Source organism: Actinokineospora terrae (assembly GCF_900111175.1).
Lineage (GTDB): Bacteria > Actinomycetota > Actinomycetes > Mycobacteriales > Pseudonocardiaceae > Actinokineospora > Actinokineospora terrae.
In genome coordinates this window covers 124,294-239,636 of record NZ_FOGI01000003.1, presented here as the reverse complement: position 1 = coordinate 239,636, position 115,343 = coordinate 124,294, and the positions used below count along the sequence as shown (strand labels likewise).

Annotated in this window: 86 protein-coding genes and 1 tRNA gene (2 of these 87 only partly in view); 45 read left to right on the top strand and 42 right to left on the bottom strand. The window is 70.3% G+C overall.

Annotated features, from left to right (window positions below; all coding sequences use genetic code 11):
- The 7 genes in view from BMY07_RS07060 to BMY07_RS07030 are tightly spaced (at most 31 nt apart) and all read right to left on the bottom strand, a layout consistent with a single transcriptional unit that may run on beyond the window.
- On the bottom strand, positions 1-1,655 hold the 5' portion of the coding sequence (locus BMY07_RS07060; protein ID WP_092775661.1) for a carbamoyltransferase family protein. The gene continues 73 nt to the left of window position 1, outside the view; the window shows 1,655 of its 1,728 coding nt (coding positions 1-1,655); it begins with the start codon at positions 1,653-1,655; its stop codon lies beyond the left edge, outside the window.
- A gap of 15 nt (positions 1,656-1,670) precedes the next feature.
- Positions 1,671-2,813, bottom strand: coding sequence for a glycine amidinotransferase (locus BMY07_RS07055; RefSeq protein WP_092775660.1), 1,143 nt, complete (start codon positions 2,811-2,813; stop codon positions 1,671-1,673).
- 31 nt (positions 2,814-2,844) lie between these two features.
- Positions 2,845-3,876, bottom strand: a complete 1,032-nt coding sequence (locus BMY07_RS07050) for an isopenicillin N synthase family dioxygenase (protein ID WP_092775659.1) — start codon at positions 3,874-3,876, stop codon at positions 2,845-2,847.
- Positions 3,873-9,758, bottom strand: a complete 5,886-nt coding sequence (locus BMY07_RS07045; RefSeq protein WP_092775658.1) for a type I polyketide synthase — start codon at positions 9,756-9,758, stop codon at positions 3,873-3,875. The genes BMY07_RS07050 and BMY07_RS07045 overlap by 4 nt, the downstream gene beginning before the upstream one ends.
- The gene (locus tag BMY07_RS07040) at positions 9,755-15,625 is read right to left on the bottom strand and encodes a type I polyketide synthase (RefSeq protein ID WP_092775657.1); all 5,871 of its coding nucleotides are present in this window, start codon (positions 15,623-15,625) and stop codon (positions 9,755-9,757) included. The genes BMY07_RS07045 and BMY07_RS07040 overlap by 4 nt, the downstream gene beginning before the upstream one ends.
- 12 nt (positions 15,626-15,637) lie before the next feature.
- On the bottom strand, positions 15,638-19,858 hold the full coding sequence (locus BMY07_RS07035; protein ID WP_092775656.1) for a type I polyketide synthase: 4,221 nt from the start codon (positions 19,856-19,858) through the stop codon (positions 15,638-15,640).
- On the bottom strand, positions 19,855-26,697 hold the full coding sequence (locus tag BMY07_RS07030; RefSeq protein ID WP_092775655.1) for a type I polyketide synthase: 6,843 nt from the start codon (positions 26,695-26,697) through the stop codon (positions 19,855-19,857). The genes BMY07_RS07035 and BMY07_RS07030 overlap by 4 nt, the downstream gene beginning before the upstream one ends.
- A 530-nt stretch (positions 26,698-27,227) precedes the next feature.
- Here BMY07_RS07030 and BMY07_RS07025 point away from each other — a divergent pair.
- From BMY07_RS07025 to BMY07_RS07010, 4 genes are read left to right on the top strand one after another with little or no spacing between them, the layout of a single operon-like run.
- On the top strand, positions 27,228-28,094 hold the full coding sequence (locus tag BMY07_RS07025) for a 3-hydroxyacyl-CoA dehydrogenase family protein (protein WP_281245044.1): 867 nt from the start codon (positions 27,228-27,230) through the stop codon (positions 28,092-28,094).
- The gene (locus tag BMY07_RS07020; RefSeq protein ID WP_092775653.1) at positions 28,095-28,340 is read left to right on the top strand and encodes a hypothetical protein; all 246 of its coding nucleotides are present in this window, start codon (positions 28,095-28,097) and stop codon (positions 28,338-28,340) included.
- A complete protein-coding gene (locus BMY07_RS07015; protein WP_092775652.1) occupies positions 28,340-29,548 on the top strand; it encodes a class-II aminoacyl-tRNA synthetase family protein in 1,209 nt (402 codons plus the stop codon). Before BMY07_RS07020 ends, BMY07_RS07015 begins: the two co-directional genes overlap by 1 nt.
- On the top strand, positions 29,526-30,659 hold the full coding sequence (locus BMY07_RS07010) for an acyl-CoA dehydrogenase family protein (protein WP_092775651.1): 1,134 nt from the start codon (positions 29,526-29,528) through the stop codon (positions 30,657-30,659). Before BMY07_RS07015 ends, BMY07_RS07010 begins: the two co-directional genes overlap by 23 nt.
- A gap of 53 nt (positions 30,660-30,712) precedes the next feature.
- On the opposite strand, the gene BMY07_RS07005 is transcribed toward BMY07_RS07010, so the two are convergent.
- The 5 genes from BMY07_RS07005 to queC form a co-directional block, all read right to left on the bottom strand.
- Positions 30,713-31,321, bottom strand: a complete 609-nt coding sequence (locus BMY07_RS07005; RefSeq protein WP_092775650.1) for a hypothetical protein — start codon at positions 31,319-31,321, stop codon at positions 30,713-30,715.
- Between the two features lie 154 nt (positions 31,322-31,475).
- Positions 31,476-32,429 carry an epimerase gene (locus tag BMY07_RS07000; protein WP_092775649.1) on the bottom strand — a complete coding sequence of 318 codons (954 nt, stop codon included), beginning with the start codon at positions 32,427-32,429 and terminating at the stop codon, positions 31,476-31,478.
- A 31-nt stretch (positions 32,430-32,460) separates the two neighbouring features.
- On the bottom strand, positions 32,461-32,820 hold the full coding sequence (gene queD, locus BMY07_RS06995) for a 6-carboxytetrahydropterin synthase QueD (protein WP_092775648.1): 360 nt from the start codon (positions 32,818-32,820) through the stop codon (positions 32,461-32,463).
- The gene (queE, locus tag BMY07_RS06990) at positions 32,820-33,458 is read right to left on the bottom strand and encodes a 7-carboxy-7-deazaguanine synthase (protein ID WP_245782251.1); all 639 of its coding nucleotides are present in this window, start codon (positions 33,456-33,458) and stop codon (positions 32,820-32,822) included. Before queE ends, queD begins: the two co-directional genes overlap by 1 nt.
- Positions 33,458-34,150 carry a 7-cyano-7-deazaguanine synthase QueC gene (gene queC, locus BMY07_RS06985; RefSeq protein ID WP_092775647.1) on the bottom strand — a complete coding sequence of 231 codons (693 nt, stop codon included), beginning with the start codon at positions 34,148-34,150 and terminating at the stop codon, positions 33,458-33,460. The genes queE and queC overlap by 1 nt, the downstream gene beginning before the upstream one ends.
- A 144-nt stretch (positions 34,151-34,294) precedes the next feature.
- Between queC and BMY07_RS06980 the strand changes: the two genes are divergently transcribed.
- The 3 genes from BMY07_RS06980 (at position 34,295) to BMY07_RS06970 (ending at position 37,195) form a co-directional block, all read left to right on the top strand.
- Positions 34,295-35,314 carry a tRNA-guanine transglycosylase gene (locus tag BMY07_RS06980; protein WP_092775646.1) on the top strand — a complete coding sequence of 340 codons (1,020 nt, stop codon included), beginning with the start codon at positions 34,295-34,297 and terminating at the stop codon, positions 35,312-35,314.
- A gap of 12 nt (positions 35,315-35,326) precedes the next feature.
- A complete protein-coding gene (locus BMY07_RS06975) occupies positions 35,327-36,172 on the top strand; it encodes a class I SAM-dependent methyltransferase (protein ID WP_092775645.1) in 846 nt (281 codons plus the stop codon).
- 66 nt (positions 36,173-36,238) lie between these two features.
- Positions 36,239-37,195 carry a 2-oxoglutarate and iron-dependent oxygenase domain-containing protein gene (locus BMY07_RS06970; protein ID WP_092775644.1) on the top strand — a complete coding sequence of 319 codons (957 nt, stop codon included), beginning with the start codon at positions 36,239-36,241 and terminating at the stop codon, positions 37,193-37,195.
- Here the strand turns inward: BMY07_RS06970 and BMY07_RS06965 are convergent.
- On the bottom strand, positions 37,192-38,511 hold the full coding sequence (locus tag BMY07_RS06965; RefSeq protein WP_092775643.1) for an ATP-grasp domain-containing protein: 1,320 nt from the start codon (positions 38,509-38,511) through the stop codon (positions 37,192-37,194). The genes BMY07_RS06970 and BMY07_RS06965 overlap by 4 nt on opposite strands.
- Positions 38,512-38,858: 347 nt before the next feature.
- On the opposite strand from BMY07_RS06965, the gene BMY07_RS06960 reads away from it, so the two are divergent.
- On the top strand, positions 38,859-40,790 hold the full coding sequence (locus BMY07_RS06960; protein ID WP_092775642.1) for an ABC transporter ATP-binding protein: 1,932 nt from the start codon (positions 38,859-38,861) through the stop codon (positions 40,788-40,790).
- 208 nt (positions 40,791-40,998) lie between these two features.
- On the opposite strand, the gene BMY07_RS06955 is transcribed toward BMY07_RS06960, so the two are convergent.
- Together BMY07_RS06955 and BMY07_RS06950 are read right to left on the bottom strand one after the other, a co-directional pair.
- On the bottom strand, positions 40,999-41,667 hold the full coding sequence (locus BMY07_RS06955) for a response regulator (protein ID WP_092775641.1): 669 nt from the start codon (positions 41,665-41,667) through the stop codon (positions 40,999-41,001).
- A complete protein-coding gene (locus tag BMY07_RS06950; protein ID WP_245782250.1) occupies positions 41,643-42,845 on the bottom strand; it encodes a sensor histidine kinase in 1,203 nt (400 codons plus the stop codon). Before BMY07_RS06950 ends, BMY07_RS06955 begins: the two co-directional genes overlap by 25 nt.
- A 109-nt stretch (positions 42,846-42,954) precedes the next feature.
- Here BMY07_RS06950 and BMY07_RS06945 point away from each other — a divergent pair, with 109 nt between their 5' ends.
- The 4 genes from BMY07_RS06945 (at position 42,955) to BMY07_RS33455 (ending at position 47,911) form a co-directional block, all read left to right on the top strand.
- A complete protein-coding gene (locus tag BMY07_RS06945; RefSeq protein WP_092775639.1) occupies positions 42,955-43,692 on the top strand; it encodes an ABC transporter ATP-binding protein in 738 nt (245 codons plus the stop codon).
- The gene (locus tag BMY07_RS35845; protein ID WP_218150617.1) at positions 43,686-46,079 is read left to right on the top strand and encodes an FtsX-like permease family protein; all 2,394 of its coding nucleotides are present in this window, start codon (positions 43,686-43,688) and stop codon (positions 46,077-46,079) included. Before BMY07_RS06945 ends, BMY07_RS35845 begins: the two co-directional genes overlap by 7 nt.
- Before the next feature lie 235 nt (positions 46,080-46,314).
- A protein-coding gene (locus tag BMY07_RS06935; protein ID WP_092775638.1) for an IS3 family transposase occupies positions 46,315-47,477 on the top strand; the annotation gives its coding sequence in 2 pieces (ribosomal slippage) (positions 46,315-46,564 and positions 46,564-47,477; 1,164 coding nt in all).
- Between the two features lie 125 nt (positions 47,478-47,602).
- A complete protein-coding gene (locus BMY07_RS33455; RefSeq protein ID WP_143073390.1) occupies positions 47,603-47,911 on the top strand; it encodes a hypothetical protein in 309 nt (102 codons plus the stop codon).
- Positions 47,912-47,936: 25 nt separating this feature from the next.
- Here BMY07_RS33455 and BMY07_RS06930 read toward each other — a convergent pair whose 3' ends face one another.
- Positions 47,937-49,679, bottom strand: coding sequence for an ABC transporter ATP-binding protein (locus tag BMY07_RS06930; RefSeq protein ID WP_092775637.1), 1,743 nt, complete (start codon positions 49,677-49,679; stop codon positions 47,937-47,939).
- Positions 49,676-51,397 (bottom strand): ABC transporter ATP-binding protein, encoded by a 1,722-nt coding sequence (locus tag BMY07_RS06925; RefSeq protein WP_177215481.1) that lies wholly within the window; start codon positions 51,395-51,397, stop codon positions 49,676-49,678. Before BMY07_RS06925 ends, BMY07_RS06930 begins: the two co-directional genes overlap by 4 nt.
- Positions 51,398-51,476: 79 nt before the next feature.
- On the opposite strand from BMY07_RS06925, the gene BMY07_RS06920 reads away from it, so the two are divergent.
- Positions 51,477-52,118 carry a TetR/AcrR family transcriptional regulator gene (locus BMY07_RS06920; protein ID WP_092775635.1) on the top strand — a complete coding sequence of 214 codons (642 nt, stop codon included), beginning with the start codon at positions 51,477-51,479 and terminating at the stop codon, positions 52,116-52,118.
- Position 52,119: 1 nt separating this feature from the next.
- Here BMY07_RS06920 and BMY07_RS06915 read toward each other — a convergent pair whose 3' ends face one another.
- Positions 52,120-54,279: a hypothetical protein gene (locus BMY07_RS06915; RefSeq protein ID WP_143073389.1), complete on the bottom strand. Its 2,160-nt coding sequence runs from the start codon at positions 54,277-54,279 to the stop codon at positions 52,120-52,122.
- Between the two features lie 886 nt (positions 54,280-55,165).
- On the opposite strand from BMY07_RS06915, the gene BMY07_RS06910 reads away from it, so the two are divergent.
- Both BMY07_RS06910 and BMY07_RS06905 read left to right on the top strand, forming a co-directional pair.
- Positions 55,166-57,436: a hypothetical protein gene (locus tag BMY07_RS06910; RefSeq protein ID WP_092775633.1), complete on the top strand. Its 2,271-nt coding sequence runs from the start codon at positions 55,166-55,168 to the stop codon at positions 57,434-57,436.
- Complete coding sequence (locus BMY07_RS06905; protein ID WP_092775632.1) at positions 57,433-59,265, top strand: SNF2-related protein; 1,833 nt, start codon at positions 57,433-57,435, stop codon at positions 59,263-59,265. Before BMY07_RS06910 ends, BMY07_RS06905 begins: the two co-directional genes overlap by 4 nt.
- A gap of 146 nt (positions 59,266-59,411) precedes the next feature.
- Here BMY07_RS06905 and BMY07_RS06900 read toward each other — a convergent pair whose 3' ends face one another.
- Positions 59,412-60,326 (bottom strand): cation diffusion facilitator family transporter, encoded by a 915-nt coding sequence (locus BMY07_RS06900; RefSeq protein WP_092775631.1) that lies wholly within the window; start codon positions 60,324-60,326, stop codon positions 59,412-59,414.
- Positions 60,327-60,479: 153 nt separating this feature from the next.
- Between BMY07_RS06900 and BMY07_RS06895 the strand changes: the two genes are divergently transcribed.
- Entirely contained in the window at positions 60,480-61,649 is a 1,170-nt protein-coding gene (locus tag BMY07_RS06895; RefSeq protein ID WP_245782249.1) for a lytic transglycosylase domain-containing protein, read from the top strand.
- Here BMY07_RS06895 and BMY07_RS06890 read toward each other — a convergent pair.
- Entirely contained in the window at positions 61,646-62,746 is a 1,101-nt protein-coding gene (locus BMY07_RS06890; RefSeq protein WP_092775630.1) for an ABC transporter ATP-binding protein, read from the bottom strand. The genes BMY07_RS06895 and BMY07_RS06890 overlap by 4 nt on opposite strands.
- Positions 62,747-62,952: 206 nt before the next feature.
- Here BMY07_RS06890 and BMY07_RS06885 point away from each other — a divergent pair.
- A tRNA-Arg gene (locus tag BMY07_RS06885) sits at positions 62,953-63,024 on the top strand.
- 238 nt (positions 63,025-63,262) lie between these two features.
- Positions 63,263-64,087, top strand: coding sequence for a DUF72 domain-containing protein (locus BMY07_RS06880; protein ID WP_092775629.1), 825 nt, complete (start codon positions 63,263-63,265; stop codon positions 64,085-64,087).
- 18 nt (positions 64,088-64,105) lie between these two features.
- Here the strand turns inward: BMY07_RS06880 and BMY07_RS06875 are convergent, their stop codons facing one another.
- From BMY07_RS06875 to BMY07_RS06850, 6 genes are all read right to left on the bottom strand, one after another.
- A complete protein-coding gene (locus tag BMY07_RS06875; protein ID WP_092775628.1) occupies positions 64,106-64,381 on the bottom strand; it encodes a hypothetical protein in 276 nt (91 codons plus the stop codon).
- On the bottom strand, positions 64,378-64,923 hold the full coding sequence (locus BMY07_RS06870; protein WP_092775627.1) for a hypothetical protein: 546 nt from the start codon (positions 64,921-64,923) through the stop codon (positions 64,378-64,380). The genes BMY07_RS06875 and BMY07_RS06870 overlap by 4 nt, the downstream gene beginning before the upstream one ends.
- Positions 64,907-66,298, bottom strand: coding sequence for a hypothetical protein (locus BMY07_RS06865; RefSeq protein ID WP_092775626.1), 1,392 nt, complete (start codon positions 66,296-66,298; stop codon positions 64,907-64,909). Before BMY07_RS06865 ends, BMY07_RS06870 begins: the two co-directional genes overlap by 17 nt.
- Positions 66,295-66,582 (bottom strand): hypothetical protein, encoded by a 288-nt coding sequence (locus BMY07_RS06860; RefSeq protein ID WP_092775625.1) that lies wholly within the window; start codon positions 66,580-66,582, stop codon positions 66,295-66,297. Before BMY07_RS06860 ends, BMY07_RS06865 begins: the two co-directional genes overlap by 4 nt.
- Positions 66,583-66,723: 141 nt before the next feature.
- A complete protein-coding gene (locus BMY07_RS06855) occupies positions 66,724-67,593 on the bottom strand; it encodes a hypothetical protein (RefSeq protein WP_092775624.1) in 870 nt (289 codons plus the stop codon).
- 76 nt (positions 67,594-67,669) lie between these two features.
- Entirely contained in the window at positions 67,670-68,188 is a 519-nt protein-coding gene (locus BMY07_RS06850) for a vWA domain-containing protein (RefSeq protein ID WP_245782248.1), read from the bottom strand.
- 205 nt (positions 68,189-68,393) lie between these two features.
- On the opposite strand from BMY07_RS06850, the gene BMY07_RS06845 reads away from it, so the two are divergent.
- A complete protein-coding gene (locus BMY07_RS06845) occupies positions 68,394-71,342 on the top strand; it encodes an AfsR/SARP family transcriptional regulator (RefSeq protein WP_092775622.1) in 2,949 nt (982 codons plus the stop codon).
- 36 nt (positions 71,343-71,378) lie between these two features.
- Here the strand turns inward: BMY07_RS06845 and BMY07_RS06840 are convergent, their stop codons facing one another.
- The gene (locus tag BMY07_RS06840; RefSeq protein ID WP_177215480.1) at positions 71,379-72,578 is read right to left on the bottom strand and encodes a helix-turn-helix domain-containing protein; all 1,200 of its coding nucleotides are present in this window, start codon (positions 72,576-72,578) and stop codon (positions 71,379-71,381) included.
- Between the two features lie 107 nt (positions 72,579-72,685).
- Positions 72,686-72,850, bottom strand: coding sequence for a hypothetical protein (locus BMY07_RS34180; protein ID WP_177215479.1), 165 nt, complete (start codon positions 72,848-72,850; stop codon positions 72,686-72,688).
- Positions 72,851-73,082: 232 nt separating this feature from the next.
- On the opposite strand from BMY07_RS34180, the gene BMY07_RS06835 reads away from it, so the two are divergent.
- A complete protein-coding gene (locus tag BMY07_RS06835; protein ID WP_245782247.1) occupies positions 73,083-74,042 on the top strand; it encodes a toll/interleukin-1 receptor domain-containing protein in 960 nt (319 codons plus the stop codon).
- A gap of 60 nt (positions 74,043-74,102) precedes the next feature.
- Here the strand turns inward: BMY07_RS06835 and BMY07_RS06830 are convergent, their stop codons facing one another.
- From BMY07_RS06830 to BMY07_RS06800, 7 genes are all read right to left on the bottom strand, one after another.
- Positions 74,103-77,177 (bottom strand): ATP-binding protein, encoded by a 3,075-nt coding sequence (locus tag BMY07_RS06830; protein WP_092775620.1) that lies wholly within the window; start codon positions 77,175-77,177, stop codon positions 74,103-74,105.
- Positions 77,174-77,779, bottom strand: coding sequence for a hypothetical protein (locus BMY07_RS06825; protein WP_092775619.1), 606 nt, complete (start codon positions 77,777-77,779; stop codon positions 77,174-77,176). The genes BMY07_RS06830 and BMY07_RS06825 overlap by 4 nt, the downstream gene beginning before the upstream one ends.
- A gap of 11 nt (positions 77,780-77,790) precedes the next feature.
- Positions 77,791-79,440, bottom strand: a complete 1,650-nt coding sequence (locus BMY07_RS06820) for a KGGVGR-motif variant AAA ATPase (RefSeq protein WP_245782246.1) — start codon at positions 79,438-79,440, stop codon at positions 77,791-77,793.
- Complete coding sequence (locus BMY07_RS06815) at positions 79,437-80,093, bottom strand: toll/interleukin-1 receptor domain-containing protein (protein ID WP_092775617.1); 657 nt, start codon at positions 80,091-80,093, stop codon at positions 79,437-79,439. Before BMY07_RS06815 ends, BMY07_RS06820 begins: the two co-directional genes overlap by 4 nt.
- A gap of 102 nt (positions 80,094-80,195) precedes the next feature.
- On the bottom strand, positions 80,196-80,876 hold the full coding sequence (locus BMY07_RS06810) for a DUF305 domain-containing protein (protein ID WP_245782245.1): 681 nt from the start codon (positions 80,874-80,876) through the stop codon (positions 80,196-80,198).
- Positions 80,873-81,730, bottom strand: coding sequence for a thioredoxin-like domain-containing protein (locus tag BMY07_RS06805; protein WP_092775616.1), 858 nt, complete (start codon positions 81,728-81,730; stop codon positions 80,873-80,875). The genes BMY07_RS06810 and BMY07_RS06805 overlap by 4 nt, the downstream gene beginning before the upstream one ends.
- A 124-nt stretch (positions 81,731-81,854) precedes the next feature.
- Positions 81,855-82,541: a thioredoxin-like domain-containing protein gene (locus tag BMY07_RS06800; RefSeq protein ID WP_092775615.1), complete on the bottom strand. Its 687-nt coding sequence runs from the start codon at positions 82,539-82,541 to the stop codon at positions 81,855-81,857.
- A gap of 58 nt (positions 82,542-82,599) precedes the next feature.
- Here BMY07_RS06800 and BMY07_RS06795 point away from each other — a divergent pair, with 58 nt between their 5' ends.
- The 6 genes from BMY07_RS06795 (at position 82,600) to rho (ending at position 90,755) form a co-directional block, all read left to right on the top strand.
- Positions 82,600-83,460, top strand: coding sequence for an arginine--tRNA ligase (locus tag BMY07_RS06795; protein ID WP_092775614.1), 861 nt, complete (start codon positions 82,600-82,602; stop codon positions 83,458-83,460).
- A 5-nt stretch (positions 83,461-83,465) separates the two neighbouring features.
- The gene (gene lysA, locus BMY07_RS06790; RefSeq protein WP_092775613.1) at positions 83,466-84,902 is read left to right on the top strand and encodes a diaminopimelate decarboxylase; all 1,437 of its coding nucleotides are present in this window, start codon (positions 83,466-83,468) and stop codon (positions 84,900-84,902) included.
- Positions 84,899-86,215, top strand: coding sequence for a homoserine dehydrogenase (locus tag BMY07_RS06785; RefSeq protein ID WP_092775612.1), 1,317 nt, complete (start codon positions 84,899-84,901; stop codon positions 86,213-86,215). The genes lysA and BMY07_RS06785 overlap by 4 nt, the downstream gene beginning before the upstream one ends.
- Positions 86,212-87,288: a threonine synthase gene (thrC, locus tag BMY07_RS06780; RefSeq protein ID WP_092775611.1), complete on the top strand. Its 1,077-nt coding sequence runs from the start codon at positions 86,212-86,214 to the stop codon at positions 87,286-87,288. Before BMY07_RS06785 ends, thrC begins: the two co-directional genes overlap by 4 nt.
- Positions 87,285-88,181: a homoserine kinase gene (gene thrB, locus BMY07_RS06775; RefSeq protein WP_092775610.1), complete on the top strand. Its 897-nt coding sequence runs from the start codon at positions 87,285-87,287 to the stop codon at positions 88,179-88,181. The genes thrC and thrB overlap by 4 nt, the downstream gene beginning before the upstream one ends.
- A 456-nt stretch (positions 88,182-88,637) precedes the next feature.
- Positions 88,638-90,755, top strand: a complete 2,118-nt coding sequence (rho, locus tag BMY07_RS06770) for a transcription termination factor Rho (protein WP_092775609.1) — start codon at positions 88,638-88,640, stop codon at positions 90,753-90,755.
- 9 nt (positions 90,756-90,764) lie between these two features.
- On the opposite strand, the gene BMY07_RS06765 is transcribed toward rho, so the two are convergent.
- Positions 90,765-91,157: a hypothetical protein gene (locus BMY07_RS06765; RefSeq protein WP_121390054.1), complete on the bottom strand. Its 393-nt coding sequence runs from the start codon at positions 91,155-91,157 to the stop codon at positions 90,765-90,767.
- A 236-nt stretch (positions 91,158-91,393) separates the two neighbouring features.
- Between BMY07_RS06765 and rpmE the strand changes: the two genes are divergently transcribed.
- The 3 genes from rpmE (at position 91,394) to prmC (ending at position 93,644) form a co-directional block, all read left to right on the top strand.
- Positions 91,394-91,615 carry a 50S ribosomal protein L31 gene (rpmE, locus tag BMY07_RS06760; protein WP_092775607.1) on the top strand — a complete coding sequence of 74 codons (222 nt, stop codon included), beginning with the start codon at positions 91,394-91,396 and terminating at the stop codon, positions 91,613-91,615.
- An 81-nt stretch (positions 91,616-91,696) separates the two neighbouring features.
- Positions 91,697-92,773, top strand: a complete 1,077-nt coding sequence (prfA, locus tag BMY07_RS06755) for a peptide chain release factor 1 (protein WP_092775606.1) — start codon at positions 91,697-91,699, stop codon at positions 92,771-92,773.
- A gap of 4 nt (positions 92,774-92,777) precedes the next feature.
- On the top strand, positions 92,778-93,644 hold the full coding sequence (gene prmC / locus BMY07_RS06750; protein ID WP_245782244.1) for a peptide chain release factor N(5)-glutamine methyltransferase: 867 nt from the start codon (positions 92,778-92,780) through the stop codon (positions 93,642-93,644).
- 641 nt (positions 93,645-94,285) lie between these two features.
- Here prmC and BMY07_RS06745 read toward each other — a convergent pair.
- The gene (locus BMY07_RS06745) at positions 94,286-94,861 is read right to left on the bottom strand and encodes a hypothetical protein (RefSeq protein WP_143073388.1); all 576 of its coding nucleotides are present in this window, start codon (positions 94,859-94,861) and stop codon (positions 94,286-94,288) included.
- 173 nt (positions 94,862-95,034) lie between these two features.
- Between BMY07_RS06745 and BMY07_RS34175 the strand changes: the two genes are divergently transcribed.
- From BMY07_RS34175 to atpD, 11 genes are all read left to right on the top strand, one after another.
- Complete coding sequence (locus BMY07_RS34175; protein WP_092775604.1) at positions 95,035-95,859, top strand: hypothetical protein; 825 nt, start codon at positions 95,035-95,037, stop codon at positions 95,857-95,859.
- 902 nt (positions 95,860-96,761) lie between these two features.
- A complete protein-coding gene (locus BMY07_RS06735; protein ID WP_092775603.1) occupies positions 96,762-97,409 on the top strand; it encodes an L-threonylcarbamoyladenylate synthase in 648 nt (215 codons plus the stop codon).
- Between the two features lie 95 nt (positions 97,410-97,504).
- Positions 97,505-98,659 carry a glycosyltransferase family 4 protein gene (locus BMY07_RS06730; protein WP_245782243.1) on the top strand — a complete coding sequence of 385 codons (1,155 nt, stop codon included), beginning with the start codon at positions 97,505-97,507 and terminating at the stop codon, positions 98,657-98,659.
- Complete coding sequence (locus BMY07_RS06725; protein WP_245782242.1) at positions 98,656-99,174, top strand: Cg1360 family ATP-synthase-associated protein; 519 nt, start codon at positions 98,656-98,658, stop codon at positions 99,172-99,174. The genes BMY07_RS06730 and BMY07_RS06725 overlap by 4 nt, the downstream gene beginning before the upstream one ends.
- 210 nt (positions 99,175-99,384) lie before the next feature.
- Entirely contained in the window at positions 99,385-100,167 is a 783-nt protein-coding gene (gene atpB, locus BMY07_RS06720; protein WP_092775602.1) for a F0F1 ATP synthase subunit A, read from the top strand.
- Positions 100,168-100,289: 122 nt separating this feature from the next.
- Positions 100,290-100,481 carry an ATP synthase subunit c family protein gene (locus BMY07_RS06715; protein ID WP_092776061.1) on the top strand — a complete coding sequence of 64 codons (192 nt, stop codon included), beginning with the start codon at positions 100,290-100,292 and terminating at the stop codon, positions 100,479-100,481.
- A 37-nt stretch (positions 100,482-100,518) separates the two neighbouring features.
- Positions 100,519-101,073 (top strand): F0F1 ATP synthase subunit B, encoded by a 555-nt coding sequence (locus tag BMY07_RS06710; protein WP_092775601.1) that lies wholly within the window; start codon positions 100,519-100,521, stop codon positions 101,071-101,073.
- Positions 101,074-101,085: 12 nt separating this feature from the next.
- Complete coding sequence (locus tag BMY07_RS06705) at positions 101,086-101,940, top strand: F0F1 ATP synthase subunit delta (RefSeq protein WP_092775600.1); 855 nt, start codon at positions 101,086-101,088, stop codon at positions 101,938-101,940.
- Positions 101,941-101,983: 43 nt separating this feature from the next.
- On the top strand, positions 101,984-103,624 hold the full coding sequence (gene atpA, locus BMY07_RS06700; protein WP_092775599.1) for a F0F1 ATP synthase subunit alpha: 1,641 nt from the start codon (positions 101,984-101,986) through the stop codon (positions 103,622-103,624).
- A gap of 10 nt (positions 103,625-103,634) precedes the next feature.
- Entirely contained in the window at positions 103,635-104,561 is a 927-nt protein-coding gene (locus tag BMY07_RS06695) for a F0F1 ATP synthase subunit gamma (protein ID WP_092775598.1), read from the top strand.
- A complete protein-coding gene (atpD, locus tag BMY07_RS06690) occupies positions 104,561-105,997 on the top strand; it encodes a F0F1 ATP synthase subunit beta (RefSeq protein WP_092775597.1) in 1,437 nt (478 codons plus the stop codon). Before BMY07_RS06695 ends, atpD begins: the two co-directional genes overlap by 1 nt.
- Before the next feature lie 61 nt (positions 105,998-106,058).
- Here the strand turns inward: atpD and BMY07_RS06685 are convergent, their stop codons facing one another.
- Both BMY07_RS06685 and BMY07_RS06680 read right to left on the bottom strand, forming a co-directional pair.
- Positions 106,059-107,411, bottom strand: a complete 1,353-nt coding sequence (locus BMY07_RS06685) for a hypothetical protein (RefSeq protein WP_092775596.1) — start codon at positions 107,409-107,411, stop codon at positions 106,059-106,061.
- Between the two features lies 1 nt (position 107,412).
- Positions 107,413-107,928, bottom strand: coding sequence for a SigE family RNA polymerase sigma factor (locus BMY07_RS06680; protein ID WP_092775595.1), 516 nt, complete (start codon positions 107,926-107,928; stop codon positions 107,413-107,415).
- 120 nt (positions 107,929-108,048) lie between these two features.
- On the opposite strand from BMY07_RS06680, the gene BMY07_RS06675 reads away from it, so the two are divergent.
- Together BMY07_RS06675 and BMY07_RS06670 are read left to right on the top strand one after the other, a co-directional pair.
- Complete coding sequence (locus BMY07_RS06675; protein WP_092775594.1) at positions 108,049-108,414, top strand: F0F1 ATP synthase subunit epsilon; 366 nt, start codon at positions 108,049-108,051, stop codon at positions 108,412-108,414.
- A 27-nt stretch (positions 108,415-108,441) separates the two neighbouring features.
- The gene (locus tag BMY07_RS06670; protein ID WP_092775593.1) at positions 108,442-108,879 is read left to right on the top strand and encodes a DUF2550 domain-containing protein; all 438 of its coding nucleotides are present in this window, start codon (positions 108,442-108,444) and stop codon (positions 108,877-108,879) included.
- A gap of 102 nt (positions 108,880-108,981) precedes the next feature.
- Here BMY07_RS06670 and BMY07_RS06665 read toward each other — a convergent pair whose 3' ends face one another.
- Entirely contained in the window at positions 108,982-109,554 is a 573-nt protein-coding gene (locus tag BMY07_RS06665) for a cob(I)yrinic acid a,c-diamide adenosyltransferase (RefSeq protein ID WP_092775592.1), read from the bottom strand.
- 62 nt (positions 109,555-109,616) lie between these two features.
- Between BMY07_RS06665 and murA the strand changes: the two genes are divergently transcribed.
- The gene (gene murA / locus BMY07_RS06660; protein WP_092775591.1) at positions 109,617-110,888 is read left to right on the top strand and encodes a UDP-N-acetylglucosamine 1-carboxyvinyltransferase; all 1,272 of its coding nucleotides are present in this window, start codon (positions 109,617-109,619) and stop codon (positions 110,886-110,888) included.
- A gap of 124 nt (positions 110,889-111,012) precedes the next feature.
- Positions 111,013-112,821, top strand: coding sequence for a gamma-glutamyltransferase (gene ggt, locus BMY07_RS06655; RefSeq protein WP_177215477.1), 1,809 nt, complete (start codon positions 111,013-111,015; stop codon positions 112,819-112,821).
- 63 nt (positions 112,822-112,884) lie between these two features.
- Here the strand turns inward: ggt and BMY07_RS06650 are convergent, their stop codons facing one another.
- Complete coding sequence (locus BMY07_RS06650; protein WP_092775590.1) at positions 112,885-113,172, bottom strand: SPOR domain-containing protein; 288 nt, start codon at positions 113,170-113,172, stop codon at positions 112,885-112,887.
- Between the two features lie 88 nt (positions 113,173-113,260).
- On the opposite strand from BMY07_RS06650, the gene BMY07_RS06645 reads away from it, so the two are divergent.
- Positions 113,261-115,282 (top strand): protein meaA, encoded by a 2,022-nt coding sequence (locus BMY07_RS06645; RefSeq protein ID WP_092775589.1) that lies wholly within the window; start codon positions 113,261-113,263, stop codon positions 115,280-115,282.
- Here the strand turns inward: BMY07_RS06645 and BMY07_RS06640 are convergent.
- Positions 115,279-115,343, bottom strand: partial view of a cysteine hydrolase family protein gene (locus BMY07_RS06640; protein WP_092775588.1) — the 3' end only. It continues 487 nt past the right edge of the window; 65 of the gene's 552 nt are visible here — the last part of the coding sequence; the start codon falls outside the window, past its right edge; it ends in the stop codon at positions 115,279-115,281. The two genes, BMY07_RS06645 and BMY07_RS06640, sit on opposite strands and share 4 nt — an antisense overlap.

Below are 115,343 nucleotides of genomic sequence, written 5' to 3'. Positions count from 1 at the left end.
GTCTTGAGGAACGTGGCGACCGCGTCGGCGGGCGTGCAGATGATCGGCTCCTGGTCGTTGAACGAGGTGTTGAGCACCATCGGCACCCCGGTGCGCGCGTGGAACTCCCGGATGATCCGGTGGAACCCCGGGTTCGTGGCCTCGTGCACCGCCTGGATCCGGCAGGTGTTGTCGACGTGCAACACCGCGCCCATCTGCGCGTACTTCTCCGGTCGCGCCGGGTACGCCATCAGCATGTAGTCACCGGCCGTGGTCGGTTTGGCGACCTCGAACCACTCGTCGACGAACTCGCCGAGCACGCTGGGGGCCAGCGGCCGGAAGTACTCGCGGTGCTTGACCTTGTGGTTCAGCGTCTCCCGCATGGCCCGCTCGCGCGGGTCGCCGATGATGCTGCGGTTGCCCAAAGCGCGCGGCCCCAACTCCATCGCGCCCTGGAACAGCCCGATGACGTTGCCCGCGACCAGGAGTTCCGCGACCGAGGCGGCGAAGTCGGCAGGCTGGTCGACCACCAGGGTCGGGTGCTTGCCCAGCTCGGCGGCGATCTCGGCGTCGGTGAACGACGGACCCCAGTAGGCGTGCGGCATCGACGGCGACCGCTCCTGGCCCAGCACGTGGTTCCACACGTGCAGCGCCGCGCCCACCGAGAGACCACCGTCGTGCGCGGCGGGCTGGACGTAGAGCTCCTCGAAGTCCGAGCGCTCGAAGGCGATCTGGTTCGCGACGCAGTTCAGCGCGACACCACCGGCCAGGCACAGCCGGGTCGACCCGGTGAGGCGCCGCAGGTGCTCGGTCATGTGCAGGACCAGCTCGTTCGTCTTCTCCTGCAACGCCGCGGCGACGTCCTGGTGGACCTGCTCCAGGTCCCCGGAGCGGGCCTCGACACCCAGCACCTCGACCAGACCGGACGTGTCGGCTGACGGCGGGTAGTACAGGATGTCGGCGAAGCGCAGCAGGTCGGTGGCCATGTCGAAGCCGCCGTCCGGTGTGGTCCAGGCCAGGCGGTCGAACGCGGCCGCGAAGCGGGTCGGGTCGCCGTACGCGGCCAGGCCCATCACCTTCGCCGCGTCGTACACGCCGAATCCCAAGTAGACCGACACCAGCTCCCACAGGTACCCGATGGACGCCGGGTACCGCACGCTCTGCACGCACTCCAGCTTGCTGCCGTCGGCGCGGTAGAAGCGGGTGGAGAACGCGTCGTCGCCGAGCGCGTCGACCACCAGCACCGCGGCATCGTCGAAAGTGGACGCGAAGTAGGCCGACGCGGCGTGCGCGGTGTGGTGCGCGACCCAGTGGAACTCGCCGGTGAAGCCGAGTTCGGCGAACCGGAGCGGGATGTCGGGCAGCTTGGCCAGGAACTGCTCCTGCTTGTCGCGCTCGTCCCACGGCGACGGCAGGCCCTTGGCCAGCACGTCGGCGATGATCTCCGGGTCGGCGGCGACCGTCACGTGGTCGACATCGGCCAGGGTGATCCCCGCGGTGGCCAGGCAGAAGTCGATCGCGGCCCGCGGCAGCTCGTCCGGGTTGTCCGCGCGGGCCTGTTTGCCGTGCTTGACCCGGTTGAAGCGCTCCTCCTCGGCCGCGGCGAGCACCACCCCGTCGCGGACCAGGCACGCGGAGGACTCGTGGTAGACGGAGTTGACCCCGAGGATGTACATGGCGAACCCTTCCGCTCAGGCCAGTGGCTGGTAGTCGGAGTTGGGGAAGTAGTCCTCGCCCGCGCCGACCCGGCGGACGTCCCAGGTGGCGCAGTGCAGCGACCCGCCGTACTCGAACACGTTGCGGAACGGGACCGGGAAGACCTCGAAGTCCAGTTTGTACAGCAGCTCCTGCAGCGGCTTCTCCTGCTGCTCGCAGATGACCTTGTTCGGTCCGATGCTGAGCACGTTCATCGACAGCCACTTCGAGGACTGGCAGAACTCCGGCATCTCGTCGTTGCCCGTGGTCGGCTCCGGCGCGTCCACCAGCTCCCAGTCGTTGGCCAGGAACAGCTTCTCCTCACCCTCGCGCAGCGGCCGGTCCGGGTTGGTCAGCACCAGCCCCGGGCGCAGCGGCACGAACGTGCAGTCGATGTGCGAGGGGAAGAAGTCCAGCGGGAAGTGCACCGGCCGCACCCGGAAGCCCTTGGGCTCCAGGTGCCGCTTGAGCCAGCTGATGCCCGCCCGGTTGGTGGTCATCGACTCCTGCACCACGATGTCGCGGCCGAAGCGGCTCATGTCGGCGGCGTCGAACACCACCTCGTCCTGGGTCACGCAGAACTCGAACGAGTGCATCCGCTCGTGCCGCTCCGCCAGCGGCCAGTCCCAGAACCCGTCGCGGTACATCTTGTCCGCCATCGACGGCTTCGGCGCGGTCGTCCACACCACCCGCGGGTCGGCGTTCCAGTACTCGTACACCAGCTCCCGGTACGGCTGGAACTCGAAGTACCGCGACCGCCGCGACATCGGCGCCTCGATGATCTCGTTGCCGATGGTGATCATCACGTCCCGCGGGCACACCGCGCAGTACTGGTTGGCCGCCTCGAAGTCGGGCGTGCGCACCGACTGCGAGAAGTCGTGCGGTGCGGGCCTGCGCACCCGCACTCCCTCGGACTCCAGAAGGGACACCAGCCCGGCCAGCTCCTCGTTGGCCCGGTCGACCGCCTCGGCGGACTTCGGCCCGGACGGGAACGGCGTGCCCGGCGGGGCGTTGCGGATCTGCGGCCGGTTGCCCGGCTCGGTCGGCTCGAAGTTGGCCCCGTCGGCCGACCCGACGACGATCTCCTCCAGCGGGTCCCACTCGTTCCACGAGTTGACGACCTCGGACACTTGCTGCATGCGGTTGCCTGCCTTCAGTGTGCGGAAAGGGTTAGTCATAGGCTTTCGCGAATAGATCAACTACGTACGGGCCGAACTCGCAGGGCTCGTAGCGCGGCGGGTTGTCGGCGTCGACGCACTGCGGCAGCGGTTCGACCACGGCGTCGAAGCGCGGCTCGAAGAAGAACGGGATGGAGTAGCGGTCGCTGGTGCCCGGGATCTGCACCCGGTGCCAGGTCGCCTGGTAGCGGTCGTTGGTCCAGCGCTGCATCATCAGCCCGATGTTGACCAGGAAGGTGCCGGGGATGTGCGGCGCGGCGATCCACTCGCCCTCGGCGTTGCGCACTTCCAGCCCGCCGACGCCGTCCTGCTGGAGCACGGCGAGGAACCCGTAGTCCACGTGCGCGCCGAACCCCAGTTCGGTCTGGTCGATGCTGACCCCGTCCGGGGCGTGCGGGTGCGCCTCCCGGCTGAACGGCGGGTAGTGCACCATCCGCAGGTCGCTGAGCTCGGCGCCCTCGTACTGGGCGAAGAAGTGCTCGTCGAGCCCGAGGCTCAGCGCCATCCCGGCGGCGATCCGCGCGCTCAAACCCCACAGTTGGTCCCAGGACCGCATCATGACCGTGCGGAACTCGGGCAGCGCGGTGGGCCACTGCTCGGGGTCGTCGAGCGGGTGCCCGTCGCGCGGGGCGCGGACGGTGGCGGCGCTCGCGGCGTCGCGGCCCCACTTCGGTTGCAGGTCAAGGCATTCGTGCCAGTCGGTCTTGCCCGCGGTGACCTCGCCGCCGAGCGGGACGAAGCCGCGGAACTGGTCGGTGTTGCCGCCGAGCCGGATCGCCATCTTGTCCGCGAGCGGCAGTTCGAAGAACGCCTTGGCGGCGGCGAACATCGTGGCGCTGTCGGCCGGGGCGATGCCGTGGTTGGTGACGTAGAAGAACCCCACGTCCCGGCAAGCAGCGCCGATCTCGGCGACCACCCGCTCCCGCGCGGCCGGGTCCGGGTCGCCTGCGACCAGCGCACCGATGTCGATCACCGGGACCTCGGTGAACGCGGTGTGGTTGTCCACGGTCGGGCTGCTGGTCATCGCGGGTCTCCTGGGGTGGGCAGCCGGTCGATCGGGCGGTCCGGTTCTGCCAGCGCGGTCAACAACGTCAGGTAGTGCTCGCACCACCGGCGCGCGGTGGCGGCGTCGAACGAGTCGGCCCGGTAGTCGCAGTCGAACCGGATCCCGGTACCGGTCTCGATCCCGTCGACCCGGAAGTCGACGAGCGCGAACCCGGCGGGCACCGGCTCGAACTCGCCGGTCAGGCCGTCGAACCCGGGTACCGGGATGGACCGGTCCAGGTTGAACACCGTGCGCAGCGGCGCCGGGTAGTCGCCGCCGGGGTGCAGCCGGGCGAAGGGGACGTCCTGGTTCTCGAACGCCGCCACCACCGTAGCCCGGATCTGGCGCAGGTAGTCGCGCACGGTGAGGCCGGGCGTGATCGTGCTGCGGATGGGCAGGAAGTGGGCGCAGTAGCCGACAACGGTGCCGCTGCCGGGGAACCCGCGACCCGCGTGCGGCACGCCGATGACGATGTCGTCCTGCCCGGTCACCTGGTGGGTGAGCAGCCCGTACCCGGCCAGCAGCGCCATGAACAGTGTCGCCTGGGCGCTCTTCCCCGCGGCCTTGACGGCTGTGGAGTCCGCAAGGGAGAAGGTGATCCGCGCGCCTCGCCGCGACGTCGAGGGCGTGCCCGAGGGGAACACGGTGTCCGGGAAGCCATCGGCGAACTGCTCCGCCCAGTAGCGTTCCTGAGTGGACAGATCACGCGACCGGTCGACGAAGTCCCGGTACTGGAGTGGGTCCGGCAGCTCGACCTGCTTTTCTTGCCGTGCGGCCGAGTACGCGGCGGCCAACTCCTCCAGGACCACCGCCACGGACCAGCCGTCCGAGATCACGTGGTGGATCAGCAGCGCCAGGTGGTGGGTGTTCTCGTCGACCCGCAGCACCGCGACCCGCCACAACGGCCCGGCGGCCAGGTCGAACGGCTCCGCCAATGCCCGGTCCCACCAGTCCGGCCCGGCTTCCTCGACCGGCACGTCGACTGACGGCAGCACCACGGCCCCGTCCCGGAACACCGTCCGTAGCGCCTCATGCCGGGAACCGACCACCCGCACCGCGTCCCGGAGGGCGGCCAGGTCCAGTTCGCCGGTCAGCAGGACGTCTTCCGCGACGGTCCACTGTGGTGCTTCGGCAGGCAGGGCCAGTACCGCTCGTTGCTCGTCACCGATCGGCGCCGCCACCGGGGTCACCGCGGGGAGGAACCCGCCGAGCCGCATGGCCGCGACCGCGTCCTCGGCCGCCGTGACGATCACCGCGATGTCCTCGTCGGTGTGCGCGGTGGACAGGAAGCAGGTGCGGCCCTCCCACAGGTAGACGCCGCGGGTGAGCAGGTGGAAGTGGAAGACCTCGATCTCCAGCGGCTGGTAGGCGTAGCTGGCGTTGCCCTTCCACGCGAAGCGGAACACCGAGGCGAACCGCAGCACCCGGATCGGCACCGACTCGGCCTGGAAGAACCCGTTGAGCGTGTCGGCGAGCCCCGCCGCCCGCTCGGTCAGCCGCCGTTGCAGGTCGGGACCCTGCTCGCGCAGGTGCAGCAGCATGGCCTTGGTCGAGGCCATCGCGTACGGGTGCATCTCGAAGGTGCTGCCGATGTAGGTCTTCTGGCTGTCCGGGTCCGGTCCCGGCCCGTCGACCCAGTCGCCGCCGTCGACCTGGTCGAGGAACTCGGCCTTGCCCGCAACGATGCTCACCGGCAGACCACCGCCGACAACCTTGCCGTACGTGGCGAGGTCGGCGCGCACCCCGAAGTGCGCCTGGGCGCCGCCGGGGTGCACCCGGAAACCGGTGATGACCTCGTCGAAGATCAGCGGGATGCCGAGCAGGGTCGTCAGCGCCCGCAGGTCACGCAGGAACGCCTCGGGCTGCAACGTCGGGTTGCGACTCTGCACCGGTTCGACGAGCACCCCCGCCAACTCGTGCGCGTGCGACTCGATGGTCTGCAATGCGGACGCGGAGCCGTAGGTGAGCACCAGTGCGTCCGCGGCCGCACCGGGTGCGATGCCGGGCGCCATCGGGACCGACCGCTCCGGGTCGCCCAGGACGTCCGGCAGCGCGAGGACCCGGTCGTCCTGGCCGTGGTAGGAGCCGGAGAACATGGCGAACCGGGTCTTGCCGGTCTTGGCCTGCGCGATCCGCAACGCCCCACGGACGGCGTCGCTGCCGGTGACGGCGAAGAACATCCGCTCCATCCCGGTCAGTTCCCGCACCAGTTCCGCCACGTCGTCGGCCAGGTCCGTGATCGGCCCCAGCTGCAAACCCCGGCCCAGCCGTTCGGCGACGGCGGCGGTGACGAACTCCGGGTCGTGCCCGCAGAGCAACACGCCCACACCCATGGCGATGTCGACGTACTCGTTGCCATCGATGTCGTGGAAGCGCGCACCGGTGCCGCGGTCGGCGATGATCGGGTACGACACCGACCTGGTCTCCGGCCGCACCGACCGCATCCGGGTGTCGGCCCGGATCGCCCGGTGGTCGGCGGCGCGGGCCAGCGACCCGGCCGTGCGCTTCTTGTGGGTGGCCAGCAGGTCGTCGAGGTGCTCGCGCTGCTGGTCGGTCAGCTCCCGGACCGGGGCGGGCGCGGGCCTCGGTGCCTGTGCGCGGGCGGGCGGGGGTGCGGTCTTGGTGGCGGCGAGGATGTCCAGCTGCCGCGACATGATCTCCAGCTGCGTGGCGAACAGCCTGCCCACCGCGTCCTGGTCGCCCAGTGCGCCCTGGTTGAGTGGTGCGCCCTGGTTGAGTGGAGTGCCCTGGTCAGATGAAGTGCCCTGGTCAGACCGGGTGGGCGGCAGGACAGGGGCCGCCGGTGTCGCGATCGGGGTCTGGCCGGGCAGTGGATGCCCGGCGGGCACCACCGCGTCCAGGTGGGTGGCGACGGCCTCGACCGTGTCCAGCTCGTCGAACAGGTGCCCGACGGTCAACGTGACCCCGTAGTGGTCGATGATGTCCTGGATCAGCTTGGCGATCAGCAGCGAGTCGGCGCCGAGGTCGACGAACGTGGTGCGCGGCGGCAGCTCGGCCAGCTCCAGGCCCGCGCCGAGCCGGTCCCGCAGGTCGTCGAGGATCACCCGCCGCCGGTCGGCCTTGTCGCCCAGCACTGTGCGGCCCAGCGCCGTGCCGCCCAGCAGTGGGTCGGTCGGCGCTGTGGTACCGGGCGCTGTGGTGGTCGGCGCTGCTGTGTTTGCCGGCGCTGCTGTGTTTGCTGGCGCTGCGCTGGTCACCGCTGGTCCCTCCTGGCGTGCTCGCTCGTCGAACCAGTGCCGTTCGCGCTGGAACGGGTAGGTGGGGATCGGGACCCGGCGGCGCGGGTACGGCTCGTCGAACGCGGCCCAGTCGATCTCGGCCCCGGCGGCGTCCAGGTCGGCGACGCTCTGCAGGACCTGCTTCCAGTCGTCGCGCCCCTCCCACAGCGACGACAGCCACCGCACCGGCGGTCCCTGCCAGCCCTGCCTGCCCAGCAGCTGCAACACCGGCTGCGGGCCGATCTCCAGCACGACCTGGCAGCCCTCGCCCGCCAGCGTCGCCATGCCCTCGGCGAACAGGACGGGCTCGCGGGTGTGCCTGCGCCAGTGCTCGGCGTCGATCGACTCGACGACGCCACCGGTGACGTTCGAGATCATCCGCACGGTGGGCGCGCGGTAGGTGGCCTTCTCCGCGGCGGCAACGAGTTCCGGCAGCACCGGCTCGACCAGCGGTGAGTGCGGCGCGTGCGGGATCTTGAGCGAGCGACCGTCCAAACCGGACGCCTTGGCCGCGACCAGCGCCTCGGCAACGGCGTCGGCGTCACCCGCGATCAGTGTCTCACGTGGACCGTTGACCCCCGCGATCCCGACCTTGGCGAACGGGGTCAGTACCGGCTCGACTTCGTCGCGGGAGGCCAACACGGCTGCCGTCGCACCGCCGGAGGTCGCGTCCTCGATGAGCCGGGCGCGCCGGGTGAGCAGCGCGAGGGCGTCGTCCAGGTCGAGGAACCCGGCGGCGTGGGCGGCGGCGAACTCGCCGGTGCTGTGGCCCATGACCACGTGCGGCCGCACACCCCAGGACTCCCACAGCCGGGTCAGCGCGTACTCCAGGGCGAAGATCGCGGGCTGGGCGTAGGCGGTGCGGTCGATGAGACCGGTGGTGTCCGAGTACAGGATGTCGAGCAGCGGCACGTGGTGGCCGCGCAGGATCTCGGCGCAGCGGGTCAGGGCGTCGCGGAAGACGGGGTGCGTGTCGAACAGGACCTTGCCCATGCCCGCGTACTGCGAACCCTGGCCGGTGAACAGGAACGCTACGCGCGGCGGCTCGTCCACCTGACCGCTCGCGGACGGCCTGCCGTCCAGGAACCGGGTCAGCGCCTTGACGGCCTCGTCGCCGGTCGACGCGGTGATGGCCAGCCGGTGCGGGAAGCGGGTGCGACCGATCGCCGCGGTGTGGAAGTGGTCGCCGACGTCCGTCACGCCTTCGAGGGCGGCGGAGTGTCGGGCCGCGAGGTCTCGCAGGGCTTCGGGGGAACGGGCCGACAGCGGCAGGATGTGCCGTGGCCGGTCAGGTGCGTCCGGTGTGGACTGTTCGGGAGCAGCCGTGAGGACGACGTGGGCGTTGGTGCCGCTGAAGCCGAACGAGCTGACCCCCACCGCCGTCGTGCCCTCCGGCCAGGGCGTGACCTCGGTCGGCACCGCCACGGCGTCCCACGGGATGTGCGGGTTGGGCCGGTGGAAGTTGCGGTTGGGCGGGATCTCCCGGTGACCCAGTGCGAGTACCGCCTTGATCAGGCCCGCCGCTCCGGCCGCTGCCTCCAGGTGGCCGATGTTGGTCTTCGCCGCGCCGAGCAGCACCGGCGTCGACCGGCCCGCGAACACCGCGCTCAGTGCGCCGACCTCGACCGGGTCGCCGAGTTGCGTGCCGGTTCCGTGCGTCTCGACGTAGCCGACCGCCGCGGGCTCGATCTTGGCGTCCGCCAGCGCCGCGCGGATGACCTCTTGCTGCGCGGGACCGTTGGGCGCGGTCAGGCCGTTGGTGCGACCGTCCTGGTTCACCGCGCTGCCCCGGATGACCGCCCGGATCGGGTCCCCTGCGGCGATGGCGTCGTCGAGCCGCTTGAGCACCACCACCCCGGCGCCCTCACCCCGACCGTAGCCATCGGCCGCCGCGTCGAACGTCTTGCACCGGCCATCAGCCGCGAGGGCGTTGCCATCGGCGAACGCCACGAACGCGTCCGGCGAGACCATCAGGCTCACACCGCCCGCCAGTGCCAGGTCCGACTCGCCACGCCGCAGACTCGCTATCGCCAGGTGCACCGCGACCAGCGCTGACGAACACGCCGTGTCCAGCGCCAGGTTCGGGCCACGAAGCCCGAGCAGGTACGACAGTCGTCCACTCGCGACACTCAGCGCGTTGCCGGTGAGGTCGTGCATCCGGGCGGGGCCGCCCGCCCTGGCCCGCATGACCGGCAGGTATTCCGCCTCGGAGATCCCGACGAACACCCCGGTCCTGCTCCCGGCCAGCGACCTCGGGTCACGCCCGGAGTCCTCGACCGCCTCCCACGCGACCTCCAGCAACAACCGCTGCTGCGGGTCGATGTGCCTGGCCTCGCGCGGCGAGATCCCGAAGAACCCCGGCTCGAACCCCGCGATGTCCGCCAGGAACCCGCCCCGCTCGGTCCCGCCGTCCCACCGCCCGTCCGGAACGGTGGAGATCGCCTCGCCGCCGGAGCGCAGCAGCTCCCAGTAGGCGGCCGGGTCCGGCGCGCCGGGGAACCGGCAGCCCAGGCCGATGACGGCGACGGGCGAGTCGGCTGACTCGAGTTCGCGAACCCGGCCCTGGAGGGTGCGGATCGCGGACAGGGCGCGGTGCAGGCGCTGGTCGTCGGCGGTGGTCACAGGGCTCCCTCCGGGAAGTCGCCGAGGAGCGCGTCCAGTTCGGCGCGCGGGTCCGCGGTGCCGAGGTCGAGGAGATCGACCAGGTGGTCGCGGAGTTGGGCGACGGTGGGGTAGTCGAAGGCGACGGTCGCGGCCAAGGGCACGTCCAGGGCGCGGTGCAGGCGGTTGCGGAGCTCGACCACCATCAGCGAGTCCATGCCCAGCTCGGTGAACGCCGCGCCCGGGTCGACCCGGTAGTCCGGTGGGAGGCCGAGCAGGCGCACCAGTTCTTGGTTCAGGTGATCCAGCACCGCCTGAGGACTCTCGGGGCGCGTGGAGACGACTGGCACCTGTTCCCCAGTGGACCTTGCTGTTGGGTAGACGACCAGTTGTGCTGTTGGGGAGCCCAGGAGGCTGACAGCGGCGTCGGCGCCCTCGGTCGGCGGGATCAGCGGGGTGTCGGCCAGGCGTTCGGTGTGGGCGGCCATGCCGATCTCCGCCCAGGGGCCCCAGTCCAGGGCCAGGCCGGGCTTGCCCTCGGCGCGGCGGCGCGCGGCGAGACCGTCCAGGAAAGCGTTTGCGGCAGCGTAGTTGCCCTGGCCGCCGTCGTCGAGGAGCGCGGCGACCGACGAGTACCCGACGAAGAAGTCCACGTCACCGGCCAGCTCGTGCAGGTGCCAACCGGCGTCGACCTTCGGCGCGAGCACGGCGTGGAACCGGTCGGCGCTCTGGTGGGCGAGGATGCCGTCGTCGAGCACACCGGCGGCGTGGACGACCCCCCGCAGCGGGCCGAACTCGGCGACGATCTTCTCCACAGTGGACCGATCGCTGACGTCGCCCGTCCGCACATCCACCCGAACGCCCAGGGCCGCGATCGCCGTCTCCTGCTCTGGGCCGGGTGCCCTGCGACTGGTCAGGACGAGGTGCCCGGCACCGCGCTCCGCCAACTCCTGGGCCGTCCGCAGTCCGAGCGCGCCCAGGCCGCCGGTGATCAGGTATGTGCCGTCCTGCCGCAGTTGGACCGGTCGGTCGAAGGTCAGCACAACCTTGCCGACGTGCCGGGCGCGCTGCATGAACGTGTACGCCCCCACCGCGTCGGTCCGGGGGAAGGTCGTCACCGGCAGCGGCCGCAGTGTCCCGGCGGCGAACCCGGCCGCGACCTCCGCGAACAACCCGGGCACCAGCGCCGGGTCCAGCTCGCCGTCATCGCCGAGGTCGAACGGGAAGTACCCGACGTCCGCGCGGACCTGCGACCTGATGTCCAGCTTCCCCATCTCGACGAACCGGCCGCCCTCGGCGAGCACCGACAGGCCCGCGTCGATGAACTCCCCGGTCAGGCTGTTGAGCACGACGTCGACCGGCGCCAGCCCCTCGGCGAACGAGGTCGACCGCGAGTCCAGCACCCGCTCGACCCCCAGCGCCCGCACCGCGTCCCGTTTGGACTCACTGGCGGTCGCGATCACCTCGGCACCGAGCGCCAACGCGATCTGCACCGCCGCCTGCCCGACCCCGCCGGACGCGGCGTGGATCAGCACCCGCTCCCCGGCCCGCAGCTCGGCCAGCCTGGTCAGCGCGTACTGGGCGGTGAGGAAGGCCAACGGGATCGTCGCGCCCTGCGTCAACGAAAGCCCGGCAGGCAGGGCAGCCGCGTACCCGGCGTCGACGGTCACGTAGTCGGCGAACCCACCCTCGGCCATCGCGATCACCCGGTCGCCGGGCGCGAAGGCGTCCACCTGTGCGCCAACGGCGACCACCGTGCCCGCGCACTCGAACCCGAGCCGGACCTGCCTCGCGTCGGCGGGGTAGTGCTCGCCCATCATGCCGAGCGACACCAGCACGTCCCGGAAGTTGAGCCCGGCCGCGGCGACCTCGATCTCGATCTCACCCGGCTCCGGCTCGCGGCGGGCCACCGGCTCGGACCGCAGGTTCTCCGGCGACCCGTAGGAGTCGAGCACCAGCCGGGCCGGCTGGCCGGAGAGGTCCACAGTGGCCTTGCGCAGGACCGGGATGTGGTTGACGCCGTTGCGGACCGCGTTGTGCGGGTGGTCCGTGCCGAACGGGATGGCGTCGAGGGAGTCGACGTCGATCGTGATGGCCTGGAGTTCGGGGTGTTCCGCGGTGATGGTGTGGGTCAGCCCCCACAGCGCGGTGTGCGCCGGGTCCGGGAGGTCACCGGGCGCGACGGCGTGCGCGGTGCGGGTGATGACGTAAAGGCGCGGTGGCACCAGTTCCTTGGTGAGGTGCTGCACCAGGGCCAGGAGTTCGGTGGTCACGTGGTGCGCGTGTGCCGCGGCGTCATCCGGGGTCGGATCGGGGAGGTAGACGACCGAGTCGAAGCCGTCGACCGGGTGCCGCAGGTCGCGGGTCGGTGTGCCAGGGATGAGCGGCTCGCCGATCACGAGCACGCGGCCTGCCGTGGTCGAGCCGCTGACTGCCGGTTCCCAGTGGACTTCCTGGAGCCAGTCGGTCCAGGCGCGGGTCAGCGCGGGGGCCGGGCGGTCCTCGAACCCCTCGACCTGGACGACCGGCGACCCGTCCGCGTCGAGCAGGTCGATGTCCCAGCGCTCACCCGAGCGCCGGGCGTGCACCCAACGCCCCCGGGCGTCGGCGTCAGCCCCGATCCACAGCCTGCGTACCGCGAACGGCACCCGCGCGCCATCGCCGGACACCGCTTCGGTGGCCTGGAACAGCGCGTCCAGCAGTCCCGGGTGGACAGGGGCGACCTTCCGCGTGCCGGACGGCCTCGTCACGGCGGCCAAGACCTCGCCGTCGCCGGTGTGCACCTCGGTCAGCCGGCGGAACCGCGGCCCGAGTTCGATACCGCCATCAGCCAACCGTTGGTACAGCTCGTCAGCCGAGGCCTCTGCCGTCACCCGCGCTCGGATCGCCTCCAGAGACTCGCCTTGCGACGCCTTCCCCTGTCCGATCGACCCGACAGCGTGCACCGGCGCGGCGGCCTCCGCGTCGTCCGGCACGCTGATCAGCTGGAAGTCGTTGCCGGTCAGCTCAATCTGGACAGTCTGGCCGTCCGCCAGGGCCAGCGGCTCCGGGAACACGACATCGGTGAGGACCACATCACCGGGCGTGAGGGCGTCGGCCGCGCTCGCCACCATCGCCACGTGCGCCGCGGCGGGCGACACGACCCGGCCACCCACCCGGTGCTCGGCGAAGAAGTCCGTCGCGGTCAACTCCGACTGGAACACCGTCGACCGGTGCGCGGGCAACCGCAGCCGCACGTCCAGCAGCGGTCGAACCCGCCCCTTGGTCTGCGGCTTGGCCTCCAGCCAGTGCCGATCCCGCTGGAACGGGTAGCCCGGGATGGCGACCTTGCGGTGCCCGCCGTCCACAGCGGACCAGTCGACCGGCACACCCCGCAGGTGCAACTCGGCGGCGGTGGTCAGCGGCTCCGCCCAGTCGCGCTCGGGCCGCAGGCTCGGCAGCCACGTCGCGTCCGGTGCGCTGAGCTGCGCCGACGCCAACAGCACCGGCTTCGGGCCGACCTCGACGAACACCCGCGCCCCCGCCGCGTGCGCCGCCCGGACACCCTCGGCGAACCGCACCGGCTCCAGCGCGTGCCGCACCCAGTACTCCGGGTCCGCCAGGTCCTCGACCACCTCGCCGGTCAGGTCCGAGACCACGGTGATCTCCGGCGCGGCGAAGCTGATCTTCCGCGCGGCCGCCCGCAGCCCGTCCGCCACCGGGGCCATCAGCGGCGAGTGGAACGCGTGCGACACCGGCAGGTACTTGCCCGATACGCCCAGTTCGTCGAGCGCCGCGGTCACTTGGTCGCGGTCACCGGACAGCACGACCTCGCCAGGCGCGTTCACCGCCGCCACCGACACCAGCGGGAACCGGGCTACCACCGGCGCCGCCACGTCGTCCGCGACCCGGACAGCCGCCATCACGCCGGGCTGCTGGTCCTGCATCAGCCGGGCGCGCTCGACCACCAGCGCCAAGCCGTCCGCGACGCTGAACACGCCCGCGACGCACGCCGCGACTATGCCGCCCACGCTGTGCCCGAGCACGACATCCGGCCGCACGCCCCACGACTGCCACATCCTGGCCAGGGCGTACTCGACGGCGAACAGCGCGGGCTGGGTGTTGTCGGTGCGGTCCAGGTCGCCGCCCTCGTAGAGCAACGGGACCAGGTGGTCCACCACCTCGGCGCACTCCAGGATCGCCGCCCGGAACGCCGGTTCCCGCTCGAACAGCTCCCGCCCCATGCCCGCGTACTGCGATCCCTGACCGGAGAACAAGAACGCGACCTTCGGCGGGGCCTGGTGCGTTGCCACATGCCCGGTCGACGCGCCCGCTCGCAACCGTTCGGCCAGCTCAGTGGTAGTGCTGCCAACGATAGCGAGCCGGTGCTCGTGGTGGTCGCGGCCGGTGTTGGCGGTGAAGCAGACATCGGCGACCGGCGGCTCGGTGTCCAGGAACTCGGCCATCCGGGTCGCCGCGTCGGCGAGTGCCTGCTCGGTGCGGCCGGACAGCGTCAGCACCCTCAACCGGTCCGGACTGTCCACTATGGGCTGGTCGGGTGCCTCGGCGAGGACGATGTGGGAGTTGGTGCCGCTCATCCCGAACGAGCTGACCCCGGCCACCCGGTGCTCGCTCCACGGCCGGGGCGCGGTCGGCACCTCGAACGGCAGCCGCGCCCAGTCGACGTGCGGGGTCGGGGTCGTGAAGTGCACGTTCGGCGGGATCACCCCGTGCCGCAGGGCCAACACCGTCTTGATCACGCCCGCGATCCCGGCCGCGCCCTCGGTGTGGCCGATGTTGCTCTTCACCGCGCCCAGCACCACCGGGTGCGCGCTCTTGCCGAACACGGTGCCCAGCGCGCTGACCTCGATCGGGTCGCCCAGCGCGGTGCCGGTGCCGTGCGCCTCGATGTACCCGACCGCACCGGCCTCGACCTCGGCGTTGCGCAACGCGTCCCGGATCAGCGACACCTGCGCGCCCTCGTTCGGCACGGTGAACCCGCTCGCCGGGCCGTCGTGGTTGACCGCGGACCCGCGGATCACCGCCAGCACGGTGTCGTTGTCGCGCTCGGCGTCCGACAGTCGCTTGAGGACGATCATTCCGCAGCCCTCGCTGCGGCCGAACCCGTCAGCGGACGCGTCGAAGGTCTTGCACCGGCCGTCCGGCGCGAGCGCACGGGTCTTGGCCAGCGACAACGATGTCGTCGGCGCCAACCGCAGGTGCACACCGCCGGCCACCGCGTGGTCGCACTCGCCGAGCCGCAACGCGCTCACGGCCTGGTGGATCGCCACCAGCGAGCTGGAACACCCGGTGTCGACGGCGATGTTCGGGCCCTGGAAGCCGAAGACGTGCGAGATCCGACCGGACGCGAAGCAGAATCCCGTACCGGTGGCATCGTAGTGCTCCAACTCGCCCGAGTCCTCGACGAGCCTGGCGTAGTCGTTCTCCGCGATGCCCACGAACACGCCGGTCCTGGTCCGGCGCAACGACCGGGGCGCGATCCCGGCGTCCTCCAGGGCCTCCCAGGTGACCTCCAGCAGCAACCGGTGCTGCGGGTCCAGCCGGGCGGCTTCCTTCGGGGAGATGCCGAAGAACAACGGGTCGAACCGGTCGACGTCGGCGACGAAACCGCCGCTGCGCGTGTTGATCGTGCCGGGGGTGTCCGGGTCGGGGTCGTAGAACGCCGCGACGTCCCACCGGTCCGGCGGCACCTCGGTGATCGCGTCCACCCCGTCGCGCAGCAGCTCCCAGAACCGCGCCGCCGACGCCGCACCGGGGAACCGGCACGCCAGGCCGACCACCGCGATCGGCTCGCGGGCGCGGGCGAGCCTGCCCTCGAGCCGGTCGATCACGCGCACCGACTGGCGCAGCGCGGTGACCAGCTCGTCGGTCGACCCGGGTCCGGACATCCGTGGTTCCTCTCAGTCCTCGTCGAGGTGGGCGTTGGCGCTGCGCGTGATGCGGGCGAGGAGATCGGCGGCGGACGTGTCGTCCGCTTCCTCGTCCGTCTCCTGTGGACCGATCCCGAGCTCGTCGGCCAGGTACGGGACGAGGTCGGCGAGCGTCGCATACTTGAAGACGGCAGTGGGTGGGATGGCGATGGCCAGGGCAGCGGTCAGCCGGGCGTGGAACTCCACGGCCATCAGCGAGTCCATGCCCATGCTGAAGAAGCCCTGCTGCCTGCTGAGTTCCGACCGTTCGGCGAGGACGTCCCGCAGGATCAGTTCCACCTGCTCGCCGAGGAACGCCACCTTGTCCTTGGCCGCGTCGATCTCGGTCCGCAGCGAGGGGCCGGTCTGCGGCTCGTCCGGCTCGATGCCGAAGAGGCCGGGGGCGACGCCGGTCGTCGTGCTGAGCTTGGCCCAGTCCGCGTTCAGCACCGCGACGTTCGCCCCGCCCGCGAGAGCGATCGCCAGGCGGGCGCCCCGGTCGGGGGAGAGCATCCGCAGTCCCGACTTCTCGTGGGACTCGGTGGCGGCCATGCCGATGCCCGACCACGGACCCCACTGGATGGCGGCGCCGGGCAACCCGGTGGCTCGGCGGTGCGCCATCAGGCCGTCCAGGAAGGCGTTCGCGGCCGCGTAGGCCCCGGAGGCGAAGGTCGGGATGAACACCGACACCGAGGAGAACGCGACGAAGAAGTCCAGGCCGGTCGCCTGCTGGTGCAGGTGCCAGGCACCGTCGACCTTGGGGGCCAGCACGGCGTCGAACCGCTGCGCGCTCTGCTGGGCCAGGATCGCGTCGTCGAGCACCCCGGCGGCGTGCGCGATCCCGCGCAGCGGACCGTGTTCTCGTAGCAGGGTCTCCACGGCGGCCGGGTCGCTGATGTCGGCTTGGTGGACCTGGACGGTGGCGAACCGCTCGATCTCGGCGATCTTCGCGCGCTGGTCGGCGGACGGCTCACGGCGGCTGGTGAGGACGATCGTGCCCGCGCCGCCCTTGGCCAACTCGTTGGCTGTGCTTAGGCCCAGTGCGCCGAGGCCACCGGTGACCAGGTACGTGCCGTCCCGCCTCAGCTCGACCTTGCCCGGTATCGCCGCCACGCCGAGTTTTGGCCGGTGGTGGACTCCTCGACGGATGACCGTGAAAGGTGCGTCGGTGGGTAGGTCGATGTCGTCGGTGTCGACAGCGGTGAGGCGCACCTCGGGATGCTCGGCGGCGATGGTGTGGATCAGGCCCCAGAGCGCGGTGTGCGCGGGATCGGGTGTCTCGCCGGGCGTCAGCGCGTGGGCGTTGCGGGTGATGACCCGCAACCGCGGGGGCTTCGGCCGGGCGGTGATGTCCTTGACCAAGGCCAGGAGCTCGGCCGCCAGCCGGTGGGTGTGCGCGACCGGGTCGCCGTCGCTGGGCTCGGGCTCGAAGCGGACGGTGTCCACAGTATCCACAGGGACCTGTGGACTGATCGGCTCCCAGATCACCCGGTGCAGCCACTGGTCGTCCGCTGTGGACTCCGGGGCGAACCAGTGCCGCTCGCGCTGGAACGGGTAACTCGGCAGTGGAACCCGCTGGCGGTGCGGGAGGTACGGCTTCTCGTAACCCGCCCAGTCGATCGGGTACCCGCGCACGTACAGCTCGGCAAGACCCTTGGCGTGCTCGTCGAACTCGCTGTTGCGGCGCGCACTGGGCAGCCACGCGTAGTCGTCGCCCGGGAGCAGTGCCCTGCCGAGCGCCGAGAGCACCGGCTGCGGGCCGACCTCGACGAACACCCGCGCACCCAGCTCGTCCAACGCCCGCACGCCATCGGCGAACAACACCGGTTCCAGCGCTTGCCGCACCCAGTACGCCGGGTCGGTCATCTCGTCACCGACCAGTCGACCGGTCACAGTGGACACGATGGGGATGGTCGGCTTGACCAGCGGGATGTCGCGCAGCACCTCGGTGAACTCGTCGACGATCGGGTGCATGAGCGGCGAGTGGAACGCGTGCGAGACCGTGAGTTCACGACCCGTCACGCCCTGCGCGGCGAGCTCGTCGGCAGCCAGGTTCACCTGAGCGCCGTCGCCGGAGATGACGACTTCCTCCGGCCCGTTCACCGCCGCCACGCCCACCAGGGAGTGCTGAGCGACGACCTGCTCGACCAGCGCTCGATCGCCCCGCAGGGACACCATGACGCCGCCGTCGGGCAGCGCCTGCATCAGCCGACCGCGCGCCACGACCACCTTGAGCGCGTCCTCCAGGGAGAACACCCCCGCCAGGCAGGCGGCCGCCAACTCGCCGATGCTGTGGCCGAGCAACGCGACCGGCTGGACGCCACACGACAGCCACACCTTGGCCATGGCGTACTCGTAGACGAACAACACCACCTGCGCGTACTCCGTGCGCGCCAACACCTCTTCGCTCGATTCGGTACCCAGCAGGAAGTTCAGGGATGGTTCCAAACAGTCTCCCAACAACTGCTCGCACTCGGCGACAGCATGGCGGAAGGTCCGGTTGCTCCACATCGGTGAAGCGCCCATCCGCGGGTACTGCGAGCCCTGCCCGGTGAACAGGAACGCGACCTTCGGCGCGGGTTGCCCAGCGGGGATGTACCCGGTCTTGGCGGAGGTCGCCCGCTCGGCCAGCTCGTCCAGTGTGGACGCGACAACCGCCGCCCGGTGCTCGAAGTGGCTGCGCGCGGTGGCGGCGGTGTAGCTGACATCGTGGATGTTCGCCCCGCCCGCGCCATCCGCCGCGAACTCCGCCAGCCGCCGCTGGGCCTCGCGCAGCGCGGTCTCGGAGGCCGCGGACACCGGCACGACAGTCGCCAGCCGGTCGCCGGTCGTCCCGTGCCTCTCCGGTCGCGGGTCGACCGGGTCGGCCAGCACGATGTGGCAGTTGGAGCCGCTGAACCCGAACGAGCTGATCCCGGCGACGCGGCGACCCTCCGGCCACTGCTCGGTCGCGGTCGGCACCCGCAGCGGTAGCGACCAGTCCACGTACGGGCTGGGCTCGTCGAAGTGCAGGGTGCCCGGGATGGCGCCGTGCCGCACCGAGAGCACCGCCTTGATCACGCCCGCGATGCCCGCCGCCGACTCCAGGTGGCCCAGGTTCGACTTCACCGCGCCCAGCACCAGCGGCCGGTCCCGCTCACCGAACACCGCGCCGAGCGCCGCCGCCTCGATCGGGTCGCCCAGCGCGGTACCGGTGCCGTGGGTCTCGACGTAGCCGACCTCCGCGGGGGACAGGCCCGCGTCGCGCAGTGCCTCGCGGATCACGGCCTGCTGCGACGGCCCGTGCGGCACGGTCAACCCGCTGCGCCTGCCATCCTGGTTCGTGGCGCTGCCCAGCACTACGGCCAGGATGTCGTCTCCGCCGCGCTGCGCGTCGGAGAGCCTCTTGAGCACGACCATGCCGCAGCCCTCAGCGCGCACATAGCCGTTAGCGGCGGCTGAGAATGGCTTACACCTGCCGTCCGGGGCCATCATCCGGGCCTTGGACAGGCTGATGGTCTCGTGCGGGGTAAGGATCTGGTTGACCCCACCCGCCACCGCTACATCGCACGCACCCGTCCGCAGGTCGCGTGCCGCGAGGTGCAGCGCGACCGACGACGACGAGCACGCCGTGTCCACCGACAACGACGGCCCGGTAAGACCCAGGAAGTACGACAGGCGACCGCTGGCAGTGCTGGTGGTGCTACCGGAGCTGAAGTACCCGTCGATGCTGTCTTCGCCGTGGAGGACCATCGCCTCGCGGTAGTCGACATTGCTGATGCCGACATAGACGCCCGTTCGGGCGGGCAGCTCCCTTACCGGCATCCCGGCGTGCTCGAATGCCTGCCAGGTGACCTCTAGCAGCATCCGCTGCTGCGGGTCGAGGCCCGCTGCCTCCCGCGCGGAGATGCCGAACGCGGCGGTGTCGAACCCGGCCGGATCGGGCACGAACCCGCCGTACCGGGTGGTCATCCGACCGGGGCGGTCCGGATCGGGGTCGTGGTAGGCGTTGACGTCCCACCGGTCCGGCGGCACCTCGGTGATCGCGTCCCGGCCCTCGACCAGCAGCCGCCAGAACTCGTCGGGTCCGTCCGCGCCGGGGAACCGGCAGCCGATGCCCACCACGGCGACCGGCTCCGGGGCGAGCGCCTTTGCCAGGTCCAGCTCGGCCTCCAGGTGCTCGATCCTGGCCAGCGCCTTGCGCAGCAGCGCGTCGTAGTCGGGGCTGCTCACGAGCCCCCTCCGATCAGACCGAGCTTGGCCGCGAGCAGCCGCGCCACGTCCTCGGTGTCGTGCGCTGGTTCATCCAGCCCCAGTACCGTGACCAGGTGGTCTGTGAGTCCGGACAGCGTCGGGTAGTCGAAGACGACCGTCTGCCCCAACGGCTCACCCACCGCTGCCTGGAGCCGGTTGCGCAGTTCGATCGAACTCAACGAGTCCAGCCCTAGCGAGAAGAACCCCACGTCAGGGCCGAGTCCGTTATCGGTGCCGATGCTGCGCACGACCTGTTCGCGTACCTCGGCCGCGAGCAGGTCACGACGCTTGTCCTCCGGGGCCGCGTCCAGCTCTTGCCGGAACGAGCGGTCAGCGGGCTTAGTCGTCTTCAGCTGGAACCGGGCGAGCACCGGCGGCACGTTGATCTGGTGGCTGAGGAACTTCGGCCAGTCGATCGGTAGGACCGCTCGCACGCCGTTGGTACCGAGCAACGCACCTAGCGCAGACAAGCCGTCCTCGGTCGGGATGACACCTTCGCCGAGGGAGGTCAGCTTGTCGTTCAGGCCCAACCGCGCGCTCATGCCCGTGTCCGCCCAGGAGCCCCACTGCACCGCTAGCGCGGGCAGCCCCAGACCGCGCCGGTACTCGGCGAGACCGTCGAGGAAAGCGTTTGCGGTCGCGTAGTTCCCCTGGCCGGGCGACCCGAGCGCGGAGCTGATCGACGAGAACAGCACGAAGTGGTCGAGGCCCTCGGTCAGCCGGTGCAGGTGCCAGGCCGCGTCCGCCTTGGGCCCGAGCACGGTCCGGAACCGCTCCGGGGTCTGCTGGACCAGCACCCCGTCGTCGAGGACGCCCGCCAGGTGGAAGACGCCACGGAGGGTGTCGAGTTCGCCGAGGAACACCTCCAGCGCCACCGGATCGGTGACATCCACCTGGGCGATGCGGACCTCGACCCCGGCGTCCCGGAGTTCCCCGACGACCTTCTCCGCGTCCGGGCTGGGAGCCGAGCGGCCGACCAGCGCGAGCCGCCGGGCGCCCAGGCGGTGCAGCAGCCGCGCGGTCTCCAGACCGAGACCGCCGAGGCCACCGGTGATCAGGTACGTCGCCCCGGGGCTGATCGCGGGCGCCGTGGCGGGGGCGGTCGCGCGGGACAGGCGGGCCACGTAGCGGGTGCTGCCCTGGTACGCGACCTGGCTCTCCTCGCTCGACAGCTCGTGGGCGAGCACGTCGGTGGGGCCGTCCGGGTCGAGGTCGACCAGGGTGAGGTCCAGGTCGGGGTGTTCCAGGGCGATCACCCGACCGAGTCCCCACAGCGCGGCCTGGGCGGGATTGGTGACCTTGCGGGTCCCGGCCTGCTGCGCGCCCCGGGTCACCAGGACGAGCTTGGAGCCGACATCGCCCACCTCGCGGACCAGTCGCAGCAGCGGGGTGACGAGGTCCGCCGGGTCCGTGCTGGTCGACTCGGCGGGCAGGCACACGACGACGGTCCGACCCGGGGTCAGCTCACCCGTGTCACCCAGGTCGGCGAACTCGCCACCGGTGATCACCAGCGGTCGCTCGCCCGACGGGGGACAGGCGGGCGCGGCGACCCACTCCGTCGCGTACAGCCAGTCGCGCCACACCTCGGCACCCAGCATCGCCCGCCGGGTGGCCAGCTTGAGCAGGACCCCGCGCATGGTCAGCACCAGCGTGCCGTCCGCGTCGAACAGGTCGACGTCGCCGTGCAGGGTCTCCGGGGTCTCGCTGTCGCTCGGGCGCAACCGCGCGTGGCACCAGGCCCGCGTGCCGACCTTGCTGTGCAGGGTCAACCGCTCGACGCCCACGGGCACGTAGGTGCGCCTGCCGTACTTCTCCGGGTAGGTGACCGTCAGCGCGAGGAAGCAGGCCTCCAGCAGCACCGGGTGCACGCGGTGCTCGGTCTCGTCGCGCAGGGCGGCGGGCAGCGCGATCTCGGACAGGCAGCGGGTGCCGTCCCGCCACAGCCGCTCGGTCGCCCAGAACAACGGGCCGAGGTCGATCTCCCGTTCCCGTTCGCCCTGGTAGATCTCCTCCACCGGGATCTCGGCGGTGAACCGGGACCGCACCTGGGACAACGGTTCGACGTCGAGCGGCGCCGCGGGCGTCGCGGTGATGCCCGACGCGTGCAGGGTCCACTGTGGATCGCCGGGCGCCCTGGAGTGGACGCGCAGGCGGTGCTCGCCGCCCTCCGGTATCAAGGCGATCTGGACCTGGCGAGCGGTGTTCTCGTCGGCGAAGGGCATCGCGCGGTGCACGAAGAAGTCGCGCACGACCGCGCCCTCGCCGCCGAACGCCTCGTGGTGGGCGGCCAGGCCGGTCTCCAGGAACGCCACGCCGGGCATGACGATCGACTGGAACACCCGGTGGTCGCCCAGCCAGGACAGCGTCCGCGGTCCGGTGGTCGCCTGGAACCGGATGTCGTCGCTGTCGGCGATGTCCAGCCGTTGCCCGATGAGCGGCCTGCCCTCGACCGGGGGTGCCTGCGCGGCGGGCGGGTCGATCCAGTGCCGCTCCCGCTGCCACGGGTACGTCGGCAGGGCGACCTTCCGGTGCTCGCCGTGGAACAGGCCCGCCAGGTCGATGTCGATGCCCGCGGTGAACAGGTCACGCGCGCCGCGCAGCAACTGCTCGCGTTCCCGTTCTGGTCGCAGCGTCGGCACGAGCAACGCGTCAGCGTCCACGTGGGACAACAGAGTCGGCTTGGCGGATACTTCGATGAAGACGTCCACACCGGACTCGACGAGAGTGCGAACGCCGTCGCCGAACCGGACGGTGTTCAGCACGTGGTCGACCCAGTACTCCGGTGTCGCGATGTCCCCGCTCGACGTGGCGACGACCGGGATCGTCGGCTGGTGGTAGGTGACACCAGCGGCGATCTCGGCGAACCGCTCCACCATCGGCTGCATCAACGGCGAGTGGAAAGCGTGCGACACCACCAGTTCCTTGGTCCGCACACCCCGCTGGTCCAGCTCCGCACGGATCGCCTCGACCTCGGTCCCCGCCCCGGAGATCACCGTCGCGGTCGGCCCGTTCACCGCCGCGATCGACACCCCGGCGTGCTGGGCCACCAACTCCGCCACCGTCGCCTCATCGGCGGCCACCGACACCATCCGACCCGGCGCGTCGAGCTCCTGCATGAGCCTGCCCCGGTGGGCGACCAGGATCACCGCGTGCATCAGGGAGAACACGCCCGCCAGGTGCGCGGCGACGAACTCGCCCACGCTGTGCCCGATGAGCACGTCCGGCCGCACGCCCAAGGACAGCCACAGCTTGGCCAACGCGTACTCGACGGCGAACAGCGCGGGCTGGGCGTGGGCGGTCTCGTTGACCCGGTCGTCGGCGAGCACCTCGTGCAGGTCGAACATCCCGGACAGCAGCACGGCGCACTCGTCGAACGCCTCCCGGAACACCGGCTGCTCCTCGTAGAGCGCGCGGCCCATCCCCGGGTACTGCGAACCCTGCCCGCTGAACAGGAACGCGACCTTCGACCGCCTCCTCTCCTCCACAAAGGACTCAAGCGCTTGCCGGGCGTCATCCCGGGAATCCACCACGGCGGCGAACCGGTGCCCGAACACGTGCCGCCCGGTCGCGGCCGTCGCGCACACGTCGGACAACGCCAGGTCGTGCTCGGCCAGGTGATCGCCATACCGGGAAACCAGTTCCCGCAACGCTTCCGGCGTCCGGGCGCTCACCGCGAGCAGGTGCGGACCAGGCGTGCCGGGCACCTCTGGGCGCTCCGGCGCCTGCTCCAGCACGACGTGGCAGTTGGTCCCACCCATGCCGAACGAACTGACCCCGGCCCGCCGCACCCCCGACCACTCCGGCCACGGCGTCGCCTCGGCGGACACGAAGAACGGGCCCGCGCCGAAGTCGATCTCCGGATTGGGCTCGGTGAAGTGCACCGTGGGCGGCACCGTGCCGCGCTCGACCGCCAGCGCCGCCTTGACCAGCCCGGCGATCCCCGCCGCCTCGTCCAGGTGCCCGATGTTGGACTTCACCGACCCGAGCACGCAACTGTTCTCGGGCAACGGGCCGTCGACCTGGAACGCCGTGTTCAACGCCGCCACCTCGATGGGGTCGCCGATCGCGGTCCCGGTGCCGTGCGCCTCGACGTAGCCGACGCTCCCGGCCGGAACGCCCGCGTCGGCCAACGCGTCCGCCACGACCTCCGCCTGGCGCTGCACGCTCGGCGCGGTGAACCCCACCTTGGCCGAGCCGTCGTTGTTCACCGCCGATCCCTTGACGACCGCGATCACCCTGTCACCATCGGCCAACGCGGCCGCGAGCGGTTTGAGCAGCACGACACCACAGCCGTTGCCGAACAGCGTCCCGTCCGCCCGCGCGTCGAAAGCCCGGCAGTGCCCGTCGCGCGAGCGGACCATGCCTTCCTCGTAGAGGTACCCACCGTGCTGCGGGACGATCACCGACACGCCCCCGGCCAGCGCCATGTCGCTCTCACCGGACCGCAGGCTCTGGCACGCCAGGTGCACCGCCACCAGCGACGTCGAGCACGCCGTCTGCACCGCCACGCTCGGCCCGCGCAGGTCGAGCTTGTAGGACACCCTGGTGGGCAGGTAGTTGCGGTCGTTGCCCAGCTTCGCCTGGAACTGCGCCAGGTCCGCCTCGACGAACGGGCCGCCCGCGCCGGGGGTGATGTTGTTCACCAGGTACGTGCTCAGGCTCGACCCGGCGAACACGCCGACCGCGCCGTGATCGGGACCCGGCCGGTGGCCCGCGTCCTCGAAGGCCTCCCACGCGCACTCCAGGAAGATCCGGTGCTGCGGGTCGGTCGCGGCCGCTTCCCTGGCGTTGATGTCGAAGAACGCCGCGTCGAACCGGTCGACACCGGGCAGCACCGCCGCGGCCCGCACGTGGTCGGGGTGGTCGCGCAGCGCGGGGTCGACCTCGCCGAGGTCGTCGAACCCGGTGATCGACTCGACGCCCGCCACCAGGTCCCGCCAGAACGCCTCGACATCGCCCGCGCCGGGGAACCGGCCCGCCATGCCGATGATCGCGATGTCGCCCTGGGTGTGCCGGGCCCGCCTGCGCGGTGTGGGTGCCGGGTTGTCCCGGTCCAGGTGGGCGGCCAGTGCCCTGATCGTGGGATTGCCGAACAGGTCGACCAGGGGGAAGGGCGCGCCGGTGCGGTCGGTGATCGCCTGCCGCAGCGCGACCAGGTGCAGCGACGTGCCGCCGATGTCGAAGAAGTTGTCGGTCGTGCTGACCTCGTCGAGCCCCAGCACCTCGCGCCACGCGGCGCTGAGCACCCGCTCGGTGGGGGTGCGGGCGGCGACGACCGGGTCGTCGGAGAGCCGCTCGAACTCCTCCGGCGGGATCAGCGCGCGGCGGTCGGTCTTGCCGCTCGCCGTCCTCGGCATCGCCGCCAACTGCTCGTATGCCTCGGGGACCATGTATCGGGGCAGCCGCGCGGAGACCACGCGGTGCAGGCGGCGCGGGAGGGTCTCGTCGTACTCGCCCGTGATCACTACGTGCGCGACCAGCCTGCGCACGCCCGCGACCTCTTGGGCGAGCACCACCGCTTCCCGGACCCGCGGGTCCGACTCCAGGACCGCCTCGACCTCGCCGGGCTCGACCCGCGCGCCGTGGATCTTGACCTGGTCATCGGCCCGCCCCAGGTGGTCCACCGTTCCGTCAGGCAGGATCCGCGCCAGATCACCCGTGCGGTAGAGCCGACCCGGCCCGAACGGGTTGTCCAGGAAACGCTGCGTCGTCTCCTCCGGCCGGTTGAGGTACCCGGACGCCACCCCGACGCCGCCGACGTACAGCTCGCCCTCCGGCACCGGCCGCAGGTCCCCGTCGAGCACGTGCACCTCGACACCGGTGATGGGCCTTCCGATCGGGACCGTCGCGGGCCAGGTCGCCGGGTCGCCGTCGAGGGTGTGCGTGGTCGCGTCCTGGAACTCCGTGGCGCCGTAGTGGTTGTGCAGCTTGCCGCCGGTGGTGCGGCCGAAGAACTCGCGCAGCGCCGGGGTCACGCGCAGCCGCTCGCCGGTCGTGACCACGTCCCGGATGGCCAGTGCGCCCGGACGGCCCGCGGCGGCGTCGGCCAGCTGGGTGAGGGTGGTGACCGGCGCGAACAGCCGCTCGATCCCTTGCCGCTCAAGGAACTCCGCGAGCGCGAACGGGTCCCTGCGGGTCTGTTCGTCGGCGACGACCAGCGTACCGCCGAAGCACAACGTGGCGAACACCTCGTGGAAGGAGAAGTCGAAGCTCACCGCGCACACCTGCGCGGTGCGGGACTGGTTCGCGCCCGGCCGCGTGCGTTCGTGCCACCACAGCAGGTTGACCAGCGACCGGTGCGTCATCGGGACACCCTTGGGCCGCCCGGTGGAGCCCGAGGTGAAGACCGCGTACGCCGGGGAGTCCGGGTCCACCTGGACCGGCGCCCGCTCGTGCTGCCCGGGGTTGTCCTGTTCCTGCCACGTGTCGTCCAGCACCAGGGTGGTGGCCGGGAACGGGACGGGTCGTGCGCCATCGGTCACCAGCACCGCGATGTCGGCGTCCTCGGCGATCGCCCGCAACCGCTCGACCGGGTCCTCGACGTCCATCGGCACGTAGCAGGCGCCTGCCTTGAGCACGCCCAGCATCGCCGCGAACAGCTCGGGGCCGCGCCGCAGGTGCAGCGCCACCAGGGAACCCGGACCGACACCCGTCCGCAGTAACCAGGAGGACACCTGTTGCGCCATCCGGTCGAGTTCGGGGTAACTCACTTGGCGGTTGCCCTGCACCACCGCGACCGGTCCAGCCGGACGCTCGGTGAGCACCCGCTCCACGAGTCCGTGCACCGTGATCACCGGCACAGCGGCGCGGTCATCCATCTACGAGCCCCCAACGAGCGAGTGCCGACGCGGGCCGGACCACCGGCGCGATCTCCGCTCCGGCACGGTCTTGTGCTCCGACGACTGGTTCGACAACTGGTCCGATAACGACGACTGGTTACTGGTCCGACGGCTACTTGCGGGTCCGACTGACTGGTCCGACTGCGAGGCGAGTCCGAGGGCGCGGCGGCGCTCGGGCGGCGAAGCGCCACCTCGCATTCGACTATACCCAGCGGCGCCGGGAGTTCTACTCCCTCGCGAGTGGAGCGGAAGCGACCCCCTGCCGCATCAGTGCCTGTTGGGGTAGTGTCGGTCGAGGGCCGCCGATCGGGCCCGTTGGTTCAGCGCGCGGCGGATCGTCCACAGTGGATCCCATCGCAATTCCGGTAATACCCGCGGCGGGTATCCGGGCGGGATCGCTGTGCTGACTTCCCGTGCGTGGTAACCGGTGTCGAACTCACACGATTTCCCACCCGGTCCCCGGGTGGTGCGGCGAGGGGGTTGAATCGGCAGTGGCCAGCGTTCATACCGTGGGCGTGGTCGGGGCTGGGGTCATGGGCCGGGGCGTCACGATCGCCCTGCGCCAGGCCGGGTTCTCGGTCGTGCTCGTCGACCGCGAGACCAGCGTCCTGGACAGCGTACGACGCACGATCGCCGACGACGTCCGGCTCTACGCGCTGCTGGCACCGGGGTCGGCCATCACCGCAGCCGAGGTCGTCGACGGCACGGTGTTCAGCACCGACCTGGCCGATCTCGCGGGCGCCGACCTGGTGGTGGAGAACGCCACCGAGCGCTTCGAGGTCAAGGCGCCGATCTACCGGCGGCTCGGCGAGCTGCTCGCCCCGGGCACCCCGGTCGGGGTCAACACCTCGGCCATCCCGATCACCCGGCTCGGCGCGCTGACCGGGCGCCCCGAGGACGTGGTGGGCACCCACTTCATGAACCCGGTGCCGCTCAAGCCGACCGTCGAGGTCATCCGCGGTCGGCGCACGTCGGAGGACACGCTGGGGCGGATGCGGGAGTTCATCACCGCACTGGGCAAGAAGAGCGTGGTGGTCAACGACTCGCCCGGGTTCGTCACCAACCGGGTGATGATGCTGACCGTCAACGAGGCGGTGTTCCTGCTGCACGAGGGCGTGGGCACCGCGGCCGACATCGACCGGCTCTTCGTCGAGTGCTTCGGCCACACCATGGGCCCGCTGGAGACCGCCGACCTGATCGGCCTGGACACCGTCCTGCTCTCCATCGAGGTGCTCCACGACGAGTTCAAGGACAGCAAGTACCGGCCGTGCCCGCTGCTGACCAGCATGGTCGACGCGGGGCTGCACGGCCGCAAGAGCGGGCAGGGCTTCTTCCACTACGGATCCGGCGCTGGCGCGTCCGGAAAGGCGGGGTAGATGGGCGCGGACAACAAGGCCAGGATCCGGGAGTTCGTCCTGGACAACATCGCCGAGACCGAGCTCGCCGACAGCGACGACATCTTCGAGCGCGGCCTGGTGCGGTCGATGTTCGTGATGCAGCTGGTGGTGTTCGTCGAGCAGGAGTTCGGGGTCCAGGTGACCGGCGACGACCTGCAGTTCGACCACTTCCGCAGCGTCGACCGGGTCGACGAGCTGGTCGCCCGCAAACTCGCCGCGGTGTGATGCGCGCGCTGCGGGTGGCGCTGCCCGAACCGGTTCCCGACGGGCTGGCGCCAGAACTGGCGAAACGGCTGTTCTTCGTCTCCAGTGCCATTGCCGAGTTCGACCTGGTGGCCGAGGGCGGCGTTATCACCGCGGTCGACCTGGTCCTTTCCGGCGAAGTGGCGGAATCGGCCATCACGGCGAAAATCGGGAAAGTCGTCGCGGCCGAGGTGTTGACCCAGCGCGCGTTGCCGCCGCGGCAGGTGTGGCGGTCGCCGGTGTCGGTCGAGTCGTTCACCGACCCGTTCCCGCTGCTGCTGGCCACCGACGCGGCGTTCGTCGCCGGTGAGGGGCAGGTCGGGTTCGGCGAACCGGTGCTGTCCCTTGTGGACTACCTGGACGCGCGGCTGCGGTCGATCGCGTTGGTGTTGCCGCGCTCGCGGGAGTTCCGGTACCCGACCCTGTTGCCCACCAGCGTGTTGGACCGGTTCGGGTACTTCGGGTCGTTCCCGCAGTTCGCGATGTTCGTCACCAGGCTGCACAGCGACATCGACGTCTACACCGGGTTCGTCGACCGCTACCGCACCGAGGGGCGGCTGCCGGACGACCTGTTCGACCAGTGCGGCGACAAGGACTACTGCCTGCCGCCGACGATGTGCTACCACACCTACCACCAGTACACCGGCCGCCGGCTTGCCGAGGAGATGGTGGTGACCGCGCGCGGCAAGTCCTTCCGCCACGAGTCCCGGTACCACACCAGCATGGAACGCCTGTGGGACTTCACCATCCGCGAGATCGTGTTCCTCGGCGGCGAGTCGTTCGCCACCGAGTGCCGCGACGCGGTGATGGCCGGGGCGTACGCGCTGCTGGAGGAGTTGGGGCTCGCGGGGCACTGCGAGGTCGCCAACGACCACTTCTTCGGCAACGCCGACACCGCGGGCAAGATCCTGTCGCAGCGGATGATGGAGCTGAAGTTCGAGCTGCGCGTCCCGGTCGCGGCGGACCGCACGATCGCGGTGGGCTCGTTCAACCTGCACGGCCACTTCTTCGGCGAGTCCTTCGGCATCACCGGTCCCGACGGTGCTGGCGTGGCCAGCGGGTGCGTCGGGTTCGGCCTGGAGCGGCTCGCCTACGCGTTCCTCTGCCAACACGGCACCGACCCCGCCGGTTGGCCCACGTCCGTCACCGACCGGATTGGGGACCCAGGTGCTGCACGGTCTCACCACTGACCAGCGCGACGCCCAGACCGCTTTCGCCCGCTTCACCGACGAACGCCTCATCCCGCACGCGGGCGCCTGGGACCACACCGAACGCCTCGACGACGCGGTCATCAAGGACCTCGCCGCCGCGCGCTGGCTGGTGCCCACGCTGCCGTCCGAGGCGGGCGGCACGGGGATGGACGTGGTGACGTACGGGTTGTTGAGCGAGGAGTTGGGGCGCGGCTGCGGGTCGGTCCGCAACCTGGTCGCGGTGCAGGGCATGGTCGCGCACGCGGTTCTCCGGTGGGGCAGCAAGGAACTGGCCGACCGCTGGGTCCCGGCCATCGGCACCGGCACCACCATCGGCGCGTTCGCCCTCACCGAACCCGACGTCGGCAGCGACGCCCGCAACGGCACGACCACGGCTCGCCGGGTGCCGGGCGGGTTCGAGATCACCGGCCACAAGAAGTGGCTCAGCTTCGCCCAGCGCGCCGGTGTCTTCCTGCTGTTCGCCCGCCTGGACGACGACCCGGCCGCGTTCGTGGTCGAGCGCGACACCCCCGGCTTGACCGTCTCGCCCATCACCGGCCTGCTCGGTCTCCGGGCCTCCGAGCTGGGCGAGGTCGTGCTCGACTCGGTCGTGGTCCCCGAGTCGAGCCTGCTCAGCCACGGCAGGCTGACCTTCGACCTGGTGGCGACGTCCTCATTGGACTACGGCCGCTACAGCACGGCCTACGGCTCGGTCGGCCTCGCCCAGGCCTGCCTGGACGCCACCCTCGACTACACCCGGACCCGCACCCAGTTCGGCGTCCCGCTGGCGGAGCACCAACTGGTCCGCCAGTCCCTCACCGACATGATCACCTCGGTGGAAGCCGCGCGCCTGCTGTGCCACCAGGCCGGAATCATGCGCGCCACCTCCCATCGGGACGCCATCCGCCAAACCCTGATAGCCAAGTACTTCGCGTCCCAGACCGCCTACACCACCGCCACCGCGGCCGTCCAACTCCACGGTGCCAACGGAGTGGGCCCCGACTACCCGGTCCAACGCCACCTCCGCGACGCCAAGATCCAGGAGATCATCGAGGGCACGACCCAGATCCAACAACTCCAGATCGCCGACCTGACCCTCACCCACCGCTGACCCCGCGCGCGCATCTCCGGGCCCGCTGACGAGCCCGGAGATCCGACACCCGCTCAGTTGCCGTCGGTGCTCCAACTGGTGATCTCGGTGCTGGTCGGCGAGGGCTGCACCCAGATCGACACGTCCTTCGCCTGCACCGGCAGGCTGAACGGAGCCAGGACGACGGCAGGGCTGGGCAGGGTCTTGAAGAGGACGTCGTTCCCGGCGGACCTCGTCAGCTCGGCCACGGTCGTGCCCGTCGAGTCGACCGCGCGGACCCGCGGCTTGTCCAGGTCGAACGGGTCGCCGGTGCGGTTCGCGATGCTGATCTCGAACGTCCCGGCCGCCATCCCCCTGGTGGCGGCCAGGTCGGTGACCCGGACCTCCAGCGCGGTGGCCCAGTCCTTGGTGGTGGGCAGCGCGTAGCCCATCGACTCGCCGTACGTCATCCGCGCCGTCGGGGTCGCGGGGACGGAGCTGCCCGCGGGCGCGGCCGTGGCCGAGGCCGCCGCCGAACCCGGGATCTCGCCCTGCGGCAGGACCGTGGCCGACGCCGCCGCGCTGGTGGCCGACGTGGGGGCCGCCGAACTGATGGCGGCCGGGGTGTCCTGGGGGCCGCAGGCCGTTGTCGCGAGCAGGCCGACCGCGACGACGGCGAAGATCCTGAGTGGACGGGGGTACATGCGTGCTCACGTTCCTGTCACTGGTCGACTGCGGGTGCCGCGCCACCCGATCTGTCCGATGTGGCGCGATCTGAGCTTCGTGATCTTGCCCGGCTCCGTGACACCCGAACGCGGAGACCTTCGCAATCCGTACAGCGGGACAAGTCGGCCTGGTTCAGCTCAGCGCGCGCCGAGCTCGCACCAGGTCTGCTGCCGCGTCCCGCCACAGCCCGTGGTCGAACGTGAATCCAGCCGCCAGCAGCCGCCCCGGGACCACTCGGCGGCTCTTGAGCAGCAGCTCCGTGTCCGACCGCAGCGCGAACGCCCCGATCTCGGCCATCCACCTGGTCGCCGGGAGTCCCACGGGCATCCCCCAGGCGCGGCGCAGCACCCGCACGAACTCGCGCTGCGGCAAGGGGTCCGGAGCCGCCACGTTGACCGCGCCCACAACGTCCGCGGCGAGCAGGTACTCCACCGCCCGCAGGAAGTCGTGCCCGTGGATCCACGACACGTACTGCCGTCCCCCGCCCACCGGTCCGCCGAGGCCGAGCCGCGCCATCCAGGACAGCACGTCGAAGACGCTGCCCCGGTCCGGGCTCATCACCATCGCGGTCCGCAGCGCGACTTTGCGCGTTTCCGGCGTGGATGCCTCCTGCTGCGCCAGTTCCCACTGCTTGGCGATCTCCACGCTGAACGCCCAGTGCCCCGGCACGTCAGGCTCCGACCCGCCGATGATGCCCGTCGCCTCGTCGTTGGGAGCGTCGTCGCGGTGGGCGTAGATCGTCGCCGTGCTCATCTGCAACCACACCCGGGGTGGCGTCGCGGCCGCCGCGATCGCGGAGCCGACGGCCCGCGCCGAGTCCACACGGGACGACATCATCTCCCGCAGGTTCTCCTCGGTGTACCGGCAGCTGACGCTGCGCCCGGCGAGGTTGATCACCGCGTCGCAGCCGTCGATCTCACCGGCCCACGCCCCCGAGGTGCGCCCGTCCCAGCGGACCGACCGCACACCACCGCCGACGTCGACCGCCCGCCGACTCAGGACGACGACCTCGTGCCCGGCCGCGGCCAGCGCGCGGCTCAGGAATCCCCCGACATTCCCGGTCCCGCCGGGCACCACGACCTTCATGAGTCAGGCTACCGCCGGTGGACAACGCCAATCAGTGCGATTCACCACGGTAGGTGCAGCCCGAGGTGCAGGTCTCCCGCACCGTGATGGCCGACAACGGCAACGTTGCCCGAAGCCGTCCCCACAACCACTCCGCGAGCACCTCGCTGGTCGGGTTCTCCAGACCGGCGATCTCGTTGAGGTAGTAGTGGTCGAGCTCCGCGATCACCGGTCGCACCGCGGCCTTCAGGTCACCGAAGTCCATGACCCAGCCCGCGACCGGGTCCACCGGCCCGGATACCGCTACCTCCACGCGGTAGGAGTGCCCGTGCAGCCGCGCGCACTTGTGCCCTTCCGGGACGTTCGGGAGCCGGTGCGCGGCCTCGAAGGTGAACTCGCGGAAGATCTCCATCAGGCTATTCCCAGGTACTTGTGGGTCTGCAGGCTCAGGTGCCACTGCGGGTGGCGCAGGCAGTACTCGACGGTGGCGCGCGTGTTGGCCTCGACGTCCGGGCCGTCCATCGGCTGGAGCAGGAAGTGCGCGAAGTCGAGGTGCTCGAACCGCTCCGGCTGCGCGTCGGGCTGCGGGTAGACCAGCTTCAGGTCGTCGCCGCTGGTCAGCACGACCTCGGCGGTGGACTTCGGCGACACGCAGACCCAGTCGAGCCCGGGCGGCGCCGGGCGGGTCCCGTTCGTCTCGACCGCGACCTCGAACCCGGCGTCGTGCAGCGCGTCGACCGCGTCCTTGTCCAGCTGCAGCAACGGTTCCCCGCCGGTGCACACGACGTACGGCTTGCTGCGCGGGTGCGCGGCGCCCGCCCACGCCGCGGAGATGGCGGCGGCGAGGTCGGCCGCGGTGGCGAACCGCCCGCCCCCGGGGCCATCGGTGCCGATGAAGTCGGTGTCGCAGAACGTGCAGATCGCGCGGTGCCGGTCCTTCTCGCGGCCGGTCCACAGGTTGCAGAGGCTGAACCGGCAGAACACCGACGGCCTGCCCGCGTGCGTCCCCTCGCCCTGCAGGGTGTAGAAGATCTCCTTGACCAGGTACATCAGGCCAGCGCCGGGTCGGTCAGCCCGAGGTCGGCGAAGCCGCGGTCGCGCAGCAGGCAGGAGTCGCAGCTGCCGCAGGCCCGACCGTCGACCGGGTCGTAGCAGCTGTGCGTGAGGCCGTAGTCGACCCCTAGCTCCAACCCGCGCTGGATGGTCTCCGCCTTCGTCAGCGCTACCAGCGGCATGTGGATGGTGAGGTTCTGACTGCCCTCGACCCCCGCCTTCGTCGCCAGGTTGGCCATCGCCTGGTAGGCCTCGATGTACTCCGGCCTGCAATCCGGGTACCCGCTGTAGTCGAGCGCGTTCACCCCGATGAAGATGTCCTGCGACCCCAGCGTCTCGGCCCAGGCCAGCGCGAAGGACAGGAAGATGGTGTTGCGCGCGGGCACGTAGGTGATCGGGATGTCCTGGGTGACCCCGGCGACGCTGTCGTGGTGCGGGACGTCGATCGAGTCGTCGGTCAGCGCGGAGCCGCCGAACACCCGCAGGTCGATGTCGGCCACTACGTGCTTGCTGGCCCCGAGCGCCGTCGCGACCCGTCCGGCAGCCTCTAGTTCTACCGAGTGCCGTTGGCCGTACCGGAAGCTGAGCGCGTAGGTCTCGAAGCCGTCCGCGGCGGCGATCGCCAGGACCGTCGCCGAGTCCAGACCGCCGCTGAGCAGCACAACCGCCTTCGGCTTCGTCGCTGTCACGCTTGTCCGACCCTCTCCTTGTTCCCCAGGCCAGGTGCCCGTGTTCCCCGGGCCAGCCTACTCCGGTCGGGTCAGTGGCCCGGCTCACCCAGGCCTCCCGCGCCTGCCTCGGTGACACGTGTTCACGCTGGTTAGACTGGGTCGATGCGGGCCTCGCGGGTATTCGTGACCAATCGGGAGAGCAAACACCGGCTTCCCCTGTTCCTCCCGGTGTACCAGCCGCACCGCCAGCACGGCCTGCTGGAGAGCTGGGTCGACGGCCCGCGGGTGGACGGCTGCATCGTCAACTCGTACTTCCTCTACAAGCAGCGCGACCTGCGGGAACAGGTCCTGGAGCAGGGCCTGCACGACTACCTCGGCTTCGACGGGCTGGTCACCACCGACTCCGGGGCGTTCCAGGGGTTCACCCGCAAGCTGTACCTGGACAACCGCGACATCGTCCGGTTCCAGGACCGCATCGGCAGCGACATCCTCGCCCCGCTCGACCTGGTCACCCCGCCCGGTGACTCCCGGTCGACCGCCGAGGCGAAGCTCACCGCCACCGAGAAGCGCATCCGGCAGGCGCTCGGGCTGGTCGAGCGCGGCATCCTGGCGGGGGTCACCCAGGGCGGTCGGTACATGGACCTGCGCCACCGCAGCGTGCGCACCCTGCGTGACATGGGAGTGCGCTACCTGGCGCTGGGCAGCCTGGTGCCGTTCTTCAACCGCAACCACGACATGGGCTTCGTCGGTGCCGTCGCCAAGGACGCGCGCGAGGTCATCGGCCCGGACGTGCCCATGCACCTCTATGGCGCGGGCGACCCGTGTGAGCTGCCGTTCCTAGTGGCCTGTGGCGTCAACATCTTCGACTCGGCCTCTTATGGCCACTTCGCCCGTGACGGCTGGTACATGACCCCGTACGGCGCCATCCGGGACCCCGGGCCGCTGAAGGCGGGGGAGTACAGCTGCGCTTGCCCTGCCTGCGCCGAGGACCCCACCTCGTTCCCCGAGGGCGAGGAACTGTTCTTGCACAACCTGTGGACTATCTGCGCCACCATGGAGGAGATCAACGCCCGGCTCGACGCGGACACCCTGGACGCGTACCTGGCGGAGATCCTGGAGGTGCACGGCAGGTGGTTCCCGAACAGCGCCCTGGAGCGCTCGTGGCGGGAACTGGTGGGCTGAGCCATCGACCTGATGCGCTCGCTGGCCGCTGACCTGGCAGGCGACATAGTCCGGCGCTACCGCATCGAGCACGACGACGCGGTGGACATGGTGGTGGAGTCCTTCGGCCGCAACCGCGCCCTGGTCAGCGCGGTGGGCGACGCCGAGTCGGTGGACAAGGTCAAGCGGTTGCGCGTCTACCGGGACGCCGCGACCGCGGCCAAGAAGGAGATCTACCACCACCTCCGCCGCTACCGGCCCGCCGAGTCCTCCGCCACCGCGGCCGTCGACAGGCTGGTCGAGGAGCACTCCGCCGAGGCCATCCAGGCCGTGGTCTCCGGGCACGTGTCCACTGCCGAGCGTCTTGGCACCATCGACAGCTTCTTCAGCCAACTGTTCGACCACATCGGTAGCCCTAACAACATCATCGACGTCGGCTGCGGCGTCTTGCCGTTGGTGTTCCCGCTCGACGACCCACCGGTGAGCCACCTGTGGGCCGTCGACACCGACCCCGAGGCCATCCGCGCGGTGTCCGCGCACGCTCGCGTCGACCAGCGGATCCACCCGGTGCGCTGGGACCTGACCGAGGACTGGCCCGCGCTGGTCGAGCAGGGGCTGCCCACCCGGCTCGACGTCGCCCTGGTGCTCAAGGTGCTGCCGGTGGTCGCCCGCCGCTCGCCCAAGGCGCTGGAGGTCCTCGCCCGCACCCCGGCCGACCTGCTGGTCTTCAGCGGCTCCCGCACCGCCATGGCCAAGCGCCAGGACATCGAACGCCGCGAGACCGGTGTGCTGCGCCGCTTCTTCGCCGAGTACGGCTTCACCGAGGTGGGCGAGTTCCGCACCGAGGACGAGATCTGCCTGGTAGTCCGACCGGGTTGAAGTTCGCCGCGCCCTGCTGGGACGTCGGTAAACTGCCCTCGTTTCGGCGTTGACCGGGGAGGCAGCGTGATTCCCACCGTATCCCTCGACGACGTGGTGGCCAGGGACCCGGGGACGGTGGACGTGGTCCACACGGCCACCAAGGACATCGGGCTGTTCTACTTGGACAGCGGCCCCGGTACCGCGTCCCACCCGTTCGACATCTCCCGCCGGTTCTTCGCGCTGCCGCCTGCCGACAAGCAGGCCCTGTCGATCTCCCTGTCCTCCGCCTACCGCGGCTACGTGGGCGTCGGCGAGGAGAGCACCAACGGCGCCGCGGACCTGAAGGAGTCCTTCGAGTTCGGCAAGGAGGACGCCCCGCCCGCCGTCGCCGATCCACCGCCGTACTACCGGATGTACGGCGGCAACCAGTGGCCCGCCGAGGCCCTGCTGCCCGGCTTCCGCGCCGCCATCGAGGCGTACTCGGCGCACCAGGCCAGGATCGGCGCGGCGGTGGTCGGCGCGCTGGCGGCCACCCTGGACCAACCCGCCGTGCTGGGGCGGGCGGACGCGCCGTTCGGGGCCGAGCTGTCCTCCTTCGCGCGGGTCATCTACTACGCCAACCCGTCCGGTTACGCGGACGGGGCCCGGTTGGCCGCGCACACCGACAGCGGGATGGTGACGGTCAGCGTGCAGGACACCCCTGGGCTGGAGGTGCGCACGAGCTCAGGGGAGTGGATACCGGTAGTGCCACCGGACGGGTGTTGCGTTGTCTTCACCGGTGAACTGTTGGAGCTATGGAGCCGCGGCTATTACCGCGCGTGCGTGCACCGGGTGCACAACGCATCGCTGGCCCGCGACCGGATCTCACTGATCACGTTCTTCCTCCCGGACCTGCGCAGCACCCTGCGCCCCCTGACCACCGCGGACAGCGCCCGGCTCGCGGGCGCCGTCGTACCCCGGGGCAACTCGTGGTTGACCGGTGACGGGGCGGCGTTCGTCGTGGGGGAACGGGAGTGGGCCAGGGTCGGCGAGATCTTCTAGTGCGACTCGGCGAACCTCAGCTGGACCCGCTTGCGGGTCTCGGCGTAGAGCCGGTCGATCTGGTCGACGTCGTGGCAGTCGTAGAAGGCGTCGTAGCAGTAGAGCCAGTTCACCCGGTTCGCCTTGGACCCGTCGCGCGGCGGGATGTGCTGGCCCTCCCGCAGGTACTTCTGCTCGAAGCTGAACTCCGGCTGGGCGTGCACCCAGGACAGGCCCTCCAGCTCGCGGAAGGTGCCCGACTCGTGCGCGTTGACGAACACGCCGAGGGTGAACCCGTCGCGGCCCTCGAACTTCTCCGGCAGGGCCTCGCCCACCAGCAGTTGAAACCGCATCTGCCGGGTGTCGACGCCGAACCAGTTGTCCAGCGTCTGCGGCACGGCACCGCCGCCGAGGCGCGGGTTCAGCTCGATCATGTGCGCCGCGCTGCCGTCCCACTTGAACTCGATGTGGACGAAGGTGTCGTCCACGCCGAGCGCCGTCACCGCCTCCTGCATCGCGGCGTGGATGACCGCGTGCTCGGACTCGCTCAGGAACGGCGTCGGGCACAGGTTCGCCGTCTCGAACCGGTAGGCGCCGTCGCTGTCCCAGAAGTACTTCTCCTGGGTGAGCATGCTGGTCAGCCTGCCGTGCTGGACGAACGCCTCCAGCGACAGCTCGCGGCCGGTGACGAACTGCTCCACCAGCAACTGCCTGCGCGGGTCCCACTCCCGGCCGTCGTCGGTGCGGAAGGTGTGGATGCCGGTGTCCTCGGCCAGTTCGGTGAAGACCGTGCTGATCAGGTCGTACCCCTGCTCGGGGCCATCGATGATCTCCACGTAGGACCCGCCGCTACCCCAGATGGGCTTGACGATGAACGGGTAGCCCAACTGCTCACCCAGCTCGGCCACCCGCTCCCGGGACAGCTCGTCCCGGTCGAGCACCACGAACCCGGTCGGCATGACCTCCGACAACACCTCGCGCAGCAGGGGTTTGATCCGGCAGTTGAGCTGCCCGCGCCTACCGGGGAACGAGATGCCCAACCGGTCCGACACACCCAACTGCATGTGCCAGACCTTGTCGTTCAACGTGACCCAGTTGGCCAGCCGCCCGCGGTACGGCTCCAACACCGCCGCTGTCACCTCGGTCGAGTAGACGTCGTCGCACGCCAGGACCACATCGGCGTGGTCGACGTACCGCTGCACGGACTCCGGCGCGGCCAGCACCAGCGATCTCAAGCCCATCTTGCGCAGCAGACCACACCGGATCTCGACCTCCCCGAAGCCCTCGAGTCCGGGAAGCGCCACGTCGACGTAGAACTCGTCGCCGTTGTCCTGCATCGGTTTCACCCCTGTTGCCGTCAGCCGAATCGACCCGGTCGTGGACCTGCGCGCGAGCAGCCGACAACCGCGCCCGTCGCGACAACGGCCCCCGTCGCGACACCGGCCCCCGACCGCGCTTCTGTCTCCCACCACCGAGCCTAGTGGGATCCGCCGACAATTGCGAACAACTCCAACGATCCGCAGGCGTACCCGGGTGGACACCAACCCAACCAGCGACTTCACCGGATGGGGTGAGATCCGCAGGTCCACCCCGGCGGCCGAGCCACCGGGACGATGACGACCGCCCGGGATTGTCGGTGCTCGCCCGGATCCTCGTCCGCGAAGGCCACGAAGGGGGAGAACCGATGGCAGGCACGAGGCCGACACCGGCGGCACCGCTGGCGGAACTGTCCGCACCGGTGTGGTTCGGGCACGCCGACCAGGTGATCGGAGCCAGCCTGGTGCGGCTGGTGCGGGCACTGCCCAGGGCACTGGGGTTGGTGGCCGGGGTGGCGTGGCGCGCCGACCGGGTCGCCGTGCTCCTCGGGTTCCTCGCCCAGGTGGTGTCCGGGCTCGTGACGGCGTTGGGCCTGCTCGCCGTCACCACGGTGCTGGCCTCGCTGTTCGTCGCCGGACCGACACCGGAGCGGTTAGCGGACGCCGGTCCGGCTTTGGCGGTGCTGGCAGGCGCTTTCGCGGTGCGCGGGATCGCGGACACAGTGGTGTCCGGGGCGACCATGCGGTTGAGCCCCAAGGTCCGGCACCGGGTGGAGCGCGACCTGGCCGAGGCGCTGTCGCGGGTCGACCTGGTCGCGTTCGACGAACCCGCCTTCCACGACGACCTCGAACGGTCCCGGTACGCGGGCATGGATGCCGTGGAATCGGCCACCCAGCAGGCCATCGTCGTGGTCGGCGGGCTCATCTCGCTCGCCGCGACCGCGGCGACGGCCGCGTTGTTGCACCCGCTGCTCCTACCGGTGCTGCTGCTGTCCGTCGTGCCGGAGACGTGGTCGACGCTGCGCAATGCCCGCTTGGAGTACGAGTTCGTCGCGACCACCATCGAGACCAGGCGCAGGCGGTCGCTGACCACGGACCAACTGGCCGCCAAGGAGTCCGCCGCCGAGGTGCGGGTCTTCGGCGCCCAGGCGTTCCTGCTCGCCGAGCACGACCGGCACTCGCGGGTCATGGAGGACGCGCAGATCGCCCTGGGGGCAAGGCAAACCCGGGTGAGCCTGGTCGGGCGGGCGCTCTCCGGCGCGGGCATCGCCTTCGCCTACGTGACACTCGGCTGGCTGCTCTACATCGGCGCCACGCCACTGGCCGTTGCCGGTGCGGCTTTGTTGGCGATCCGTACTGTGCGCTCGTCACTGACACAAGTGGTGCTCGCCGCGAACCGACTGTTCGAGAAGTCGCTCTACATCAACGATCTCCAGGGGTTCCTGGCGCTCGTGGACAAGAGGACCAGGAAGCCGATCGGCAGACAGGCGCCGGTAGCGCCAGAGGTCATCGACGTGCGGGGTGTGTCGTTCCGCTACCCGGGCGCGACCAAGGACGCGCTCACGGACGTCGACCTGACGATCCGCCGCGGTCAGGTCGTCGCACTCGTGGGCGAGAACGGGTCGGGCAAGTCGACACTGGCCAAGCTGCTCGCCGGTCTCTACGCCCCGGCGTCGGGGGTGATCAGTTGGGACGGGGTCGACCTGCTCACCGTCGACGCCGCGTCCGTCGCCGACAACGTGGCCGTGGTGATGCAGGACCCCACCCGGTGGCCGTTGACCGCCCGGCACGCGGTGACACTGGGCCGCCCCGACCGCGTCGACCCCGGCGAGCACCACCTCGACCGCGTCGCCCACGACTCCGGCGCCGCCGCCGTCGTCGCCACCCTGTCCCACGGCTGGGACTCCTTGCTCACCACGAGATTCCGCGACGGCCACGACCTGTCCGGCGGCCAGTGGCAACGCCTCAGCGTCGCCAGAGCCCTCTACCGCGACGCCCCGATTCTCATCTGCGACGAACCCACCGCGGCCCTCGACGCCAGAGCCGAGGCCGCAGTCTACGAATCCCTCCGCACCCTCCAAACAGGCCGCACCGTCATCCTCATCACCCACCGCCTGGCCTCCGTCCGACACGCAGACGTCATCGTGATCCTCCACCAGGGCCGCGTCACCCAAACCGGAACCCACCACCACCTCATGACCACCAACCCCCTCTACGCCGACCTCTACAACCTCCAAGCCAACTCCTACCGCGACACCCCGGAGAACGCCCAACACCCCACAAACCCGCACCACGCCTAGAACTCAGCCCTTCTCGCGTAGGCGTACGTGGTGCGCGGCGGCAGGCGGGAGGTGCGGTAACCCTTGTCAGAGTCAGAGTCAGAGTCAGAGTCAGAGTCAGAGTCAGAGTCAGAGTCAGAGTCAGAGTCAGAGTCAGAGGTGGTGGTGGTGGTGGGCTGGCTGGTGCGTGACGGCAGTTCGGGGTTGGGCTGGCGCGGTGTGCTTGGTGTCAGGGCGGGTCGGTGTCGCGGAGGTAGGCGAGGACGGCGAGGACTCGGCGGTTTCCCTCGGTGGCGGGCGGGAGGTCGAGTTTGGTGAGGATCGACGCGATGTGCTTGGCGACGGCGGCCTCGGTGATGACCAGGGTCGTGGCGATGGACGCGTTGGAGCGCCCCTCGGCCATGAGCGCCAGCACTTCCCGCTCGCGGCTGGTCAACCGGTGGATCGGTTGCTGGGTCTGGGAAACCAGCGACCGCACCACCTCCGGGTCGATCGCCGTACCCCCGTCGGCCACCCGGACCACCGCGTCGACGAACTGCGCGATGTCACCGATCCGGTCCTTGAGCAGGTAGCCGATCCCCACGCCCCCACCGGAGTCGAGCAGGTCCGCGGCGGAGGTCTGCTCGACGTACTGGCTCAGCACCAGCACCGGCAGATCGGGCCACGCCCGCCGCAGGGCCAGCGCGGCCCGCATGCCCTCGTCGGTGAACGTCGGCGGCATCCGCACATCGGTCACCACGATGTCCAGCGTGTCCGCGTCCACCGCGGCCAGCAACGCGTCGGGGTCCCCGACCGAGGCGACGACCTTGTGCCCGAAGCGTTCCAGCAACCCGACCAGGCCTTCGCGCAACAACACGGCGTCGTCGGCGACGACTATTCGGAGCTGCCGGTCCGGCACGGTATCCCCACTCGCAGCGTGGTCGGCCCACCGACCGGACTGGACACCACCAGTGTGCCCTCCACCACGGCCAGCCGGTCGGCCAGGCCCTGCAACCCGGACCCCCGACCGATGTCCGCGCCGCCGACCCCGTCGTCGACCACCTCCACCAGCAGCAGGTCGTCGCGCACCTCGCCCCGCACCGAGCACCGGGTCGCCCCGCTGTGCCTGGCCACGTTGGTGAGCGCCTCGGACACCGCGTAGAAGGCGGCGGACTCGATGGTGGCGGGCAGGCGCTCGGTCACCAGCACGTCGACCTTCACCGGCACCTCCGAATGCCCCGCCACGTCCTGGATCGCGGCCGCCAACCCCCGATCGGTGAGCACCTTCGGGTGAATGCCGCGAATCAGCTCCCGCAGCTCGGCCAACGCGTCGACCGCCAAGGCGTGCGCGTCATGCAGTTCGGTCGCCAGCGGTGACCCCGGTGGCGCGTCCAGCTGGGCCAGGCCCAACTTGATGGTCAGCATCACCAGTCGCTGCTGTGCGCCGTCGTGCAGATCGCGCTCGATGCGCCGCCGCTCGGCCTCAAACGCGTCGACTAACCGCGCCCGCGAGCGGACGATCTCGCCCAACGCCCGGTCCTGCGGGAAGAGGATCGCCCTCGCCAGCGCCGCCCGCGCGCCCATCCACGCGGTCATCGGGTACGCGGACACGAACAGCAGCATGCCGCCCAGCACGGCCAACCAGATCCCGAGCCAGGTCGACGCGTCGGGTTGCAGCGGCGCGCTGAGCAGGAGCAGGGGCGCCCCCAGCGAGAAGACCAGCACCCCGACGTCGATCCACCACAACGCCATCATCGAGGTGACCACGTAGCCGAGCTGCCGGGGCGCCAACCTCCTGCGGATCGGCACCTGGGCGGCCAGTTCCGGGTCCAGCAGCCGCAGCCGCCACAGCTCGAACGGCAACCCGATCAGGCGCACGAAGATGACGGTGAGCACCGCGGCGACCGAGATCACCACCAGATCGGGCGCGCGGAGCTTGAAGATCAGCACCAGCGGGATCGCCAACACCGCGCCACCTGACAGCCCGCTCATCGACAGGTATGCCAACGAGCGCCACGGCCACGCCGAGGTCAGGAATCGGAGTGGGCCGCGCGTGAGTGCCGAGAGGGCGTCGTGGCGCGGGAATGACGGGAACACGACGTCCAGAATAGGCGGGGGATCCGGGCTTGGCAGTAGTGCTAGGTATAGTCCCAACACTCGCCCTAGCACGATTGTCGCGGGCCTCCCGGCGCGTTTTCCTTGTCGCATGCCAACACCAGACACCCTCCGGCTCCGATCGGTCAGCAAGGTCTACGGTTCCGCGGCCCGCTCGGTCACCGCGCTGAACCAGATCACGACCGAGTTCCGCGCCGGCTCGTTCACCGCGGTGATGGGCCCGTCCGGATCGGGCAAGTCCACACTGCTGCACTGCGCCGCGGGCCTGGACCGCCCGACCAGCGGCGAGGTCCTGCTCGGCGACACCGATCTCGGCGAGCTCGACGAGACCCGGCTGACCGAGCTGCGCCGCGAGCGGATCGGCTTCGTCTTCCAGTCCTACAACCTCGTCTCCGCGTTGACCGCCGCGCAGAACGTCGCGCTGCCACTGCGCCTGGCCGGTCGCAGGCCCCAGCCGGGTGCGGTCGACGGCGCGCTCGCCGAGGTCGGCCTCGCGGCGAGGGGCGCGCACCGGCCGAGCGAGCTGTCCGGTGGCGAGCAGCAGCGGGTCGCCCTGGCCAGGGCACTGGTCACCCGGCCCGCCGCGGTCTTCGCCGACGAGCCGACCGGCGCCCTGGACTCCAAGACCTCCCGCGATGTCCTCACCCTGCTGCGCGCGGTGGTCGACCGGCACCGGCAGACCGTCGTCATGGTGACCCACGACCCGGTGGCCGCCGCCTACGCCGACCGGGTGCTGGTCATGGTCGACGGTCGCATCACCCAGGAGCTGACCGCGCCGCTGACCGCCGAGTCGGTTGCCCTGGCCAGTCGCGGGGGTCTGTCGTGCTGAGCGTCGCGTCCCTCAAGAGCCACTGGACCACGTTCGTCGGCACCTTCGTCGCCGTCTTCCTCGGCGTCGCGATCCTGTCCATGACCGCGTCCGTCCTGCTGTCCGCCCAACCCGCGGTTCCCGATCGCTACCGCGGCTCACCGGTCGTCGCCCAGAGCAGCCCGGTGGACCAGCAGGACAGCGCGTTCACCGACACCAAGCCGTGGTCAGCAGCGAAGGCGGCAGACCTGGTTCGCTCGTTCGAGGCGTTACCGGGGGTGGCGCGGGCGATCCCCGACCGCACCTTCTACGCGCAGCCCGTCCTCGGCGGCGTCCCGGTCGTCGGTGTCGAGCAAGGCCATCCGTGGTCCAGTGTGGACCTGGCGCCGTACCGGCTGGTGTCCGGCAGCGCCCCGACCGCGGCAGGCGAGATCGCGGTGTCGCGCACGGTCGGGGTCGGTCCTGGGACGACGCTCACGGTGCTCACGGCGGCGGGCGCTGCCCGGTACCTCGTGGTGGGCACGGTGGACGGCCCCGGTGTCTACCTCAGCGACGGCGAGGCCGGTCGGGTGTCGCCGGGGGTGCGCGTGATCGGTCTGCGCCTCGATCCGGGCGCGGATGAGGATGCGGTCCAGGCGGGGATGCGGGCCGCCCTGGGTGGGGACGGGCAGGTGCTGGCCGGCGCTGCCCGGGTCGCGTTGGAACCAATGGCGGACCAGCGGGTGCGGTGGATCGGCGACCAGGTCCTGACCGGCCTCGGCAGCCTGGGGGGATTCGTCTCGATCTTCGTCGTCGCGTCCACCTTCGCCTTCGTGGTCGTCCAGCGGCGGCGGGAACTCGGGCTGCTGAGGGCCCTCGGGGCGACACCCCGGCAGATCCGGCGGATGCTGCTCGGCGAGGCGGTGGTGATCGGCGTTGTCGGCGGAGCGCTGGGGGTCGGCCTGGGTGCGATCATGGCGCCCGTCCTCGGCGACCTGCTCGTCAGCGCGGGACTGGAGCCGCCGACGTTCACGGTCGAGACGCGGTTCCTTCCGCTCGCAAGCGCTTTCGTGGTCGGGCTGCTGGTCGCGGTGGCGGGTGTCTGGGCGGCGGGGCGCCGCGCGGCGCGGATCCGTCCACTTGAGGCACTCCGCGAGGCAGCGGTGGAGACCAAGCCGATGACGCGGGCCCGGTGGTGGACCGGGGGAGTGTGCACTGGGCTCGGCCTGCTGCTCGTCGTGTTCTCCGTGGTGGGCGATCCGGACGACATGATGACGAACTCGCTGTACGCGGCGATGGCCTTGATCGTGGGCGGCACCCTGCTGGCCCCGGTGGTCATCCCACCCCTCGTCCGAGTGCTGACCTATCCGCTGGCCGGGGGAGCGCTCGGCCTGGTGGTGCGGGAGAGCGCGCTGACCTCGGTGCGCCGCACGGCGTCGACCGCCGCGCCGGTGCTGCTCACGGTCGGCCTCGCCGTCCTGGTCGCCGGGATGGTCGAGACGTCCACCGGGGGTTACGCGGTCGCGCGGGAGTTGGCGACCCGGGCCGAGGTCGTCGTCCTGCCGAACGGCACGCCAGGTCTCTCCGCCGAAGCCGTCGCTGCCACACCGGGTGCCGCGTTGCTGCCCACCGAGCTCTATGGCGACAACTCCACCCACTATCCCGCGACGGGCGTCGACCCCGTGGAATTCGCCAAGACCAACACCAGACTCACGGCATCGATCGCGGGCCTGAGTGACCCGGACACGGCTGTCCTCACCGAATCGGCTGCTCACAGGCTCGGCGTGCGGCCCGGTGACACCACTGGCCTGACCTTTGAGGACGGTCAGCGGGTCAACCTACGGGTGGTGGCTCTGCTCCCTGACGCGTCTTCGCCCACTCCGATCCTCTTGCCCCGTCAGACGGTTCGAGAGCACGCGCCGTCAGCGTTGACCTCCGCCGTCCACGTCAGCGGCCCCGTTCCCGCGTCGGCGCCCCTGGGGGCACAGGTCCTCGACCGGGCGACCTACGCGGCCAACGCAGACGCCGAGGAAGACCGCCTGGTCCGAATCTTCGTCGCCCTCCTGCTGATCGTGGCCCTCGGCTACGCCGCCCTGTCCATCGCCAACACCCTCCTGATGTCCACCGCCGGAAGGATCACCGACTTCACCACCCTCCGCCGCGCAGGCGCCACCCGCCGCCAGGTAACCCTCGCCGTAGCAGGCGAGTCCATCCTGGTGGTCACCATCGGCGCCGCCCTGGGATTCGCCATCGCCCTCACAGCCCTGTACGGCATGACCACCGGCCTCTCCCACACCCTCGGCGCCCCAGTACCCCTCTCCGTGCCCTGGCCAGTCCCCCTAGCCGCCATCACCACCAGCCTCGCCCTAGCCCTCACCGCCACCACCCTCCCCACCCACCTATCCCTCCGCGAGCACTCACTGACCTGACACAAGAAGCCCCAATCCCACCGCGCCAGCCGCGAGCCCCCACCCAGGTGCCCCACGCCCTACCCTCTTCTAGCCCCCCAGAGCCCGCGGCTCCTCCCACACCCAATCGCCCGCCTTCATCCGCCAGCAACAACAAACGCAAGAACGGCCACGACACATGAGGACCTCCTGGAGTGCCATGGATTTCTCGGACATCGGACCCAAGTAGAATGGGTCCTGGATGATCGGAGATGTCATGGGTCAACGTCGTCGTCGTTTCTCGCCGGAGTTCAAGGACGAGGCCGTGAAATTGGTCGAGTCCGGCGTGTCGGTCGCGGAAGCGGCGCGCCAGTTGGGGCTGATTGAACAGACCCTGCGGAACTGGGTCGAGGCGCACCGGAAGAAGAACCCGAAGACAGTCGTTCCACTGAGTGTGGACGAGCGTGCTCGGTTGCGGGAGTTGGAACGGGAGAACCACGAACTTCGCATGAAGAACGAGTTCCTGGGAAAAGCCGCGGCCTTCTTCGCCCGCGACTATCGGTGACCGAGCTCTACGAGTTCATCGACGGCGAGAAAGGCTCATATCCGATGGCATCGATGTGCGAGTGGATGGGCGTGTCCCGATCCGGCTTTCATGACTGGCGCGCACGACCGGCATCATTCACCACGGAGCGTCGACAATCACTCGCGGCGCAGATCACGTCGATATTCACCGACTCCCGACGCACCTACGGATATCGTCGCGTACACGCCGCGTTGGCACGCCGGGGCGTGCGGTGCGGGCCGGAACTCGTCCGAGTGATGATGCGCGACCTGGGCCTGGCTCCGACCAGGCGGCGGCGGCCTCTCACCACCGTCGCGGCACCCGGCATCCACACCACGCCGGACCTCGTCCGCCGCGATTTCACCGCGGACCGCCCCGGACATAAACTGGTCGGCGACATCACCTACATCCCCACCGGCCAAGGGTGGCTCCACCTGGCCACGGTGATCGATTGCGCAACCCGGAAAATCATCGGCTGGGCCTGCGCCGATCATCTCAAAACCAGCCTTGTCCGAGACGCGATCACCATGGCCGCCACCCACACCACACTCGCCCCTGACGCCATCTTCCATTCCGACCGCGGCACCCAGTACACTTCCATCGAGTTCCGCGAACACCTACGCGCGCACCGCATCACACCATCACTCGGACGCACCGGTGCCTGCTGGGACAACGCACTCGCCGAATCCTTCTTCGCCACACTCAAAAAAGAACTCGTCCACCGCACCACCTATCACACCCACGCTCAAGCACGCCAGGAAATCGCCACCTACATCGAGCTGTTCTACAACCACACCCGACTCCACTCCACCCTCGGCTACATCACCCCCAACGAAGCCGAAAATCTATACCACGCAACATCATCAGCAGCCTGAAACCCCACTAACCACTGTCCGAAAAATCCATGGCAGACCACTCCTTACACTCATTCGGCAGACCTTCCAACCGCCCCGCCGCCCATTATCGACACAAGCTCGCTCCCCTGACAGAACCGAACTCAGTGAACAACAAGGCTCATGCAGGATTTACATCGCCCGAGTTGTCTAGATGTATCCCAGCAGTTCGGCGGCAAGGCCTACGTCGGGACGGGATCCTCACCCCGATCCGCAAACGCGCCCGCCGCGACCTGATGCGTTGGAAGAAGAACGTCAACTACGAATACAACGAGATCCACGTCCATGCCGAACACGCCAACGCCGACCTCAAGACCTGGCGCTGCCCCGCCAACTACCAGTTCCCCACACCGACTACCAGCGCCACCGCACCACCTTCGCCGTCCTCACCCCGCAGATCTGCCGCCAAGCTCTGAGAGCGCACTACAACGAGCGCAGGCGCTAGGTCCCCGCGGAGTCCGGTTCCTCCACCGAGAACTGGGCGGCGTACAGGCGGGCGTACGGGCCGTTGGCGGCGAGGAGTTGGTGGTGGGTGCCCTGTTCCACCACGGCGCCGGTGGTCATGACCAGGATGAGGTCGGCGGAGCGGATGGTGGAGAGGCGGTGGGCTATGACGAAGCTGGTGCGGTTGTGTCGCAGGGCGGTCATCGCGTGTTGGGCCGCGAGTTCGGTTCGGGTGTCGACCGAGCTCGTCGCCTCGTCGAGTACCAGGATGGGGGACGGGGCCAGGGCGGCGCGGGCGAGGGTGATCAGTTGACGTTCGCCCGCGGACAGGCTGTGGTCGTCGATCTGGGTGTCGTAGCCGTGGGGGAGGGTGCGGATGAGGTGGTCGACGTGGGCGGTGTGGGCGGCGGTGGTGATGTCGGTGGGGGTCGCGTCTGGGGCGCCGTAGCCGATGTTGTCCGCGATGGTGCCGTGGAACAGCCAGGTGTCCTGCGGTACCACGGTGATCGCGGCCCGCAGGTCGTCCCGCGTCATCGTGCGGGTGTCGACCCCGTCGAGCAGGATCGTGCCCGCGGCGGGGTCGTAGAAGCGCAGCAGCAGGTTCACCAAGGTCGACTTGCCCGCCCCGGTCGGCCCGACGATCGCGACCGTCTGTCCCGGTTGGACGGACAGCGACAGGCCGTCGAACAGCGGCTCGTCGTAGCCGAACGCCACGTCCCGGAACTCCACCGCGCCGGTGACCCGGGTCGGGCGGCGGGGTTCGACGGGGTCCGGTTCCTGGTCGTCGGCGTCGAGGAGGGCGAAGACGCGGGACGCGGACGCCACCGCGGACTGGATGCGGCCCGCGAGGAAGCCCAGCGTGGTCACCGGCTGGTTGACCTGTGTGACGTAGTGGATGAAGGCCTGGACGTCGCCGACACTCAGCGCGCCCGCGGTGACCCGCACCGCCCCGAGGACCGCGACCACCAGGTAGTTGACGTTCCCCAGGAACGCCACGGCGGGCGCGATCAGGCCGGAGGTGAACTCGGCCCGGACACTCGCCGCCCGCATGTGCTCGTTGTGCTCGGCGAAGGTCCGCGCCGACTCCGCGTGACGGCCGAAGGCGGTCACCACCTCGTGCCCGGTGTACATCTCCTCGACGTGCCCGCTGAGCTGCCCGGTCGCGGCCCACTGCGCGTCGAAGTCGGGCTGCGCGCGCCAGCCGATCGACCTGGTCACCAGTACCGCCGCGGGCATCGTCACCAGCAGCACCGCCGTCAGCAGCGGCGAGATCAGCAGCATCACGACCAGCGCGCCGGTGGCGTTCACCAGCGACCCGAGCACCCGGAAGGTGATGTGCTGCACCGTCTGCGCCACGTTCTCGATGTCGTTGGTCGCCCTGGACAGCAGGTCACCGCGCGGTTGGGTGTCCAGGTAGCCCACCGGCACCCGGCTCAGCTTCGCGCTGGCCCGCTCCCGCAACCGGTACGCCAGCCGCTGCGCCACCGTGGCGATCAGCCGCCCCTGAGCGATCAGACACACCCATGACCCCGCCGACAACAGCCCAGCAAGGACAAGGACCCTTGCCACACCGGCGAAATCCCCACCGATGGCCGCGTCGGTCGCCGCCCCGAGCAGCGCGGGAACGGCGATCGTCAGCCCCAGCCCGGCCGCCCCCGTCACCACGACCCCGATCGCGCGGCCGCGGTCCGGGGCCATCGCACCGAGCAGCCGGAACACGGTGCGGCGGAACTCGCTCATCGCTCCCCCTGGGAGTGCAGGATCTCCCGGTAGGTCGGGCTGATCCGCGACAGTTCCGCGTGCGTGCCGACGGCCTCGACACGGCCCTCGTCGAGCACCACGATCCGGTCAGCCGAACGGACCGTGGACAACCGTTGCGCGACGACCACCACGGCCGCGTCCCCGATCTCGTCGGCAAGCGCGGCGCGTAAAGCAGCCTCGGTCGACGCATCTAGCGCTGAGAACGAGTCGTCGAACAGGTAGATCCGGGGTCTGGCAACCAATGCCCGCGCTATCGCCAACCGTTGACGTTGTCCACCGGAGACAGTGCTACCTCCCTGCGCCACCGGAGTGTCCAGACCCGCAGGCATAGCGGCAACGAAGTCCCGAGCTTGCGCGACCTCTAACGCGTGCCACAGCTCGTCGTCGGTAGCGTCAGGAGACCCGTAGCGCAGGTTCGTCGCGATAGTCCCGGAGAACAAGTATGAACGCTGCGGCACAACGCCAACCAGGCCGGCCAACGCCCGTCTGTCGAGCTCGCGGGCATCGACCCCGTTGACGGACACCAGCCCGCTGTCCACGTCGATGAGCCGCGCCATCAGGTTCACCAGCGTGGTCTTGCCCGCCCCGGTCGCCCCGACGATCGCCGTCGTCTGCCCAGGTCGGGCCATGAGATCGACCTCCAGCACGGTCGACTTCTCCGCACCCGGATAACCGAAAGTGACCCCTCGGACGTCCAACCCCACCGGCCCGGCAGGCAGCGGCGCCCCGACCACCGGCTCGGGCACACCGGGTTCGGTCGTCAGCACCTCGGTGATCCGATCCGCGCTGACCCGCGCCCGCGGCACCATCTCGAACACCGCCATCGCGACCATGACCGCCATCAGGATCTGCGTGAGGTAGCCGAGGAACGCGACCAGCGCCCCCAGCCGCAGGTCCCCGCCGAGCACCCGCGGCCCGCCCAGCGCCACCACCGAGATCGCCGCCAGGTTGATCACCAGCAGCGCGGACCCGCCGGAGAACGCCTGCAACCGCCCCAGCCGCAGCGCCACCGCCATCAGGTCGCCGTTGGCCGCGGCGAAGCGGCGCCGCTCGTGCGCGTCGCGCCCGAACGCCCGGATGACCCGCACGCCGGTGATCTGCTCGCGCAGCACCCGGTTCACCGCGTCCGTGCGGACCTGCGTGAGCCGCGACGGCCGCGTCATCAGCCGGGTGATCACCCCGATCACCGCGGCCGCCACCGGGATGGCCACGAGCAGCACCCCGGACAGCGGCACGTCCAACCCCATCGCGAGCACGACCCCGCCCACCGCCAGCAACGGCGCGCTGAGCAGGGCCGACAGCGTGGTGAAGACCAGCACCTGCAGCTGCTGGACGTCGTTGGTGGTCCGGGTGATCAGCGTCGGCGTCCCGAACCGGCCGAACTCCCGCGCCGAGAACCGCTGCACGCTCGCGAACACGGCCGCCCGCAGGTCGGCGCCCACGCCCATCCCCACCCTGGCGCCCAGGTACACCGCCCCCGCCGCGCACCCCGCCTGGACCAGCACCGCCCCGAGCATCAGCGCGCCCCGACCGAGGATGTGGTCGGTGTCCCGCGCGAGCACGCCGTTGTCGATCACGTCGGCGTTGAGCGTCGGCAGCAGCAGCGACCCGAGGGCCTGGACCAGCTGCAACACCACCACCAGGGCCGCCGTCCTGGCGTACGGGCGGGTCCACCGCCGGAGCCGGGAGATCATCACCGACCCGACGCTAGCAGAATTTTGCACCGGGTGTATTTATTTATCGAGATGAGAAATAGGCCTGGTGTAGGCTGGCCGCGTGGATGATCAGCCGGGCCTGCGCGAGCGGAAGAAGGACACGACGCGGCGCCAGCTCTCGGCCGCCGCGCTGACCCTGTTCGAGGAGCACGGCTTCGAGCACGCCTCGTGCGCCGCCATCGCCGAGGCGGCCAACGTCTCCAAGAAGACCCTGTTCAACTACTTCGCTCTCAAGGCTGACCTGGTGCTCGAGGTCGCCCGCCGCCCGCACGTCGACGAACCCGCCACCGTCGTCCGCGCGCGCCCGCCGGGCCAGACCCCGCACGGCGCGCTCCGCGACCACCTGCTCGCAGGCCTGGCCGAGCGCCGCCCGGTCACCGGCCTCAGCGACGACCCCGACGTGCTCCGGCTCAACCGGCTGATCGACGTCACCCCTGCCCTGGCCGAACGGGTCGCCCAGTACCAGGAGGAGAGCCTGCGCCTGCTGGTCGAGGCCCTGGTCGACGAGGGCACGCCGGACCTGGTCGCCCGCCTGGTCGCCGCCCAGGTCCACGGCACGCACCAGGTCCTCGTCGCCGAGAACACCCGCCGCGTCATGGCGGGCGAGCCGCTGGACTCGATCCACGCCGACGCGGTCGCGGCCACCGAACAGGCCTACCACCTGCTCGAACACGGCCTCGGCGACCTGCTGCGCCGCCCCTAGCTCACCGCTTGCGCGGCGCGATCCGGAACAGGGTGCCGACCTTCACGCCGGACCGCGCCAGGCCGCGCATCTGGGCCACGATGTGCTCGGTCTGGGCCCACGCCGGGAGGAAGAGGTGGAACTCCGCCTGGCGCAGCGCCCCGCCGAGCGACTCCTGGAGCGCGTGGTCGGAGAACGGGATCCCGGGGCCGAGCCTGCGTTTGACGGCCTTCTGCAGCGCGTCGTAGGTGTCCTCGGCGAACGGGTTGTCCGCGGAGAGCAGCGTCGCGGCCTTGGCGTCGCTCCACCGCAGGCCGCCCTGGGTGCCGAACGCGGTGGCACCCAGCGACGGCACGTGGCTGGAGTCGCCCGCGACGTGCTTGCACTCCAGGTTGTAGAGCTTGATGAGATCGCCCTGCTTGGACACCCCGAGGCCGTCGTACCCGTGACCGCCGCCGTGCAGCTTGGCGTCGATCACGGTCATCCTGGGCAGCCCGTACGCGGCGAAGTACCCGGAGGCCACCCCGTAGCGGATGATGTGCTCGAACTCGGCCGAGGACATGGTCGCCAGCTTCAGCTCCGACATCGGCACGTTCACCACCTCGACGGCGCGCTGCACGCTCCGCGCCGCGACCTTCGGCACCCTGGCCGCGACGGACTCGATGGACAGCTGCGCCTCCTTGCCGCCCACCCCGACATGTCCGTCCTTGCCTGCGTCCTCCCCGCCGATGATCTCGATGACCGCGTCCAGCGCCTCGCCCGCGGCGACCTGCTCGATGCCGCTCGCCGTCGCCAGGGCCGCCCTGGCCAGGTCCTCGCGGCTCGCCCCGGTCGCCTTCATCGCGATCTCCTCCGCCGACCGGAACACGCCGTCGCGCCAGGCGACCAGCTTGCCCATGGCCGCGGACTCGGGGCCGACCGCGGCGACGATCTTCTGCCAACTGCCCACGTTGCGCACCGTCGCGGCGGGCCCCAGCGAGGTGACCGACCGCTCGATGGCCTCCTTCGCGCCGACCGTGGCACCGCGCGCGATCCCCTTGAGCGCCACCGCGTCCGCGACCCGCGACTCCAGCGCCTTGACCGCCTGCGTCGAGGCCCGCATCGCCTTGCCCAGCCCGTACACGTCCAGCAGCGCGGCCGCGGTCGCCACCAGCGCGCCGAGCATCGCGTCGTCCGCCTGCTCCTGGGTGACGATCGAGTTCTGGTCGCTGACGGTGGACTTCGCCGCCGTCTCCAGCTTCGCCCACTCGTTCCAACTCGCCGCCGCCGTCCCGGCCGACGACGCCAGGCTGATCACCGCCACGATCGGCGTCGCCGCCCCCGCCGTCCCGACCTCGACCGCGACGATCAGCGCCAACGTCACCAGCCCGACCAGCTTGCTGCCCGCCGCCGCGTCCTCGGCGTGCTCTTGGACCGAATCGGCGGCGAGCTTCTGGGAGAAGAGCTGTTGGTAGGCCGGGTCTGCCGCTAGGACCTGCCGGTGCACGGGAGTCATGTCGGCGAAGTCGAGCGCGCGGGACTGGATGTCACTCTTGGTCTTCGCGGCGTTGCTTAGGACGTCCTTCAGTGCGGCGGTAAGAGCGTTGCGCGCGGCGTTGGTGTCCTGTTGCAGCAACGGGTCGGTGCCGCCGCGCGCTGCTAGGGCGTACAACGCGGGGTTCTTGTTGAGAATGCGCGCACTGGTCTGGGTTAGCTCGGTGTGTACCGCTAGCACTGTCTCGTAGTTGGCGATCCCCAGCGCGGGATCCGGATCCGGCACGGACCGCGTCGTGGGCGGGTTCTGGGGGTCGAACGTCACCAGCGGCTTCGGCACCGGAACGGGTGATCCGCCGATCGGGGAGGAATCCCCGTCTCGCTGCGCTCCCGCCTGCGGCGGTCCATACCCGACGTTCAGCCTGCGCAGCTCCGCGAGCCGCGTCTGCGCGTCCTTGATCTGCCGCGCCAACCGCTTCTGCTCCTCGATGGCGGCGTCGTTGCCCGCCACCGGCTCCCCGTTGAGCCCGATCCCCAGCCGCTTCGCCTCAGCCTCGATGGCCCGCGTGTTCGCCTCGACGTTGCCCGCCGCCCGCTCCCGCACCCGGTCCCCGAACCCGCTACGCAGGTCGTTCATCCACGGGATGTACTTGACCTCCGCGCCGTGGTCCGCACATTCCTTCCACAACACCCAATCCTGCTCCGTCAACGCATCCCGATACGAACCCAAAGCCCGCCACGCCGATTCGAGCGTGATCTCCTCTTCCCGCCCCACCCAGAGAAAGCTGTGGTCCAACACCAACCGGCAAATCTTGCGCCCCTGCTCAAGCGAAATCCCCGCGAACGGCCGGTGCTCGCGCAACAAGCTCGCATCCGTCCCCACCAACACCTCAGCCAGCGGCTTCTTCTCCCCACTCCGCTGCACCACCATCCGCGAAACCGCCGCATTCCCCACCAACCCCTGCAACCCCAGCGCCTCCCCAGGCACCAACCGGGGTAATCGCCCCTCCTTCCGCCCACCCCCCTTGACCGACCCCCCACCCACAACCCCAACCCGCACCCGGTCCATCCCGCCACCACCCATCCCCTGGCCCGCCTCGAGGGTACGACCGCCCGCTCACCCCACGGAAGCCAGCAACCAGCCCCACCCGTTGGTGCACCCGGAATTGCCCCTTTGGCCTATTGCCAGAACCCGCCGGAAGCAGTCGTCTGATGTTCTTCGACCGACCGGCGGGGTGTCGCGTCGTGTTTCTGCGAGAATTCCCGGTGGGCGTATCCCCTGGCGTCAGGCGAGTTTCCGGCTGTGCTTCACTGGTCGGGCCGTGCTTCCGCGGCTGGCGAAGTGTCAACCCTGACCACCACGATCGTGCTGGTGCGGCGAGGCGCTCTCCGTGACTTTCTCCTCCTCACTGCTCTGACCGCTTCCACGACGCGATCGCGCACCTGCCATTCGAGCAGGTGTGTGACGTTTCCTGGTACCGGAACCGACCAGTCGACCACTGTTGCGCTGTTGTCGCGCATCCGTGGTTCCCCGTCGCCCCAGTGGCTGCGGTGGTCCATTCCACAGGTCGAGCACCTATTCGCGAAGGTGCCCCGTGGTAACCAGAACCCAGTCCGGCAAGGTGCACGCGCACCGCTTCCGGCCACTCCTCGAGTCCGAGGCGGCAGGCGGAGCCCCGATCGTGGGCGAGGTCCCCCTCGACCAGTTCACCGTCCTGAGCCCCGACGTCGAACTCAACGCCGAGCGCAATGCCGTGTTAGAGGCCGATGGCGCGCCGTTGAGCCGGTTCGGTGCACGGCTGCGCGCGACGATCGCGAAGCTCCGCGCGGTATCCCCCGAACAGGTTCCGCTGGGCGTCATCCGGGCACTGGAGGCCGCCTCCGCCGACGACGAGCACAACATCCGGCAGTTGGCCCAGACCCAGATCAGCCGCACCGGGTCGGGGACGATGTACGGGGCACTCCTGCGCTTGCACAGCCCCGTGGTCGAGCCGTCGATGATCAACGGGCGGATCCTGGCCCAGACCCAGGCGGCCATGGCGGGTGAGGAGCACGCGCCCGTGGTCCGGGCGGTCGACGCCGAGGCCTTGCGGCTGCCCAGGCTGCTGGTCGACTCCGCCGATCAGGTGCGCCACCAGGCCGACGAGGCCAGACGGCTGCTGAGCCTGGACCTCTACAAGTACAAGGGGAGCGACGACCGCGAGTTCATCGATGACCTGATCCTCAAGGGGGTCAAGGAACCCCCGCTGGTGGTCCCGTTCCACCTGGACGCGGGTGAGAGCGGGTCGGGCTGGTTGCTCAAGGCGGTGGATGGGGCGCGCCGGACCACGGCGAGTCAGATGATCTTGCACTCCCTGACCGGCCGCGACGCGCGGTTCGCCATGCGGCACTGGTCCGACGGCAAGGGGAACCTGGAGATCCGCGACATGACCGCCACCGACGTCCTGCTCGCCAGGCGTCTGCTGACCTTCGAGGAGAGCTCCCTCACCGGCCTGTTCCCGATGGCCTCCGGTCACACCGCACGCGATCAGGAACGCCAGGACCAGTGGCGGCAGACCATCGCGGTGCGCTCACCCGCCATCCGCGCGGCGCACCGGGTCCGCACCTACTTCGCTTTCGTCGTCCTCGATGTCGAGGCCTTCGGCGGGGCCACCTTCCCGCACCCGGCCTGGCAGGTCGTCAACGACGCGGTGCGCCAGCGGCACATGCCCAGGGCAGCGGCCAAGCAGTGGGCGGCGAACGACGTCTGGACGCTCTACGCGATCGATCTCATCGAGGAGTTCGCGAGCCGCGGGATCGTTGACGAGGTTGAACGAGCGGCACTGCTCAACCCGCGCGCGGTGGACTTCGCCGATATCACCCCAGTCAGCCCGGAACGCCCGTATCGCAACAGGCTCGCCGCGATCGCACACCTCGCCACCCTGGCGTGCACGGGGGACACGGTCGACATCACCAACCAGGTGCTCGCCGAGAACCAGGAGCGCAGGCACTCCCACGAGCGCGGCCAGATCGTCGGAGCCCAAGCACGGTTGCTGCTCGGTCTGCACGCCGACGCTGACGGCAACTCCATCTCCTCGACGATCACGAGCATGTGCAAGGACAAGGTCTTCTACCGGCTCGACCTGCACCCCGGCGCCATGACCTGGGCGCACCTGATCGGGGGTTCTCCCGAAGACCTGCTCGCCGGGGCCATCGGCGACATGGTCCAGCGCTACGTCCAGAAACCCGCCGATCGCGCGGAAGTAGGTCCTTTCGGGCCGCACCAGCGGGCCCTGGGTTTCCTGGGCGGGCTCGCGCTGGTCACCAACCCGCGGCTGCTGGAGCTGGACGAGCACCTGACCCGTACCGGCCGCGGCGGTCGTGGTGGTCGAGCGAGCACCATCGGCAGGCACGAACCCGCAGTGTTGTTGCGGCACATGATGTCGAGCGATGAAGGGTTGCGTCAACTCGCGGAGATCGTGCGCGCGACCACGCTGCCCGTGCCCCGGGTGCCCGCCGACGCCGACGGTGCGCTGACCGAGACCCGGCTGCGCACCGAGTTCCTCCCCGAGCTGGGGCAATCGGCCAAGGACGTCAGGTTCGTGCCCCACGAGGACACCGGGCTCGATCCGCGCGTCGTCTGGCTGATGATGAGCGATCAACTGGAGGAGCTGGTGGAGGGACTCACCGAGCACGTCGCCCAGATGCGCGGGCACGAGTTCGACGACCGCGTGGTCGGGCCCGCGTTGGAGCTGGAAGGACTGCCCGTCGAGGTTGTCGACCCGCTGAAACTCAAGGTCAACGAACTGGCCGAGTTCCTCGCCGACGCGAGCGCGTTCTGGCGGATCGCGCGGCGCAGGACGACGTCGGTGGGTGACCCGGAGTGAGGCCGCTGGTATCGGTGCGGGTCGAGGACACGGTCCTCGTCGCCCGATTGCTCGACGAGGTCGACGAGCGGCACTGGGCAGAGGTCGTCGAGTGGTTCGGCGGACTTGGGTTCGACACCGCCGATGAGGTCGTCCGGGTGCAGGCTTGGGACAGTCCCCGCTTCGCGGGCTGCCTTGTCACCGCACCGGCGGACCGGTTCCAGTGGCGGCTCAGCGCCGGGGCGGAGGCAGTGCTGGCCAGGCAGCGGGCGGTCGCGGCCGAGTTCCGCGAGGTACTCGCCGTTGCCCCGGCCCGCGATCCCGACTGGCCGGATACCGTGCCCGAACCCGCCGAGTTCGGCTTTCGGCGCGTGCTGACCCCGGCGCAACGCGGCGACGTGATCCGGCTGATGGCCATGCGCCACGGGGGCAACTTCGGCGTACCCGGCAGCGGCAAGACCACTGTCGCTTATTGCGTGTGGGCGGCCGAGCGTGCGGTGGACGCGATCGACGGTCTGCTGGTGCTGGCACCGCTGTCGGCGTTCGAAGCGTGGCGCGACGAGCCTGCCGCCTGCTTCACCGAGGCGGCCGCGCCGCTCGTGCACCTCATGCCGGAACCGATCCCGGCAGGCGCGGACGTCGTTGTGCTCGGCTACTCGCGACTGACCCAACCGCACGTGCTGGCCGAGGTCGACGGCTGGGCCTCCGCGCGCCGGGTCATGGTCGTGTTCGACGAGAGCCACCGCGTCAAGGCAGGCCCGGCCGGGACATGGGGCAGGGCCGCGGTCCGACTGGCCACGCGCAGCGAGCGCCGATACGTCTTGAGCGGCACGCCGATGCCCAACACCGCCGCTGACCTCGCCGCCCAGTTCGACCTCTGCTGGCCCGGCTACGGCCACGACCTCGCCTCGGGCTCGCTGCAAGGGGTGCGTAACCGCCTCTACGTTCGTACGACCAAGAAGCAACTCGACCTGCCGCGACTGCACACCACGATCGAACGGGTGCCGTTGGAACCCGACCACAGGCGCGTGTATGACGCTCTCGCGGGTAGCGCCACCGACACTCTGGCGGATCCCGCGCTCGTTGCCGACGTCGAGGCTTTGGGGTCGGTGCTGTTGCGGCTGATCGCTGCCGCCACGAACCCCGCCGCGGTACTCGACGTCGGTACCCCGTTACGCCTGCCGACTCTCGTTGACCGGTCGTTGCCGTTGGAGGACCTGGTTCGCAACACCGCGGCCACGGTCCGACCCGCCAAACTCATACGGGCCGCGCAGATAGTTGATGCCAACGCCGCTGCTGGCCGTAAGACCCTGGTTTGGTCGGTTTTCGTTGCCAACATCGCCGCAATGGCTGACCTTCTGGCCGCGCACCACCCCGCAGTGGTTACCGGCGCAGTAGGCATCGCCGATCCCAGGCTTCCCACGGACCGCGCCAGGGAACTGGAGCGCTTTCGCCACGACGATCGCTGCACCGTCTTGATCGCCACGCCGCAAACGCTCGGCGAGGGGGTCAGCCTGCACACCGCCTGCGTCGATCAAGTCCACCTCGACCGCACCTTCAACGCGGGCCTCTACTTGCAGAGCCTCGACCGCACCCACCGACTGGGGATGGACGCGGACAGCAAGCCCACCGTCACCGTGCTGCTCGCCGAGAACACCGTCGATCAGCTGGTGCACGACTCCCTGGCCGCCAAGATCCGCGACATGTCCAACGCCCTCAACGACCCGACACTCGCGCGAATGCACCTCCCCGACACCGACGCCACTCTCACCCCGCAGGACCTCCTCTTGGACGGCAACACCTCAGCCCAAGACCTGGCCACCCTCCTCCGCCGAGTACGAGGTCACTGAGCACTCCGCACTTGCCGAGGTGGATTCACGGTGCCGGGATGTCACGCGAGATCGCGAGCACTGAATCCGGGAAATCGGTGTCGTGGAGCATTCGAAATGCGCTAGTCAGCCAACTCGTCGCCTGATTCCCAGCGATGCCGAGTCAGCTACCAGGAGAGTTGCCTGCACTTGGTGGCGGCGTCCTGGTGTTCGACTTGGAGGGTGGCGTGTTCCAGGCCGTACTCGTGTTGGAGGAGTTCGCGGGCGGCGGCCAGGACGGCGCCTTGGTCCGCGTTCTCCGTCATCGTCAGGTGTGCCGACGCGACTTCCATGCCGGATGTCAGTGTCCACACGTGCAGGTCGTGGACCTCCGCGACGCCGGTCAGGGCTCCGAGTCGGGTTGCCATCTCGTCCACGTCGACGCGTTCCGGGGCGTGTTGGAACAGGATGCGCAGCGCCCGTCGTGCGAGGGACCAGGTGCGGGGGAGGACCCAGAGGCCGATGGCGACGCCGATGATGGGGTCGGCCAGGCGCCAGCCGGTGGTGAGGGTGATGAGGGCGCTGATGAGGACGCCGACGGAGCCGATGAGGTCGGCGACGACCTCCAGGTAGGCGCCGCGGACGTTGAGGCTCTCCTCGGCGCCGTCGCGGAGCAGGAGGAAGGAGACGACGTTGGCGGCCAGGCCCGCGGCCGCGGCGAGCAGGACCGGGAGGCCCGCGACGGTCGGGGGGTCGCCGAAGCGCTCGACGGCCTCGAAGACGACGTAGCCCGCGACGCCGAAGAGCAGGATGGCGTTGGCGAGCGCGGCGAGGACCTCGGCGCGGTACAGGCCGAACGTGCGGCTCGGCTTGGCCACCGCGCGCCGGGCGGCCACGATCGCGGCCAGCGCGAGGCCGACGCCGACCACGTCGGTGAGCATGTGCGCCGCGTCGGAGATCAGCGCGAGCGAGCCGGTGGCGACGCCAACGGCGAACTCGACGACCATGATCGCGGCGGCGATGCCGAAGGCGGCCCAGAGCCTGCCTGCCAGCCGCCCCGAGGCGCTGCCCGCGGGCAGGCCGTGCCCATGTCCGTGTCCCACCACGCACCCCTCTCCCCGTCGCCGTCCAACATATAGTCACATGCGCATACATACAACACACTGTGACCCGATCGGCGCCGTTAGCCACTCGAACGAGGGATCATGGTCGCGGACTCCCCGAGGTGCTGTCAGCGCTCTGGTAAACGGGAAGGCGTGGTTACCCCATCGCAGCCGGGGGGCGCGCGCCCGGTCACCGCCCTCGCCCTCGTCCTGTTGTCGCTGGCCACGGCCGCGGCCCAAGCCTCAGGACCCGCCCAACCCCCGGCGAACGCGGCCCCCATCGCGATAACGCCGGCGCGCGATCCGGCACCGGCGGCGGCGGAGCAGGCGGGGTCCTCGACGCCGCAGCTGCTGGCCGGGTTCCCCGCGGTCGGCCCGGTCACCCAACTCCCGGCGCCGATGCCCGTCGAACGCGTCGAGGCCCAGTCGCCGGTCACCTCGACCGGGGTGCCGAGCAACATGCTCGACGCCTACCGCAAGGCCGAGCGGCTGGCCCCGCGCGCGTGCGGGCTGAAGTGGTACCACCTGGCGGCGATCGGGCGGGTCGAGTCGGGGCACGCGGCCGGTGGGCGCGCCGACGACAACGGCGACACGGCGCCGCGCATCCTGGGTCCGGTGCTCTCCGGCAGTCCCGGCATCGCCGCGATCCCCGACACCGACGGCGGCGAGCTGGACGGTGACACCACCTGGGACCGTGCGGTCGGCCCGATGCAGTTCATCCCGTCGACCTGGCGGAAGTACGCGGCGGACGGCAACGGCGACGGCGTCCGTAGCCCGCACAACATCTATGACGCTGCCGTGGCCGCAGGGCGCTACCTGTGCTCGGGCGGCATGGACCTGAACAACGTCGACGACCTGGGCGCGGCGATCTTCCGCTACAACCACTCCGGCGACTACGTGGTCGCGGTGACTACCTGGCTGACGGCCTACTCGGGTGGCGTTACGCCTATCCCGCCCGCGCCGCCGGTGGAGGAGGCGCCTGTGGTCGCGGTACCGGAGCAGCCGCCGTCACCGTCGCCGGAACCAGCGCCTACGACGTCGCAGCCGCCCTCGGAGACGCCAGCCCCAACGGAGACGTCAGTACCGAGCGAGCCGCCGTCTACGGAGCCGTCAGAGCCACCGGACCCGTCCGACGCGGTAGCGCCCACTGAGACGACAGAAGCCGCGCCTGCGATGACGGCAGGAGCGGCACCCGCGATCCGGCCCGCGCGTCCGCACCGGCCGCACCCGAACCGGCCGGGCCGCGAGGTGTGCGCGGAGGGGGAAAACACCTCCGGCGCGGCTGCGACAACCGCGCCGGAGGGTGACTGCGCGGCGGGCTAGATCAGCCGGTCGCCGGACTCCGGGTGGAACAGGTGGATCTCGCTGGGGTCGCGGAGCACGACCCGCACGGTCTGCCCGAGGCCGGGCGGGGTCCGACCGTCGACGCGCAGCACCAGCCGCGGGCCGGTGGGGTCGTTGGCGACCGAGCCGTGCACCAGGGCGTCCGCGCCGAGCTCCTCGACCAGCTCGACCACCAGGTCGAACGCGTTGGGCGAGCCCGCGGGCACCAGGCCGAGCGACTCGGGCCGGATGCCGACGGTGACCGTGCCCAGGTTCTCCTTGGCGATCGCGGCCACGGTGTCGCGGGTCAGCGGGACGTTCAGCTCACCGAGGGCGAGCGTGCCGCTGCCGACCGTGCTGGTCCGCAGGTTCATCGACGGTGAGCCGATGAACCCGGCGACGAAGGCGTTGGCCGGGTTGTCGTAGAGCGCCCGCGGGGTGTCGCACTGCTGGAGCAGGCCGTCCTTGAGCACCGCGACCCGGTGACCCATGGTCATGGCCTCGACCTGGTCGTGCGTCACGTAGATGGTGGTGGTGCCCAGGCGGCGCTGGAGCGCGGCGATGTTCGCGCGGGTCTCGACGCGCAGCTTGGCGTCGAGGTTGGACAGCGGCTCGTCCATCAGGAAGACGGCGGGGTCGCGCACGATGGCCCGGCCCATGGCGACGCGCTGGCGCTGGCCGCCGGAGAGCGCCTTGGGCTTGCGGGCCAGGTACTTCTCCAGGTCGAGCAGCTTGGCCGCCTCGGTCACCTTCTCGCTGATGACCTGCTTGGACAGCCCCTGCAGCTTGAGCGCGAAGCCCATGTTCTGCGCGACGGTCATGTGCGGGTAGAGCGCGTAGGACTGGAACACCATGGCGATGTCGCGGCCCTTCGGCGGCACCGCGGTGACGTCGCGGTCACCGATGCGGATCGCGCCCTCGTCCACGTCCTCCAGTCCGGCGAGCATCCGCAACGCGGTCGACTTACCCGACCCGGACGGCCCCACCAGGACCAGGAACTCCCCGTCCTCGATAGACAGGTCCAACCCGTCCACCGCCCGCACCGGCGGCGACCCCGGGTACACCCTCGACGCGCCCTCGTACCGGACCTCGGCCACAACACCCTCCCAGCCGTCGCGCCCGAACCCGTCCAGACGCCCCGCCAACCCACACGAACACCCTGAGCAATCGCCAAGAGGCTAGTGCTGATTCCCGCAAAGGTCCAGACCACTTCGCCGCCGAAGCCCGACCGTGACCCACCCCCCGCCACACCCCCGCACCCCCGTATGCGCTACTCTTTCCCCCGTCGCACAGCCGACAAGCCGCCCCCGTAGCTCAGGGGATAGAGCACCGCCCTCCGGAGGCGGGAGCGCAGGTTCGAATCCTGCCGGGGGCACTCACTCTGGACGACCTGTGTTCGCGGAATGCGCGAACTGGGTCGTTCGTTTGTTTTATCTGGGGTGCGACCCCAGGCCCGCCCGGGGGGCGTTGCCCCCGGACCCCCAAAGTTGTGGCTCTTGTGGGTGGTTTGTGGCGCGTGTTTGTGGGTTGTGGTGTGTGTGGGTTATTTGGGTGGGCGTGGGTGGCTTTGGGGTGGGGGTGACGGGGTGGGGCGGCTTTATGTTGGGTGTGCTATGTGGACGCACAAAGGGTGGGGTGGGCGGTTTGTGGCGTCGTCGGTGGGGGCTAAAGAGCGGTTGAGGGGTTATGCGGGGTGGTGTAATGCGGTCGAGGGGAATACGACTTTTTACGCGATTCCTGCTCGGGAGACCGTCGAGACTTGGGCGCAGCAGACGGGGTCTGGGTTTCGGTTTGTGGTGAAAGTGCCCAAGGTTGTCACGCACGAGCGCCGTTTGGTGGGTGTCGAGCGCGAGATGCGGGCGTTCTTGGACGCGATCGAGCCGCTCGGGGAGCGGGCTGTTCTGTGGACCCAGTTGCCCGGCTCGTTCGGCCCTTCGGACGTTGAGGCGCTTGGGCGGTTCCTGCGGAGGTTGCCCGCCGACCGCAGGCGGGCGGTGGAGGTGCGTCATCCGGGGTTCTTCACCGACGCGGGCTCGACGGCGTTGTTGGAGGGAGCGCTCGCGGGCGCGGGTGCCGAGTGGGTTCCTTTTGATACCACGGTCTTCTTCCAGCGCCCGCCGACCAGCGAGGCCGAAGAGGACGCCTGGGGCAAGAAACCGCGGCTGCCACGGCGGACGCACGCGCTGACCGACCAGCCGATCGTCCGGTACCTGGGCCGCGACTCGATCAGCGAGACGGTCGACGGCTGGCAGCCGTGGACCGAGATCGTCGCCGAGTGGCTGCGCGAGGGCCGGACCCCCACGGTCTTCCTGCACACCCCCGACAACAACGAAGCCCCCGCACTGGCCCGCCAATTCCACGACGAAGTCCGAACGCTCGTGCCCGATCTCGACGCATTGCCCGAGCCCGAGCCGATCGAGCCCGCGACCCTGTTCTGAGCAAATGTCTCTGAAACCTCACCAGTGACCTTGTTGCCCCGCGTGCGGCTTCGCTGTGCTGCGGCGGCGGAGCGCTCGGTAGAGCAGCCACAGTCCTATTTCGACTGGCGTCAGAACCATCGTGAACAGGGTGCCTGCGAAGATGCTGTAGCCGTGGGGATCGGTGGACCACCCGGTCGCGCTGAGTACCACCACGCCGATGAGCAGCACGATCACCGCCGTGGTGCAGGCGAACGCGGCGAGTACGAGGCGTCGGAGGGCTGTCAGTGCTCGGCGACGTGGTGTGGGTGTCATCCCGGGTCGGGGGTGCAGATGGTCAGGAATGACTTCTGGTTCTCCCGCTGGACGTCGGCTGGGGATTTCCAGCCGGCTTGGCCGAACAGGTAGGTGTCCGGCGGGTGCTGGGGGGATTCGCGGAGTACCTGGGGGATGTCGACCCTGGCTCCGTTGGCTTTCGGGCCGTCGACGGCGAAGTTGAGGGAGGTTGCCTTGGTCCAGTCGTAGTCCGGGGGGAGGGCTTTCTGGATCTGGAAGGGGCCATCGGTGTCGGGGAACGCCGTCAGCAGGTCCATGCGCTCCACCGGTACGCCCGGGAGCGGCGCGGTCCACCGCTGGTCCGCGCTGGCCTGCGTACCGGAGTCGAAGATCAGCGTCAGGCCGGTGACGCCCTCGCACGGGGTGCCGGTCCACAGCTTCAGCACGCCGTCGTCGACGCGGAACCCGGCCGCCGGGGGCAGCGACGGCTCGAACTGCGCCCTGGTGTCGCACGCCGCGGTCGCCGCCGCCACGAGCAGGGCCGCGCAGGCGACCCACCACCGCCTAGCGGTATCCGCCATCGGAAAGCCCCGCGTCTTCCTCGGTCTCGTTGCCGCCGGTGACCTGTTCCCACACGTACGAGGCGAGGAAACCGGTGTAACCCTCGCGCGCCCATTGTTGGGAATGGCGCTCCTCGTGGTGCAGCAATCGGTCCATGTCGAGATCGCCCTGGTAGGCGCCGTTGTCGCCCTCGTACCAGGCGTGGCCCGACCTGGCCACGTCCCGGAGTTGCTGCGCGGGGTCGGCCGGGTCGTCGATGTTCAGCATGAACGTGTCGCCCCAGGTGGTTCCGCCGCGCTGGCTGAACTGGTCCTGGATGAGGTTGCCGCCCAGGCCCATCATCATGCCGTTCGGGGTGGTCACCAGTCGCCCGCCGTTGCCGTGCACGAATCCCACGTCGTCGTTGTAGCTCCAGGAGTTCTCGCGTTGCCGGTCGGTGATGCGCTGGAGTTCCGCGGACCCGTACGGGGTGGGCGCCAAGTCGCCGCCGGTGCCGTAGTCGGTGCCCGCGTTCATGACGTAGGTCATCCGCACCGCCTTGGCGGCGTCGTCCCCGCTGATGTCGGTCGGCATCAGGAAGTACGACTTGAAGGTCCCGTCGCCGTCGGAGTCCTCGCGGATCTCCTCCATGCCGTCGAGGACGGCGAAGTCCGCTGGCGTGATGTGGTGGTCGATGATCATCTGCTTGATCGTGTCGACCGGGACGCCCCGCCGCACCGCGTTCTCCAGCCACTGCCGGTAGTGGCCGGACGCAGGCGGCCCGGTCAGCAACCCGGCGTCGCGCAGGGACTGTTCCATCTCGACCACCTGGGCGTCGATCTCCCCGCCCTTCCTGGCGCCCGCCAGGGTGGTCGCGTCGTGGTCGCTGATCTTGCGGTCCTGCGCCAGCCGCATGACCCGGGCGAGGGTGGCGTCGATGTTGGTGGCTGCGGTGAGGATCGACCTGGTCTCCTGCTCCAGCTGCTTCCTGATGGTCTCGCGGTGCCGCTGGGCCTCGGCGCGGTCCTCGGCCTCCATCCGCGACCTCGGCGGTGGGTCGGCGGGCTTGTTGTCCACGATCGCGCCGTCGGCGGCGATGCCGAACTGGTAGGTGGCGGCGAGGGAGTCGTTGTTCGCGACCCGGGACTTCAGCGCGGCGACGTCGTCCGACGCGACTTGCAGGGCCAGTTCGACGGCGGACAGCTCCGCGATCAGGATCTCGGCGTCGTTGCGCGTGTCGCCCAGGGAACTGCGTGCGCGCTCACCGGCCGGACCGTGCCAATCGGGCAGCCTTCTGGCGTCGTCGAGCTCGTCCTGCAGCCCGATGAGCTTGTCCCGCCGCCCACGCAGGTTGGTGGCAGCCGCGTCGAGCGCCTCGGCGTCCCAGGTGCGCACATCGTCATACCCGACAGTCATCGCCCGAACGCCCCCGCCGCGGAGTCCTCATTCTCGGCATACGCCGTCGCCGACGCCGAGACCGATTCACCCCACTGCTCGATCTCGCCCGCCCACCCCTTCGCCCGCTCGGTGAACGCCGACGCCAGCGCAGGCGCGCACTTCGCCGCCTCCCCACCCGCCAACGCCCCCGCGACCGCACCCAACCCGGTCCCCGGCTCCACCACCCGCGCCTGATCAGCCGCGGACCCCGCCGCCTTGGCCGCGCTCCGCAGCTGCCCGATCTCGACCTCGTACCCGCTCACAGCCCGTGACCACCGCCCCTGACTAGGCCATCTGCGGGCGAGGGTACTGGAGCCGAGGAGCAGGCGGGTCCACTTCGCCACGAGACCGGCCGCCGAGGCGAGATCGGCGCCGTAGCCGCCCTCGACCAGCGAGAACTTTTGCTAGTGGGTCCACTGAACGCCATAAGGGTGTCCTGGGGCGAGGTCAGTGAAGTGAAGATGTATCTCTCCGGCTTCGTTGATCAGGAACGGCGAGGTGTTGAGGGAGCCTGAGCTGTCACGTGCCGGGCCGCGGATCGCGCGTGCCTCGGAGGGAACGTCAGATGGGCCGAAGCGCACGCGCAGGTCCAGCGCGCCGCAAGGGCGGGCCGGGATGTGGACCAGGGTGGAGAGCGTGTCGGCGAGCTGTGCGCGGATCGCGAAGGCATGCGATGCGCCGCGAGGAAGAGCGGTGGGCAAGAGCAGGCGGTTGTTGCCGGCCAGGGTGCCACCGTAGAGGACACGCGGCGTATCCGTAGGGCAGGTGGTCGTGAGTTCGAGCTCGGCCAGGTTGTCCTTGGTGGCGGTGACGCGGTGCAGTTCCAGCAGTTCGGGATGCGGACCGTCCAAGGACAGCACGACGTGCAGCTCGCTGGTGTGCCAGCCCGGTGCGGTGGCGGACGCGAGGGCCTCCTCGGCCAGCTCGGCGAGGTGGCCGATCGCCTCGTCGACGCGGCGGCGGATGGTGCGGATGTCGCAGTTCACCTGGTCCGCGGCCCACGAGACGCGGTCCTGGTAGAGCGGGTGCCGCGTCTCCGGCTTCAGGGCGAAGGCGATGAGCGCCGCCTCGCCCATGTCGTCCGGCAGAAGGCCTGCCAGCTCGATGAGCCGGTCGGTCACCTTGCGGCGGATCACCGGGACGTCGTCGTCGGCACCGATCTCGCAGGCGGCGCGCAGTGCGGGGCCCACCCGGTCCACGATGCGGCCGGAGAGCACGCCCCGCCCCTTGCGCAGCGACTTCAGCTCGCGAACCAGGTTCGTGTGACCGATCATCTTCGCCTCTCTCGTGGACCGCCCCGCGAACCCTGCGCCTGTGCTGTGGACCGGAAGTGGACGGATGGTGGATGGCTCAGACGTGCTCGCACGGGGTGGACCAGGTGACCGACACATTCAACGCGGTGGCGACGCGGACACCGTCCCGGCTGAGGAACACACCGGACACGCCGATCCGGCTGAGCGTGCGGTCGTCGGCTGCCCCGAAGCCGAACGCGACCACAGTGGGGCTGGCGGACCAGTCCGGGTCGGCGAGGGCGGCGTAGGCGGCGGGCCACGTCGTCGGGTCGGTCGGTCTGCCGTCGGAGGCGAAGAACACGACCGGACGGCACACCGGGGACTGACCCGCTTTCAAAGCGCGCACATCACCATCGATGGTTGTGCGCAAGAAGGTGAACGCGAGTCCGAAGTTCGTGCCCACTCTCGGGCGGGGCGCGGTCACCTCCGGCAGTTCCGCTATGGGACGCAACGGGTGCAGCAGTCGGGGCACGCCCGCGAACCCGACCACGCCGACCCGCACCTGCGCCGCGGCGGACGGGACGGCGTCGCGGAACTCCCGCAGGCCCGCGTTCAACTCGTCGATGTGCTCGATCATCGAGGACGACACGTCACAGACCACATAGCACGGCAATACCTCGGTGCCCACCACTGTCCCTCCGTCGCGGTTGCTTGATCGTCTCCGGCCGGTGTCGACAAGAAGTGGACGAAATGGTGATCCGGCGATACCCGGACGGCCGATTGCGCGATGTGTCCGGCAGACATCAAGCTCGCACGCGGGGAGGCACGGAGTGGACTTTCGGATGTTCGGCCCGCTTGAGGCGTGGCACGAGGGCGAGCCGGTACACCTGGGGGACCAGCAGCAGCGGTTCTTCCTCGTGGTGCTGCTGCTGCACGCGAACCGGCCGATGTCCGCGGAGCGGTTGGCGGAGATCATCTGGCCCGGCGTCCCGGAGCGGGTCAACCTGGTGCGCAGCTACATCAGCAGGCTCCGCACCGCTTTCCGGGACGCCGATGACATCGCCATCGACAAGACACCGACCGGGTACGTGCTGCGGGTGTCCCCCGACCAGATCGACTTGACACGGTTCAACCGCCTGCGCCAGGCGGCCCGCGATGCCGTCGATCGCGCCGAGGAGATCGAGCTCCTGCGTGCCGCGGTCGCCCTGCGCCGCGGCCCCTTCCTGGAGGACATCGACATCGACCGGGTGGGCGGACCCGATGCCGTCTTCTCCGAGGAGGCCTACCACGATGCCGTCGGTGACCTGGCCCAACTGGAGCTGGACGCGGGTGACCACCGGTCCGCGCGGGATCGGCTCCGCGGTGCGGTGCGGATGGACCCGGTCCGGGAGCGCTACGCCGCTCTGCTGATGCGGGCGTTGATCGCCGACAACGACCACCCCGCCGCGTACCGGGTGTTCGCCGACGCCGAGGCCGCCCTCGCCGACATCGACCAGACACCCGGCCCGGTTCTGCGCAACCTCGCCGCACTCGCGGAAGGGGGAGATCCGGTCAGCTCCCTGCCGCCCCGCCCGAGCGGTTTCACCGGCCGCGAAAACGAGCTGGCAGCGATCGAGGCCGCGGCCGCGGCGGGTCGCGGCGTGGTCTGGGTGAGCGGCGCGCCGGGTGTCGGCAAGAGCGCTCTCGCCGTCGAGGCCGCCCACCGGATGCGTCACCGCTTCCCGCAGGGGCAGCTGTTGGTGCGGCTCAACGGACACACGCCGAACGTGCGCACGACGACCACCGAGGACGCGCTCACCCAACTGCTGGTCGAGATGGGACTTCCCCTCGAGCAGGTCCCGGCCACCGTCGGCCGGAAGCACTCGCTCTACCAGGCGATGCTGCACGACACCAAGCGGCTCGTGGTGCTGGACAACGCGGAGTCGGCAGAGCACGTCCACTCGCTGCTGCCCCAGGTGCCCGGCTGCTTCGCCATCGTGACCAGCAGGCGGATGGGCGGAGCGGACACCGGCGAGCACATCCGGCTCACCCCGCTCCCCGCCGACGATGCCGTCGCGCTGTTCCAGGCGGTGGTCGGACCTCGGCGCTTGCACGGCGACTCCGATGACCTCGCGGCGGTGGTCAAGCGGTGCGGGCACCTGCCGATCTCGGTCCTCGTCGTCGCAGCGCTGTTTCGCAGGCACACCAGTTGGCCCTTGCACCACCTGCTGGGCTTGCTGGAGGAGAACGGTCCGTGGAGCACCGATGGTGATGACCTCGCGGCCGCCATGCGGATGTCCTACCAGCTGCTCGACGGTGCGCGGCAGCGCGTCTTCCGGCTGTTCGGGCACCTGCCGGGGCCGGACCTCGACGTGAAGGGCGCGGCCGCGCTGGCCGACTGCGACATCGCCACCGCCCGCGCCGCATTGGACTACCTGCACGAAGTCTGCCTGCTCGAGGAAGCGTCCGCGGAGCGCTACCACATGCTGGATCCGCTCAAGGAGTTCGCCGCCGCCGAGCAGGCACCGGCAGGCCAGGCTGGGGAGACAGCCACCGAGTCCGAAGCCGCCCTGGTGCGGCTGCTCGACTTCTACCTCGTCGCGTTGACCTCGGCCGTAAGCGCGGCCTATCCCTTCGATCGAGACCTCCAGCCGACGGCGCACCGCGACTGCGCCGTCGCCCCCACCTTCGCCGATCCGGGCGTCGCGCTGAAGTGGGTCGAGGACGAACGGGACAACCTGGTCGCCGCCATCGGGCACGCCGCAGACAACGACCACCCGGGACACGCGTGGCGGCTGGCTGTGCTCCTGTGGCGCTACTTCCACACCACGAGCCAGGTCGAGGAGTGGATCACCACCATGGGCCGGGCACTGGAGATCGTGTCCAGCCGACCGGACGACTACGGCCAGGCGCACGTGCTGCTCAGGATGGCCACCGCGCACAGCAGGCTCGGGCAGTTGACCGAGGCGCGAGGGGCGGCCGAGCAGGCACTGCCGCGATGGCAGCGGCTTGGCGATGTCCGCGGTGAGGCGGCCACGTTGTGCGCGTTGGCGATCCCGACCGCCGAACTTGGCGAGCACGACTTGGCGGTCGAGCAGTTCACCACCGCGTTGGCCAAGTACGAGCAGTGCGGCGACTTGCGCGGCCAGGGACACGCGTTGAGCATGTTGGGCCACATCAGCGAATCGCGCGGCGACCTCGACCTCGCGTTGCGGCAGAACGAGGCTGCGGTGCCGTTGCTCCGCTCGGTCGGTCACGCGCAAGGACTGGCGCACGCGTTGAACAACCTCGGTTCGATCCAGTTGCGGCTCGGCCTGGCCAAGGAAGCGCTGGACAACCACCTGGACGCGTACGAGAGCGCGCTCGACGCCGGGGACTCCTGTGCGCAGGCGTACGCGTTGAACTACATCGGCAACGTGCACCGCGCCCAGGGCGGGTTCACCGAGGCCGTGCACCACCAGGTCCGCGCGAAAGCCGTTGGCGAGAAGGTCGTCGACGCCGACCTGCACACCCGATTGCTGTACGACCGCGGCGAGACCGCGTTGGCCATGGGCAAGTTCGGCACCGCCCGTGACAACTACGAGGCCGCGCTGGACCTGGCCGGTGGCGACGGGAACCGAATCCACCAGGCGCGGGCCAACCACGGCCTCGCCCGCGCTCTGCATGCCGCGGGGGAGCACGCGGAAGCCCTGGTGCACTGGACGATGGCCGTGACCCAGTTCGCCGCACTGGGGCAGCCGGAGGCGGTGGAGGTCCACGCGGAACAGGTGGCGCTCGACTGCCCCTGCAACCAGTCCTGCGGGTCGCGATGAGCACCCACCGCGACCCGCTTGCCACCCCTCGAGGCCTCAGTGCTGGTGCAGGAGGCGAGTGACGTCGGGGAGGACCTCTCGGACCGGGCCGTGGCCGCGCCAACGGCTCAACACCCTCGCCAGTTCGCGCAGGTCCATCCGCACCGTCGCCGAGTCGACGTGTGCCACGTCGTCGAGGACCTCGGTCAGCGTCACGCAGCTCTGGTCCAGCTCGCCGGACAGGGCGTGGGCCAGTGAGCGGCGTACCCCGAAGCGGGCCCGTGAACGCCGGGACGCGGCGGGCAGCAGTGCCACCGCCCGGTCCAGGACGGCGGCTGACTCGGCCGCCCTGCCGAGATCGCACAGCGACCACCCCCTGGCCAGTTCCACCGGTTCCGGAGCGGTCGTGCCGAGGACCGGGTACGCCCGCGTGTCCGCGGTGGCCGATCCCATCAGCGCCGCGGCCCGGTCCACCGCGCGCTCGTACTCGCTCCGGTCGCCCGCGAGGGCGTGTCCCTGCGCTTCCCTGCGGGCCGCCATCGCGAGGGTGCGCGTGCTGGGCCTGCCGGTCTCCTGGGCCTGCCTGGCCAGGTCGATCGTGCTGACCGGGTCGTGCCGGTACAGCGCCAGACCGGCTTGCCTGACCAGTCCGTAGCCTGCGATCTCCTGGTCACCACCGGCCCTGGCCAGTTCGGCCGCGTGCCTGGTCCACCACAGCGCGGCCCGGTCGTCGCCCGCCTCCTGGCTCATCCAGCCCGTGTACTCCGCCATCCGGCCCGCGAGCAGCAGCAGGTCGGACCTGGTCGGGTCCGGGTTCTCCCGCGCCAGTGCGTGGATGGTGCGCACGTGGGCCACGAGCGGTTGCAGCACCACCGCCGGGCTTGTCTGCGCGCCGAGGGTGCGCAGGTGCTCGAAGGAGGTCCGCATCCCGGTGAGGACCCGTTCGTCGACGGTCGGTCGTGGGCCGCCCACCAGCGACAGGCCGAGCACCGAGCCCGCGGTCAGGACCTGCCTGCGGTCCAGCATCGACATCTCGGCTGTCCCGCTGCGGACGGCGCGGGCGGCCGCGATCAGCTCCCCGCCCGCGTCGAGGGCGGCGTCGCAGAGCCTGGCCAGGGTCTCGTTCGACGGTCGAAGCCCCCGCTCCACCTTGCTGAGGTAGCCCTTGCTGTAGTTGACCCGTTTGGCCAGTTCTCGGAGCGACAGGTCGGCCGCGACACGGTGTCGGCGCAGCCGCTCGGCGAATGACTCAGCCACCGTTCCTCCCATTTCGGCTGTCTTGAGTAGAGCACTCCGGTCGGGTGCGGCGCAATTGCCTGTCGGCTTTCCCGCCGGAAGGTCGGCAGGCAATTGCGCCGGTGTTCTCAGCCGTGCCAGGGGTTGCCCTCTGTGGTGATCGTCGTCGTGGTCGGTGGGTTCTTCGGCTCGTCGTCGGACAAGTCGGTCGAACTCGAGACTCCTACCGCGAAGGCGAGCGCGACGGGGATCGCGCACAGCGCGGCGGCGAAAGTGGACACGGTTTTGGACATGGCGAATCCTGTCGGTTAAAGGTGTGGGATGTGGTTTCGGAAGTCCCGATCCCTGTCACCGAGGATTCAGCGGCGCGTCGGGCACCACCAGGTGTTGCCCGTTTCCCAGCCCGGTGGGCAACGGCCGACCAGGGCATCCACGACTCATCCACCTCTGGTCAACGGCCCACCCCGATGCTGCGCCCGTCCAGTCACCAGCCCGCCGGAGGCGGGCGAGCACCGAGGAGACCGAGTGACCGATCCAGCCACCCACGACGACGCCACCCACGACGCCCAGCGCTCCGGCGGCCCCGTCGGGGCGATCACCGACCAGGACCACGACATCGCGATCTCCTTCGCCGAGGACCAGCGGACCACCGCCGAGGTCCTGGTGCGGGCGTGCGAACAGCGCGGCCTGATCGTGCTGCATGGACCCGAGCAGACCCACGAGTGGTGGGACCGCAAGGGAGGCGGTGACCTGCCCGGCGCCCGGGTCCGGTACTTTGTACCGCTGGTGTCCGCGATCGACGAGTTCACCGAGGCGGCGCTGCGCGCGGTCAAGGCGGGCGACGAGCACGTCCTGCCCGCACTGGTCGGCGACGTGTCCGTGCCCGCGGACCTGCTCCACCCGCACGTGACCTACCCGCGTGGCGACGCCGACCAGCCCGACCGGTTCGTCGACGCGCTGGCGACCAGGGTCGAGGCCGCCGAGACGGCGGGCACCGACCGGGCCCTGGTCGCCGACGTCGTTGGCCGGGTCAAGGCCCGCGTCGAGGTCGCCGGTACCCCAGTCACCTTCAGCCGCTACGCCCAGCAGGACGCGGTACTGCGCTACCTGGGTGAGCAGTTCGCGGCGGCCATGCCCGGCCTCGACCGGAGCCGGTTCACCGGCACCGTGCACATCGGTGACTCGCGCATCGCCGTGCGGGTCGAGCAGGCGGGCGACACCGTGTACGCGCTGGACATCCAGCGGGGCGGTATCGGCGGCGACGAGACGGTGAACTTCGTCGTCGGCAGGCATGACGCGGGAAGCGCGTGCAGCAACGGGTGGGCCCGCCCGGTGTACGACGCCACGGCGGGCGCGCTGCTCGAACTGCGCGACCTGTCGCTGCTCGGCGGTGGCTCCGACACGCGGACCTACCGCGAGGACGAGCTGTTCGCCGCGCTCTGGAAGCGGGTCAACGCGGTGCTCACGGCCACGACCGGCGACTGAGCACGCGCAACGGGACGTGCCCGGCACCTCACCGGTGCCGGGCACGTCCCGTTCGCGCGCTCAGTGGTCGTCGCGGGCCCGGTCGAGCACCTCTTCGAGCCGAAGCGGGCTGGGCGGGTGGTGGCTCAGGCACAGCGGCGCCCGCATCCGGCGGAACCCGATACCGTCCCCGGTCACGTAGAACTCGCCCCGGTCCAGCTTGGCGATGTCGGCCACGGTGCTGCCCTTCGCTCTGGCGATCTCGTTCGCCGCGGCGATCTGCGTCGCGTTGTTCAACCTGCCGAAGAACTGGGTCGTGGCGTTGCCGGTGACCTGGTTGTGCACCCCCTTGGGGGCCTGGGTGGCCAGCACCAGGCCGAGCCCGTACTTGCGTGCCTGCGAGGCGAGCAGGATGGTGCTCTGCGTGCTGGCCGTGACGCTCCCCGACGGGGCGATCATCTGCGCCTCGTCCATCACCAGGAGCCCACCGAGCGGCCGGTCCCCGGCGGGGTTGCGCTTGAGCCAGGAGAAGATCTCCAGTTGGAGCTGGCTGACGAACCCCTGCCGCTGCTCCTCCGACGGCAGACCGATGAAACTGATCACCGACACCCGTGCTCGGTATCCCGAGGACGGGGTGAGCAGCACGGCCGGGTCGGTCGGTGTGCCCGCACCGCCGAGCAGCGGGTCGTTCACCATCGCGGCGCGCAGCGTCTCGGCCAGGTCGGCGGCGGTTGCCGCACCCGTCCTGAGCCTGCTGATGCCTTCGGGCAGCTCGGCGAGCAGTTCGACGAAGTCGGCCAGATCGCGTTTGCCCGCGCGTGCGTGGTGCCGCAACGCCTCACGCAGCACCGCCTTGCCGCGCTCGGCGGACTTGGTCCTCCCGTCGACCTTGGCGTGGGGCACCAGCCGCGCCACCGCCGCCTCCAGCGCCGCGGTGAACTCGTCGGTGTCCGCGCTGACCTCGGCGAAGTCCGGCAGCGGGTGGAAGCTGAGCGGACGACCGCTCTCCCGGCCCGGGGTCCACACCACGACCTCGGTGTTGGCGAGGTAGTCCGCGGCGGTGTCGACGTCGCCGGGTCGCCAGCCCTCCTGCTCACCCGGCCAGGCGTCGCCCAGCCGGGCCAGGTCGTTGTTGGGGTCCAGCACGATGGCCGACACCCCGCGCAGCGCGCACTCCTCGACGATCCTGCGCAGCAGCACGGTCTTCCCGCTCCCGCTACCCGCGATGATCATCACGTGCTTGCGCAGCGATTCCAGCTCGATCAGGATCTCGCCACCCGCCCCGAGCGCGATCTCCCGCGGTGTGGGTGCTCGCTCGTCGGTGGGCGGGGGCCTGGTCTCCTGGTGACCTGCGGGGGACTTGGCCGAGTTGGGCAGGATCTCCCGCAGGAACGTGGAACTGCTGGCTGGTTTGCGCGCGGCCAACCAGGTCAGCAGCCGGTGCGACCGCTGGGGCAGCATCGTCTTGAGCGCGCTGAACGTGCGCAGGTCGTCGTCGGTGATCTCGACCCGTTTGCCGCCCACGCCGACCAGCGCCGCGACCTCGTTCCTGGTGACAGCCCCGGTCCAGCCCTGCGTTCCGTTGCCGAGCACCACGAGGAACCGGTTGGCCACCCCCTGGCGGATCCCGGCCGCTGTGCGGGCGGAGCGCAAGCGCTTGAGCACCCGGTTGCCGTGCGCGCTGGAGATCAGTCGGAACGACCAGCGCTCCGTGACGTCGAGCTGTTCGTCGGTGGTCCGGTGCAGGGTGGCGTGGACCTCGTCACCACCGGGCAGGATCTCGCTGGACCACCGCATGTCGTCGTTGCCGACCTCGATGATCCACGACTGCAGGCCAGCGTGGAGCAGCGCGGGCATCAGGTCGTCCTCGTTGTGCTGCTTCAGCGCAGCCGCCGAGATGTCGGCATCGCGGCGCAGCCGGTCGAACTGCGCGTCCAGTTCGTCGAAGTGGCCGAGGGCGGGGACGACGTGCTCGACCACGGGCGACTTCTCCTCGTCGAAGGCTGTCAGCTCCCGGATCTCGCCGTGCACGCAGGACTCGGCGTGCGAGTGGACGCGCATGAGCAGTTGTCTGGGGGTGTAGAGGCCCCACACCTTCTTGTCGAACGCGCTGGGGGCGACCGGCCACGTCGGGTGCGGCGGGGTGAACCCGACGCCGTGGTAGACCACTCCCAGCCAGCGCTGGACGAACATCCGCCCGATGCTCGGATCGGTGATGGACTCCAGGATCGGGGTCTCGGTGAACCGGTCGCCGAACGAGTCGCTCGCGGCCGAGTGCAGCATCTTCCAGGTATTGGGCAGACAGGCCACAATGGACAGGGTGCGCCGCGTGGTCTCGCGCAGCTGCATCATCCCGTCGGCGAGCAGGGCGAGCTGCAGATGCAGTTCGGTGTTGGTCACGCGCTCGTCGGTGGCGTCCTGGGCCATGTTGACCAGCGTGTCCAGCTGGTCGATGGCGACCACGCACGGACCGGTGAGGGCGAGCACGCGCGAGATGTCCCGCACCAGCTGCCTCGACGCCGCGTTCGGGGTCGGCAGGCCCCAGTCGCCGAACTCGGTGCTGGCGGACCCCGTCAGGTACGCCTTGCCGATGTGCGCGTGCTCCGAGGCGTACAGCACCAGCGCTCGGATCGTGTCATCGCACTCGACCGCGATCCTGGCGTCCACTTTGCGCAAGGACGCGACGAAGTCCCTGAGGTGCGAAGGGGTCAACGGCGCGTCGCCGAGAACCGCGTTCGCCACATCGTCGGGGACCCCGGCCACCGCGCAGGCCTGCCGCAGGAACCGGTTGATCTGCGCCTCGCCGTCATCGCCCGCCTGGTGCAGCTCGGCGCGCATGGCGTTCGCCACGTCGTCCCAGAACGTCGGCCCGGTGTTGAGCTCCACCAGGAAGAAGTAGCCGTGCACCGCTTGCACCATGTTCCGGACCGAGCCGAGCAGGTGCGTCTTGCCGACTCCCTTGCGCCCCTGCAGCACCAACCCGATCGGGCTGGGGCCGGTGCTCGCCTTGGCGTCGCGCAGGCTGGCCCCGATCCGGTCCCGCGCCTGGACGTGCAGGTCCTCCACGTGCGACGGCGAGGTGTGCCAGACGTCGTCCGGGGTCTCGGCCGAGTTGAAGCGGAGCGCGGCCAGCGCCTCGCGTAGTTCCTCGCTCATGATTCATCGACCGCCATCAGGTGGTTGTCCTCGCCGCCGATCCGGATGGCGGCGGCGTGGTCGGCCTCGGTGAGCACCTTGCGGTTGGAGTCGGGGGCGAGGTGGGTGCCGCCCGCGCGGACCATTCCCAGCAGCACCTCGTCCACTTCGGACTTCTCCGCACCGTTGAGTTCGGGGCGGAGTTTGGCCAGCCGCACCCAGTCCTGCGGTTTGACCGACAAGTCCCGGTACACCCTGAGGATCAACGACTCCAGGTCGTCCGGGTGCAGGAAGCCGAGCAGGGAGTTCTGCTGGAGCAGGCGCTCGATCACGACCCGGACGAGCGCGAACATGACCCGTGTCAGGCCACCCGACTTCGGGGTCGGCTCGATGCTCGTAATCTCCCGCTCGCACCAGGCGATCCCCGCCTCGGTGAGCTCGTGCACGAACGGAGTGCTCTCGGTGTGGCTGAGCAGCAACCCGTCCCGGTTCAGCCGCTCGCGGCCCGGCTTGTCGAGCACCACCCCGTGCCGCGTCCTTAGTTCAGGGTTGGTCATCTCCTCGTTGGCCAACATCAGGGCTATCAGCGTGGCCTGCTCGTTGGCCCCGTACTTCCTCGGCATGGTTGTACCTCTCAGTCGGTGAAGGCTTGGATGCGGCGGTCGATCCGGTCCAACAGCGCGTCGATCCGGGCCCGCAGGTCCGCGGGTGCCGCGACCCGCTCCCCGTTCGTGTGGACCTTGCCCAGCAGTTCCAGGTCGATGGACAGATCCCGCAGCAGGGGCAGCTCGCCGCGGTCCAGCGCGGCCGCCATGTCGAGCACGACCTGCTCGACGAGCACGAACCGGCTGGCATAGGGAAGCTCACGCGGCACCGCGCGCAGGATGGACGCGGCCTGGTCGAGGGCGTCCCGGTCCGGAGCGCCCGCTTTCGTGGGTTTCCCGGTGATCAGGTCGTGCAGCTCGCGCGCCACGTCGACCGGCCGGGTGTGCGGCGCCAGCTCCAGCGGTCGCAGGTTGCGGAGGAAGCCGGGCAGTTGCGCCCGGTCGGTGCCGTGCGTCAGCACGCAGAACAGCTGGCGCTCAACCCCGCCAGGGTCGAGCGCGTGCCGCAGGAACCGCTCCGCCTCGGTGGTCTGCCACCGGCTCACCTCACCGTCGACCATGAGGCACAGGTGCTTGGCCGGTTCCCGCGGGTGGTCGAGGAACTCCACGTTGGCCGACAGCGACCGGTCCGCTCGCAAGCCGAGCGCGCGCAGCTCGTCGATCAGCCCGGTCGCCGCCACCTGCGCCGAGCGCGGGCTGGACACCAGCAGGTCGAGGTCGAAATCCCGGCGCTGGGACCTGGCAGCGGCGACGTAGGCGTCCCGGTTGTCGGCCAGCAGGTCGGTGCGGTCGAACTGCTGGCCGATCACCGCGGCCACCGTCTCCAGCGCGTACGAGATCTGGTCCGGCGACGGTGTCTGCTCCGCCTGCACCGGGAGCTGCTCGCCGAAGCTCCAGTAGGAGATGTACGGGACCGTGAGGTGCCGCAGCATCAGTTCTTCCGGAACGCTCTTGGCCAGCCAGTTGCCGAACAGCGGCGCCACGGCCTCGGTGCACTTGCGGTGCCACTTCTCGGCCTGCTCGTACTCGACACGGCCGTCGAACCGGGAGAGGATCGGCAGGACCATGTGCGGCGGCCGGTCGTAGGGCAACCTGTCCCTGGCGATATCGGCGCGCTGCGCGACATCGACGACGTCCATCAGGTTTTGGTCGTTCGCGGTGAAGACGATGGCGAGCCGGTCGGGCAAGTGCGCGGTGCAGATACCCGCGGTGTCCGAGATGCCGGTCCGGCTGTCGATCAGCACGAAGTCGTAGCTTTCGGTCCACTCCTCTCGGCACCGTTCCAAGAAGGTCGCGAAACCTTGTTCGTACAGGTCCGCCCAGTCGATTCGCTGCATGCGGCTGCGATAGGAAGGGTGTGTGCGACGAGGGTTGCTGGGGTCGAGTCCACCTGCGGCGAGCAGGTCCAGGTTACTCTCGCCGATGTCGACGGAGACGATGTGCTGACCAGGTGTTTTCGCACCGCCGAGGAAGTCGTTGGCGAGGTCGATCACACCGCTCGCAGGCGGTGTGCGCAGGAATGGACCGAAGTAGTGGTGCAGTCCTGGTGCCTCGAGGTCCCAGTCCACGACCAGCACCTTGCGGCCCCACCGCGCGAGCAACACCGCCACGTTGGACAGCGTCGAACTCCGGCCGACCCCACCCTTGTAGGAGTAGAAGGTGACGACGGTGCCCGTCACAGCTCGTCCAACCATTGTGTGTCGTTGAGCAGTTGCTGCTCGGCGCGTTGTGCGGGGTCGCCGAATCTTGGGATCAGCGGTGGCGGCATGAGCACCGGATCAGGTGTGACCAGCAGTGGCCAGTCAGGCTCCCACTGTGGCACCTGTTCCAACAATCTGGCCAAGTCGGCGGCGAACTTGGTCACCCGCTCGTGAAAGCGGGGGTAGTCGCGCGTCATCCGGTACACCGGATCCGGATTGGATACGTCCTTGAAGTCCCACCATGAATATTCGCGGGCCTCGGACGGGAAGTTGTCCGAGTCGGCGAACAGGATTGGATAGATCAACCCTTGCGGGACCTGGCCCCGGCCGATCCCGAGCTTCCTCTGCCGCTCCTGCATGCTGCGGAACTCCGCCATGCACCACGGAGATCGGAAGTACGGCGGGGTGAACAGCGGTACGATGATCTTGCTGTGCAGGAGTGCCTGCTGGAGATCGGATGGCCAGTGCACGCCCCTGGCGATGGACATCCGGTCCATGTACACCTCGGGCGTGTGCGCCAATTGGTCAGTGAGGCAATCGACCAAGCGCTCGTAGAAATGGTTCAACAACCACCGCTGCGCTGTTCCCCTGCGGCTGTAACTGAGGAACACGTCGTACTTGTAGCCGGTCACGGCCGAAATAGTAGAGAGCGTGCACAGCGTGAAATAGACCTAAAAGTGGACGGCGAAGAGCCGGAATGGCCACAAAGTGGTCATTGTGCGGCGGGTCGTACGTCAGCCCGGGAGGGGCTGGGCGCCGCGGGCTTTGAGCATTGTGGTGAGGAGGTCCACCTCGGCTTTTTGGCCTGAGGCGATCTTCTGGGCCAGGTTGCGGACGTAGCCGACGCGGGCGTGGTCGGCGGCGTAGGTGGCCATTTCGAGGCCGCCTACGTGGTGGCGGAGCATGAGCTGGAGGAAGTAGACGGTGAACTCGGTGCCTTTGAGGGCGCGGAGCTTCATCAGTTCTTCCGAGGTCGCCATGCCGGGCATGAGGTCGACGCCCGCGGCATCGGAATGGGTGTGGGCGCCTGCCATCCAGCGCATGTGGGGCTGGTCGGGCGGGGACAGGGTGGGTTGGCCCCAGGCGGTGAGCCAGCCGCTGAGTTGGCCGCTCTGGTCCAGTTGGGTCGACTCGATGTCGAAGGCCAGTTGGCGGACCTCGGTGTCCTCGCTGCGGTCGCGGGCCATCCCGGCCATCGTGATCGCCTGGAGGTGGTGCACGCGCATGTCCTGGGCGAAGCCGACGTCGATCGAGTCGGCGCCGGGGGTCTCGGGGGCGCTGCCGGTGGTGGCGAGGGTGATGAGCATGCCCGCCGCGGCGCCGACCAGCAGGACGACCACGGCGGCGGCCACGTAGACGAGCGTCGACCGCCCGCTCGAGAAGGAGCGGGCGGTCGGCTCGTCAGGCGTGGTCACTGGGACGGCGCGGCCGCGGACGTGGTCGGCGCGGCCGGGGTGGAAGCAGGAGCCGGGGTGGAGGCAGGAGCCGAAGCGGACGGCGCGGTGCTGGCGCCCGGGTTCTTGCCGTCCATGCCCACCGCGTCGGCGCCGGGCTTCTCGGCGACGAAGGGCGGCGGGTTGGCCGGGTCGAAGCCGGTCTGGTTGCTGTCGCAGCGGCCGCCGGGCTCGGGGTTCTGGTAGTTGTTCGCGCGCAGCGACTTGATGAACTGGTCGATGCGCTCGTCCTCGGCGCTGTCGAGCTTGAGCTGGTGGCCCCACGACTGCAGCGAGATCGGCCGGTCGAGGCCGGGGTACGGCGACATGACCATGTACGCGGTGCCCTCGACCTTGGACTTGAGCTTGTCCAGCTCCGCGCCCTGCACCTTGTCCGGGTTGTAGGCGATCCAGACCGTGCCGTGCTCGAGGGTGTGGACCATGTTCTCGTTGCGCACCGGCGCCGGGTACACGATGCCGGTGCAGTCGGCCCAGACGCCGTCGTGCGGGCCGCCGAAGGGCGGGCTCTGGTCGTAGGCGACGCGCTGGGTGGCCTGCACGTGCTGGCCGGAGGCGTAGGCGACCTTCACCACGCCGTTGATGGCCTCGGACGGGTCCTTGTTGTCGTCGGAGGCGATGAACTTCTGCGCCGCCGAGACCTGGAAGTACGCATAGCTGAACACGCCACCGGCCAGCAGCACGATCGCGGTGATCCCGGCGATCAGCGCCCAGGGCGGGCCCTTCTTCGTGACGACGGAGGCCCGCGCGGCCGAGACCGCGCTCTTCTTGCCACCCTTGCCGCCCTGTGGGCCCTTCTTCTGCGTTCCGCTGGCCATGCCGTCCCTCGGACCTCTGAGCGCGTCGGCTCCCCCGTCCGGGAAGCCCCGCACCTGGTGGGTGCGGAGGCCAAGTCTAGGGAACGGGTGTCTGGTCGGTGTCAACCGAGGTCCGGGTACCGCCTCACCGGCCGGTCGGCGGGATCGCGCCAGGTCCGGGGTCCGACGGGTCGAACTTGGGCGGGTCGTCCTGGTCGAAGCGGTCGGACCCGAGCGCGTCGCAGGACGCGCCGGGCTCGGGGGTCAGGTACTGGTTGGCCCTGGTCGCCTGGATGAACTGGTCGACCCGCTTGTCGTCGACCGCGTCCACCTGCAACTGCCGCCCCCACGACTGCAACGACACCGCCTTGCCCTGCCCGGGGTAGGGCGACATGACGGTGTACGGCTTGCCGGTGACCTTCTTGGCCAGCGCGGCGACCCCGGCCTTGTCGAGCTTGTCCGGGTCGTAGGTCAGCCACACCGCGCCGTGCTCCAGCGAGTGGACGAGGTTCTCGGTGCGCACCGCCACCTTGTAGACGACGCCGTTGCACGGTGCCCACACCGCGTCGTGCGCACCGCCCAGCGGGGGCTTGTGGTCGTAGGCGACCCGCTCGGTCGGCTTGACGTGCTGGGCGCCCTTGTACTCGATGGCCAGCACGCCGTCGATCTTCGAGGTCGGGTCCTGGTTGTCCTCGGTCGGGTTGAACCCGGTGGGCGCGGGTGCCTCGGCCTCGGAGGTGGCCACGGTAGGGCTACCCGCTTCCGTGCGCGAACAGCCGACGAGCGCGACGCAGGCAGCGGCGAGCGCGAGGTGACGGGCGTACCGAATCATGCGGGTGAGTCTATGGACCCCGAGCAGGTGCCGGGACCCCGATACCTAGACTTGCCCGGTGACCCCCGCCGTGCTCGCTGACCTGGTTCGTTCCGCCGCCGTGCGCGTGCTGGACGACCGCGGGCTCGACACCGGCGCCATCCCCGACGACGTCGCGGTCACCCGTCCCCGTGATCGCAACCGGGGCGACTACGCCACCGCTGTCGCCCTGCGCGCCGCGGGTCCGCTGGGTGTGCCGCCCCGGCTGCTGGCGCACTGGCTGGCCGACGAGCTGGTCACCCACTCCGCCGTCGCCGAGGCCGAGGTCGCTGGCGCCGGGTACGTCAACCTGTGGTTGACCGCCGAGACCCGCGCCGACGCCGTCCGCCGGGCCATCGACTCGCCCGCGCTGCCCACCCGCGAGATCACCCTCCCGGCGACCGTCCGCACCACGACCGGTGAGATCGCCATGGCCGACCTGGTCGACGAGGTCGGCGCCGACGCCGCCAGGTTCGCCGCGCTCAGCGACTCCACAGTGGACGTCGACGTGCTGCGCGCGCGGACCGAGGAGAACCCGTTCCACTGCGTCCGCTACGTCCACGCGCTGCTGTCGTCGTTGATCCGCAACGGTGAGCGGCTCGGCGTCGTCCCCACCACAGTGGACGTCGACCTGCTCGACCACCCCGACGAGATCGATCTGGCCCGCACCATCGCCGAGTTCCCCGACGCCGTCACCGGACCCCCCGCGCGGACCGTCCGCTACCTGCGCAGGCTCGCCGACCAGGCGTGGGACTTCACCGACCACCACCACGTCCTCCCGCAGGGCGACGAGGAACCGCGCCGGGGGCACGACGCGCTCCTGGCGCTGTGCGCAGGCGCCCGCCAGGTCCTGGCCCACGGGCTGGGGCAGCTCGGAATCACCGCACCGCAACGATTGTAGGAACCATGAGGGCACACCCGGCAGGTCCGCGGCACGCGGATGTCCTGTCGTCGAGCAACACCGCCAGCGAGCGGCCGACCACCGCGGCCGCGCTCGACGAGTTGGTCGAGTCGGTCTGGCCGCGCAACACCGCCCGCGGTGACGACGGGGCGGTGCGGGTCGCGGGCGTCGACGTCCGCGCGCTGGCCGAGACCTACGGGACGCCGCTGTTCGTCGTCGACGAGGACGACTTCCGGGCCCGCTGCCGCGAGCACGCGCAGGCCTTCGGCGACCCCGCGCTGGTGCACTACGCGTCCAAGGCGTTCCTGTCCGTCGAGATCGCCCGCTGGGTCGCCCAGGAGGGCCTGAGCATCGACGTGTGCAGCGGCGGCGAGCTCGCGGTTGCCCTGCGCGCCGAGTTCCCGCCGGAGCGGATCACCCTGCACGGCAACAACAAGTCCACCGCGGAGCTGGCGCAGGCGCTCGACGCCGGGGTCGGCACGGTCGTGGTGGACTCGTTCTTCGAGATCGCCCGCCTCGACCACCTGGCCCGCGAGCGCGGCGTCGTCGCCGACGTCCTCATCCGGGTGACCGTCGGCGTCGAGGCGCACACCCACGAGTTCATCGCCACCGCGCACGAGGACCAGAAGTTCGGCTTCTCCCTCGCGGGCGGCGACGCGGCCGAGGCGGCCAGGCGGGTGCTCAAGTCGGGCGGGCTGCGGCTGATCGGCCTGCACAGCCACATCGGCTCGCAGATCTTCGACGCAGACGGCTTCGAGGTCGCCGCGCACCGGGTCATCGGCCTGCTCGCCGAGCTGCACGCCGAGCACGGCGCCGAGGCGCTCACCGACGTCACCACCGTCGACCTCGGCGGCGGTCTGGGCATCGCCTACACCGCGCAGGACGACCCGCCGCCCCCCGGCTGGCTGGCTGAGCAGCTGCGCACCATCGTCACCAAGGAGTGCGAGCAGGCCGGGCTGCCGCAGCCGCGGATCGCCGTGGAACCGGGCCGGGCCATCGTCGGGCCCAGCATGATCACCGTCTACGAGGTCGGCACCACCAAGGACGTGTCCCTCGGCCACGGCACCGGCCGCCGCTACGTCAGCGTCGACGGCGGGATGAGCGACAACATCCGCACCGCGCTCTACGACGCCGTCTACGACACCCGCCTGGTGTCGCGCGCCAGCGACGAGGGCGAACGCGGCGCGCGGGCCGTGCTGTCCCGAGTCGTGGGCAAGCACTGTGAGTCCGGTGACGTTGTGGTGCGAGACTGCTGGCTGCCCGACAACCTTGCACCCGGCGACCTGCTGGCCGTCGCGGCGACCGGTGCCTACTGCTACGCCATGGCGAGCAACTACAACCGGCTGCCCCGACCGGCGGTGGTGGCCGTGCGCGAGGGATCGGCGCGGCTGCTGCTGCGTCGGGAGACCGTGGACGACCTGCTCAGACTGGAGACCCCTTGACCGCGGCGACGAGCGTGACAGCCAAACCGATCCGTGTCGCCCTGCTGGGCTGCGGCACCGTCGGCACCCAGATCGCGCGCCTGCTCACCGAGCAGGCCGACGACCTGGCCGCCAGGGTCGGCGCCAGGATCGACCTGGTGGGCATCGCGGTGCGCAGGCCCAACAAGCACCGCGAGGTGCCTGCCGAGCTGCTCACCACCGACGCGGCCGCCCTGGTCACCCGCGACGACGTCGACGTGGTGGTCGAGGTCATCGGCGGCATCGAGCCGACCAGGGGCTGGCTGCTCGACGCGCTCAACGCGGGCAAGTCGGTGGTCACCGCGAACAAGGCGCTGCTGGCCGAGCACGCGGGCGAGCTGTTCGAGGCGGCCGACCGCACCGGTGCCGACCTGTACTTCGAGGCGGCCGTCGCCGGGGCCATCCCGCTGCTGCGCCCGCTGCGCGAGTCGCTGGCCGGTGACCGCATCACCCGGGTGATGGGCATCGTCAACGGCACCACGAACTTCATCCTCTCCGCCATGGACGAGACCGGCGCCGGCTACTCCGAGACCCTCGACGAGGCGTCCCGGCTCGGGTACGCCGAGGCCGACCCGACCGCGGACGTCGACGGGTTCGACGCCGCGTCCAAGGCCGCGATCCTGGCGTCGCTGTCCTTCCACACCCGGGTCACCGCAGGCGACGTCTACCGCGAGGGCATCTCCGCGGTGACCTCCGCCGACTTCGCCGCGGCCCGCGCGCTGGACCGCACCATCAAGCTGCTGGCCATCTGCGAGCGGGTGCAGACCGACGACGGCGAGACCGTCGCGGTCCGCGTGCACCCGGCGATGATCCCGCGCAGCCACCCGCTCGCGGGCGTGAGCGGCGCGTTCAACGCCGTGTTCGTCGAGGCGGAGGCCGCGGGACAGCTCATGTTCTACGGGCAGGGAGCGGGCGGTGCACCCACTGCCAGCGCCGTGCTCGGCGATCTGGTCGCGGTAGCCCGCAACCGGACCGTCGGCGGGCGCGGACCGCGCGAGTCGGCCTACGCCGACCTGCCGGTGCGCCCGATCGCGCAGGCGTCGACCAGGTACCACATCAGCCTGGACGTCGCCGACCGCGCGGGCGTGCTCTCGGCGGTCGCCGCCGAGTTCGCCCAGCACGAGGTGAGCATCGCCGCTGTCCGCCAGGAGGGCAGGGCGCACGACGCGAGCCTCGTGATCGTCACCCACTCGGCACCGGACGCCGCGCTACGCTCCACAGTGGACAAGGTCGCGGGACTGCCGTTCGTGCACGAGGTGGTCAGCGTGATGCGGGTCGAAGGCGAGGACTCATGACCATCCCCACCGGTGTGCGGCCAGGGTGGCCGGGCATCATCGAGGCGTACCGGGCGCGGATCCCGCTGCCCGAGGGCGCGAAGATCGTCACCCTCGGCGAGGGCAACACCCCGTTGCTGCCCGCGCCGTACCTGTCGGAGCGCACCGGCAGCACCGTCTACCTCAAGGTCGAGGGGCACAACCCGACCGGGTCGTTCAAGGACCGCGGCATGACCGTGGCCATGACGCACGCGCTCGCGGCAGGCCTCGGGGCCGTCATCTGCGCCTCCACCGGCAACACCTCGGCGTCGGCGACCGCGTACGCCGCCCGCGCCGGGCTCACCTCCGCGGTGCTGGTGCCGCGCGGCAAGATCGCACTCGGCAAGCTCGCCCAGGCCGTCGCCTACGGCGCCCGGGTCCTGCAGATCGACGGCAACTTCGACGACTGCCTGGAACTGGCCCGCAAGACCGCCAACGAGTACCCGATCGGTTTGGTCAACTCGGTCAACCCGGTGCGGCTGGTCGGCCAGAAGACCGCGGCGTGGGAGATCTGCGACGTCCTCGGGCGCGCGCCGGACGTCCACTGCCTCCCGGTGGGCAACGCGGGCAACATCACCGCCTACTGGCGCGGGTACCGCGACTACGCCGAGGACGGCATCATCACCGGCACTCCGCGGATGTTCGGCTTCCAGGCCGAGGGCGCCGCCCCGATCGTGCGCGGTGAGCCGGTGCCCAACCCGGAGACCATCGCGACCGCGATCCGGGTCGGCAGTCCGGCTTCCTGGGCCGGTGCGGTCGCCGCCCGCGACGAGTCCGGCGGGCTCGTCGACGCGGTCAGCGACCAGCAGATCCTGGAGGCGTACCGGTTGCTGCCCGCGCGCGAGGGCGTGTTCGTCGAGCCGGGCTCGGCGGCCAGTGTCGCCGGTCTGCTCGCCACCGCGGCCGACGGGCGGCTGCCGCGGGGGTCCGTCGTGGTCTGCACCGTCACCGGGCACGGCCTCAAGGACCCCGACACCGCGCTCGACGGGCTGGTCGAGGTCGAGCCGGTGCCGGTGGACGCCTCGGCGGTCGCCTCCGCGCTGGACCTGGGGTGAGCGCGGGCGTCCGCGTCCGGGTGCCCGCCTCGTCGGCGAACCTGGGCGCGGGGTTCGACGCGCTCGGGCTCGCCCTCGCCCTGCACGACGTGCTCGAGGTCCGCCCCAGCGCGTCCCCGCTGACCGTCGTGGTCGGCGGGGAGGGCGCGGGGGACGTCCCGCTCGACGAGACGCACCTGGTCGTGCGCGCGCTGCGGGCGGCGAGCGCCCACCTCGGGCACGACCCTGGCGGCCTGGAACTGACCTGTGCCAACGCGATCCCGCACGCGCGCGGTCTCGGCTCGTCCGCCGCGGCCATCGTCGGCGGCATCGCCGCCGGGTACGGCCTCGCCGGGGTCGAGCTGGTCGGGACGGCGCTGGAGGACGCGCTGCACCTGGCCGCCGAGTTCGAGGGGCACGCCGACAACGTCGCGGCGAGCCTGCTCGGCGGGCTCGTGCTGGCCTGGACCGACGAGACCACGGGCCGCTTCCGCGCCGCGCGCGTCGACCCGCACCCGGACCTGCGCCCGGTCGCCGTCGTGCCCGCCGAGCAGTCCGCGACCCACGTGACCAGGGGTTTGCTGCCCGCGGTCGTCCCGCACGCCGACGCCGCGTTCGCCGCGGGCCGCGCCGCGCTCGCCGTGCACGCCATCGCCGCGCGGCCGGACCTGCTGCTGCCCGCCACCGCGGACACGCTGCACCAGGACTACCGCGAGAAGGCGTGGCCGGACACCCTGCGCGTGGTCCGCGAACTGCGCGCCAGGGGCGTCGCGGCCGCGGTCTCCGGTGCCGGGCCGACCGTCCTCGCGCTGACCACGGACGGTGCCCTGCCCGCCGGGGTCGACGTCACCGGTTTCACGGTCATCCCCGTTGCGGTGGACCGATCGGGCGTGCGGGTAGACCCGCTCGGCTGAGCGGGAACACCCGCGGTGACCGCGGCGTTGACCCGTCCAGGACCACCAGGGCCCCGCGCGTGACCCAGATCACCATCGCTGGCGGCGAATCCGGGGCGACGCGCTGTGAGCCGGTTGTTGCACCTTGAGTGACTGCCGTCTACCCTCGGGGTCGTTCAGTCACCGCGCGCACGGGCGCCCGGTGTCGTTCCGGGGAGTTCTTTTCCCGGGTCGCATCATCTGCCGGGGTATCGGCTCAGTCCTTCACCAAGGTCCGAGTCGGCGCTCGCAGGTACCCGATGGCCGCGGTGGCCAGCAGCTCCCTGTTTTGGCGGCCGTGTCGCAACGGTTGGCCCGGACCCGTGGCCGCCTCCGCGGCGCGGAAGTTCAGCACAGGGCAGTCACGCCGTCTCGCGTTCCGTCGGACGGCGGCCGCTGGTCCACGTTGGAGGCGGGGACCGGTCAGGAAGGACATGTGTGAGCAATACCGATCTACTGAGCAGCGACCCGAAGGCGCAGGCCGACGGCGGCGCACCCCGGCGTAGGGCGGGCCTGTCCGGCATGGTTCTCGCCGAACTGCGCGAGCTCGCGGGCCAACTGGGGATCACCAGCACCACCGGTATGCGCAAGGGCGACCTGATCGCTGCCATCAAGGAGCGGCAGGGCGGCGGCTCCGGCGGGACCGCGCAGCAGTTGCCGCTCAACGGCGCCGACACCGCGGTCGAGGCCAAGCCCAAGCGCGAGCGGGCGGGCAAGGCCGAGCGGCAGGCCGAGGTGGCCGAGGTAGCCCCTCCCGCCGCGCCGGTGGAGACCGCCGCGCCGGAGGCGCAGCGCCAGGACGGCGGCCGGGACAACCGCCGCCGCCGCGGGTCCAGCCGCGCCGCGGGCAGCCCGGAGGCCATCGCGGCCACCGCGGCGCAGGCCCCGGTCGAGCAGGCCCCGGCGACCACCCAGTCCGCGCCGGTCACCCAGGCCACCCAGCCGGTCCAGGCCGAGCAGCCGCGCCGCACCGAGTCCAGGGAGGACGGCAGGCCGGAGCGCCGCGACCGCCGTGACCGCAACGACCGCGGTGACCGCGGCGAGCGCAACGACCGGGGCGACCGCCAGGACCGCGGCGACCGCAACGACCGCGGTGAGCGGGGCGAGCGCAACGACCGCGGCGACCGTGGCGAGCGCAACGACCGGTCCGACCGCGGTGACCGCAACGATCGCGGCGACCGCAACGACCGGGGTGACCGCAACGACCGCGGTGACCGCGGCGGCGACCGCAACCGGCCCGACCGGCAGGACCGGCAGTCCAACCAGTCCGACCGCCAGGACAACCGCCCGCTCGACGACGACGATGACGGCGAGGGCGGCGGTCGCCGCGGTCGCCGCTTCCGGGACCGCCGCCGTCGCGGTGGCCGCGTCGAGGGTGGCAGCGCCGGGCAGAACGACACCGACGTCCGCGACGACGACGTCCTGCTCCCGGTCGCCGGGGTGCTCGACGTGCTGGAGAACTACGCCTTCGTGCGCACCTCCGGCTACCTCGCGGGCCCCAACGACGTCTACGTCTCGCTGTCGCTGGTCCGCAAGTACGGGCTGCGCCGCGGCGACGCCATCACCGGCCAGGTCCGCCAGCCGCGCGAGGGCGAGGCCCAGCGGCAGAAGTTCAACCCGCTGGTGCGGGTGGAGTCGATCAACGGGCTGGAGCCGGACCAGGCCCGCAACCGGCCGGAGTTCACCAAGCTCACCCCGCTCTACCCCAACGAGCGACTGCGCCTGGAGACCGAGCCGCACATCCTCACCACCCGCGTCATCGACCTGGTGATGCCGGTGGGCAAGGGGCAGCGCGCGCTCATCGTGTCCCCGCCCAAGGCGGGCAAGACCTCGGTGCTGCAGGCGATCGCCAACGCGATCACCACCAACAACCCCGAGGTCTACCTCATGGTGGTGCTCGTCGACGAGCGCCCGGAAGAGGTCACCGACATGCAGCGCTCGGTCAAGGGTGAGGTCATCGCCTCCACCTTCGACCGGCCGCCCGGCGACCACACCACGGTCGCGGAGCTGTCCATCGAGCGCGCCAAGCGCCTGGTGGAGATGGGCCACGACGTGGTCGTGCTGCTCGACTCGATCACCCGCCTCGGCCGCGCGTACAACCTCGCGGCCCCGGCGTCCGGCCGGATCCTGTCCGGTGGTGTCGACTCGACGGCGCTGTTCCCGCCCAAGCGCTTCCTCGGCGCCGCGCGCAACATCGAGGGTGGCGGTTCGCTGACCATCTTCGCCACCGCGCTGGTGGAGACCGGGTCCGCCGGTGACACCGTGATCTTCGAGGAGTTCAAGGGCACCGGCAACGCCGAGCTCAAGCTGGACCGCAAGATCGCCGACAAGCGGATCTTCCCCGCCGTCGACGTCGACCCGTCCGGCACCCGCAAGGAGGAGCTGCTGCTCCCGCCCGACGAGCTCGCGGTCACCGTCAAGCTGCGCCGGGTGCTGCACGCGCTCGACAGCCAGGCCGCCATCGAGCTGCTGCTCGACCGGCTGCGCAAGTCCCGCACCAACATCGAGTTCCTGATGCAGGTCGCGAAGACGACACCGGCCGGGAACGACGTCTAGCCGTCGTCCTCAGCCACCTCCGAGTCCCCGCGGGCCACTGGCGCGCGGGGACTCGGTCGTCGCGGCCGCCACCAGCGCCACCGCGGCCGGGATGCCCAGGCACATCGCCAGCCCGTTGGGCACCGCGACGCCGTGCAGCGCGAGCCCGGCGCCGAACACCGCGACCGGGTAGGGCAGCGCCAGCGCGGCCCGCTGCGCCGACGACCACCACGTCACCGACGGTCCCAGTGCGACGGTCACCGCCGCGGCCGCGCCGAGCAGTCCGCTCGACAGCGTCACCGGCCAGGACGCGCCCAGCAGCAACCCGCCGAGCGCGGTGAGGCCGAGCACGGACAAGGTGAACAGCACGGGCACCGCCAGCCACGCCACCGGCGTCAGCGGTCTGCCCAGGGCAGGGCGCACCCGTCGATTCTCCGTCCGATCCGGCGCTTCCCCGGGGCGTCATCGACGAGTGGACCCGGCGCTGCGGCGGGAGGCCGCCTGGGTCCGACGAGCGGTGGAATACCCCGACCGGGGGCCGCGTTGCACCGTTCGCCAGCACGTCTGGCAGACTGTCAGGTCGAGTCCGGCTCCGGTTCACCCCGCCAGTAACAGCTGGTCAGCGGGGACCCGGCGGCCACACGAGAGAGGCGACCACCGTGAAGAACGGCATCCACCCCGAGTACGTCACGACCTCGGTGACCTGCGGCTGCGGCAACACCTTCAGCACCCGCAGCACCAAGACCTCCGGCAGCATCTTCGTCGAGGTCTGCTCCGCCTGCCACCCGTTCTACACGGGCAAGCAGAAGATCCTCGACACCGGCGGCCGCGTCGCCCGGTTCGAGGCCCGCTACGGCAAGCGGGACAAGACCGCCAAGTAGCCACGCTCACGGCGCCCGCCCGGGACTCGGGTGGGCGCCGTTCGCATGGCGGGGGTCGTCGCACTACGGAGGGGAGTCGGCGTGGACGCCGGAACACTGAGCCAGCTGCGGGCCGAGCACGCCGAGCTGGAGTCCGAGCTGGCCGACCCGTCGGTGCACGCCGACCAGGACCGCGCGCGCAAGCTGGGCCGCCGCTACGCCGAGCTGTCGCCGGTGATCAAGGCCTACCGCGAGCTGGAGGCCACCCGCAGCGACCTGGAGGCCGCCCGCGAGCTGGCCGGTGAGGACGCCGCGTTCGCCGCCGAGGCCGAGGAGCTCGCCGCGCGCATCCCGGCGCTGGAGACCAAGCTCACCGAGCTGCTGCTGCCGCGCGACCCGCACGACGGCGCCGACGTGCTGCTGGAGGTCAAGTCCGGTGAGGGCGGCGAGGAGTCCGCGCTGTTCGCCGGTGACCTGCTGCGGATGTACCTGCGCTACGCCGAGCGGCACGGCTGGAAGGCCGAGGTCCTCGACGGCACCGAGTCCGACCTCGGCGGCTACAAGGACGTCACGGTCGCCATCAAGAGCAGGGGCAGCGACCCCGAGGGCGTCTGGGCCAGGCTGAAGTTCGAGGGCGGCGTGCACCGGGTGCAGCGCGTGCCGGTGACCGAGTCGCAGGGCCGCATCCACACCTCGGCCGCGGGCGTGCTGGTGGTCCCCGAGGTCGAGGACTCCGAGGACATCGGCGAGATCCCGGACAAGGACCTGCGCATCGACGTGTACCGCTCGTCGGGCAAGGGCGGCCAGAGCGTCAACACGACCGACTCGGCCGTGCGCATCACGCACCTGCCGACCGGCATCGTGGTGTCCTGCCAGAACGAGCGCTCCCAGCTGCAGAACAAGGCCCGCGCGATGATGGTCCTGCGCGCCAGGCTGCTCGCCGCGGCCGAGGAGGAGGCGGCCAGGCAGGCCTCCGACGCGCGCCGCAGCCAGATCCGCACCGTGGACCGCTCCGAGCGGGTCCGCACCTACAACTTCCCGGAGAACCGCATCTCCGACCACCGCGTCGGCTACAAGGCGCACAACCTCGAGGCCGTCCTCGACGGCGAACTCGACGGCGTCCTCGACGCCCTCGCCGAGGCGGACCGCGCCGAACGCCTAGCCAACTCGGCGGGCTGACCCGGTGCGCCACCCCCTGCGCCTGGCCATCCGCGACGCGGAACGCATCCTCACCGCGGCCGGGGTGGACTCCCCGCGCAACGACGCGGAACTGTTGGCGGCCCACGTGCTGTCCATCCCCCGCGGTCAACTCGTGATGACCCCTCTCGTCTCCTCCGCCGAGGTGGAGGAACTCGCAGGCCTGGTCCGCCGTCGTGCTTCCCGCGAACCGTTGCAGCACCTGACCGGTTCGGTGGCGATGGGCTCGGTCGAGGTCTCGGTGGGGCCGGGCGTGTTCGTGCCCCGGCCGGAGACGGAACTGCTGCTGGAGTGGGGACTCGCAGCTCTGTCCGATGTGGACTCACCGGTGGTGGTCGACTTGTGCACGGGCTCGGGCGTGCTGGCTTTGGCTGTTGCGGCCGCGCGACCGGATGCTGTCGTGCACGCGGTGGAGCTGGATTCCTCGGCGCTCGCTTGGGCTCGGCGCAATGCTGACGCTCGGGTGGGGGCGGGGGATAGGCCGGTTCTGCTGCACCACGGGGATGTGACCGATGCTGGGCTGCTGTCCGAGATGGACGGACAGGTGGACCTGGTGCTGTGCAACCCGCCTTACGTGCCGGAGGGAACCGAGGTACCGCCTGAGGTGTCCGGGTTCGACCCGGCGCGCGCGGTGTTCTCGGGGGCGGACGGCCTGACGGTGATCCGGTCGGTGGTGTCGCTTTCCGCCCGCCTGCTGAAGCCGGGCGGCTCCGTGGCCATCGAACACGACGACTCGCAGGGGGAGTCGGTACCCGGCCTGCTGCGGGCCCGCCGAGTGCTGTCCGATGTGGAGGCTCACGCCGACCTGGCAGGCCGCCCCCGTTTCGCCACCGCCGTCCGGGTCGTCAGCTGACTCCCGCTCGGCCCGAACTTTCACCCGGTTCAGCGACAGAAGTTATCCACATGTGGATCTTCGACGAGCTGTTTCAAGATCGTTTGTCGGGGGGTGCCGATAGACTGGCACTGGGACGCCCCCCGGTGTGGGTGGGGGCTGGGCGGGGTCGGGACCGCGTGCGCGCGGGGCGGCTTGTGTGGGGTCGGAGGGGTTTGGGGGCTTGCGCGGTAGAGGGGATTCTGGGGACTGCGGGGTTAGAGGGCTAGTGGGGTTTAGAGGGTTTGTGCGGTGTGGGGGCGCTGGGGGCTTTTCGGGGGCATCGCGCGTGGCTTGGGGTGTGAGTTTGGAGGCGAAGGGGCGATCTGGGTGCGCCTTGCCGCGACCGCCCAAGCCAAAGGAAACGGCCCTGTGTCGCACGCTGGGCGACAGGCGCGGGGTGGGCGGAATCGCGGTCGGTCGGCGTGTGTGCGGCCGTGCTGTGGCGCGCTTCGGCCGGTCTGGGCGGGTGCCCGGGCGGCTGGGGTGATGTGGCGGGGCGGGGGGAGTGGGTCCTGTCCACGCGGCGAAGGGGGAGTGGGTCCCCCGGAAGCGGGATTCGTACCGTCTACGGTCACCCGTGGTGCAGCGGAGTCCACTAAGGCGTGAATCTGGTCAGCGGCTCAGGGGGTGCTGTTGTCGACCATGGTGTTGAAGATCGACTTGGTGTCCGACCAGCGGTTGGTCGTGGAACTGGCGTAGAGGAAGTACTCGGTCCCGGCGATCCGCCAGTACATCGAGTGGGCTCGGCGCCTGCCCGCGGCCGAGTCGTGTTCGAACTCCCAGTCCACGGCGGGCACGTCGTGGTAGGTGGTGGTGCCCAGGCTGAAGCGCTGGAAGCCGCGGTGGGCCTCGGCGAAGCGCTGTTCGTAGTCCACGTGCGTGGCCACCAGGTCCGTCGCCGGGGCCGCCGAGCCGCCGTAGCGGACGTAGCGGGTCGGGTCGGCGGGGTCGGTGGCCTGCATGGCGCCGGGGCCGGTGGAGCGGGTGATGGTCCAGCCGAGCGGGATGGTGGTGATCAGGCCGCCGGGGCCCGCGACGCGCTGGTAGCCCTCGGGGACCGGCATCGCGACCGGGGACGGGCCCGTGGTCGTGGTCGACGGCGGGGTGGGGCCCTCGGTGTAGATGTACACCGGGTAGGCCTGGACCTGGGGTTCCTTGGGGGCGACGAGCAGCACCGTACCGACCGCCGCGCTCACCGCGGCGTAGGCCACCACGAGTGAGGACGCCAGCCATCGCGAGCTGAGCTGGTATCCCCTGCCCGCTCGATGTCCCCGTCGGCGGTAACTGGTCGTGGTGGCTCCCCTGGCGTCCGGTGGGTCAGATCCCCGGTATGGCGTACTGAGGGTAGCGTGCGCTCCTGGGTGATCCAATGCTTCGAACATGGCAGGACGTCACCGCCAAGTGGCGGCTGGTGACCGACAGCGACCACGGCGCCGACTCCGGTCCGGTCGCCGCCCGGCAGTTCGCCGCGGCGGCCCGCGCCGAACTGCTCGCCGGGCACCTCGACGCGGCCGCGGCCGGGTTCGAGCAAGCGGCCGCGCTGCGCACGGATCCGCTGGACCAGGTGGGAATCGGCGACGTCCAACTCGCCCGGGGCCACTGGCGCACCGCCGCGGCGCACTACCGCGCCGCGGCGGACCTGGACCCGGACAACGTGCTCGTCGCCCTGGCCGTGTCGCAGGTGATGGTCGCGGCCGGTGACGCCGAAACTGCCGTCCACGATCTGGAACGCCGGTTCGGCGAGACCACCGACCCGGTACTGCGCTACTACCTCGCCAGCACCTGGACCTCACTCGGCGACCAAGCCCGAGCGGCCACAGAGGACGAGGTCCTCGTCATCGCCAACGAGCACCAACTCCGCCTGTGCGAACAAGCCGCCACCCGAGTCCTAGCCCTCGACGTCGAAGACCACGAACTCCGCCGCGGCGCCGAACGCCTCCTCGCGGAGGTCCGCTCCGGCCGCCGCTGGCAGTGGCGTCCTGAGGGCATCGCGGTGAGTCTCGCGGTGTTGGCGGTGTCATTGGGGCTGACATTGGTCGCCGTTGGTGGAATCACCGGAAGTGCGTTGCTGGTGGCGGCGGGGATCGTGGCGGGGAGCGGGCTGCTGTATTTGATCGTGGTGCGGTTCCGTCGACAGGTGTGGCAGGAACGGGCGATGGATCTGGCTGATCGGATTGTTCGGCGGGGGGCTTGAGGGGGCGGGTGCGCTGTGGGTGGTTGTCCACAGGGGTGCTGCTCGCTCTGGCCGGTTTGTCGGTGCTGCTCGGTAGGCTGTATATCGGGGGCTGCTGTGGCGGGTTTGATCTTGAGCTGAGGGGTGTTCGGCTCTCGTTCTCGCCTGCGGCATCGACGTTCAACGCCTCGCCTTCGGCATTGGCCTGGGCGCGAGTTTCGAGCTGTGCTCGATGGGGCGAACTTGTTTTGTGTGGGGCCCCTGAACCACCCGTGGCAGGACCGCAAAGCAGGGGCCGAAAAGCATGGCCCTGTCCGCGAACGACGCTACGGGCAGTTCTCCCCCACACAAAACAAGTCCGCCCCATCGAGCCGGGTTGGCACCAGCGACTCCGAGGAGCGTTCTAGGGCCAACGTTGTTCGGGGGCGCTTGTCGGCCAACGTTGTTCAGGGGCGTGTGGTTGGCCAACGTCTGTGAGGGCCGGGTGGGGGTCAACGTTGTTTGGGGCCGACGCCCGAGAGGGGCGCGTGAGGGTCAACGACTACGGGGGCGTGTTAGGACAAACTGACTGGCCATCCCGCCTGGGCTGGGTGATACCGCGATCTGCTGGCCCGCTGCCGACTCGGCGGCGCTGTTTCTTGGCTCGGGTCGATCAAGATCAACTCCGCTCCGGGGGCCCGCCCTCCCGGGGTCGGGGGGCCCATCTCTGAATCTATCGCTTTGCGAGCTCTGTCAATAGCTCCGAGCGTGCCCTGTGGACAGCCGGCGACCATGTGGACAACCCCGAACGCCAACCCGAACGGCCAGCTCCGCCCAACCCATCCAGCGCCAACCCGCCGGCGCCCACGACGTCGCCTCCGCGTGGACAGGAGGGGAGTGGATCTGCTTGTGGCGGCGGGGGTGGGCAGGGATAGGCTGGCTGGGTGACGGTGTTCGACTGTGGTGATCGTGGGCAGCGGGCCGATGGTCTGGGGGCCGCGGCCAGTGCTGTGCGGTCCGGGCGGCTTGTCGTGGTGCCGACCGACACCGTGTACGGGATCGGGTGCGACGCGTTCTCGGCGACCGCGGTGGCCGGGTTGTTGGCGGCGAAGAACCGGGGGCCGGACATGCCGGTCGGGGTTCTTGTCGGGTCGTGGTCGACCATCGACGGGCTGGTGCTGTCCGTGCCGCACACCGCGCGGACGCTGGTCGAGGCGTTCTGGCCGGGTGATCTGTCGATCGTGTTGCCGCACGCGCCGTCGTTGAACTGGAACCTCGGGCAGACCGGGGGGACGGTGATGCTGCGGATGCCGCTGCACCCGGTTGCCATCGAATTGTTGCGCGAGGTGGGGCCGATGGCCGTCACCAGCGCCAACAAGTCCGGTCAGCCGCCCGCGGCGACCGCGCAGGAGGCCGTCGAGCAGTTCGGCGACCTGGTCAGCATCTACCTCGACGGCGGTCCCTCCGGTGACCTCGTTCCGTCCACGATCGTCGACCTCACCGGGGACGAGCCGCTGGTGCTGCGCGAGGGCGCGGTCAGCGTGGCCGCCGTGCGCGAGGCGTTGGGCACCGAGGTCCGCACCGCGCGGTAGGGTCGGTCCCTCCCCGGCTAGACCCCTGTGAATTTCCCGTCCGACCAGCAGGAGACGCGACCCGCCGTGCCCACGTCCGACCCGAGTGCCCGCGCGTGATCCCCACGGGCGAGTTCGCTCCCGCGGGCCTCCCGGTCCGCGAGTACCTGCTGGTCGGGTTGGTCACGGCGGTGCTGACCTTCCTGCTCACCGGTCTGGTCCGGCTCTTCGCGATCCGCTTCGGCGCGGTCGCCTACCCCCGCCAGCGCGACGTGCACGTGGTGCCGATGCCGCGGCTGGGTGGGCTCGCGATGTACCTGGGGGTGTGCGGCGGCATGCTGCTCGCCCACCAGCTGCCGGTGCTGCGCCGCGCGTTCGACTACTCGTTCGACCCGACGGCCGTGCTCATCGGCGGCGGCCTCATCGTGGCGATCGGCGTCCTCGACGACCGGTTCGAGCTGGACTCGCTGACCAAGCTGGCAGGCCAGACCACCTGCGCGGGCATCCTGGTGCTCTACGGCATCCAGTGGCTGGTGCTGTGGGTGCCGTGGGGCGGCGACGAGAACGCGTTCGGGTCGGTGCTGATCCTCGACCAGAACCAGGGCGGCCTGCTGGCCATCCTGCTGGCCGTCACCCTCATCAACGCGATCAACTTCATCGACGGCCTCGACGGGCTGGCTGCCGGGGTGGGCATGATCGCCGCGGCCGCGACGGCGGTGTTCTCGCTGCACCTGCTCACCGTCTCCGGCGGCGACGTCGGCAACTACTCGCCAGCGCTGATCGCCGCGACGCTGGCCGGGGCCTGCCTGGGCTTCCTGCCGCACAACTTCCAGCCCGCGCGGCTGTTCATGGGCGACTCCGGCTCGATGCTCATCGGCCTGATGCTCGCCGCGGCCAGCACCACCGCCTCCGGCAGGGCGAACCCCAGCATCTGGGGGCTCACCGACGCCATCGCGCTGCTCTCGCCGCTGCTGATCGTGATGGCCGTGCTGTTCATCCCGGTGCTCGACCTGCTGCTGGCGATCATCCGCAGGACCAGGCGCGGGGTCAGCCCGTTCTCCGCCGACAAGATGCACCTGCACCACCGGCTGCTCGAGATCGGCCACTCCCAGCGCCGCGCGGTCCTGCTCATCTACCTGTGGGCCTGCCTGCTGGCCTTCGGCGCGGTCGCGGTCACCGTCTACGACATCTCCGCGGTCGTCTGGGTGGTCGGCGTCGGCGTCCTGATCGCGGTGATCATCTCCGTCATCCCTAGACTGAGGTCACGATGAGCGAGCACAACCCGGACACCGACGGCCAAACCGGTACCGACACGACCACGGCGAGCAAGGTGCCCAGCACCCACGCCGAGTCCCAGCTGCTGCTGGCCGACCGGATGCTGCGCGGTGCCAGGTGGCCGGTCCTGGGCACCTGGTTGGTCGGCGTCATCGGGTGGACGATCGGTGCGGGCCCGTCCGGGCTGTGGAGCGCGGCTGTCGGCGGGACGGTCGCCGCGGCGTCGGCGTGGGGGACGCTCGTGCTGATGCGCCGCACGGTGGGCCTGAACGTGCAGATGCTGATGGCCGCGGTGCTCGGCGGTTTCGTCGCCAAGATGTTCGTGTTGCTGATCACCCTCGTGCTGGTTCGTGCGATCCCCGGCGTGCACATCTACGCGTTGGCGACCACCATGTTGGCGGTGGTCCTGGTCAGCGCGATTGCCGAGACCGTGGCGTTCCGGCGGACCAAGATCCCCACTTTGATCCTCCCGGCACAGGACGAGGCCACCGGCAGCACCAGCGAGAACTGAAAGCAGTACGGCTGTACGGCCCCCCGACCGGGGCTGATATGGTGCGCGCGGACACCAGTGGTGGCGCCCGAACCTCACCCCTTCGTGGGATTTCGCAGGGATGGCAGCCGCTGCCAGGTACCCCGTGAGCGTCAGGTACGTTACGTCCTGATCGTGACGATTCCCCCGGCGGAGGACCCGACGCCGGCCGGGAGAACCGGAAGGAGCCCAGTGGGCAGGCTTGTGCTGGCGGAGGAAGGGACCTTTATCCCTCCAGGAGCCAAGGATTTCGATCTTCCCGCCATCTTCGGCGGGGTCACCAAGCCGATGGTGTTGATCGTCTTGTCGATCATCATCATCCTCGCGTTCTTCCTGCTCGCCACCCGCAAGCTCTCGGTAGTGCCGAGCAAGTTCCAGTTCGCGGCTGAGTCGGTCTACGACTTCGGGCGAAACAACATCGCGCGCGACCAGATCGGTTCCAAAGAGTTCAAGCCCTTTGTGCCGCTGATTCTCGCGTTGTTCACCTTCACCCTGGTGAACAACATCTTCGGCATCATCCCGATCATCCAGTTCCCGACCTTCTCGCACATCGGGTTCCCGCTCGCGCTCGCCGTTCTGGTGATCTTCCCCGTGTACCACATCGCGGGCATCCGCAAGTTCGGCCTCGGCCGCTACCTGAAGAAGTCGGTCATCCCGCCGGGGATCCCCAAGCCGGTCTACCTGCTGCTGACCCCGATCGAGATCTTCCTGAAGTTCTTCATGGACCCGATCACGCTGGCGATCCGGGTGTTCGCCGCCATGTTCGCCGGTCACCTGATCCTGCTGGTGTTCACCCTCGGTGGCGAGTACCTGCTGCTCGAAGCCGGCCCCGCGCTCAAGCCGGTGTCGATCATCTCCTTCGCCATGGCCATCGCCATGACGTTCCTGGAAGCACTCATCCAGGTGTTGCAGGCCTACATCTTCGCGCTGCTGTCCGCCGGGTACATCGGTATGTCCCTCGCGGAAGACCACTAGTCCAGTCCAAGCCCCGGCTCTTCCGACGAGGACGAGTCGAGTTCGAAAGGGATACGCACGTGAGCTCTGCTGTTGTTCTCGCCCAGGCCACCGAGCAGATCAACCTGAACAAGGGTCTGGCCATGATCGGCTACGGCCTCGGCGCGATCGGCCCCGGCATCGGTGTGGGGATCATCTTCGCCGCCGTCATCAACGGCACCGCCCGCCAGCCGGAGGCCGAGGGCAAGCTGCGCGGCATCGCGTTCTCCACCTTCGTGCTGACCGAGGTGCTCGCCCTGATCGGCCTGGTGCTCTACTTCATCGCTTCCGCCTGACCGACGTCACTGCGGACCTAAGTCTTAGGGAGACGCCGTGGTGTCGTCGTCACTGATCACCATCGCTGCCGAGGGCAGCCCGAGCCCGGTCATGCCGCACCTGTCCGAGGTCATCCTCGGCCTGGTCGCGTTCGGCATCCTGCTGTTCGTGCTCAGCAAGTTCGTTGTGCCCAAGTTCGAGGCGCTCTACACCGAGCGGACCGCGAAGATCGAGGGTGGCATCGAGAAGGCCGAGGCCGCGCAGAAGGAGGCCGAGGCCGCGCTGGTGCAGTACAAGGCGCAGCTGGCCGAGGCGCGGGCGGAGTCGGCGCGCATCCGCGACGACGCCAGGGCCGAGGCCGAGCAGATCAAGGAAGAGCTGCGCGCGCAGGCCCAGGCGGAGTCCGCGCGGATCGTCGCGCAGGGCCAGGCCCAGCTCGAGGCGCAGCGCGCCCAGATCGTCGCCGAGCTGCGCGCCGAGCTGGGGCGCCAGGCCGTCGAGCTGGCCAGCCGCATCGTGGGCGAGTCCCTCGAGGACGAGGCCCGTCGCCGCGGCACGGTCGACCGCTTCCTGACCGACCTCGACTCGGTCTCCGCACCGGCGAAGCGCTAGGGGACGTCCTCGATGACCTCAACTGTGACCGGTGTGCTGCACGCGGCCAGCCGGGAAGCCCTCGCCGCCGTCGAGCTCACGCTGCTCGACGTGCTCGAGGCCGCCCCGGCGGGTTCGTCCACCGCTGCGGGCTCGGCGACGCTGGGCGGCGAGCTGTTCGCCGTCGTCGGCCTGCTCGACCGGGAGATCGGTCTGCGCCGCACGCTGGCCGACTCCTCGACCGCACCGCAGGCCAGGGCCCGCCTGGTCACCGACCTGCTCACCGGCAAGGTCGGCGTGGACACGCTCAAGGTGCTGACCACCGCGGCCTCGGCCCGCTGGTCGAGCCCCCGCGAGCTGGTCGACGGCCTGGAGTCGCTCGCGGTCACCGCACTGCTGGTCGGGGCGGAGCGCGCGGGCAGGCTCGACGCGGTCGAGGACGAGCTGTTCCGGCTCGGCCGCATCCTGGCCGACCAGAGCGAGCTCGAGCAGGTCCTGTCCAACCGGACCGGTGACCTCGAGGGCAAGCGGGCGCTGGTCCGCGAGCTCATCGGGTCCAAGGTGGACGCGACGACCGAGACCCTGGTGCAGAACCTGGTGGCCCGGCCGCGTGGCCGCCAGCTGGTGCCCGGGCTCGAGGCGCTCGCCGCCGAGGCGGCGCGGCGCAGGGAGCGGTCGGTGGCCCACGTGGTGTCCTCCGGCGCGCTCTCCGCCGAGCAGCAGGACCGCCTCGCGGCGACCCTGCAGCGGATCTACTCGCGGCCCATCGCGCTGCACCTGGAGATCGACCCCGCCGTCGGCGGCGGTCTGGTCATCCGGGTCGGCGACGAGGTCATCGACGGCAGCACCTCAGGACAGCTCGACGCGCTGCGGCGTCGGTTCTCCTGACCCTAACTTCCCCCGAAGCAACGAAGTGAGAGCAGGAACTTTCATGGCGGAGCTGACGATCTCGTCGGACGAGATCCGCAGTGCGATCGAAAACTACGTCTCCAGCTACTCCCCGGACGTCAACCGGGAAGAGGTCGGAACGGTTTCCGACACCGGCGACGGCATCGCCCACGTGGAGGGCCTGCCCTCGGCCATGGCCAACGAGCTGCTGGCGTTCCCCGGCGGCATCGTCGGTGTCGCGCTGAACCTCGACGCGCGTGAGCTGGGTGTCGCCATCCTCGGTGACTACGACAAGATCGAGGAGGGCCAGGAGGTCAAGCGGACCGGCAAGGTCCTCTCGGTCCCGGTCGGCGACGCCTTCCTCGGCCGGGTCATCGACCCGCTGGGCAACCCGATCGACGGCCTCGGCGAGATCGCCGCGACCGGCGAGCGCGTGCTCGAGCTGCAGGCGGCCACCGTGGTGCAGCGCCAGCCGGTCGAGGAGCCGCTGCAGACCGGCATCAAGGCCATCGACTCGATGACCCCGATCGGCCGCGGCCAGCGCCAGCTGATCATCGGTGACCGCAAGACCGGCAAGACCGCGGTCTGCGTCGACACCATCATCAACCAGAAGAAGGCCTGGGCGACCGGCGACCCGAAGCAGCAGGTCCGCTGCATCTACGTCGCGGTCGGCCAGAAGGGCTCCACCATCGCGGGCGTCAAGTCCGCGCTGGAGGAGGCGGGCGCGCTGGAGTACACCACCATCGTCGCCGCCCCCGCGTCGGACTCGGCGGGCTTCAAGTGGCTGGCCCCCTACACCGGCTCGGCCATCGGCCAGGACTGGATGTACCAGGGCAAGCACGTCCTGATCATCTTCGACGACCTGACCAAGCAGGCCGAGGCGTACCGCGCGATCTCGCTGCTGCTGCGCCGCCCGCCGGGCCGCGAGGCCTACCCCGGCGACGTCTTCTACTTGCACTCCCGCCTGCTGGAGCGCTGCGCGAAGCTCTCCGACGAGCTCGGTGGCGGCTCGATGACCGGTCTGCCGATCATCGAGACCAAGGCGAACGACATCTCCGCCTACATCCCCACCAACGTCATCTCCATCACCGACGGCCAGTGCTTCCTGGAGTCGGACCTGTTCAACGCCGGTCAGCGCCCGGCGGTCAACGTGGGTACCTCGGTCTCCCGCGTCGGTGGCGCCGCGCAGACCAAGGCGATGAAGTCGATCTCCGGCACGCTGCGCCTCGAGCTGGCCCAGTTCCGCGAGCTGGAGGCGTTCGCCGCCTTCGCCTCCGACCTGGACGCCACCTCGCGGGCGCAGCTGGAGCGCGGCACCCGGATGATGGAGCTGCTCAAGCAGGGCCAGTACTCGCCGCTGCCGGTCGAGGAGCAGATCGTCTCGATCTACATCGGCACCAAGGGCTTCCTCGACTCGCTCGCCGTCGCCGACGTGCGCCGCTTCGAGTCCGAGCTGCACGAGCACCTGCGCCACCGCCACGCTGGCGTGCTGGAGGAGATCAAGGTGACCGGCAAGTTCTCCTCGGACAACGAGGAGCGCCTGGTCGCCGCGGTCACCGCGTTCAAGGACTCGTTCACCGCGGGCTCCGGCTCCTCGGTGGCCGACGCCCCCGCTTCCGCGCTCGACGCCGACGAGGTGGGCCAGGAGACCGTGAAGGTCAACAAGTCCGCTCCGACGGCGTAGGCGGGCCGCCATGGCACAGCTTCGCGAGATCCGGCAACGGATCAAGTCGGCCCAGTCGTTCAAGAAGATCTTCAAGGCGCAGGAGCTGATCGCGACGTCGCGGATCAGCAAGGCGCAGTCCAGGGTGGCCGCGGCCAAGCCGTACTCCGACGAGATCACCTCGGTGCTGACCGCGCTGGCGACCGGCGCGACCAGCCTCGACTCGCCGCTGCTCACCCCGCGTGAGCGCTACCGGCGGGCCGCGGTGCTCGTGGTGACCTCCGACCGCGGTCTGTGCGGTGGCTACAACGCCAACGCGCTGCGGCGGGCGGAGGAACTGGTCGCGCTGCTGCGCGAGCAGGGCAAGGAGCCGGTGGTCTACGTCATCGGCCGCAAGGGGCTCAACTTCTACAAGTTCCGCCAGCGGCCGGTGAAGGGCAGCTGGACCGGCTTCTCGGAGCGGCCCAGCTACACCGACGCGGTCGCCGCCAGCGAGGCGCTCATCCAGGCCTTCCTGCACGGCGCCGACGACGTGGACGACAAGCCCGGCGCCGACGGCGTGCTCGGCGTCGACGAGTTGCACATCGTCTACACCGAGTTCACCTCGATGCTCTCGCAGAAGCCGGTCGCCGTGCGGATCGCCCCGCTGGAGATCGAGTACGTGGAGAACCCGGGGCTGACCTCGACCTACGAGTTCGAGCCGAGCGCGGAGACGCTGCTGGGCAACCTGCTCCCGAAGTACATCAACACCCGCATCTTCGCGGCACTGCTGGAGTCGGCCGCGTCCGAGTCCGCGGCCCGCCGCACGGCGATGAAGTCCGCGACGGACAACGCCGACGAGCTCGTCAAGAGCTTCACCCGTGTCGCCAACCAGGTCCGCCAGGCGCAGATCACCCAGGAGATCAGCGAGATCGTCGGTGGCGTCGAGGCGCTCGCTGCCGCAGGAAGTGATGACTAATGACTGCCATTCAGGAACCAGGCACCAAGAACGCGGTCGGTCGCGTCGTCCGGGTGATCGGCCCTGTCGTCGACGTGGAGTTCCCGCGCGGCTCCGTGCCCGAGCTCTACAACGCGCTCAAGGTCGAGGTCGACCTCGAGTCGCTGCGCAAGACCATCACCCTCGAGGTCGCCCAGCACCTGGGTGACAACCTGGTGCGCTGCATCTCCATGGCGCCCCAGGACGGCCTGGTGCGCGGCGCCCCGGTCACCGACACCGGCGAGGCCATCTCGGTCCCGGTCGGCGACGCGGTCAAGGGCCACGTGTTCAACGCCCTCGGCGAGTGCCTGGACAAGCCGGGCCACGCCGCGGACGCCGAGCGCTGGCGCATCCACCGCCGCCCCCCGGCCTTCGACCAGCTCGAGGGCAAGACCAAGGTCCTCGAGACCGGCGTCAAGGTCATCGACCTGCTCACCCCGTACGTCGAGGGCGGCAAGATCGGCCTGTTCGGCGGCGCGGGCGTGGGCAAGACGGTGCTCATCCAGGAGATGATCACCCGTATCGCCCGCAACTTCGGTGGCACCTCGGTGTTCGCCGGGGTCGGCGAGCGCACCCGCGAGGGCACCGACCTCTTCCTGGAAATGGAGGAGATGGGTGTTCTCCCGGACACCGCGCTGGTCTTCGGGCAGATGGACGAGCCGCCGGGCACCCGCATGCGGGTCGCGCTGTCCGCGCTGACCATGGCGGAGTACTTCCGCGATGTGCAGAACCAGGACGTGCTGCTGTTCATCGACAACATCTTCCGGTTCACCCAGGCGGGCTCCGAGGTGTCGACCCTGCTGGGCCGCATGCCGTCGGCCGTGGGATACCAGCCGACGCTGGCCGACGAGATGGGTGAGCTCCAGGAGCGCATCACCTCGACCCGCGGTCGCTCGATCACCTCGATGCAGGCGATCTACGTGCCCGCCGACGACTACACCGACCCGGCCCCGGCGACCACCTTCGCCCACCTGGACGCGACGACGGAACTGTCCCGTCCGATCTCCCAGAAGGGCATCTACCCGGCGGTCGACCCGCTCACCTCGTCCTCCCGCATCCTCGACCCGGCCGTGGTCGGCGACGAGCACTACCGGGTGGCGCAGGAGGTCAAGCGGATCCTGCAGAAGTACAAGGAGCTGCAGGACATCATCGCCATCCTCGGCATGGACGAGCTGTCCGAAGAGGACAAGGTGACGGTGAACCGGGCCCGCCGCATCGAGCGCTTCCTGTCCCAGAACTTCTTCGTAGCCCAGAAGTTCACCGGCGAGGAGGGCTCCTTCGTCAAGGTGTCCGACACCATCGAGGCGTTCGACCGCGTCGCCAAGGGCGAGTACGACCACATCCCCGAGCAGGCCTTCCTCTCCATCGGCGGCCTCGACGACCTGGAGCGCAAGTACCAGGCGCTGACCAAGAAGTGAGCTAGACCAGAACACGCGGAACGGGCCGGTGTCCTCAATGGACACCGGCCCGTTCTGTGTGTCACGGCGCGAGCAGGCTGTGCGCCTCCGTGCGGCCCCGCGGGTCCGCCAGGTGGACGGTGGGCACGTTCGCCGGGATGAGTGCCGCGTCCTTTCCCGCGTCCACCCAGTCACCGCCGATTCCCCCGTCGAGTTGGACCTGGTAGGTCAACGCCATCCCGGGAGCTATGGCGAGGCGACCCGCCTGGCCTGCGAGTTCGCATACCCCCACCAGGCCACCGGTGTCCTTGCGCACCATCCCGCAGTACGTCCAGCCGGTGATCTTGGCGGCCGCGTCGCGTTGGGCGAGGAACAGCCCGTCCATGATGAACATGCTCACCACCTCGATGGCCACCACGCTGCCCCCGCCCGGCAGGTCGACGATGAACTGGGCGCCGGTGGGCGTGACACCGGCCAGCGGGTCGAGGAGGTTCGCCGCCATGAGCGTCTCGTGCACGTTGTCACCCAGTGGGCGCGACGTGCTGCCCTTGACCCGGAACACGTCGCCGGGCTTGGTGCGCAGGACGCCCTCCGGGACCGGCTTCGCCTGCCGGTCGGTCCCCAGTGACCACCGCGTGCCGGGCAGGATCGTCAGGCTCTGGTCGTAGCCCGCCTTCGCCGGGTCGCCGGTGACGACGCGGATGTTCTCGGGCGGCCCCGGTTCGCCGGTTTCCCCGAGCCAGACACCGTCGCGTTCCACCATGGGCTTCCAGTCGCGCTCGGCGCGACCTGACGTGGGGGAGATGCTCCACGTCGTGGAGATGCTCAGGTTCTTCGCTCCCAGCGCGATGACGTTGCGGTTGTTGGGGCCGTAGACGAATGCGAAGCCCCTCGTCGGGGTGCTGTAGGGCTGGGGGAAGGAGTTCACCAGGACGGGCTTGGTGCCGACGAGCAGTCCGATGACGCTGCGCTCCTCGGCGCCTGCTTCGATGATGGTCCCGTCCGACACGTACCCGGTGGAGTCACTCCGCTCGACCTTCTGCACGACCACTGCCACCTTGCCGCCGTCGGTCGTGCCCGCCCAGTACACGTGCGGGCGGTCCAGGCGGGCCTTGCCCGGCTCGTTGGGCATGCCCGCGTCGAAAGCGGTCACGGCGGCGTCCAGGTAGGCCTTGTCGCCTGCCAAGTCGCCGCGGGTCGGTGTGGTCAGCATCGGGTTGGCGCCCGTGGTGATCAGCGGCGGGTCGGCCTTGGTCACCTTGACGACGACCAGCCCCGCCGCGGCGATGACCACGGCCATGCCGCTCGCCAAGGCCGCGCGACGGTGGGTGCGGCGTCGCCTGCCGCCGCGCAGGACAGCCGCGGCCAGGGTTGGTGGGGCCTGTAGGCCCTCGGTGGCCTCCCGCAGGGCGCGGGACAGCTCTGTGGTGTCCATCTCATCCCCTCGTCTTCTCTGGTGCGGCTTCCGCCAGCAGTCCGCGCAGCCGGGCCACACCCCGCGCGGTCTGGCTCTTGACCGTCCCCGGCGACACCCCCAGTGCCGCCGCGGTGTCGGCCTCGGACAGGTCGTCGAAGAACCGCAGGACCAGTACCGCGCGCACCCGCGGCGGCAGTGATCCCAGGGCCTTCGCGATCCGGTCGCGGTCCAGCACCTCGCGTTCGTGCCCGCCCGTGCCCTGCTCCCGCGCGTGGTCGAGCGGCGACTCCGCCACCCGGCGCGACCTGGTGCGCCACCGGTTGGCCGAGGCGTTGGCCAGCGCGGTCCGCACGTACGGCTCCAGGTCCCCGCGGACCCGGCGGCGCTTGGCGTAGACGCGCTCCAGGACGTCCTGGAGCAGGTCTTCGGCCGCGCCCCGGTCACCGGCGCAGAGCAGGTACGCGGTGCGCAGCAACGCCGTGGACCGGTGCGCCACGAACTCGGTGAACTCGTCGTCCGGTCTGATCGTGCTCACCCCCTGTGTTCGACTCGTCCCGATCGGGACTTCCGCCCCTTCTGACACCGGCCTGGCTGGGGTGGTTGTCAGGTGGCCGACTAGACTGGCCGACAACCGCGAGCTGTGAGGGAGATACGCGTGGCTGAGATGTCGGTCCAACTGGTCGCCGTGGAACGACGCCTGTGGTCGGGCACCGGCACCTTCGTCGTCGCGCAGACCACCGAGGGCGAGATCGGGATCCTGCCCGGTCACGAGCCGGTCCTCGGCCAGCTCGTGCACGGCGGTGTCGTGAAGATCGTCACCAGCGACGGCGAGACGATCACCGCCGCGGTCTACGGCGGCTTCCTGTCGGTCACCGCCGACGCGGTGAGCATCCTCGCCGAGTCCGCCGAGCTCTCCACCGAGGTCGACGTCGACAAGGCCCGCGCCGCCCTCACCGCGACCGACCCGGCCGAGCGCGACCGCGCCGCCGCGGGCCTGCGGGCCGCCGGACAGTCAGCCTGATGACGGCCTAGCGGGCAGGGGGCGGCCGTGGACATGAGCGTTCTGGTTGTCGCCCTCTTGGCCGCTGTCCTGGTGGTGCTGCTGCTGTTGGTCGCCCGCCGGGTCCGCCTGCTGCGCTCCGGCGGCATCCACGTCGCCGTCCGCACCCGCCTCGACGAGTCCGGCAAGGGCTGGGCCTGGGGCGTGGGCCGCTACCACGGCGACCAGTTCGCCTGGTTCCGCGCCATCAGCCTCCGCACCGGCCCCGACCGCGTCCTGCACCGCGACGGCCTCGAAATAGCCTCCCGCCGAGAACCAGACCACGGCGAGACCCCCAACCTCCCCCACGGCTCCCAAGTCCTCCGCTTCGACCCCCCAGACGGTGGAGCCCCCATAGAGGTGGCCATGGGCCCAGACGCCCTGACCGGCTTCCTCTCCTGGATGGAGAGCGCCCCTCCCGGCACCCGCCTCCCCTGGGCCAGCTGACCTACCCGACCGTCTCCGGGACGACCAGTGTCCGGCGCTTCGGATCGCCGGGGACCTCGCGTGTGCTGCCGTCAACGAGGTCCATCCGGCGCCGCAGTGGATCTAGCGCTCGCCGCCCGGCTTCCACAGGATGTCGCCGCCCGGGTTCGCCACGCGGGAGAGCACGAACAGCAAGTCCGACAGGCGGTTCAAGTACTTGGCCGCCAAGACGTTCGTCGTCTCCGGTTCGGCCTCCACCAACGCCCACGCCCCGCGTTCCGCACGACGCGTCACCGTGCGGGCCGTGTGCAGCAAGGCCGCTCCCGGTGTCCCCCCGGGCAGGATGAACGAGGTCAGCTTCCCCACGCGGTCGTTGCAGGAGTCGATCACCGACTCGAGCCGGGTCACGTACTCCTCGGTGATCCGCAGCGGCTCGTACGGCGGGTCCGGCACCACCGGGGTGCACAGGTCCGCGCCCACGTCGAACAGGTCGTTCTGGACCGTGCGCAGGACGTCGGCGATGTCCTGCGGGAGGGCGCCGAGGGCGAGGGCGACGCCGATCGTCGAGTTGGCCTCGTCGACGTCGGCGTAGGCGGTGAGGCGGGGGGAGGTCTTGGGGACTCGGGAGCCGTCGCCGAGGGCGGTGGTGCCGTTGTCGCCGACCTTCGTGTACACGCGGTTGATGCGTACCGACATGCGGCCAAGCCTAGACCGCCCCGGGGGTCCGGTATGCGGACCGCAGGGGCATCATTGCCCCCGTGACGGAGCATTTCCAGGTGCGCGGCGGGGCCAGGCTCGTCGGCGAGGTCGAGGTCGTCGGCGCGAAGAACAGCGTGCTCAAGCTGATGGCGGCCGCGTTGCTCGCCGAGGGCACCACCACCCTCACCAACTGCCCGGAGATCCTCGACGTCCCGCTGATGGGCGACGTGCTGCGCAGCCTCGGCTGCACCGTCGACATCGACGGCGGCACGGTCCTGATCACCACACCCGCCGAGCTCGAACACCGCGCGGACTCCGCGTCGATGGGCAAGCTGCGCGCGTCGGTGTGCGTACTCGGTCCGCTGGTCGGCAGGCTCAAGAAGGCAGTGGTAGCGCTACCGGGCGGTGACGCGATCGGTTCGCGGCCGCTGGACATGCACCAGAACGGGCTGCGGCAGCTCGGCGCGAGCAGCGAGATCGAGCACGGCTGCGTGGTCGCCCACGCCGACGAGCTGCGCGGCGCCCAGATCTGGCTGGACTTCCCGAGCGTCGGGGCCACCGAGAACATCCTGATGGCCGCCGTGCTCGCCGAGGGCACCACGGTGATCGACAACGCCGCGCGCGAGCCCGAGATCGTCGACCTGTGCCTCATGCTGCAGCAGATGGGCGCCAAGATCGCCGGGGCTGGCACCTCGACGCTCACCGTGCACGGCGTCACCTCGCTCACCCCGACCGAGCACCGCGTGGTCGGCGACCGGATCGTCGGCGCCACCTGGGCCTTCGCCGCGGCCATGACCCAGGGCGACATCACCGTCAAGGGCGTCAACCCGCACCACCTCGACCTGGTCCTGGAGAAGCTGCGGACCGCGGGCGCCGAGGTCGTCACCTTCGACGACGGGTTCCGCGTCGTGCAGCACGACCGGCCGACCGCGGTGGACTTCGTGACGCTGCCCTACCCGGGGTTCGCCACCGACCTGCAGCCGTTCGCCATCGTGCTCAGCGCGGTAGCCGACGGCACCTCGATGATCACCGAGAACCTGTTCGAGGCCCGGTTCCGGTTCGTCGAGGAGATGATCCGGCTGGGCGCCGACGCCCGCACGGACGGCCACCACGCGGTCGTGCGGGGCGTCCCCAGGCTCTCCAGCGCGCCGGTGTGGGCCTCCGACATCCGCGCCGGTGTGGGGCTGGTGCTGGCCGGGCTGTGCGCGGACGGGGTCACCGAGGTGTGGGACGTGTTCCACATCGACCGCGGCTACCCGAGGTTCGTGGAGAACATGCAGCGCCTCGGTGCCGACGTGCGGCGCGTGCTCGGCGACCCCACCCGGGCCTGACTCACCCGTTCGGCCCACGCCGACCCGCCTGACCCACTGGGTGATGCGGTCCGAACAGCGGTCCCCGGGCCGGGGGTGGCCGAGTACAACAGGACCCCTGTGAGACCGACGGGAAGAGGTCCTGATGCGTGCTCGGCGCGGTATAGGAATCAGCTCGGTGGCGGTGGTCGCCGTGACGGGGGCGTTGGTCGTGGCGCCAGTCGCCTCGGCCGCGCCGGAGCAGGGCCGTGAGCTGCCCAAGGTGCCGGTGGCCCAGGGGTACGGGGGCGCGGTCGTCTCCGACACCGTGCAGTCCACCCAGGCCGGGCTCGACGTGCTGCGGCGCGGCGGGACGGCGGCGGACGCGGCGGTCGCGGTCGCGGCGGTGCTCGGGGTGACCGACCCCAACATGGCCGGTATCGGCGGTGGGGGCTACTTCGTCTACTACGACGCCAAGACCCGCAAGGTGTCCACGATCGACGGCCGCGAGACCACGCCGGCCGCCGGGGACAAGGACCTGTTCATCAACCCCGCGACCGGACAGCCCTATGCGTTCGCGGACGCGGTAACCAGTGGTTTGTCGGTCGGTACGCCGGGCAACCTGGCCGTGTGGGAGCGGGCGTTGCAGCGGTGGGGTCGGTACGACCTCGACGACGCGCTCCAGCCCGCGATCCGGGTCGCCGAGCGGGGTTTCCCCGTGACGCCGCAGCTGCGCAAGGAGATCGAGCAGAACCAGCCCCGGTTCAAGCAGTTCAGCTCAACCGCCGCGTTGTATCTACCGGGCGGCGCTCCGCCTGCCGTGGGCTCCACGCTGCGTAACCCTGACCTGGCCAAGACCTACCGTGAGATCGCGCGCAACGGCACGCGAGCCTTCTACGGTGGCGCTGTCGGCCGCGATGTGGCCAACGCCGCCCAGAACCCGCCGCTGGCCTCTGACGCGACCATCGTCCCGCCCAAGGGCAAGCTCGCGATCGGCGACCTGCGCTCTTACAAGACCCTGGACCAGGCGCCCACGCACGTCCGGTACCGCAACGTGGACGTGTACGGCATGGCGCCGTCGTCGTCGGGTGGCACCACCGTCGGCGAGTCGCTCAACATCCTGGAGCGGTTCGACCTCACCAAGGCCCCGCGGGACCAGGCCCTGCACTTCTACCTTGAAGCCACCAAGCTCGCTTACGCCGACCGCGGCCGTTATGTCGGTGACCCGAAGTTCGTGAACGTCCCGACCGCGCAGCTCCTGTCCGACTCTTACGCTGCCGTCCGCGCTTGCCGTATCGACCCGATCCGCGCCACCCCGGCGCCGGTCGCCCCCGGCAACCCGCTCAACCCCGGTGACTGCACCCCGCCGCCGCCCTCGGCCACGCCGACCAGCGAGAACGAGGTCCACACCAACCACTTCGTCGTCGCCGACGCCCGCGGCAACGTGGTGACCTACACCAACACCCTGGAGCAGGTCGGCGGCAGCGGCATCGTCGTCCCCGGCCGCGGCTTCCTGCTCAACAACGAGCTCACCGACTTCAACTTCACCCCCACCCAGGGCACCGCGGCCGACCCGAACCTCCCCGCCGCGGGCAAGCGCCCCCGCTCCAGCATGTCCCCGACCATCGTCCTCAAGGACGGCAACCCCTGGCTCGCCCTCGGCTCCCCGGGCGGCTCCACGATCATCACCACCGTCCTGCAAATCATCATCAACCGCGTCGACTTCGGCCTCTCCCTGCCGGACGCGGTGGCAGCGCCCCGCGCCACCCAGCGCAACACCGCGTCGGTCACGGCCGAACCGGCGTTCATCACGGGCAATCCGCTGCTTGCCCGGTATGGGCACACGTTTGTGGAACAGGCGGAGATCGGGGCCGCGGCCACGCTCGAGTTCACCGGGCGGGGCCAGATCCTCGCCGTCGGCGAACCCGTGCGCCGCAGCGGCACATCCGCTGGCGTGGTTCACCCCGTCAGGTAGCCCTAACCACCCAACGGGCCGCCCCCTGCGTCGGGGGGCGGCCCGTTGGTGTGCACGGCCGCTTCAGGAGCCCAGCAGCACGTCGATCGCGGTGCGTTCGTCGGCGGGGAAGACGAGGATGCGGTAGGCGGTGCCGTCGGCTGTGGTGGCGGTGGTGGATTTGACGCCCGCGTGGCGGAGTTGGGCTGCTACGGCGTTGGCCGCGGTGCGGGTCGGGGCGGTGGCGACCTGGCGGAGCAGGCCGTAGTCGTGGTGCGGGTCGGGGGTGTGGAAGGCCCAGCGCAGGACCAGGCCGAGCAGGCCGATGACCACGAGGGCCACCAGCAGCAGGTACGGCGCGGGCAGGTCCATGTGCCCATCATGCCCCGTGTGAGCAAGTCCACCCGCCAAGGTGGTTACCGGCCAGTACCCTCGGGTCACAGTGAACGGAGGTTAACCGGTGCCGTATCCCTCTGATCGCGAGCGCGACCGGCCGTGGGTCATGCGGACCTACGCGGGCCACTCCTCGGCCGCCAAGTCCAACGAGCTCTACCGGCGCAACCTGGCCAAGGGGCAGACCGGGCTCTCGGTGGCCTTCGACCTGCCCACCCAGACCGGCTACGACCCCGACCACGAGCTGGCCAGGGGCGAGGTCGGCAAGGTCGGCGTCCCGGTCGGGCACCTCGGCGACATGCGGGCGCTGTTCGACGCGATCCCGCTCGGCGCGGCGAACACCTCCATGACGATCAACGCGACCGCCATGTGGCTGCTCGCCCTCTACGTCACCGTCGCCAAGGAGCAGGCCGAGGTCGAGGGCGCCGACTGGCACGAGGTCGTCGCGCGGCTGGCCGGGACCACGCAGAACGACATCATCAAGGAGTACCTCTCCCGCGGCACCTACGTCTTCCCGCCCGGCCCCAGCCTGCGGCTGATCACCGACATGGTGGCGTTCACCGTGGCCAACGTGCCCAAGTGGAACCCCATCAACATCTGCAGCTACCACCTGCAAGAGGTCGGGGCGACACCGGTGCAAGAGGTCGCGTACTCGATGTGCACCGCGATCGCCGTCCTTGACGCTGTCCGTGACTCCGGCCAGTTGCCGCAAGAGGAGTTCGGCAGCGTTGTCGCGCGGATCTCGTTCTTCGTGAACGCGGGCGTTCGGTTCATCGAAGAGATGTGCAAGATGCGCGCCTTCACCGAACTCTGGGACGAGATCTGCCGTGACCGCTACGGCATCGATGACCCTAGGCAGCGCCGTTTCCGCTATGGCGTGCAGGTCAACTCTCTAGGCCTGACCGAGGCTCAACCGGAGAACAACGTCCAGCGGATCGTGCTGGAGATGCTCGCGGTTTCCCTGTCTCGCAAGGCAAGGGCGCGCGCGATCCAACTCCCCGCGTGGAACGAGGCTCTTGGCCTACCGCGCCCGTGGGACCAGCAGTGGGCGTTGCGCATGCAGCAGGTTCTCGCCTACGAGACCGACCTGCTTGAGTACGAGGACATCTTCGACGGCTCTTCGGTCATCCAGGCCAAGGTGGACGAGATCCTCACGGGCGCGCGCGCCGAGATAGACCGCGTCCAGGCCATGGGTGGTGCCGTTGCCGCTGTCGAGAGCGGTTACATGAAGACCCAGATGGTCGGGTCCCTAGCCGAACGGCGCCGTCGCATTGAGGTAGGCGAAGAAGTCATCGTTGGGGTCAACAAGTTCGACACCACTGAGCCGAGTCCTCTGCAGGCCGAAGGCGCGAAGGCCATCGAGACCGTTGACCCTGTCGCCGAGCGGGAGGCCGTTGACGCTATCCAGCGGTGGCGGGCTTCCCGGGACGAGTCCGCCGCACAGGACTCTCTGGACGCCCTGCGCACAGCGGCCAAGACCGACGCGAACCTGATGGCCGCGACCCTCGCGTGCGCCCAGGCAGGCGTAACGACGGGGGAGTGGGCTGCCGCTCTGCGCGAGGTCTTCGGCGAGTACCGCGCCCCCACGGGCGTCTCCGGTGCGTACGCCGCGGGCGAGGCAGGGGTCGAGCTGGCCAAGGTCCGCGAGTGGGTCAAGGCCACCGGCGACGAGATCGGCGAGCGGCTGCGCATGCTGGTCGGCAAGCCAGGGCTCGACGGTCACTCCAACGGAGCCGAGCAGATCGCCGTAAGAGCCCGCGACACCGGGTTCGAGGTCGTGTACCAGGGCATCCGGCTTACCGTGGACCAGATCGTGTCCGCCGCGGTGCAAGAGGGCGTGCACGTAGTGGGGTTGTCGATCCTGTCCGGCTCGCACCTGGAGGCCGTGCCCGCGGTCGTAGAGGGTCTGCGAGCCGCGGGCGCCGGCGACATCCCGGTGGTGGTGGGCGGCATCATCCCGCCGGATGACGCCAAGACGCTGCTAGAGGGCGGTGTAGCGCGGGTCTTCACGCCGAAGGACTACGAGATGACCCAGATCATGTCCGAGATCGTCCGGGTCATCAGGGAGGCCAACGGACTCCCGGCTTAACCGAGCAGCGTCAGCACTTCCTGCGTGCTGGTGACCGTGGCGAACCCGCCGCCGTGGAGGT

Bases quoted from the DNA above. Each gene is read 5' to 3' on its own strand.
- BMY07_RS06850 (WP_245782248.1), bottom strand. From the start codon at position 68,188: ATGATCGAGCACATCGACGAGTTGAACGCGGGCCTGCGGGAGTTCCGC.
- BMY07_RS07020 (WP_092775653.1), top strand. From the start codon at position 28,095: ATGGGCGCGGACAACAAGGCCAGGATCCGGGAGTTCGTCCTGGACAAC.
- BMY07_RS06830 (WP_092775620.1), bottom strand. From the start codon at position 77,177: ATGAGCGAGGAACTACGCGAGGCGCTGGCCGCGCTCCGCTTCAACTCG.
- BMY07_RS06825 (WP_092775619.1), bottom strand. From the start codon at position 77,779: ATGCCGAGGAAGTACGGGGCCAACGAGCAGGCCACGCTGATAGCCCTG.
- BMY07_RS06855 (WP_092775624.1), bottom strand. From the start codon at position 67,593: ATGATCGGTCACACGAACCTGGTTCGCGAGCTGAAGTCGCTGCGCAAG.
- ggt (WP_177215477.1), top strand. From the start codon at position 111,013: ATGCGTGCTCGGCGCGGTATAGGAATCAGCTCGGTGGCGGTGGTCGCC.
- BMY07_RS06845 (WP_092775622.1), top strand. From the start codon at position 68,394: ATGTTCGGCCCGCTTGAGGCGTGGCACGAGGGCGAGCCGGTACACCTG.
- BMY07_RS06965 (WP_092775643.1), bottom strand. From the start codon at position 38,511: ATGCAGGACAACGGCGACGAGTTCTACGTCGACGTGGCGCTTCCCGGA.
- BMY07_RS06870 (WP_092775627.1), bottom strand. From the start codon at position 64,923: ATGGCGGATACCGCTAGGCGGTGGTGGGTCGCCTGCGCGGCCCTGCTC.
- BMY07_RS06960 (WP_092775642.1), top strand. From the start codon at position 38,859: ATGGCAGGCACGAGGCCGACACCGGCGGCACCGCTGGCGGAACTGTCC.
- BMY07_RS06725 (WP_245782242.1), top strand. From the start codon at position 98,656: ATGAGCGAGCACAACCCGGACACCGACGGCCAAACCGGTACCGACACG.
- BMY07_RS06865 (WP_092775626.1), bottom strand. From the start codon at position 66,298: ATGACTGTCGGGTATGACGATGTGCGCACCTGGGACGCCGAGGCGCTC.
- BMY07_RS06930 (WP_092775637.1), bottom strand. From the start codon at position 49,679: ATGAGCGAGTTCCGCCGCACCGTGTTCCGGCTGCTCGGTGCGATGGCC.
- atpD (WP_092775597.1), top strand. From the start codon at position 104,561: ATGACTGCCATTCAGGAACCAGGCACCAAGAACGCGGTCGGTCGCGTC.
- queE (WP_245782251.1), bottom strand. From the start codon at position 33,458: ATGTACCTGGTCAAGGAGATCTTCTACACCCTGCAGGGCGAGGGGACG.
- BMY07_RS07040 (WP_092775657.1), bottom strand. From the start codon at position 15,625: ATGTCCGGACCCGGGTCGACCGACGAGCTGGTCACCGCGCTGCGCCAG.
- BMY07_RS06705 (WP_092775600.1), top strand. From the start codon at position 101,086: ATGACCTCAACTGTGACCGGTGTGCTGCACGCGGCCAGCCGGGAAGCC.
- BMY07_RS06665 (WP_092775592.1), bottom strand. From the start codon at position 109,554: ATGTCGGTACGCATCAACCGCGTGTACACGAAGGTCGGCGACAACGGC.
- BMY07_RS07055 (WP_092775660.1), bottom strand. From the start codon at position 2,813: ATGCAGCAAGTGTCCGAGGTCGTCAACTCGTGGAACGAGTGGGACCCG.
- BMY07_RS06875 (WP_092775628.1), bottom strand. From the start codon at position 64,381: ATGACACCCACACCACGTCGCCGAGCACTGACAGCCCTCCGACGCCTC.
- BMY07_RS06800 (WP_092775615.1), bottom strand. From the start codon at position 82,541: ATGATTCGGTACGCCCGTCACCTCGCGCTCGCCGCTGCCTGCGTCGCG.
- BMY07_RS07050 (WP_092775659.1), bottom strand. From the start codon at position 3,876: ATGACCAGCAGCCCGACCGTGGACAACCACACCGCGTTCACCGAGGTC.
- BMY07_RS06695 (WP_092775598.1), top strand. From the start codon at position 103,635: ATGGCACAGCTTCGCGAGATCCGGCAACGGATCAAGTCGGCCCAGTCG.
- BMY07_RS06650 (WP_092775590.1), bottom strand. From the start codon at position 113,172: ATGGACCTGCCCGCGCCGTACCTGCTGCTGGTGGCCCTCGTGGTCATC.
- BMY07_RS34175 (WP_092775604.1), top strand. From the start codon at position 95,035: ATGCTTCGAACATGGCAGGACGTCACCGCCAAGTGGCGGCTGGTGACC.
- BMY07_RS06980 (WP_092775646.1), top strand. From the start codon at position 34,295: ATGCGGGCCTCGCGGGTATTCGTGACCAATCGGGAGAGCAAACACCGG.
- BMY07_RS07030 (WP_092775655.1), bottom strand. From the start codon at position 26,697: ATGGATGACCGCGCCGCTGTGCCGGTGATCACGGTGCACGGACTCGTG.
- BMY07_RS06685 (WP_092775596.1), bottom strand. From the start codon at position 107,411: ATGGACACCACAGAGCTGTCCCGCGCCCTGCGGGAGGCCACCGAGGGC.
- BMY07_RS06945 (WP_092775639.1), top strand. From the start codon at position 42,955: ATGCCAACACCAGACACCCTCCGGCTCCGATCGGTCAGCAAGGTCTAC.
- BMY07_RS06880 (WP_092775629.1), top strand. From the start codon at position 63,263: ATGTGGACGCACAAAGGGTGGGGTGGGCGGTTTGTGGCGTCGTCGGTG.
- queD (WP_092775648.1), bottom strand. From the start codon at position 32,820: ATGGAGATCTTCCGCGAGTTCACCTTCGAGGCCGCGCACCGGCTCCCG.
- BMY07_RS07005 (WP_092775650.1), bottom strand. From the start codon at position 31,321: ATGTACCCCCGTCCACTCAGGATCTTCGCCGTCGTCGCGGTCGGCCTG.
- BMY07_RS34180 (WP_177215479.1), bottom strand. From the start codon at position 72,850: ATGTCCAAAACCGTGTCCACTTTCGCCGCCGCGCTGTGCGCGATCCCC.
- BMY07_RS06805 (WP_092775616.1), bottom strand. From the start codon at position 81,730: ATGGCCAGCGGAACGCAGAAGAAGGGCCCACAGGGCGGCAAGGGTGGC.
- atpA (WP_092775599.1), top strand. From the start codon at position 101,984: ATGGCGGAGCTGACGATCTCGTCGGACGAGATCCGCAGTGCGATCGAA.
- lysA (WP_092775613.1), top strand. From the start codon at position 83,466: ATGAGGGCACACCCGGCAGGTCCGCGGCACGCGGATGTCCTGTCGTCG.
- BMY07_RS07000 (WP_092775649.1), bottom strand. From the start codon at position 32,429: ATGAAGGTCGTGGTGCCCGGCGGGACCGGGAATGTCGGGGGATTCCTG.
- BMY07_RS07015 (WP_092775652.1), top strand. From the start codon at position 28,340: ATGCGCGCGCTGCGGGTGGCGCTGCCCGAACCGGTTCCCGACGGGCTG.
- BMY07_RS06975 (WP_092775645.1), top strand. From the start codon at position 35,327: ATGCGCTCGCTGGCCGCTGACCTGGCAGGCGACATAGTCCGGCGCTAC.
- BMY07_RS06715 (WP_092776061.1), top strand. From the start codon at position 100,290: ATGATCGGCTACGGCCTCGGCGCGATCGGCCCCGGCATCGGTGTGGGG.
- thrC (WP_092775611.1), top strand. From the start codon at position 86,212: ATGACCATCCCCACCGGTGTGCGGCCAGGGTGGCCGGGCATCATCGAG.